Genomic DNA, 114,926 nt, shown 5'->3' with positions numbered 1-114,926 from the left:
GGGAGCGACGATGCATGTCTGACCTACGCACCCAAGCCTTCGGTATTGATTTCTTCACCGGTACCAAGGAAGAACTGCTCAGCGCCATCGACCAGGACATCCACCGGCCGTACAGCTACATCGTCACGCCGAACATCGACCACGTCGTGCAGCTGCAGAGCAACGCCGACATGCGCGAGTCCTACCGGCGTGCCGGCAAGCGCATCTGCGACAGCCGCATCCTGCTGCCCATCCTCAGGTCGCTGGGCGTCGCGGTACCCGAGGTCATCACCGGTAGCGACCTCACCCTGAGTGTCCTGCGCAAGGCCAACGACCAACGGCTGTCGGTGGTGCTGATCGGCGCCAGCGAAACCGACGTGGGCAAGCTGCGGCGGATGTACCCGCACATGCAGCTGGCGCACTACAACCCGCCGATGGGCTTCATCAACGATCCGGTGGAGACGCAGAAATGCGTCGACTTCGTGATGCAGAACCCCTCCGAGCTCATCCTTTATGCCGTGGGTGCGCCGCGGCAGGAGAAGCTGGCACGGCAGATAGACAGCAGCCAGCGTACCGGCGTGGGCCTGTGCATCGGGGCGTCCATCCTGTTCGCTGTGGGAACCGTGAAGCGGGCACCCCAGTGGATGCAGAAGGCGAAGCTGGAGTGGCTGCACCGGATGTGCTCGGAGCCCAAGCGACTGGCCAAGCGCTATGTCCACGACGCCCTGAGCATCCTGCCTATCTATCTCAAGGAACGCAGCAGTCGACGTACCTGAGGTGCTGCCGCGCAGCACTCCAAGCAAGGAAGATGACCACCGGACGCCCTGTCCGGTGGTCCCGTCTGGATGGGTAGAGCCATGAGCATTCTTAGTAAAAGTACCGTTTCCTTCGTTCTCTTGATCCCGTTGCTGATCCTGCACCTGGACGTGTTCGGCGAAAGTCCGCACAACCCGGTCGGCATCCTCTATCTGAACGAGCTGTACCTGGCCATCTGCATGGCCTTCACCTTCTTCTACCTGCTGACCAGCATCGGTACCCAGCAGCGCGAGTTCAAGATCCTGATGACCTACGCCGTCTATTCGTCGGCGGTGTTCATCGGGCTGCCGGCGGTCTTCTCCTTCCTGTTCTACGGCCAGCCGATCTTCTACGGCCTGATCGAAGAGCGCCGCATCCTGTTCGCCTTCGGCTTCGCCACCCTGATGTTCCTCGGGCGCAACATGAGCGCGTCCCAGTTCGAGAAGGCCCTGCTGATCACCGCCCTGGTGGCGGCGACCCTGGCCTGGATGTTCAAGTTCGGCGTCCTGCCGGATCTGCGCGACAAGCAGTCCTCCTTCGATCGCCCGGACCGTTCTTCCATCGGTGCGCCGGCACTGTGCCTGGCCTATTTCTATTGCATCCAGACCTGGAACAAGGGCATCTCGCCCATCGACGGCTCGGCGCGCAGCAAGACCGTCCACATCGTGCTGGCCATGGTGTTCCTGCTGACCCTGGTGTTCGCCACCCAGACCCGACAGCTGATCGTGCTGGCGCTGGTGTTCACCGTGTTCTGCCTGAAGAGCAAGTCGATCGTCTGGATCTGCGTCTCCGCACTGCTGCTGTCGCCCTTCTTCATCTTCCCGGACCTGATGAAGGTGCTGGGGCTGAACCTGGACTTCTATGCCCAGTCGGTGCAGGACGGTCCTACCGACGGCGTGCGCGAGCAGACCATCGGCTACATCTTCTCGCACCTGAGCCAGAACCACTGGCTGCCCAGCGGCTCGCTGTCGCTGATGTGGAACAACGGCTTCATCCCCTACTTCGGCGAGTACTTCTTCCTTTCCGACGTCGGCGTGTTCGGCACCCTGTTCCGCTTCGGCTTCCTGGCCTTCATCATCATCCCGGTGTCGCTGTTCCTCTACTATCGCTGGGCGAAGATGCTGCACCGCGATACCGGTTTCGTGGTGACCGCCACCCTGGCGCAACTGGTGATCTGGCCACTGGCCGGTTTCTTCGAGTACCTCCAGGCCACCATCTGCTACCTGCTGGTGATCCAGGCCATGCGCTCGCTGCACCACTACAGCTCCGCCCCGGTCCAGGAGACGTACGTCAGCAGCCCCTACCCGCGTCCGAGCAGCCCCTTGGCTCGCCCGGCCTGATCCCTCGCGCGACCCGGCTCGCGTCAGCGAACGCGCGCCGGGTCGCCCTCTGGAGTCTTCACCGCAACGATGTCGATGATCAAAAACAGCACCTGGAACATCCTGGGTGTCGTCATTCCCAGTGCCATCGCGCTGCCCACCATGGGCGTGCTGTCGCGGCTACTCGGCGTCGAGCAGTTCGGCCTCTTCACCCTGGCCTTCGCCGTCGTCGGCTATGCGACGCTGTTCGATGCCGGCCTGTCGCGCGCGGTGATCCGCGCCGTGGCCATGCACCATGGCGACAAGGCGCTCAACCGCCTGGTGATGGGCACCGCCACCGGTGCGGTAATCGGCCTGAGCGTGCTGGCCACCCTGCTGCTCTGGTTCGGCGCGGGCAAGGTGGTGAGCCTGCTGCACGTCTCGCCCGAGCATTTCGACAACGCCGTGGTCGGCTTTCGCTGGCTGAGCCTGTGCGTGCCGCCCTTCCTGCTGGCGACGGTCTGGTTCGCCTACCTGGAGGGCAACGAGCGTTTCGGCGAATTCAACATCCTGCGCACCGTCTCCAACAGCCTGCTGGCCATCGCGCCGCTGATCGCCGTGCTGATCGAGCCGAGCTTTTCCGCCACGGTGATCGGCCTGGTGCTAGCGCGGGTCCTGTCCATGGCGCTGGCCTACTGGCCGCTGTACAAGGACTTCCCCGAAGGAATTCGTACCTTCAAGGTCGCGGTGTTCAAGGAGTTGCTCCGCTTCGGCAGCTGGATGACGGTGAGCAACATCATCAGTCCGCTGATGGTCTATTTCGACCGTTTCGTGCTGTCGCACATGGTCGGCGCCCAGCGCGTGTCCTTCTATACCGCGCCGGCCGAGGCGGTCTCGCGGATGCTGATCATCCCCAACGCCGTGGCGCGGGTGGTGTTCCCGCTGCTGAGCAAGAGCGGTGCGGACGCTGCGCGCCAGGCCAACAAGGCCTTCTGGGGCCTGTTGCTGATCAGCCTGGCGATGGTACTGCCGATCCTGATCCTGGCTCCCTGGATCATGACGGTGTGGATGGGTCCGGAATACGGCGGTGATGCCGCGCAGATCCTGCGCATCCTGGTGGTGGGCTTCATCTTCAACGCCCTGGCGCAGATTCCCTTCGCCAAGATCCAGGCCCGCGGGCATTCGCGGACCACGGCGATGATCCACCTGGCCGAGCTGCTGCCCTACCTCGGCCTGCTGGTGATCTGCATCCAGCATTTCTCCATCATGGGCGCGGCCATCGCCTGGACGATCCGCGTCACCGTGGACTACCTGGCGCTGGAGTACTTCGCCCGCCGTACCGCGCCGCTGGCGCAGACCCCGGTTTATCAACAGAGCCCTTGAATGGTAGAGGTGCTGTCCGTGTCACGAGTGAAACGTCGTATCGGTTGTGGCCTGCTGGCCACCGCATTACTTTCCGCGGCGCTTTATGGAAAGGCTCAGGCAGAGCAGAAGCCCACCCGGGTGGATCTCGTCGGTATCAACATGTCGGCAGCCGGCTTCGCCGGCCAGGTGCTGCCAGGGGTGGAAGGGACCAACTACTTCTATCCCACCGAGGACTACTTCCGGCGCTACGCGGCCAAGGGCATCCGCTTCATCCGCTTCCCCTTCCTCTGGGAGCGGGTACAGCCGCAGCTCGGTGGCGAGCTGGACCAAGAGCAGATCGCCCTGCTCACCCGCACCCTGGACTTCGCCCAGAAGTACAAGATGCAGGTGATCCTGGACCTGCACAACTACGCCCGCTATCGCGGCCAGCTGATCGGCTCGCCGCAGGTGCCCTACGCCAGCTACGCCGATGTCTGGAAGCGTCTGGCGACTACCTTCCAGAAGCATCCGGCGCTGTACGGCTACGACATCATGAACGAGCCCCACGATACCCAGGGTCTCTGGCCCCAAGCCGCGCAGACGGCCGTGGACAGCATCCGCACCGTGGACAGGCAGACGCCGATCTTCGTCGAGGGTGACGGCTGGGCCGCAGCCCATCGCTGGCCCCAGGTGAACGGCAACCTGCTGATCAAGGATCCGGCGGACAACTTGATCTACGAAGCCCACATCTACTTCGACGAGGACTCCAGCGGCAACTACGCCACCGGCATGCGGGGCGCGCACCCCATGATCGGCGTGGAACGCGTGCGACCCTTCGTCGAATGGCTGAAAGCGCACAATTTGCGCGGCTACCTTGGCGAATATGGGATACCTGCACACCCGCAGTGGCTGGAAGCCATGGACAATCTGCTGACCTATCTGGGCGAGCAGTGCATTCCCAGCAGCTATTGGGCGGCAGGCCCCGGCTGGGGCGACTACCCGCTGGCCATAGAGCCGCAGAACGGCGCGGAAAAGCCGCAGGTGGCCCTGCTGGAAAAACACCTGCAGCAGCACGAATGCACCGCCATAGGCCCGCACTAAGGAGATATGACAGTTTTCGAACGGCATCACCTTTTTCGGTGCGCGGCGCGCTGAACTCGATGGCTAAGGGCCAGTCTCAGACCAGCAGACTCAAGAGCTCGTACAACTACGCCAGAAGCCTCGAGTCATTTCGCGTCCAAGACATGCTCGCCGCATGGAACCCGGCCCGTTACCAAGGCCGCCCCGTCTTGCGAAGGAACCCCATGAACAACCGGCTCGTTGCATCTGCCTACCGTTTTATTCCTCTTGCTCACACTCAATCAGCAATCAAGGACGAATGACATGAAAACCAAATTTACCGCTCTGGCCTTGCTGTCCGGCATCGTCCTTCAGGGTTGCGCCTATTCCCCGGGCCAATACCTGGATCAGGATGATCTGAAGAGCGATCCCAGCATCCAGGGCACCAAGGTCCAGTTGATCCCGATCACCAGCTCGCTGCTGATGAGCCAGGATTCCGCGACCCTGTCCAAGGCTACCGACCTCAAGCCCCTGCTGGACTACAAGCCCCAGGCCTACCGCGTCGGTGCCAGCGACCTGCTCTACATCACCGTCTGGGATCACCCGGAACTGACCGCTCCGTCCGGTGCCCAGCAGCAGCTGGAAGCCAACGGCCGCCTGGTGCGTCCGGATGGCACCCTGTTCTATCCCTACGTCGGCACCGTGCGCGCCGCCGGCAAGACCCTGGAAGAGATCCGTACCGACATCTCCCGCCGCCTGGCCACCTTCATCGACAATCCCCAGGTCGACGTCAGCGTGCTGAAGTTCGGTAGCCAGAAGGTCACCATCTCCGGCGCCGTGAACAAGGGCGACGCCATCCCGCTGACCACCAAGCCCATCACCCTGGTGGAAGCCCTGGGCCAGGTCGGCGTGGCCAACACCGGCGGCGCCGACCTGACCGGCGTGACCCTGGTGCGCGACGGCAAGGAATACCGTCTGGACACCGACAGCCTGAACCGCAAGGATTCCAAGCTGTACGGCATCTACCTGAAGGACGGCGACAGCATCCACCTGCCCTACAACGATGCGCGCAAGGTCTATGTGGTCGGTGAAGTCCGCTCGCCCGCCGCGGTCAGCTACAAGATCACCAACCTGAACCTGATGGAGGCCCTGAGCCAGGCCGGTGGCATCCAGCAGGAAACCGCCAACGCCGATGCCGTCTACGTCATCCGCGGTCCGGAAGACCTGAAGGCACCGGGTGCCACCGCCCAGGTCTTCCACCTGGCGGCCAAGAACCCCACCGCCTACGTGCTGGCGCAGAACTTCCACCTGCAGCCGCAGGACGTGGTGTTCGTCGGTCCGGCCGGTATCACCCGCTGGAACCGCTTCGTCAGCCAGCTCCTGGGTTCCACCAACATCCTCTCCACCAGCGCCAACCTGAACAGCAGCTTCAAGTAACGGCGCGCGCTTGCCGTCATGCCGGTCACGACCGTGCATGACGGCCATTCCTCCGACTTTTCGCTTTACCTCCCTCTTTCCGCTCTTGCGTCTCCGTCCTGTCGTCCAAGCCCTGAAACTCCCCCGCCAGAACACGTCGTCGGCCGCCCAATACCTATTTCGATACCTATTGATCCTCCCATTGTTGCCGCTCGGCCCGGTGCCGACAGTTTTTCGTCACGTTTTTGCGTAATGTAGCTAACCTGATACCGAGGCTGGGTTACGGGTAAGGACTGGGTGTGACGTCAGGCAAGGCAACAAGAACGAGCGTCCGCCCCGGCTGGTGGCACAAGCTGACGGTCTGGCTATTTGGCTATCTGTCCTTCATGGGGACAGCCTTGGCCGCTCCAGCCAGCGTCGCCTTCTGGTACGCCGAAAAGCCGCCCATCGCCGAACTGGCCCAGTTCGACTGGGTGGTCCTCGAACCCGGACATGCCGATGCCGCCGCCGTGCGCAGCCTGCGCCAGGCCGGCGCCGAACCCTTCGCCTACCTGTCCATCGGCGAGTTCGCCGGCGATGCCGCGGCGCTGGAGAAGGCCGGCTTGAGCGCCGGTGCCAGTGCGGTGGCCAACAAGGCCTGGGGCAGCCAGGTGATGGACCTGGCGTCGCCGGTGTGGCGCCGGCATCTGCTCGAGCGTGCCGCAGAGCTGGCCAAGGCCGGCTACACCGGCCTCTTCCTGGACACCCTCGACAGCTTCCAACTGGTGGCACAGGACCAGCGCGAAACCCAGCGCCTGGCGCTCAAGAGCCTGCTCGCCGAACTGCATCGCCGTCAGCCGTCGCTCAAGCTGTTCTTCAACCGGGGCTTCGAGGTACAGCCGGAGCTGCCGGGCGTGGCGGCGGCCATGGCGGTGGAGTCGATCTACGCGGGCTGGGACGCCGGCAAGAAGAGCTACCGGCCAGTCAGCGAGCAGGACCGCGAATGGCTCAAGCCGCGGATCGACGCGGCGCGCAGTGCTGGTATTCCGATCATCGCCATCGAATACCTGCCGCCGGAGCGGCGGGAAGAAGCCGAGCGACTGGCCAAGCGACTGCGCGACGAGGGCTATGTGCCCTATATCACTACCCCGGACCTCAACACCCTGGGCATCAGTTCGGTGCACCTGCAGCCGCGGCGGCTGGCCCTGCTCTACGACGGTCGCGAGGGTGCCCTGCGCCAGTCGGCGGTGCATCGTTTCCTGGGCAGCGTACTGGAGTACCAGGGCTATCGCCTGGATTACTTCGATGCGTCCAAACCCCTGCCCGACGCCTGGCCCAGCGCGCTCTACGCCGGCGTGGTGATGTGGATGACCAGTGGTGCACCACCCAATTCACGCGCCTTCAACGACTGGCTCGGCCGGCGCCTGGACGAGCAGACGCCGCTGCTGGTACTCGGCGGCCTGCCGCTGGACAACGAAGCCCTGCTCAAACGCCTGGGGCTGAGCATCAGCCGCCAGCCGCTACCGGAAGGCCTGGCGCTCAAGGTGCACGACCAGGCGCTTGCCGGCAGCTTCGAGGCACCGGCCAAGCTGCGCACCCGTGGCATGCCCAGCGTGCAGCTCCTCCCGGGCGGTCCGACGCCGGTGGTGTCCCTCGCCGGCGCGAGCCAGAGCTATACCCCCGTCGGGGTGGCCAGTTGGGGCGGCTTCGCCTTCAGCCCCTACCTGATGGAGGACGGTCCCGAAGCCAGTCGCTGGATCGTCGATCCCTTCGCCTTCACCGCCAGGACGTTGCGCCTGCCACCCATACCCGTACCTGATCCGACGACCGAAAACGGTCGGCGCATCGCCACGGTGCACATCGATGGCGACGCCTTCGTCTCCAAGGCCGAGGTGCCTGGTGCACCCTATGCCGGCCAGATGGTGCTGGAGCATTTCATCCAGCCACATCCCTTCCTGACCTCGGCCTCGATCATCGAAGGCGAGATCGGTCCCAAGGGGCGCTATCCGGAACTCACCGCACAGCTCGAACCCATCGCCCGCCGCCTGTTCGCCGATCCCAAGGTGGAGGTGGCCACCCACACCTTCAGCCATCCGTTCTTCTGGCAGCCGGCGGTGTCCGCGCAAAGCGAGAACTTCGAAGCCCAGTACGGCTACATGATGCAGATTCCCGGCTACGACAAGGTGGACTACACCCGGGAGGTGGTCGGCTCGACACGCTACATCAACGAGCGGCTGACCACCCCGCAGAAGCCGGTGAAGCTGATCTTCTGGTCCGGTGACGCCCAGCCCGATGCCGCTACCCTCAAGCTCGCCTACGACAATGGCCTGTTGAACGTGAACGGCGGCAACTCCCACATCACCCGCTCGCAGCCCTCGGTGAGCGGCCTCTATCCCTTCATCCGGCCGACCCCGGGTGGCTTGCAGTTCTATGCCCCCATCATCAACGAGAACGTCTACACCAATCTCTGGCGCGGGCCCTACTACGGCTTCCGCGACCTGCTCTACACCTTCGAGCGCACCGAGCATCCGCGGCGGCTGCGCGGCCTGCACCTCTACTATCACTTCTACTCCGCCACCAAGCAGGCCTCGCTCAAGACCATGGACGAGATCTACCAGAGCATGGCCGCCGAGCGGCCGCTGTCGCTGTGGATGAGCGACTACCTGGCGCGCCTGCACGGCTTCTATACCGCCAGCCTGGCCCAGCGGGCGGACGGCAGCTGGACGATCAAGGCCCTCGACGGCCTGCGCACCCTGCGCCTGGACCCACGCCTGGGCTGGCCGGACCTGCAGCGTTCGAAGGGTATCGCTGGCGTGCGCGACCTGCCCCAGGGGCGCTACGTCCACCTGGCCGGGGATCAGGCCCTGCTGGTGTTGCGCGACAGCCGCGACGCCACGCCCGCCCTCGAAGAAGCCAATATCCCGCTGCTGCAGTGGGAGTACCTCTCGCCGACGCGCATCCGCTTCGCCTTCGCCGGTCAGTTTCCCCTGGAGATGACCGTCCGGGCAGCCTCGGCCTGCGAAGTGCGAGTCGGCCGTGAACGCTACAGGAGTCAGCCGGGAACGGCAGGACTCTGGACGTTCAAACTTCCGCTGACACGGGTGAGTGACGGTGAGATCGTCTGCGGCTAAGAAAACCCGTCTGCTGAGTGGCTGGACCCTGCTGTGGATCACGCTCATCACCGCCCTGGTGCTGGTGCTGACCTTCCACGGCAAGGACGTCTTCATGCCTGGCGAAGAGCCGGCGGATCAGGTTTCCATCAGCTATGCCCAGGTGCTGCTCAAGGCGACGCCCGAGGACACGGCGCTGCGCATGAAGCTGATCGACCAATTGATCGCCCTGGGCCGGGTCGAGGAGGCGCGGCACCAGTTGGAGCTGCTGCCGCGCCCCTTGGCGTCGACGCCCTTCTATGCCCTGGAACTGGACATCCTGCAGGCGGAGGCCCGCCCGGCGGGCCTGGCCGATGCCGATCGCGAACGCCTGGCGCAGCGCCTGAGCGCCCTGGACGTGGCGAGCCTGAGCACGCCCCAGTTGCAACGGGTGGCCGAGCGCGCCCTGCAGCTGGGCGACCCGGCCACCGCCGCGCAGCGTTACGTCGAACTGGCCCGGCGCGATCCACCGCGGCGCCGGCAATGGCTGGAACAGGCGGCGCGCTGGAGCCTGGCCGGCGGGAGACAGCAGGAGGCCGCGCGTCTCTATCTGCGCCTGGCCGACCTCAGCGGTTCGGCCGAGCAGCGCCAGGGTTACCGACACCAGGCCTTCGACGCCTGGCTGGCCGCCGGCAAGGGTGACGAAGCCGCGGCCCTGCTGGAGCAGGAACTCCCTCGCCTGCAACCCGACGCCGGTGGCCTGGCCTGGCTACAGGCCGGGGTCGCCGCGGCCCAGGGCAGTGGCCGCCTGGAACTGGCGCAACGGCTCATCGAACAATGGCGCGCCTGGCGTCCGGACGACCCGGCCGCCCTGGAAGCCGCCTACCGACTGGCCCTGGCCCGGGGCGATACCCAGAGCGCCTGGAACGAAGGCCAGCTATTGTTGGCGTTGCGGCCGGACGACGAGGAATTGCTGGCGCAACTGGCCCAGCTGGGCGAATGGACCGAGCATGTCGACGAAGCCCTCGACCTCTGGCTGCGCCTGCTCGCCCGTCACGACGATCCCGCCCGCCGCGACCATGCCTGGAAGCTGGCCGCTCGGGCGTTCCGTTTCGATGCCGTGGTGGCGCTGCTGGGCGAGGCCTCCCAGCAGCGCCAGCTGGACAAGACCGAACTGGATTCGCTCATCTTCGCCTACGAATCCCTGGGTGATCCCCAGGCCGAGGAGCGCTGGCTGCGCGGCTACCTCAAGCGTCAGCCAAAGCAGCGCCTGGCCTGGGAGCGGCTGCAGCAATTGCTGGCCCGCACCGAACAGGGCGCGGCCACCGCCGAGGGCTGGGCCGCCTTCGGCAAGCGATTCCCGCTGACTCTCGAAGAGTACCTGGCGTGGGCCAACACCCTGTGGACACTGTTCAAGCCGGAAGAGGCCTGGACGGTGCTCGAACGGATACCGGCCAAGCAGCGCCAGAGCGACGCCTACTGGCGCCTGCGCGCGGAACTGGCCTGGGAGCTGGAGCGTGACAGCGATGCCCAGCTGGCCTTCGAGCGACTGGCGAGCGGCAGCAAGGGGCTCAATGGTGCGGACGAGGACCGGTTGCTGGAAATCTACCGGCGCACGGCGCCCCGCAAGGCCCTGGCACTGCTGGAAAAGAGCTGGGAAAAACGCAAGGACCAAGAGCGCCTGACCCAGGCTCTGCAGTGGGCCGAGCAACTCAAGGACGGTGCCGCCCTGGAGCGCCTCCTGGCCAGCGCCGCTCGCGAACCGGCCTCGGCCGACAATCCCGCGGTCTGGCTGGCCCGCGCCGGGCTCGACTTCCAACGCGGCCGCGTCAGTCAGGCGGAAGCCGGCTATCGCCAGGCCCTGGAGCGCTTCCCGGACGACGACAGATTCCGCGAGCGATTGCTGTGGCTGCTCATCGATCAGAATCGCCAGGTCGAGCTGGCCGCCCTGCTGCGTGACTGGAAGGGTCGCGCCCGCGACAGCGACGTGCTCTGGCTACCCGTCGGCAGTGGTCTGGTGCTGCTGGGCCAAGCCGAGGAGGCACTCGCCTGGTATCGCCGCTACCTGGAGGCCCATCCCCAGGACTGGCTGGTGCAGGCCGCCTACGCCGATGCCCTGGACGCCGCCGGTCACCAGGACGCCGCGCTGCGCCTGCGCAAGGTGGTCACTCCGCATCTCGCGAGCGATGAGATGCCCGCCACGCCCGAGCGCTATGCCACCTACCTGCGCCTGCTGAGCAGTCTGCGCGGCCCACAGGCGGCACTGGCCCAGGCCCGTGCCTGGCAGGACGGTACCCCGAGCATGCTGCAGCTGTGGTTCGATCAGTGGCTCGATGCCCTCAGCCAGAACAACGACGATGGCCTCAAGGGCGAATGGCTGGCCTGGGCCAAGAGTCGTGGCCTGAAGATTCGCCAGTACGAGCAGTTGCAGGAGATCCTGCGCCGGCAGAACCGCGGCGAACTGGAAAAACTGCTGGCCGCGGGTGACCTGGACCCGGCGCAGCGGGTCGAGGTGCTGCAACGTCTCGGCCACGCCGGCGAGGCCCAGGCGGCGGCGCTGGCGGCGGCCGGTGACGAGCCACCGGAGGTCATCCAGCGGCAGTTGCTGCGCCAGGCCACCGAGCAGGCCGAGCGCACCCCCAATGGCGTCCAGGCCGGTTGGGAGCGGCGCGACTATGGCGGCCTGGTCGAGCAGGGCACGGAAGTGCGCGCGGCGCGCCGCCTGAGCGACGATGTCTACGCCGATGTCCAGCTCAAGCAGAATCGCGTGGAGAGCAACGGCCTCAAGTCCGATGCCCTGGGCAACGAGCACCAGATGCTGCTCAAGGTGCTGAAGAACCTGGCCGACGGCGGTCTGGAAACCACCGTGGACGCCAGCCAGCGCTCGGACAGCAATCGCCTGGGCCTGGGCGTCGCCCGCACCTGGCGGATCGATGGCAACACCGAGATCGAGGCGGCCCTGGACTGGCACCGGCAACCGGACGAGAGCGGCTACCTGCGCGCCCTGGGGCGGCGTGACAGTGCGAGCCTGGCCGGGCGCCACAACCTCACACCGCGTGACCAACTGAGCTGGCGGGTCGCCCACAACCGCTATTCCAGCCGCGACGGCGACGACCTGGGCAGCGGTTTCGCCTTCAACCTGGAACTGAGCCACCTGATCTTCTTCGAAGGCCCGACCTGGCAGGTGCGCAGCGGCGTGACCTACCAGCAGAACCAGGCACGCAGCACCCTGCCCGACAGCGTCACCCGCTACCTGCAGCCCCTGGTCGGCAGTGGCGAGAACGGCGAGATCACCGCCGCGGACCTGCAAGCCCTGGGTGGTACCCAGCTGCTGCAGGACCGCTACGGCCAGCTCTACGTCGGCAGCAGCTGGCGCCGCGGCATTCCCGGCTCGCTCAACCGTACCCGGCCCCAGTACACCTGGCTGGTGGATACCCTGGTCGGCTGGCAGTGGACCGAACGCGAATTCAACTACGGTTTGAATGTCGGCCTGGGCATGGCAGTGCTCGGCGACGACGAACTGGCGTTCACCGCCGGCTACCAGTCCGCGCCCCAGGGCAGCGGCGGTCAGGCCGGCAGCACCCTGGGCATTCAATACAGCAACAGAATCGGTCGCTAGGCCGCTTCAAGGGAGAGATTTCATGAACATCACGCGTCTGCTCGTCGCCAGTGTCGCCACCGTGCTCCTGGCCGGTTGCTCGAGCTTCACCCGCCCCAGCAGCGAGGCGCTGCCTAGGGATGCCCGCTGGGGCCTGGTGCCCCTGGCCAACTACGCCCAGGCGCCCATGGCCGGCGATCGCGCGGCACAGATCCTGGTCAGCGTGCTCGGCGAGCGTGGCCTGCACCCCCAGGTCTACGACGACAGCCAGGCCGGCAACCCCACCGACGACGAGAAGGCCCGCCAGCGTGCGGCCCTGGACTGGGCTCGCCAGCAGAATCTGCAATACGTGCTCACCGGCAGCGTCGACGAGTGGCAGTACAAGAACGGCCTGGACGGTGAACCCGCCGTAGGCGTGACCCTGCAAGTACTGGATCCCGCCAGCGGCAAGGTGCTCTGGAGCAACAGCGGTGCCCGCTCCGGCTGGTCGCGGGAGAGCCTGGCCGCCACCGCGCAGAAGGTCCTGCGTGGCACCGCCCAAGAGCTGCAGCTGCGCTGATGGCCCTGCAATCCGTCCACAAGGACTTCACCCTGGCGCCCCGCGCCAGTGGCCGCCTGTCCTGGCTGGAGACCCTGCTGGTCACGGCGGCCGCCCTGGGCCTGGGCTTCTGGCTGGTGCCGGACGATCCGCTGATGGTCAACCTGGCCTTTCCCTGGGTGGTGTTCGCCCCCATCCTCATGGGCGTGCGCTATGGCTTCATGCGCGGCCTGGTGAGCGCCGCGCTGCTAGTGGCGGCGCTGCTCTACCTGCATCGGCAGGGTTATCCGGCCTATGCGGAGATCCCGCCGTCCTTCATCGTCGGCGTGCTGCTGTCGGCCATGCTGGTGGGCGAGTTCCGTGACATCTGGGATCGGCGCCTGGAACGCCTGGACCTGGCCAACGACTATCGCCAGCTGCGGCTGGACGAATTCACCCGCGCCCACCACCTGCTGCGTATCTCCCACGATCGCCTGGAACAGCGCGTCGCCGGCAACGACCTCAGCCTGCGCAGCTCCCTGCTGGACCTGCGTCGCCAGCTGCGCGAGGTGCCCCGCGAGCAGGATGCCCTGCAGGCGCTGGCCGAGCCCATCGTCGGCCTGCTGACCCAGTACGGCTCGCTGCGGGTGGCGGGATTGTACCGGGTCAGGGGCGCTGGCCAGGTGGATCGCCGCGCCTTGGCCAGCCAGGGCGAGATGCCCGGCCTCGACCCCGACGACCTGCTGGTGCGCCTGACCCTGGAGCGTGGCGAGACCCTGAGCATCCGCCAGGCGCTGCTCGAACGCGGTGAAACCCAGCACTCGGCGCTGCAAGCCTGCGTGCCCCTGCTGGATACCGAAGAGCGGCTACTGGCGATCCTCGCCATCGAGCAGATGCCCTTCTTCTCCTTCAACGAGCGGACCCTCAACCTGCTGACCATCCTGGCCGGCCACATCGCCGACCTGCTGGGGAGCGATCACCAGGCGCTGGCCCTGGCCGACGACGACGCCCAGCAATTCTCCCAGCATCTCAAGCGTTCGCTGCGCGATGCCCAGCAGCACGCCCTGCCCGCCTGTCTGTTCTGCTTCGAGATGACCGAGGCCGACGGTGGCGAGCGCGCCCTGGCCCTGCTGGAGGGCAGTCGCCGCGGTCTCGACCTGCAGCTGCGCCTGACCAACCAGGCCGGCCACGCCTGCCTACTGGTCCTGCTGCCGCTGACCTCATCCGATGGTCTGGAAGGCTATCGCCGGCGCCTGCGCCAGCTACTGGCGGAGCGCTACGGCCAGGACAGCACCCTGGAAAGCCTCGGCGTACGCAGCCACGAACACGAGCTGCTGCCCAAGACCCGCGCCCAGGAGCTGCGTGTCTTCCTGTTCAACGAGTGTGGCCTGCATGAACAGCAAGTGGCTGTTTAGCGGCGCCTTCGCCTTCGAGGCCAGCAGCTGGGCGCTCCTGTTCGCCAATCTGCCGGTGGCAGCGGCAGCCCTGGCCTTCGCCACGGCCCACGCCGCGGGCAGTGCCCTGCTGGCCGGCGGTGCCTGGCTGCTGCTGCCCCGGCGCTACCAGCGGCCGCTGCCCTGGAGTCCGCTGTTCCTGTTCGCCCTGGCCTTCTTCATTCCGCTGGTGGGTGCGGCCGGCGTGATCGCCGCGGTCTTTCCGGCGCTCTACGTGCCGCGCAAGAAGCGCGAGATCGCCTGGGAGGCGCGTAGCGTGCCCAACCTGCCGTTCCGCCCCCTGGAGCGGCGGGAGGAGATGCTGTTCAGCGACGGCGGGCTGCAGGACGTGCTGCGCCACGCACCGAGCCCGGACAAGCGCCTCACCGCCCTCTTCGCCACCCGCCGCATGCCGGGGCGTGATGCCATCCCCATTCTCAAGCTGGCCCTGCGCGATCCGGCCGACGACGTGCGGCTGCTCGCCTATTCGATGCTCGACCAGCAGGAAAGCCAGATCAACCAGCGCATCGAGACCCAGCTCGGCGAATTGGCGAGTACCCCGGCGGAACGCCAGCCCGCGCTGCACGGCACCCTGGCCCGCGGCTACTGGGAGCTGGCCTACCTGGGACTGGCCCAGGGCAGCGTGCTGCGCCACGTGCTCGGCCAGGCCCGCGAGCACGTCGAACTGGCCCTGGCCGGTGAAGAGAACGAAGAACTGCGCATCCTGGCCGGTCGTATCGCCCTGGAACAGGGCGAGCCCGAGCGCGCCCTGGAGTTCTTCCAGGCCGCCGAGGCGGCCGGGGTGCCGCCGGCCCAGCTGGCGCCCTTCCGCGCCGAGATCGCCTTCCTACGGCGTGATTACACGCTCATCCCGGCGCTGCTCGACAGCCTGCCGGCGGATCTGAAGAAGCGGCCACCGTTCGCCGCCCTGGTGAAGTACTGGTTATGAAAGACGTCCCCGCCGCCGCCGTCACCCCCGATGTCTGCCTGCTGCTGGAGGGCACCTGGCCCTATGTGCGCGGCGGGGTGTCGAGCTGGGTCAACCAGCTGATCCTCGGCCTGCCGGAGCTGACTTTCTCGGTATTCTTCATCGGCGGCCAGCGCGAGAACTACGAAAAGCGCCACTACGCCATTCCGCCCAACGTAGTGCACATCGAGGAACACTTCCTTGCCGGCTCCTGGGTGCCCAAGGCGGCCCCCCTGAGTCCGCGGCGGCAGGCGCCGGTGCAGTTGCTGCGTGACCTGCACGCCTTCCTGCACCACCCCGACGAGCCCAGCGCCGCTCAGGGCGACGCCCTGGTGGACGCCTTCGCCCAGGGCAGCGTGACCCTCGAAGACTTCATGTACAGCCGCGCCAGCTGGGAGGCCATCACCGACGGCTACGAGCGCTACTGCACCGATCCCTCCTTCGTCGACTATCTCTGGACCCTGCGCGCCATGCAGGCACCGCTGCTGATGCTGGCCGAAGCGGCCCGCCGCCTACCGCGGCCGCGGATGATTCATTCCATCTCCACCGGCTACGCCGGCATGCTCGGTGCCATCCTCCAGCGCCGCTGGGGCTGCAATTTCCTGCTCAGCGAGCACGGCATCTACACCAAGGAGCGCAAGATCGACCTGGCCCAGGCCAAGTGGATCGCCGAAGGCCCGGACGAGGCCCTGCGTACCGGGCTGGACGTGGACGTCAGCTACATCCGCCGGCTGTGGATCCGCTTCTTCGAGCGCATCGGCCTGCTCACCTACAAGGCCGCCGACCCGATCATCTCGCTCTACGACGGCAACCGTCGCCGGCAGATCCAGGACGGTGCCGATCCGGCACGCTGTCGGGTGATTCCCAACGGCATCAGCCTCACCCAGTGGCAGGACGCCCTGGAGCGCCGCCCGGAAGGGGTACCGCCGGTGGTCGGGCTGCTCGGCCGGGTAGTGCCGATCAAGGACGTCAAGACCTTCATCCGCGCCATGCGCGGGGTGATCAGCGCCATGCCCGAGGCCGAGGCCTGGGTGGTCGGCCCGGAGGACGAAGACGAGGAATACGCCGCCGAATGCCACAGCCTGGTCACCAGCCTGGGCCTGGACGGCAAGGTGAAATTCCTCGGCTTCCAGAAGATCGGCGACATCCTGCCCAAGCTCGGCCTCATGGTGCTGACCTCCATCAGCGAGGCCCAGCCGCTGGTGATCCTCGAAGGCTGGGCCGCCGGCGTGCCGGTGGTGAGCAGCGACGTCGGCTCCTGCCGCGAACTCATCGAAGGCTCGACGCCGGAGGACCGCGCCCTGGGCACCGGCGGCAGCGTGGTGGCCATCGCCGATCCCCAGGCCACCGCCCGCGCCATCCTCGCCCTGCTGCGCAATCCCGGTCGCTGGCAGGCCGCCCAGCGCACGGGCCTGGCGCGGGTCAATCGCTACTACACCGAGCCGCTGATGCTGGAACGCTATCGCGAGCTCTACCAGGACGCCATCGGGAGGGTCGTCTGACATGGCCGGCATTGGCTTCGAACTGCGCAAGATCCTCGCGCGCGACTCCTACACCGCCACCCTGCGCGCCTACGTCTACGCCGGCCTGATCAGTTCGGGGCCCTGGGTGCTGTCGATCATCAGCGTGATGCTGATCGGCGTGCTGGCCACCGGCATCGTCACCCCCAGCGTGCTGATCAGGCAGTTCCTGGTCACGGTGACCTACCTCATGGCCAGCTCGCTGATCCTCACCGGCGGCCTGCAGCTGTATTTCACCCGCTTCGTCTCGGACCGGCTGTTCGAGGAAAAGCAGACCAGCATCCTGCCCAACCTGGTGGGCATCCTGCTGCTGGTGACCCTGGTGGCCGGCGGCCTGGGCTTCGTCCTGCTGGCGACGCTGTTCGACCAGCCCTTCGCCTATCGGCTACTGGTGCTGGCCAACTTCGTCACCCTCTGCAACCTCTGGCTGGTGATCATCTTCCTGTCCGGGATGAAGGCCTACAACCGCATCCTGGTGGTGATGACGCTGGGCTACGCCATCATGATCGCCGCCGCCTTCGTGCTGCGCTTCCTCGGCATGAACGGCCTGCTGATGGCCCTGCTGCTGGGGCATGCCGCCCTGCTGTTCATGTTCCTCTACGACATCATTCGCGAGTACCCGGCCGATCGCCTGGTGGCCTTCGACTTCCTCGACCGTCGGCAGATCTTCGTCAGCCTGCTGGTCACCGGGCTGTTCTACAACCTGGGTATCTGGGTCGACAAATTCATCTTCTGGTTCAATCCACCGACCTCCGACGCCGTCATCGGCCCGCTGCGCGCCTCCATCCTCTACGACCTGCCGATCTTCCTCGCCTACCTGGCCATCATCCCCGGCATGGCGGTGTTCCTGGTGCGTATCGAGACCGACTTCGCCGAGTGGTACGAGCGGGTGTTCAATGCGGTGCGCGGCGGCGAGACGCTGCAGCACATCGGCCAGCTCAAGGAACAGATGATCCTGGCCATCCGCCAGGGCCTGCTGGAGATCTGCAAGGTCCAGGGCCTGACCCTGGTGCTGGTGTTCCTCCTGGCGCCCCAGTTGCTGGAATGGCTGGGCATGTCCCACTACTACCTGCCGCTGTTCTACATCGATGTGGTGGGCGTGAGCATCCAGGTGGTGTTCATGGCGCTGCTCAACGTCTTCTTCTATCTCGACCGACGCGACACCGTGCTGATGCTCTGCACCCTGTTCCTCGGCCTGAACCTGGCGCTCACCCTGCTCAGCATCGAACTGGGCCCGAGCTTCTTCGGCTACGGCTTCACCGTCTCCCTGGCCTGCTGCGTGCTGCTCGGCCTGCACCGGCTGGATCGGGTGCTGGACGACCTGGAGTACGACACCTTCATGCTCCGGCACTGACGGCCGGCGGCACCGGACGAACGGTGTGACCCGATACCCGCGGGGGCGTCCAACACAGCTCACCCCTGCAGGACCCTGCCATGAATACCGCCGCCTTGCGCCTCGTGATCCAGACTACCCAGGTGCGGGCCCGGGACAGTGGCGAGGCCAGCCGGACCTTCGCCGACCAGGCGGCACGCAACGCCAGCGATGGCGCCAGCCGTGGCCCAGCCCTGGAGCGCTTCGCCAGCGCCTATGTCGACAAGGTGCCCGACGCCCTCGAAGCGCTGCTGCTGCAGGCGCGGGCGGTGGCCTTCGAAGCGCCCCTGGCGCAGGTCCTCGAACGCGCCCTGGCCGGCTTCGCCCCGGCCGCCCTGGCCCAGACGCCCTCCGCCAGCCTGGCGCTGCTGGCCGCCGCCTATCGTGTCCATCGCCTGCTCGAAGGCCTGCAGGACAGATTCGCTGCCTGGTGGGGCGCCACCTGCGCCCCGGCCGCGCCCAGCCTGGGCAATCTCATCGCCCACCAGGTGCTCGGCCAGTTGACCGTCGACGCCCTGGAAGACGCCGTGGACGGCTGGCTCGACGACCTGGATGCCAGCATCGAACCCCGGCTGACGCGCCAGTGCTTCCAGCCGCGCAAGAGCCGTACCCCGCTCGTCAGCCCACGCGCGCCCCTGACCCGCAGCCGCCAGCGGCAACGCAGCGTTCGATAAAACGCACGTTTCGGCGCCTTTGGCCGCCGAGTGTCAAATATATTGATAACCCTTCCGGGCCGGTTTAGGGTGGCTGCTCACCGCCATTAGCAAGGAGTCACCCATGAGCATGCCCAGCCGCACCGAGTGGGAGCAGCGCTTCCAAGGTCTCACCCTGGAAGGTCGCGCCTTCATCGACGGCGCCTATGTCGACGCCGCCTCCGGCGCCACCTTCGATTGCCTGAGCCCGGTGGATGGGCGCTTCCTTGCCAAGGTCGCCAGCTGTGACGCTGCCGACGCCGATCGCGCCGTCGCCGCCGCTCGCGCCGCCTTCCAGCAGGGCACCTGGGCGCACCTGGCACCGGCCCAGCGCAAGCGCGTGCTGATCCGCTTCGCCGACCTGCTGCTGGCCAATGCCGAAGAGCTGGCGCTGCTGGAAACCCTCGACATGGGCAAGCCCATCGCCGACTCCTTCACCATCGACGTACCCGGCTCGGCCAACGCCATCCGTTGGAGCGCCGAGGCCATCGACAAGCTCTACGACGAGGTCGCTCCCACCCCTCACGATCAACTCGGCCTGGTCACCCGTGAACCGGTCGGCGTGGTCGCCGCCGTGGTGCCCTGGAACTTCCCGCTGATGATGGCCTGCTGGAAACTCGGCCCGGCCCTGGCCACTGGCAACTCCGTGGTCCTCAAGCCCTCGGAGAAGTCGCCGCTGACCGCCATCCGCGTCGCCCAGCTGGCCCAGCAGGCCGGCATCCCCGCCGGGGTGTTCAACGTGCTGCCGGGCTACGGCCATCAGGTCGGCAAGGCCCTGGGCCTGCACCCGGACGTCGACACCATCGTCTTCACCGGCTCCACCCGGGTCGCCAAGCAGCTGCTGGCCTACTCCGGCGAGTCCAACATGAAGCGGGTCTGGCTGGAGGCCGGCGGCAAGAGTCCCAACATCGTCTTCGCCGACGCCCCCGACCTCAAGGACGCCGCCGCGGCCGCCGCCAGCGGCATCGCCTTCAACCAGGGCGAGGTCTGCACCGCCGGCTCGCGCCTGCTGGTGGAGCGTTCCATCAAGGAGCAGTTCCTGCCCCTGGTGATCGAGGCCCTCAAGGGCTGGAAGCCCGGCCACGCCCTGGACCCGGAGACCAACGTCGGCGCCCTGGTGGACACCACCCAGCTGGAGACCGTGCTGCGCTACATCGAGGCCGGCCATGCCGAAGGCGCGACCCTGGTCGCCGGCGGCAAGCGCACCCTGGAAGAGACCGGCGGCGTCTACGTCGAGCCGACCATCTTCGACGGCGTGAACAACGCCATGAAGATCGCCCAGGAAGAGATCTTCGGCCCGGTGCTCTCGGTGATCACCTTCGACACCGCCGAGGAAGCCATCCGCATCGCCAACGACACCCAGTACGGCCTGGCTGCCGCGGTCTGGACCCGCGACATCTCCAAGGCCCACCAGACCGCCCGCGCCCTGCGCGCCGGTAGCGTCTGGGTCAACCAGTACGACGGTGGCGACATGACCGCACCCTTCGGCGGCTTCAAGCAGTCCGGCAACGGCCGCGACAAGTCCCTGCACGCCTTCGACAAGTACACCGAGCTCAAGGCGACCTGGATCAAGCTGTAAGCCTCTGCCAGGCCGGCCCCTCCGGGGGTCGGCCTGCTCGTCCTCAGCGCTGGTAGACGGCGGCCTGGTTGCCGAAGCCGCGCTGGTCGATGCGCGCCGTGGAGCCCACCTGGTCGATCACCGCCGAATGGGCGTCGCCGGTCTGGCCGATGAAAGCCCGGGCACCGGTGAAACTGTCCGGCACCGTGCTCTGGGTGATGGACGCCAGGTTGCCATTGCCCTGCTGCTGGATCTCCGCCTCCACCTGGAAACCGTCCTGGACGACGGTCGCCCGGTTGCCATCGCCTACGCTGCTGCCGGTGATGCGCGCCTCGATTCCGCCCTGGGTCGCACTCAGTTCATTAGCGTTGCCCTGCTGGGTGAAGCTGATGTCGCTGAAGCCGGCGCGCTGGGACAGCGTCGCCTGGTTGTCATCACCCACCTGAGTCAACGCCAGGGCACTGATGTAGCGACTGGTCTCCTGGGCTGCTTCGACGGCGTTGCCATTGCCCTGCTGGCGCAGCGTGGCCCGGCCACCGGCGAAGGAGACGTTCTGCCCGAGCTGCGCCGTGTTGCCGTTGCCCATCTGTACCACCTCGGCCAGCCCACCGCTACGCTGCTCCACCGTCAGTCGGTTGCCATCGCCGCTGCTGGTCGCGCGCAACTCGTTACCGCCGAAGCCCAGCTGGCGCACGCTGTGGACGTTGAGATCGCCCGCCTGGCTCAGATAGGCGGAAGCCGCATTGCCGCGCTGCTCCAGTTCCAGGCTGTTACCTGCGCCGCCGCCAGTCTGGGTGATCTCGGCAACATGGTTGCCGGTTTCCAGCTGGGTCACGCTGGCCTGCTGGCCGCTGCCCTCCTGGACGAGCTGCAGGACGTTGCCACTGGACGTCTGCTCGATCCGCGCCTGGGCGCCGAAGGCCCGGCGCTGCTCGACGCTGGCGCTATTGCCATCGCCATTCTGCAGCTGCTCGATGGAGCTGGCGCGCCCGTCGCTCTGGCTCAGGGTGGCCTGGTTGTCGTTACCCGCCTGGGGCAGGGTGGTGCTCTGCTCGACGGCGAAGGCTGGCGCCACGAGGGTGGCGAGCAGGGTCGCCAGCAAGGTAGGGATCTTCATGACGGTCTTCCGCTCCGGTGGAATCTACCGAGGACAGGACGACTAGCCGCGCCCCCGGCCAGACGCCGGAGTCGACCGCACTGCGCTGAGAGAGCCGCCCGCGAGCGGCCCGTCGCTGAGTGTGATCAGCCGCGGGCCGGCTGCCATCCATCCAAAGAGCGGTTTCGACGAGCGTTGAGCTCGACTACCGAGTACGACTCAGCCGCCAGCCTCTTCGATGGGCAAGGGTCGTGGCGCCAGCCGGGTCGACAGCACCACTGCCGTCTCGGTCCGCCCATAGGGGTCGAATACCGCGAGGGTACGCTCCAGTTCGGCCAGTGAGGGCGCTACCACCTTGAGCACGAAGGCCGCCTCACCGGTGACGTGGAAGGCTTCGCGCACTTCGGGCAGGTCGGCCAAGAGGGCTTCGATCCGCGGGTAGCGCTCGGCCGGCACGAACAGGCGGATCAGGGCGGTGACGGGATAGCCCACGGCATGGCTGTCGATTTCCGTCCGATAGCCGAGGACCACGCCGCGCTCCTCGAGTCGCCGGAGACGCTCCGCCAGGGCCGGACTGGACAGCCCCACCCGCCGACTCAACTCGGCGAGACTGAGCCTGGCATCCGTCTGCAACTCCCTGAGCAGGCGCCGATCGAGACGATCCAGCGGCTTGGCCATCGACGAACCTCCATTCCTTCGGTTTGCCCAGCAGCATACCTGCGAAAGGCCATGGAGCGGCCGACCTCCGAGCCGCCAGACTTTCCCCAAGTCATCGGGAGGAAACGCCATGATCGTCTTGCAAGGAATGTTGTTGGGTGTCGCCATCGCCGCGCCGGTGGGTCCGATCAGCCTGCTGTGCATGCAGCGCGGCCTCGCCGGAGGCTTCGGCACCGGCGCGAGGTTCGGCCTGGGCATCGCCCTGGCCGACGGCCTCTTCGCCGTCGCCGGTGCCCTGGGCGCCACCGCCCTGGCGACGCTGTTCGGCACCCTGCAGCCCTGGCTGCAACGCCTGGCCGCGGTCTATCTGGGCTATCTGGCCTGGCGGACCTGGCATGCCGCGCAAACGACGGCGCCGGCCCAGGCAGCGACACCTGGGGGTTACCGGGAGATCGCCACGGGTTTCTCGCTGACCCTGGCCAATCCCCTGACCATCGTCAGCTTCGCCACCCTGTTCGTGGGTCTGCCACCGAGCGCATCCTCGCTGAGCGGTCAACTGACCCTGGCGGCTGGCCTGTTCCTCGGTTCCCTGCTCTGGTGGCTGGCGCTTGCCGGGCTCTGCGGCAGCCTGAGGCAAACGCTGAAACCCCGCTGGCGGCGCAGCATCGACCTACTGGCCGCGCTGGGCCTGGCCGGCCTGGGGCTGTTCGTCCTGCTGCGCAGCCTGTGAGCGGAGCCTACCGGCTGCCGCGACCCCGTGTTTTCAGCCGTTCACGCGCGAAGTGGCGAGCGACCTCTTGGCCGGTTAGGCGCCGCGACGAATCAGAGCGAGACAATGGCAAGGGGTGGCAACGCAGTCCAGACGGCCCGCCGCTACGCTTGAAAAAGCGCCACCCACCTTGTCGGGACGGCGTGTGAACAGCGTAACCGGGGCCGGGCGGCAACAAGGGCCGTGCTCCGGATACCTACGCGCGGCGATCCGATCAAAGCGTGTCCAGGACCGGCCGGGTCCGCTACGACCCGGCCGGTAACCCTCACTGGTAGACGTGGTAGCTGGCGAACCTGCTGACCTCGAGGTTGCCAGTCCAGCTACTGGTCACCCGGTTGGCGTCCCACTCGTACCAGTGCGGCCCGACCGGATCGCCGATCCCGACCGAACAGTTGCCGCGACGCACCCAGGCCCCCCGGAACTGGCCGCTCTTCCAGCGCCGCTCGACGACCTGGATGGGCTGGGCGTTCCAGCCCGGCTTGATGCGGATATCCCAGTTGTAGGACGTGGTCATGGATTTGTCCTGACTGTAGTTGCCGTCGACGCCCAGGATGCTCAGGTACCTACCGATGAAAGGAATCTTCTCCGGATTGAGGTTGACCCCTACCGACCAGCCGTAGCTGGTGGTCTTGGACTCGCCCCAGCGGTAGGTACAGTCGATGGTGCCGCCGCTCGGGCAACGGAAGATGGTGCCCCGCCAGATCCAATCCTGCCAGGTATTGCGGGCCTGTTGCTGGGCGAAGGCCTTGGAACCATCGTCGAGCAGGGTCTCCTCGGTGTGGTTCTGGAAACACTCGCCCGCCTGGGCCAGGCCGGTCGCCAGCATGAGGCCGAGCGCCCCGCCCAGAGTGAATTTCGCAATAGCGGTCATGGCTTCCCTCCTCAAAGACCGAAGACGTTTTCGATGGTGTTTTCCAATGTGCCCGGTTTCGCCCCGGAGCCAGCGCTAGAGCCGGGGATGCGCAGCTTGCTCTCGGAGAGAGTGTCGAACACGCGAGGGCGATCAACGGGGGTCATCAGCAGGCCGTAGCCATTCTTGGGCTTGCTGACCACCAGGGCATCGGCGTCGAGGCTCATGCCAAGGGCGTGCTGGGCGTTCTCGCTGGCCAGTCCCAGACCGATCTGGTTGTCGAAGAGCACCTTCCCGCCTTGGCTCAGGGTCGTGTTGACGGCGCTGCGCACCTGGTCGTCGACGATGACGTTGGGACCTATGACCAGATAGTCGTAGTTGCCCGAGGTCACGACCTTGGTGTCTGCGCCCTTCAGCCGATTGAGCACGAAGCCGGTGTTGCCCAGGACCTTGAGACGCAGATAAGGGCCCTGATCGGTCGTTTCCGCGGCCTGGGCCGTGGCGGCCAGCCAGGACGACAACAAGAGTACGGCGATGAGTTTCGACGGCATGTCGTTGGTCTCCCTAAGTTCTCGAAAACAATAAGAAGTAGAGTTTCTACGAGTGAAGTCGACGCCAAGCGGAATCGCGGCCAATGCCGGAGCAAGAGGCCTTATCGAAACAAACGCAAAGCCGTGCGCAACGGGCAAGAATTGCGCAATTCTTGGAGTTTGTCTGGATAAGGCTGTGCCGGAAGGCGCTTGGCGCGGGCATCTATAGCAGCAAGGCGCCAGCGAAGTGCCTGACGGACTGCAACTTAGAAACCAAACCCAGGCTAATAATTTTTTGTTAAAAACTAAAGGAAAGTCTTAGGCAGGGCGTAACGCCCAAATAATAATAAGATATTATCAAAGAAAACTTAGAGCGGCGTAAGTTACCGACCAAAGTTGCCGATAATTACCGCGCCATGGAGCTGTGTCAAAAAGCCGTCAATGAAACGGCTAGACTTTTGCCCAATTCATGACGGAAAACCAACGCTCAAGATGAGGCAAGATCCCGAAAACAATGTAACAAAATATTTCAAAGGACTTCTCGAGTGATGCCTCCGCGGACGCGACAGCCTGGCGTCCCCCAGACGCCCGGCCGGACTCGTCCACGAGCCGGACCGGGCGAGGACGCTCAGCCGAGTAGATCCACCAGCAGGTCGTCGTGCCGGCGCAGCTGCCGGTCCAGGCGCAGCTGGCGGGTGCGGAAGATCGACTTGAGGTCTTCCAGGGCCTTGGCGAAGTCGTCGTTGATGATCAGGTAGTCGTACTCGACGTAGTGGCTCATCTCGCTCACCGCCTCGCGCATGCGTCGCTCGATGATCTCGGCGCTGTCCTGGCCACGGTTGTCCAGGCGCTGGCGCAGGGCGGCCTGGCTCGGCGGCAGGATGAAGATCGACTGGGCCTGGGGCAGCTTGCGACGCACCTGCTGGGCGCCCTGCCAGTCGATCTCCAGGATCAGGTCGTGGCCTTCGGCCAGGGTCCGCTCCAGGGCCGCCTGGGAGGTGCCGTAGTAGTTGCCGAAGACCTCGGCGTGCTCGAGGAAGTCACCATGTTCGAGCAGGCTGGTGAAGGTCGCGCAGTCGACGAAGTGATAGTTCACCCCGTCCACCTCGCCCGGGCGCATGGCGCGGGTGGTGTGGGAGACCGACACGCGCACCTCGGGCAGGGCGTCCAGCAGGGCCTTGACCAGGCTGGTCTTGCCGGCGCCGGAGGGCGCGGAAACGATGTAGAGGGTGCCGGGAAGGGCTGTCATGGAAATCCGCCTATTCGATGTTCTGCACTTGCTCGCGCATCTGTTCGATGAGCACCTTGAGATTGATGGCCGCCTGGGAGGCCCGCGCATCGATGGCCTTGGAACCCAGGGTGTTGGCTTCGCGATTGAGTTCCTGCATGAGGAAGTCCAGGCGCCGACCCGCGGCGCCTTCGGCAGCCAGTACGCGGCGCACTTCGGCCACGTGGGTTTCCAGGCGATCCAGTTCCTCGGCCACGTCGCTCTTCTGCGCCAGCAGCACCAATTCCTGCTCCAGCCGCGCCGACTCGAATTCAATGCCCGCCTCGGCGCAGCGCTCGAGGATACGCCGCCGCTGCAAGGCCAGCAGCTCAGGCAGCAGGGCTCGTAGCGTCGCCACTTCCGCCAGCACCAGCGCCAGGCGCTCTTCGATCAGGCGCCCCAGTTCCCGGCCCTCGCGCTGGCGGCTCTCCAGCAACTGGTCCAGCGCCGCCTCGAACAGCGCCAGAGTCTGGGCCTTGAGCTCCGCGCCATCCACGTCGTCGCCCACCAGCACGCCTGGCCAGGCCAGCACAGCCAGTGGATCGAGCTTGGCCGGCCGGGCGATCAGCGCCGCCACGTCCTCGGCCGCAGCCACCAGTTGCGCCGCCCGCCGGGCATCGACCCGCAGTCCGGCGCCTTCGTCGCGGGCCTCGCGCAGCACGCATTCCACCTTGCCGCGCGACAACCGGCGACGCAGCGCCTCGCGCACGCCGGCTTCGACGTCGCGAAAGGTCTCGGGCAGGCGCAGGTGCGGCTCCAGGTAGCGATGGTTGACCGAGCGCAGCTCCCAACTCAGGGTGCCCTGGGGCCCCGGTCGCTCGACCCGGGCGAACGCCGTCATGCTGTGCACCATGGCAGGATCCTCGTCTGGCGATGTGCGCAAAGCAGGGGCGACCCACCCACTTTCCACGCATGTAAAACGTACGATTCTAGCGCACCTGATCGGGGCGACCCAACGCATCCGTGTGCACGAAGCGGGCGCTCCTATACTATGGACCCGATATCTACGCCTTACAGGAAGCCCGCAATGAAGCGTCCCAGTGGCCGCGCCGCCGATCAGCTGCGCCCCATCCGCATCACCCGTCAGTACACCAAGCACGCCGAAGGTTCGGTCCTGGTGGAGTTCGGTGACACCAAGGTGATCTGCACCGCCAGCGTCGAAGCCGGCGTACCGCGCTTTCTCAAGGGCAAGGGCCAGGGCTGGCTCACCGCCGAATACGGCATGCTGCCGCGTGCCACCGGCGAGCGGAACCAGCGTGAAGCCGCCAAGGGCAAGCAGGGCGGCCGGACGCTGGAGATCCAGCGCCTGATCGGTCGCTCGCTGCGCGCTGCCGTCGACCTGTCCAAGCTGGGCGAGAACACCATCTACATCGACTGCGACGTGATCCAGGCCGACGGTGGGACCCGAACCGCCTCGGTGACCGGCGCCTGCGTGGCCCTGGTCGACGCCCTGGGCGCGCTCAAGCGCCGCGGCAACCTCAAGGGCAATCCGCTCAAGCAGATGGTGGCCGCCATCTCCGTGGGCATCTACCAGGGCACCCCGGTGCTGGACCTGGATTACCTGGAAGACTCCGCCGCCGAGACCGATCTCAACGTGATCATGACCGATGCCGGTGGCTTCATCGAAGTCCAGGGCACCGCCGAAGGCGCCCCCTTCCAGCCGGCCGAACTCAACGCCATGCTCGAACTGGCCCAGGGCGGTCTGCGCGACCTGTTCGAGATCCAGCAAGCCGCCCTGCGCGGCGATTAAGAGCCTAATCAAAGGCTCGCGAGCTAGAGTCAAACAAGGCGAAAATGGCTGAGGAAGCGGATCGGACCCGCGCTCGGGTTTACAACCAGTAAATGAGCATTCCGAAGCCATTTTCAACGCCGTTTGGCCGACGCGCAGTAGCCTTTGGGAGACCAGCCATGTACGACCTCATCCCCGCTCCCAACGCCGATGCCCGGCGCTGGGCCATGCTCTGCCATTACGCGGCCTTCTTCGGCTTCCTGGTGCCCTTCATCGGTAACGTGATCGGGCCGCTGGTGGTCTGGCAGCTCAAGCGCGAGGACGATCCCTTCATCGACCGCCAGGGCAAGGAGGCGCTGAATTTCCAGCTCACCGTCACCCTGGTGCACATGATCTGCTGGCTGCTGGTGTGGGTGCTGATCGGTTTTCCGCTGATGCTGCTGGTGGCCTGCGTGGCCTTCGTGCTGACGGTGATCGCCGGCATCAAGGCCAACCAGGGCCACGACTACCGCTATCCCCTTACCTGGCGGATGGTCAAGTAATAAGTGTGGCCTGCTTCCGATATCCGTGCTGAGGATATCCGCTAGCGCCGGCGCCGTTTGACAGGCGCCGGAAGGCCTCCGCTATCATCCCCTCGGCTTACTTTCTCGCACCTGCACCTGCACCCGCGCCCGTTCTCGACGGCCGTGGGCGGTAGCGTGCCTGCCTTCGCGCCTGCAGTCCCACGCTCACGCCAAGATGGCGCGCCGTCGGCTGTCCTTCGTTGCTTACGTCAGGACTGGTGGCCTCCGCCACCGGCATCAAGACAGGGATGATCATCATGTCGGCTGCAACCGCCAGCTCTTCCGCCTTCCCGCGCGCGCTCGAATGGCGCTATTCCACCCTGATGGTGTGGACGGCCATCGGTCTGCTGTGCGTCGAAACCTTCTCCGGCTTCCTGCGCTACGCCCTGGACATGGTCGGTGCCTCGGCCCTGGTCTACCTGCCCAAGATCGCTTGCCTCGCGCTGTTCGCCCTGCAGTTGGCCACGGTCAGGGTACCCAAGGTGATCTGGGTCGGGCTGCTGGCCGGTTTGGCCTACGCCGCCCTCGCCCTGCTCCACGGCGGTACCTTCAACAACGTGCTGTTCTCGCTGTTCGTCTACAGCCCGCTATTGTTCGGCCTGCTCTGCGGCCGCGAGCTGCTCAAGCAGAGTCGCCTGCTGGCACGGGCGATGTTCCTGCTGCTGATCGCCTGCCTGATCGGCATCGCCCTGGACAAGTACACCTCGGTGCCCTGGAAGGGCTACAGCTACAACCTGGGCGGTAACGACATCGCCGGCAACACCCAGTGGGTCGCTGGCGAAGCGGACCGCATCGCCGGCTTCGCCCGGGTCTCCAACGTGCTGGCGGCGCTGATCGCGGTCTACTGCCTGTTCCTCGCACAATTCGCCCGCTCCAAGGCACTCTGGCTGGTGGTCGCCCTGGTCGGCTTCTTCGGCATCCTGCTCACCACCAGCAAGGCGCCCGCCGCGGCCTTCGCCTTCACCCTGCTGCTGATGATGACCCGCCGCTTCCAGTGGCCGACCTACGCCCTGATCCTGCTCGCCGTGGTGGGCGGCATGCTACTGCCAGCGCTGAGCCTGATCCGCGACTTCGATCCCCTGGTGGTGATGAGCGACAGCGGCCTGGCTTCCTTCTACGACCGCCTGGTGAACACCTGGCCCAATGTAGTCGCGGAGATGAGCCGCCATGGCTGGACGCTGGAAGGCGCCGGCTTCGGTCTGTTCGGCAGCTCCATGGCCGCCTTCCCCGTGCCCGGCATCGAGTTGTTCGTCACCAGCGACAGCAGCCTGGTCTACCTCTGGTGCGTGTTCGGCGTGGTCGGCATCCTCGGCTATGTCCTGCAGCTGCCGGTGTTCATCCGCCTGCACAGTGCGCCCGACCGCCTGAGCCACACCCTACTGGCCATCGCCTTCTGCCTCTGCCTGATCGGCTGGACCACCGACCTCTTCGATATCGGCGTCGGCAACCTCTTCGTCGGCATCATCCTCGGCTACGTGCTGATGCGCGATGCGGAAGAGGTCGGCCAGCCGAGCCTGCGACCGGTCAACGGCAGCGTTCTGGCCGACTGAGACCTGGGGGCGAACGAAAAAGGGCCGACCCCGCGAGGGATCGGCCCTTTTCTATTGCCGCTTAAATCAGGTCACCGGGGCCGGATTGAACAGCGCCAGGTCGTTGTGCAGGCGATGGCGTTCGGCCCAGGTCTGGCGCCGGCCGCTGGCCACGTCCAGGTAGCACTGGAAGATCTCCCAGCCCATCTCCTCCAGCGACAGCCGCCCGCTCACCACCCGGCCGGCATCGATGTCGATCAGGTCGGGCCAGCGCTCGGCCAGCTGGGTGCGGGTCGAGACCTTGATCACCGGGACCATGGACAGTCCATAGGGCGTACCGCGACCGGTGGTGAAGATGTGCAGGTTCATGCCCGCGGCAAGCTGCAGGGTGCCGCAGATGAAGTCGCTGGCTGGGGTGGCGGCGAAGTACAGGCCTTTGCCGCGGATCTTCTCGCCGGGCGCGATGACCCCGGCGATGGGACTGGTACCCGACTTGGCGATGGAGCCCATGGCCTTTTCGACGATGTTGTTCAGCCCGCCCTTCTTGTTGCCTGGGGTGGTATTGGCACTGCGATCGGCCATGCCCCGTTCCAGGTAGCGGTCGTACCAATCCATCTCGCGGATCAGGGCATCGGCCACCTCGGGGGTAGCGGCGCGCGGGGTCAGCAGGTGGATGCCATCGCGCACCTCGGTGTTCTCGGAGAACATCACGGTGGCGCCGGCCCGCACCAGCAGATCGGCGGCCACGCCCAGGGCCGGGTTGGCGGTAATGCCGGAGAAGGCATCGCTGCCGCCGCACTGCATGCCCACCACCAACTCTGAAGCCGGGACCGTCTCGCGGCGGCGCCCATTGAGCACTTCCAGACGCGCCTCGATCAGCCCCAGGATCTGCTCGACCATGCCGGCGAAGCCGTTGGCCGAATCCTGCAGGCGGAACAGCCATTCCTCTTCGTTCTGCCCGGCGGTGAGCTCATCGCCCGGCATCAGCTGGCTGGCTTGCAGCTTCTCGCAGCCCAGACCGATGACCAGGGCCTGGCCGCCGAAATTGGGGTTGCGGCTGATGTTGTGCAGGGTACGGATGGGGATCACCGCATCGGGGGCGTTGATGGCCACCCCGCAGCCGTAGCTGTGGGACAGCGGCACCACGTCGTCGACGTTGGGGTAGCGCGGCAGGATCTCCTTGCGTACCCGCTCCACGCAGTGGTCCAGCACCCCCACCACGCACTGCACGGTGGTGGTCACCGCCAGGATGTTGCGGGTGCCGACGCTACCGTCCGGATTGCGGAACCCCTCGAAGGTATAGCCTTCCAGGGGTTCGCCGACCTGGCCGGGCGCGGTGGCCTTGGGCAGGTTGTCCAGCGCCGGTGGCTCCGGCATGCGCAGCAGGGCCTCGGTGATCCAGCTGCCGGCGGGAACGTGCTGCAGGGCGTAGCCGATGACCTCGCCGTAGCGCACCACCTCGGCGCCCTCCGCGAGATCCACCAGGGAGACCTTGTGGCTCTGGGGAATGGCCTCGACGGTGGTCAGGCCATCGGCGAAGGCAGTGCCGGCGGCCACGCCGGGCTCGTTGACCACCACCCCGACGTTGTCCTGGGGATGGAGCTTGATGTAGCGCGGCGAATCACGGTGATCGATCAGGTTCATGTTCTTATCCTCTGCCGGGCTCAGGCCCGGGCCGGGTCAGGCTGGGTCGCGCCCAGGATCTCGCCGTCGGCGGTACGCAGCTCGACGCGCTGGATGCGACCGACGATGAACAGGTAGCTGCACACGGCCACCAGGGCATTGGCACCGACATAGACCAGCGCCCACTTGAAGGAACCGGTGGCGGCGATGAGGTAGCCGATGACGATGGGGGTGGTGATGGAAGCCAGGTTGCCGAAGGTGTTGAACAGGCCGCCGGAGAGGCCGGCGATCTGCTTGGGCGAGGTATCCGCCACCACCGCCCAGCCCAGGGCACCGATGCCCTTGCCGAAGAAGGCCAGGGTCATGAAGCCCACCACCATCCAGTCGGCATCGACATAGTTGCAGAAGATCATGCTGGTGGAGAGCAGCAGGCCGCAGACGATGGGCAGCTTGCGGGCGAAGGTCAGGGAGTGGCCGCGACGCAGCAGGTAGTCGGAGATCACCCCGCCCAGCACCCCGCCGATGAAGCCGCAGATCGCCGGCAGCGAGGCGATGAAACCGGCCTTGAGGATGGTCATGCCGCGCTCCTGCACCAGGTACACCGGGAACCAGGTCAGGAAGAAATAGGTGATGGCGTTGATGCAGTACTGGCCGAGGTAGACGCCGAGCATCATGCGATTGGTCAGCAGCTGGGCGATGTAGTGCCACTTGGGCCCGCCATCCTGCTGGCGCGCGCTGTTGTCCATGTCCACCAGGCCACCGTTGTCACGGATGTGCGCCAGCTCCGCGGCGTTGATGCGCGGATGCTCCTTGGGGTTGTGGATGTATTTCATCCACGCCACGGAAAACAGGATACCCAGGGCGCCCATGATGACGAAGACGTGCTCCCAGCCGAAGTGGAAGACGATGCCGCCCATGATCGGCGCGAACAGCGCGGTGGCGAAATACTGCGCCGAGTTGAAGATCGCCGAGGCGGTGCCGCGTTCGGCGGTGGGGAACCAGGCGGCGACGATGCGCGCATTGCCGGGGAAGGACGGCGCCTCGGCCAGGCCGACCAGGAATCTCAGCATGAACAGGGTGGTGACCGCCCAGGCCACCGGCAGGCCGCCAACCAGCCCCTGCAGCAGGGTGAAGAGCGACCAGAAGAAGATGCTACCGGCGTAGACCTTCTTCGAACCGAAGCGATCCAGCAGCCAGCCGCCGGGAATCTGCCCAGCCACGTAGGCCCAGCCAAAGGCGGAGAAGATATAGCCGAGGGTGACGGCGCTGATGCCCAGGTCTTTCTGCAGGCTGGAGCCGGCGATGGCGATGGTGGCGCGGTCGGCATAGTTGATGGTGGTCACCACGAACAGCATCAACAGGATCAGGTAGCGCACCCGGGTGGGTCTGGTGGCATCCATGGGAAGCCCTCTTGCGTGATTGTTTTTATTGAAAGCACGGACTGCCGGATGATTGCGCAATCATATTTCGCTGCGACAACCTGCCTCAGTCCTGGTACATGCCCAAGACTAAGCCATGATTGCGCAACCACACAAGTATGACGTCTAACGACTTTAGCGCCGGTGGTCAGGTCGTGGCGCGGTCGATGATGTGGAAGCCGGTGTCGATGCGCACCGCGTCCCGGGCCCGCTCGCCCGCGTTGAACCGCTGCAGCAGCGCCTCTGCCGCCAGGGTGCCCATGCGATCTCCTTCGACGCTGACCGACGACAGCGCCGGATGCATCTGGGCAGCGCTGGAGAGATTGCCGAAGCCCAGCACCGCCAGATCCTCGGGCAGGCGCAGCCCGCGACTCGCGGCTTCCGCCATCACTCCCTGGGCGACGGTGTCGGAGCTGCAGACCACCACGTCGAAGACCTCGTCGCGGGCCAGCAACCGGTGCAAACCGGCCCGGCCGGATTCCACCAGGGCGGGCGCCGGCAGAATCTCCACCGCAGGAGCCGGCAGGTCCAGCTCGGCCAGGCGGGCGACCAGGCTGCGGCAGCGGCGCAGGGCACGGGGGTCGTCCACCGAGACCACGGCGAACCGGCGATAGCCACGGGCATGCAGATGCTCCGCCTGGGCGCGACCTACCGCCTCGTGGGAAAAGCCCACCTGCATGTCCAGCGGGTCTTCGCCCAGGTCCCAGGACTCCACCACCGGGATCCCGGCCTGGGCCAGGCGCTGGCGACTGGCAGCGGTGTGCAGGGTGCCGGTCAGCACGATGCCATCGGGCTTGCGTCCCAGTACCGCGGCCAGCAGTTGCTCTTCCTGTTCGGCGCTGTAGCCGGTCAGGCCCAGCAGGGTCTGGTAGCCGGCCTGGGACAGACGCGCCATCAAGGCCTGGACGGTTTCGGCGAAGATGGAGTGGACGATGGTCGGCACGAACAGCGCCACCAGGCGACTGCGATTGGAGGCCAGGCCGCCGGCCAGCAGGTTGGGCACGTAGCCAGTGGCCTGCACCGCCGCCAGCACCTTCTCCCGCGCCGCCTCGCTGACGATCTCCGGTCGATTCAGCGCCCGCGAGACGGTGATCGGCGACACCCCGGCGACCCGGGCCACATCGATGAGCGTGGGGGCGGTGGGGTTGGCCATCGCAGTGGGGGCTTTGCTGGACTTCTTGGCCATGGATCGCCAGGGATGGTGGAGAGGTTGGCCATGGTAACGGTTGGTACGGGCGGCGTCCCCTGTGAACACCGTAGCGTGGAAAACCGCGCAGCGTTTTCCACCTGGGAATGGGCACCGTTGGATGAGAAAGCATCGAATCCCGTAGGAGCGGCCCATGGCCGCGATCAGGTCTGGCACAAGGTGTATCGCGGCCATGGGCCGCTCCTACAGGGGGTGATGCTTTTGTAGGAGCGACCCATGGCCGCGATAGTCCAGACCAGAGCGGTCGTTACGGCACACCAGCATGGCCGCGATAAGACAGTTGCTCCTACAGCAGCCGGATATCCCGCGGGAGCGGCCGCATCGGCGGACCGCCATGGCTGCGATACGCCCTACCCGCCCATCGCCGTCCGAATATCCGCCGCCAGCTCCAGTACCCGGGCCTCTTCGGTGTCCCAGGAGCACATGAAGCGGGCGCCGCCGCTGCCGATGAAGGTATAGAAGCGCCAGCCACGACTGCGCAGGAACTCCAGCGCCGGCTCGGAGAGCTGCAGGAACACCGAGTTGGCTTCCACCGGGAACATGAAGTCCACGCCGGGTACGTCGCGTACCCGCTCGGCGAGCAGGCGCGCCATGGCATTGGCGTGGCGGGCGTGGCGCAGCCAGGTATCGTTCTCCAGCACGCCCAGCCAGGGCGCGGAAAGGAATCTCATCTTCGAGGCCAGTTGGCCGGCCTGCTTGCAGCGGTACTCGAAGTCCTCGGCCAAGTCGCGGTTGAAGAAGAGGATGGCCTCTCCCACCGCCATGCCGCTCTTGGTACCACCGAAGCAGAGCACGTCGACGCCGGCCTTCCAGGTCACCTCGGCCGGCGTGCAGCCCAGGCCGGCCACCGCGTTGGAGAAGCGCGAGCCGTCCATGTGCAGGTGCAGGCCGAGGTCCCGGCAGGTGGCGCTGATGGCCTGCAGCTCGTTCAGGCCATAGAGGGTGCCCACCTCGGTGACCTGGGTGACGGTCACCGCACGCGGCTTGGGAAAGTGGATGTCGGCGCGCTTGGTGGCGATCTGCTGGATGGCGCCCGGGGTCAGCTTGCCCTGGTGCGCCGGCGCCAGCAGCAGCTTGGAGCCGTTGGAGAAGAATTCCGGCGCGCCACATTCATCGGTCTCGACGTGGGCCGTGTCGGAGCAGATGACGCTGTGGTAGCTCTGGCACAGCGCCGCCAGGGCCAGGGAGTTGGCTGCCGTGCCGTTGAAGGCGAAGAACACCTCGCAGTCGGTCTCGAACAGCTGGCGAAAGCGGTCGGCGGCGCGGGCGGTCCAGGTGTCGTTGCCATAGGCGGTCTCGTGACCGACGTTGGCGGCGGCCATGGCGGCCCAGGCTTCCGGGCAGATGCCGGAGTAGTTGTCACTGGCGAATTGCTGGGCGTTGCTGCTCATCGGGCGGTCCTCGCGACGGGTTCGGTGCGCGCCAGCAGCCAATCGCGCGCGGCGCCTTCGACCAGCGGCAGCACGCGGCGCCGGACCTCGGCATGGTAGTCATCCAGCCAGTCCAGCTCGTCGTCGCGCAGCAGGGCGAGATCCAGGCAGCGGGTGTCCAGCGGGCAGAGGGTCAGGGTTTCGAAGGCGAGGAAATCGCCGAATTCGGTGTGCCCGGCGCGGGTGCACAGCAGCAGGTTCTCCAGCCGCACGCCCCATTGGCCAGGTCGATAGATACCCGGTTCGTTGGAGGTGATCATGCCCTCGCGCAGCACGTGGTGCGGGGTCACGGTGGCATAGAAGGAGATCGACTGGGGCCCCTCGTGCACGTTGAGGAAGTAGCCCACGCCATGGCCGGTGCCGTGGCCGTAGTCGATCCCGGCGGCCCAGATCGGTTCGCGCGCCAGGGCATCGAGCATGGGCGCGGCGACCCCGGCCGGGAAGCGCGCCCGCGACAGCGCCAGCATGCCCTTGAGCACCAGGGTGAAGTCGCGCTTCTGGGCGGCGCTGGGGGTACCGATGGGCACCACCCGGGTGATGTCGGTGGTACCGCCCAGGTACTGGCCGCCGCTGTCGATCAGCAGCAGACCATCGCCCTGCAGTTCGGCATGGGCCTCCTCGGTGGCACGGTAATGCGGCAAGGCGCCGCCGGCGTTGAAGCCGGCGATGGTGGCGAAGCTCAGGGAAACGAAATTGGGCCGGGCGGCCCGGGCTTCGGTCAGCCAGTCGTCCACGGTCAGCTCGGTGAGGCGCTCGCCGCGGGCCAGGGCCGCCTCGAAACGGGCGAAGAACACGCACAGCGCCGCGCCGTCCTCTTCCATGGCGGTGCGCACCTGGGCCACTTCCGCGGCGGTCTTGCAGGCCTTGAGCAGGGTGGAGGGATTGATCTGCTCCAGGCGCTCGACGCCCACGGGCGCCGCCTCGGCCAGCCCCAGGGTGACACGGGCCGGGTCCACCAGCAGGGTGCTCCCGGCCGTCAGGCGACCCAGTTCGGCAGCCGCCTGGTCGTAGTCGGCCAGGGTCACGCCATCCGCCACCAGGGCCGTGCGGATCTCGGCGGGAACCTTGGCCGGATCGATGAACAGCTGGCAGCTGTCCCGGCCCAGCAGCAGATGCGCGAGGAACACCGGGTTGTAGGGCACGTCCGCGCCACGCAGGTTGAGCAACCAGGCGATGTCGTCCAGCGAGGAGATGAAATGCCAGTCGGCGCCGGCCTCGGCCATCGCCTGGCGCAGCTGGGCGAGCTTGGCGCTGCGCGGCTGGGGCGCAAAGGGCGGGGCATGCGCGAAGACCGGCGCCACGGGCAACTCGGGCCGGTCGCTCCAGATCGCCGCCAGAGGATCGCGGTCGGTGCGCAGCTGGATCTGCTTCGGCTCCAGAGCACGACGCAGCGCCGCGGCCGTGCCCAGGGACAGCACCTGGCCGTCCACCAGCACCGTGCCACCGGCCGGTACCTGCTCGGCCAGCCAGTGTAGGTGGGCCTGGGGTTGGCTGGCCACCTGCTTCATCAGGGCGATGCCGCTGCCTGCCAGTTCATGCGCGGCCTGCTCCCAGTAGCGACTGTCGGTCCAGACGCCGGCGGCGTCACGGGTCACCAGCAGCAGGCCGGCGGAGCCGGTGAAGCCGGACAGCCAGGCGCGACCCTGCCAGTACTCGGGCAGGTATTCGGACAGATGGGGATCGGCGCTGGGGATGAGGCAGGCGTCGGCGCCCTGCTCGGCGAGGAAGGCGCGCAGGCGGGCGAGTCGTTGGGCGGAAGTAGCGGTCATGGGCACCTCGACAAGGTCAGGGGCTCAGTGTGCCGCAGATATAAAAAAGCCGCACCCGAAGGGTGCGGCGGAGAAAGACCAAAGGAGCGAAGAGGGGGTGGTCTTTCGAAAGCGGAGCGGCTCAGCGACGCGCGTCGGCGGCGGGAGCGGCCTGATCGCCGTAGTGCTGCATGGCGGCATGATTGTGATCGACCAGCTTGTATCTCAGGCTGGGATTGTCGTCGGCCGCGGCGAACTGGGCAGAGGTCAGGGCGGCAAGGGTCAGCAACAGGGCGGACAGAGAACGTTTCATGGCGAACTCCTGAAAGGTCGTGTTCATCGGGGTACGGGACCATTCTAGGGAAAGAACGCCACCTAATAAATAGCATGCTAATTAAATGACTATTGCAAGGATTGCAACAAGCCCTGACCTAGTCCTTGGCCCAGTAGCGCTGGTCCTCCAAGACCAGATTCTCCAGCTGCAGGCGTTCGGGCAGCTCTTCCTTGAGGAAATCGATCCAGGTCTTGATCTTGGCGTCGAGAAAGCGCCGCGAGGGATAGAGCGCGTGGATGTTGCGTTCGCGCAGGCGGAAATTGGGCAGCAACCGCACCAGGCTGCCATCGCGCAGGTAATTGACCGCGATGTAGCTGGGCAGCAGGCAGATGCCCATGCCCTGGCGGGCCACGCTGGCCAGGGCCTCGGCGACGTTGACCTGGAAGACGTAGCGCGGCGTCACCTGCTGCTCGCCCTCGGGGCCGGCGAACACCCAGCGCTCGGAGAAGTTCGGATCCAGCAGGCGCAGGCAGTCGTGCTCGGCGAGCTCGGCCGGCACCTTGGGCGCCGGTCGCTGCGCCAGGTAGCTGGGCGATGCGCAGACCACGCTGTAGACGCCGCCCAGGCGCTGGGCGACGAAGTCGGAATCGGCCAGCTCGGTGTCCAGGGTGATGGCGATGTCATGGCCCTCCTCCAGCAGCGCCGGATGATTCTGCGAGAGGTTCATGACGATCTCCACCTGGGGATAGCGTGCGCAGAAGCGCGACACCAGCGGCGCCAGCAGCTGGGTGCCGAGGCCGGTCATGGAATGCAGGCGCAGGTGGCCATGGGGCTTGAGGTGCGCACCGCTGGCCTCGGCCTCGGCCTCGCCGACATCCTGCAGGATGCGCCGACAACGTTCGAGGTAGCGCTCGCCCGCTTCGGTCAGCGCCAGGCGCCGCGTGGTGCGGTGCAGCAGGCGCGTCTGCAGGTGGCTTTCCAGCTCCGCCAGCAGGCGCGACACCTGCGCGGTAGACAGGTCGAGGGTATGGGCGGCCGCCGTGAGACTGCCCAGATCCACCACCCGGACGAAGATGCGCATGCCTTGGAAGATATCCATTATTGCCTTTTTCGCAATGGAGTTTCGTCAAGGCGTCACTTTATTGAAAAAGACCGACGCCCGATAGTGGTGCAGTGAGCTGCTGTGGATTCGACACCCTGACCGTTCGAATCCTTCCCTCCGGCAGTGGCTCCTTGGATAGCTCCTTGCGGCCTCCTGGCAGGTGTCTTCGCTGAAGACCTCCGCCAGGGGGTCGTTTTTTTTGCCCGCCTGTTTCCGCCGCGCTCGCGACTCAACCCTCACGCCCCGGTTCACGGATGCGATAGCTGGCGATGTACAACGCCGGCAGGAACAGCAGGGTCAGCAGCGTCGCGGCGACGATGCCGCCGATCATGGCGTAGGCCATGGGCCCCCAGAACACCTCACGGGCGATGGGAATCATGCCCAGGCTGGCCGCTGCGGCGGTGAGCAGGATGGGCCGGCGGCGGTGCCGGGTGGCTTCCACCACGGCGTCCCAGGGCGAGCGACCGGCCTGTTCGAAGGCATCGATCTGGGTCACCAGGATCACCGAGTTGCGGATGATGATGCCGATCAGCGCCAGCACCCCGAGGATGGCGACGAAGCCCAGCGGCTGGCCGAAAGGGATCAGCCCCAGCACCACGCCGATCAGGCCGAGGGGCGCCACGCTCGCCACCAGGAACAGCTTGCGGATGCTGTGCAGCTGGATCATCAGGAAGGTGGCCATGAGGAACAGCATCAGCGGCACCACCTCGGCGATGGGACCCTGGGCCTTGCTGCTTTCCTCAACCGTGCCGCCCACGGCGACCTGATAGCGCGGCGGCAGCTTGGCGATGAAGGCATCGACGTCCGGTTGCAGCTGTTTGACCAGGTCCGGCGCCTGGATGTCGCTGAGGATCGAGGCCTTGAGGGTGATGGTGGGTAGGCGATCGCGGCGCCATACCAGCGGCTGCTCCAGGGCGTAGTCGATGCGGGCGAAGGCCTTGAGCGGCACCGCGACCCCCTGGGGCGTCATGATCTGCAGGTTCTCCAGGGTCTCCACCGAGCGCCGCTCGGCCTCGCTGGCACGGGCCACCACGTTGACCAGGTAGATGTCGTCACGCACCTGGGTCACGGTGGTGCCGGTGACCACGCCGTTGAGGATCTGCGCCACGTCCTGGGAGGAAAAGCCCAGTTGCCGCGCCTTGTCCTGGTTGACCTCCACCTTGAGCATCCGCGCCGGCTCGTTCCAGTCGTAGAGGAAGTCACCCAGTTGCGGACTCTTGCCCAGCACGCTGGCCAGCGCCAAGGCCTGGCGACGCACCTCGGCGACGTCCGGACCACTGATGCGGTACTGGATCGGCCGCCCCACCGGCGGGCCCATCTCCAACGGCTGGACATAACCGGACAGGCCGACGAAGTCCTGGCGCAGGCGCTGCTTGAGCTTGGGCAGCAGGCGATTGCGCGCCTCCAGATCCTTGGCCACCAGGATCACCTGGCCATAGAAGGGATTCTCCAGCTGCTGGTCCAGCGGCAGGTAGAAGCGTACCGCGCCCTGGCCGACGTAGGAACTCCAGTGGGCCACGTCCGGATCGTCGGCCAGGGTCTTCTCGAATCTGTCCATCTGCGCGCGGGTGGCGTCGAGGGAGGCGTTCTGCGGCAGGTTGAAGTCGATCAGCAATTCGGGCCGGTCCGAGGACGGGAAGAACTGGTTCTGCACGAACTTCATCGAGAACAGCGCCGCAGCGAACAGCAGCACGGTGAGGACGATGGTCAGCCAGCGATGGCGCATGGCGCCCAGCAAGAGGCCATCGGACCAGCGTGCCAGGCGCCCGGGCTGGTCGTGATCGTGCTTCTTCACCTGTTTCGGCAGGATGTGCACGCCGATCACCGGCGAGAAGAACACCGCGACGATCCAGGACAGCAGCAGGGCCACGGCGATCACCGCGAACAGGGTGAAGGTGTACTGGCCGGCGCTGCTGGAATTGAGGCCGATGGGCACGAAGCCGGCCACCGTCACCAGGGTACCGGTAAGCATGGGAAAGGCGGTCGACTCGTAGGCGAAGGTCGCCGAGCGGTGCAGCGACTCGCCCTCCTCGCGCTTGGTCACCATCATCTCCACGGTGATCATGGCGTCGTCCACCAGCAGGCCCAGGGCGATGATCAGGGCGCCCAGGGAAATCCGCTGCATGGTGATGCCGCTGTATTCCATGAAGACGAACACCAGCGCCAGGGTCAGGGGGATGGACAGCGCCACCACCAGGCCGGCGCGCACGCCGAGGCTGATGAAGCTCACCACCAGCACGATGATGACCGCCTCGAACAGCGCCCGGGTAAAGCCACCGACGGCCTTTTCCACCACCTGCGCCTGGTTGGAGACCACGTGCACACCGATGCCCACCGGCAGGTCGGCGGTCAGCTCCTGCATCTTCTCGGTCAGGGCGGCGCCGAAGGTCTGGATGTTGCCGCCGCTGCTCATGGCGATGGCCAGGCCGATGGCCGGCTGGCCGTTGTAGCGGAACAGCGAACTGGGCGGATCGGCGTAGCCGCTGCGGATGTCGGCCAGGTCGGTAAGGCGATAGAAGCGATCGTCGATGCGCAGGTTGACCGCGGCGAGATCGGCGGTGGAGCGGAATTCGCCGCTGGTGCGCACGCTGATGCGCTCGGCGCCGGATTCGATGGTGCCCGAAGGCGCTACCGCGTTCTGCTGTTGCAGACTCTGCATCACCTGGCGCTGGTCGATCCCCAGGGCGGCCAGCTTGCGGGTGGAGAAGTCCAGGTAGATGACCTCGTTCTCCGCGCCGAGCACCTGTACCTTGCCGATGCCCGGCACGCTGCGGATCTCGCGGCGCACCTGTTCCACCTGGTCGCGCAGCTGGCGCATGCTGAAGCCGTCGCCGGTGAAGGCATAGATGCTGCCGAAGACGTCGCCGAATTCGTCGTTGAAGGCCGGTCCCTGGATGCCCTGGGGGAATTCGCCCTGGATGTCCGCGATCTTCTTGCGCACCTGGTACCAGATGTCGGGAATCGCCTTGGCCGGGGTGGTGTCGCGCAGATAGACGAACACCGTGGACTGCCCCGGTCGGGTGAAGCTCTTGGTGTAGTCCAGCGAATCCAGCTCCTCGAGCTTCTTCTCCACCCGTTCGGTGACCTGGCGCAGGGTCTCCTCGGTGGTCGCCCCCGGCCAGCGGGTCTGGATGACCATGGTCTTGATGGCGAAGGACGGGTCTTCCTCGCGCCCCAGCTTCATGTAGGAGAAGACGCCCATCAGCAGGGCGACGAACATCAGGTACCAGACGAAGGATTGGTGGCGCAGCGCCCAGTCCGACAGGTTGAAGCCCTTCATGGCCGTGCGCCCTCCTGATCCTTCACCCGCTGTCCCTCCTCGAGACTGTTGACGCCCGCCACCACCACCCGCTCACCGACACTCAGGCCCTGGCCGATCCACGCCTGGCCAGTGGCTTCGCGCAGGACCTGGACCGGGCGCTGGCGTACCTGGGCCTGGTCGCCTTTACCCTCCACAACCCAGACCGACGCCTGGCCGTCCTGGCGTCGCAGCGCCTGGGCCGGCAGCGCCAGGCCCGTGGCCGGCGGCAATTCCAGCTCGCCTTGCACCAGGGTACCGATGCGTAGTGCCGCGGGCGGACTCTCCAGGGTCAGCCGTACCCGCCGGGTGCGGGTGGTGGCATCGGCCTGGGGTTCGATTTCCCGTACCCGCCCCTCGACGGCCACGTCCGGGTCCAGCGCCATGCGCACCGTCAGCCGGCGTTCGGGCGCCAGGTGGCCGATGGCCTGGGCGGGCAGGTCCAGCACCGCCTCGCGGACGTCCGGGCGGGCGACCCGTACCACCGGCTGGCCGGCGGATACCACCTGGCCGACCTCGGCCTGCCAGGCGGTGATCACCCCCTCGAAATCGCTGTAGAGCTCGGCATAGTGGCGCTGATCACGGGCCTGGCGCTCGGCGCTCAGGGCCTGTTCGCGCGAGGCTTCCAGGGTGTGCAGCCGGGTCAGTGCCTGGTCCAGCTGGGAGCGCGAGCCGACGCCCTGGTCGAACAGCTGCTGCTGGCGACGGGCATCGTTGCGGGCATCGCGCCATTGCGCCTCGGCATCGGCGGTCTGGCCTTCGCGACTGCGCAAGGCATTGTCCTGGTCGGTGGGATCCAGCGCCGCCAGCAATTGGTCGCGGCGCACCGGAGCACCCACGTCCAGCAGGCGACGGGTCATGCGCCCACCCACGCGAAAGCCCAGCACGCTCTCGTAGCGCGCCTGGATACTCCCGGCGAACACCTCGCGCTGCAGCGGTGGTGCGCTGAGCGTCACGGTCGCCACCGGCCGTACCGGTGGCGGTGGCGTCTCGTCGTCATTGGAGCAGCCGGCCAGCGCCAGCAGCACCCCGACCAGCAGGATGCGCCTCATGGCCGCACCTCGTCGAAGGCGGAACGCTCCGCCACCTCGACCTTCTGATTGGGGCTCAGCGCCTGGCCACCGGCGATCACGATGCGCTCGCCGGCCTTGAGGCCCTCGCTGACGATGATGCTGTCGCGGGTGTAGCGCTCGATGCGCAGCGGCTGCAGGCTGACCCGGCCATCGTCATTGAGGCGCCAGACGGCGGGCTGGTCGGTGGTGCCGTTCAGCGCCGTCCAGGGCAAGGCGAAGCCCTGCCCGGCCGCGCCTACCAGTTGGGCGTTGACCACCGCGCCGAGGGTCATGGCCGCGGGTGGCTGGTCGAGCTGTACCTTGATGCGCACCGTGCCGCTGCTCGCCACCGTCGGCGCGATCTCGCGCAGCCGGCCCTGGGTGGTCACCTCCGGACGCGCCTGCAGCGAAATGGGCAGGCGCTGGCCTACCTGCAGTTGACGGGACAGGGATTCATAGAGATCGAAGACGGCATCGAGTTCGCCGCTCACCGCCAGGTCGAAGATCGCCGCCCCGGCCTGTACCACCTGTCCGGCCTCGGCGTGGCGCGCGGTCAGCACACCCGTGGCGCTGGCGCGCAACTCGGTGTAGCCCAGTTGCTTGCGGGCGTCGTCGCGCTGCGCCGTGGCGGTCTGCAGCGCACTGTGGGCGCCATCCAGGGTCGCCTGGGCCTGGTCGTACTGGCTGCGACTGGTGTAGCCCTTGGGCAGCAGCGCGGCCTGCCGCTCGAAATCGACCCGCGCCAGGCGCGCCCGGGCTTCCTGGGCAGCCACCTGGGCCTGGGCGGCCGCCAGGTTGTTGCGCAGGTCCTGGGGGTCCAGTCGCGCCAGTACCTGGCCTTCGCGCACCCGGTCGCCCACGTCGGCCAGGCGCTCGCTGATCTTGCCGCTGACCCGGAACCCCAGGGGCGCCTGGACCCGCGCCTGGACGTCGCCGGTGAAGGGAATTCGTTGGCTGTCGCTGACCGGCTCCACCTGGGCTACCACCACCCGCGCCCGTTCCTCGGCCGGCGGCTGCTCCTTGGAACAGCCCGATAACGAGGCGATCAGTAACAGCGTGGCCGTTACCGGGTAGCAGGGGATACGGCGGGGAGCCCTCATGATTGTCCTTATCGATGGAAGAGGAGCGATCTGCGAACTGACCACGCGAGGCGCAGCGGGTTCGCCGGCGAATTGTCGGGCGCAGCGCCGCGCTTGGAAAGCGTCCTGGCCGACCAGGTGGTCGCAATCGGACGTCATCGCTTCGCCAGCTCGCCCACAAATGTTCACAAATGCCCCGGAACCCCGCATTCCAGGCCGCAGTCAACTTAAACGTGCACTGCGGATCAGCGGATCCGCGGCAGATGCCCGACTCCCCGCCGGAGCGGGCCCATTCGAATTCACGGGTTCATTCGAGAGGCCGTACTCATGAAAAAGCTGCTGATCACGTCTACCGCTGTTGTGATGCTGTCCATGGCCACGGGTGTCTTCGCGGCCGAAACCTCCAAGAGTGCCACGGCCGTCAATGGCTCGGCTACCGAAGCCGTGCCAGGCAAGACCACCGTCAAGGGCGGTGCTGATGGCGCAGCCGAGGTGCCCTTCAAGAGCGAGAAGCCCAACAAGGTCGACGCGCGCAACCAGAACAACATGCAGTGATGCCTGCGCCGACGGCGCGGTAACGAAAAAGCCCCGGCCAGCCGGGGCTTTTTCTTGTCTGCGCGCCGTGCATCCGCGTGCAAGGACGCTGGACAAAACAAACCCCGCCGGAGCGGGGTTCGAGAGAGCTGTGCAGCCGTGCGGCTTAGCGCCAGAAAGGCTTGTGCATTTCCTGGTAGCGCTGGGCCTCGGTGATGCCGGCATCGGCCAGCATACGGGTATCGAGACGAGCCAGTTCGTTACGGCTGGCGATCCGACGTTGCCAGGTGGACAGCGTGGAGATCACGCGCAGGGCGACGGGGATGCGATTGCTGGGTTGGGCATTGTGCAGCGAGGAACTGAAGGTGCGTTCCATGGTGGCTTTCCTTCCCGCTTATGACGGGTACTGGTCATCGAATGGCGCCATTGTCTCGCCAGGCGAGTGCTACCACCAGTAACAGTCCAGGGAAAGGTTCGCGGGTCACCCCTGACACAATTGCAACTGTACTGCTGCAATATGGGTCATTCTGTAACGTTATGCACCATTGCAGTGCATTTTCAGGTTGCCGGAGGGAACATCTAGGGAATTCCGGGCCGCACAGTGGGTTTCGAACCGTGCAAACCGGTCTGCTGTTCTACCTGTTACCGCGCCCGCTGTCCAGCGTAGGTCAGTTTTTGCCCCAAGAAAGTGCGACCCCGACGACAGCATCGGCGGGGTCGCTACCCAGGTCAGCGTGCCACAGCCGCCATGGCCGGCGTGCTCGGCTGACGCCGTCCCACCAGGGTACCGATGACGACCACTACCAGCGCCAGCAGGCCGGTCGCCAGGATCTCGAAGCGATGAGCCTCGCTGAACAGCATCACGGTCAGGGCACCGACGATGAAGACGATCACCGCCCAGGTCAGCCAGGGGAACAGCCACATGCGGAATTCCAGCGTTTCGCCGCGGGCGATCAGCTTGCGTCTCAGGCGCAGCTGGGTCACCGCGATCACCAGGTACACCAGCAGCGCCACGGCACCGGAGGTGGAGAGCAGGAAGCTGAACACGGCCTCGGGCATGGTGTAGTTGGCGATGGTGGTGAGGAAGCCCACGGCGGTACTGGCCAGCACCGCCGTGCGCGGTACGCCAGCGCTGGAGGCACGGCCCAGCTTGGCCGGGGCGTCGCCGCGGCGGGCCAGGGAATAGAGCATCCGCGAGGCGGTGTAGAGCGCCGAGTTCAGGCAACTGGCCACGGCGACCAGCACCACGCAGTCGACGATCAGCTTGGCATGGGGAATCGACAGCACCTCGAGGGCGCGCTGGTAGGAACCCACGAGCGGCAGCTGGGCATCGTTCCAGGGCACCATGGAGACCACCAGGAAGATGGAGACCAGATAGAAGAGCGCGATCCGCCAGATCACCGAGTTGGTGGCCTTGCTGATCTGCCGGGACGGATCCTTGGACTCGGCGGCAGCGATGGTGACGATCTCGGTCCCCATGAAGCTGAACATGGTGGTGAGCAGCGCGCCCAGCACCGCCCCGAAGCCATTGGGCATGAAGCCGCCGGTATGGGCCATCAGGTTGCTCAGGCCACTCACTTCCCGCCCTGGCAGGGCGCCGACCAGCGCCGCCGCGCCCAGAGCGATGAAGGCGACGATGGCGATGACCTTGAGCAGGGCGAACCAGAATTCGAACTCGCCGTACTTGGCGACGCTGAACAGGTTGGTCACGGTCAGGATGCCGGTGATCACCAGGGCGAACTGCCAGGTGGCGATGGCCGGGAACCAGGCATTGAGGATGGCGGCGGCCGCTACCGCCTCGAGCGGGATCACCAGCACCCAGAACCACCAGTACAGCCAGCCGATGGTGAAGCCGGCCCAGCGCCCGATGCCCTGCTGGGCATAGGAGGAGAAAGACCCGGTATCGGGCGATGCGACCGCCATTTCCCCCAGCATGCGCATCACCAGTACCACCAGGGTGCCGGCCAAGGCATAGGCCAGCAGCACGGCGGGACCGGCAGCGGCGATGGCATGGCCGGAGCCGACGAACAGACCGGCGCCGATGACGCCAGCGATGGACAACATGGTCACATGGCGCGGCTTGAGTGCCGGAGACAGATTGCATTCTGCGTTGGACATAAGGTGTTACCTGACAACGGAAAGCCTCCCAAGTGCAACTTGCGCGCCACCCTCGTCGAAATCGGCATATAACGAACTAAAAGAGTGCAGTCATTCGCGGAAAGTGGCGAAAAATCGGCATTACAACCATCTATCGCGCTAACCGCATGAAGAATAAGCGACTTTCCTGGAGAGCGTGTCGCACCCTGAGCATGCTTCGTTAGGTATCACCTAGTGCAACTTGCACCTTTATGGTGCTAGAAAAGGTGGAACCTTAGGTAACCAGCGGCCTGCCAGGCTCCTTGGCGGACGGTGATCGGAAATGTCCCCGACAAATCTGCCCTCCCGTCCACGGGCCTGAGAGCCTGCCGCGGTACCGCCCATCACCGGCATCCCAGGCAAGGGGGTGTCTGGAAGGACCTTTCACGCCACCCGGGAACTTGGCGCCCCGTCGCGGCTCTGCACAGCTGCGACAAAATGTAACCGCCGCCGCCATATGTTGGTAATATTTCAACACATTAGCCAGCTAACTATAAGCCCGCGGCCGACCTCGGGCACCTGATGAGACCCGAGCATGCCCGCTGACGATTCCGTTCCGGCCCGGCGCGACTTCCTGCGCAAGTCCCTCTCCCTGATCCCCGTGGTCGCCCTGGCCGGCGGTGCAACCCCGGGCCTGGCCCTCGCTACCGCGCCTGCCACTCCTGCGGACAAGGCCGGTAGCAGCGCTGAGGCTGATGCCTATCAGCCAGTGTTCTTCACCGCCGAGGAATGGGCTTTCGTCCAGGCCGCGGTGGCCAGACTGATACCGGCGGACGAGTTGGGCCCCGGCGCCCTGGAGGCCGGGGCGCCCGAATTCATCGACCGGCAGATGCAGACCGCCTATGCCCGCGGTGCCCTCTGGTACATGCAGGGCCCCTTCGCCGCCGATGCGGCGCCGGAAATGAGTTACCAGAGTCGCCTGGTACCCCAGGATCTGTACCGCCTGGGCATCGCGGCAGTGGATCGCTGGACCGGCCAGCAGCACGGCAAAGCCTTCGCCGACCTCACGCCCGCCCAGCAGGACGAGACCCTCAAGGCCCTGGAAAGCGGTGACGCCACCCTGGAAGGGGTGCCGGCCAAGCTGTTCTTCGCCCAGTTGCTGCAGAACACCAAGGAAGGCTTCTATTGCGATCCGCTGCATGGCGGCAACAAGCGGCTGGTCGGCTGGAAACTGGTGAACTTCCCTGGCGCCCGTGCCGACTTCATGGACTGGGTGGAGCGCGACGAACGCTATCCGCTGCCACCGGTCTCCATTCGCGGGGAGCGCGGTTGATGGCCAAGGTATTGCCCAGCAAGCAGGTGGTGATCGTCGGCTTCGGCTGGACCGGCGCCATCATGGCCAAGGAATTGACCGAGGCCGGCCTGGACGTGGTGGCCCTGGAGCGCGGCAGCTACCGCGACACCTATCCCGATGGCTCCTATCCCCAGGTGATCGACGAACTCACCTACAGCATCCGCAAGAAGCTGTTCGTCGATGTCTCCAAGGAAACCGTCACCATTCGCCACAGCGTCAACGACGTCGCCCTGCCCAACCGCCAGCTCGGTGTCTTCCTGCCTGGCGATGGCGTGGGCGGCGCCGGCCTGCACTGGTCGGGGGTGCACTTCCGCGTCGATCCGGTGGAACTGCGCCTGCGCAGTCACTATGAAGAGCGCTACGGCAAGACATTCATCCCCGAGGGCATGACCATCCAGGATTTCGGTGTCAGCTACGCCGAACTGGAGCCCTACTTCGACTTCGCCGAGAAGGTGTTCGGGACCTCGGGTACCGCCTGGAGCATCAAGGGCCAGGTAGTGGGCGACGGCAAGGGCGGCAATCCCTATGCCGCGGATCGCTCCAGCGACTTCCCGCTGCCGGCGCAGAAGAACACCGTCTCGGCGCAGCTGTTCGAGCAGGCCGCACGGGAGGTGGGTTATCACCCCTACAACCTGCCCTCGGCCAACACCTCGGGGCCCTACACCAACCCCTACGGTTGCCAGATGGGTCCCTGCAACTTCTGCGGCTACTGCAGCGGCTACGTCTGCTACATGTATTCCAAGGCCTCGCCGAACCTGAACATCCTGCCGGCGCTCAAGCAGGAGCCGCGCTTCGAATTGCGCAGCCAGGCCCATGTGCTCCGGGTCAATCTCGACAGCACCGGCAAGCGGGCCACCGGGGTGACCTACCTGGACGCCCAGGGCCAGGAGCTGGAACAGCCGGCCGATATCGTCATCCTCGCCGCCTTCCAGTTCAACAACGTGCGCCTCATGCTGCTGTCGGGCATCGGCCAGCCCTATGATCCCAGGACCGGCGAAGGCGTGGTCGGGCGCAACTTCGCCTACCAGAACATGGCCACCATCAAGGCCTTCTTCCGCCAGGATCAGCACCACACCAATCCCTTCATCGGCGCCGGCGGCAATGGCGTGGCGGTGGACGACTTCAACGCCGACAACTTCGACCACGGCCCCCACGGCTTCGTCGGTGGCTCGCCGATGTGGGTCAACCAGGCCGGTACCCGCCCCATCGCCGGGGCGGCCAATCCGCCCGGCACGCCGCAGTGGGGCAGTGCCTGGAAGAAGGCCCAGGCCGGCTACTACAACCACCAGCTGTCGATGGACGCCCATGGTGCCCACCAGTCCTATCGCGACAACTACCTGGACTTGGACCCCACCTATCGCGACGCCTATGGCCAGCCGCTGCTGCGCATGACCTTCGACTGGAAGGACAACGACATCCGCATGACCCGCTTCATGGCCGCCAAGATGAAGAAGATCGCCGAGGCCATGAGTCCCGAGCACATCAGCGTTTCGGTCAAGGATTTCGGCGGTCACTTCAACACCGCCAGCTACCAGACCACCCACCTCAACGGCGGCGCCATCATGGGCACCGATCCCAAGACCAGCGCGGTCAATCGCTACCTGCAGAGCTGGGACGTGCACAACGTCTTCGTGCCGGGCGCCTCGGCCTTTCCCCAGGGCCTGGGCTACAACCCCACCGGCCTGGTGGCGGCCCTGACCTACTGGTCGGCGCGGGCCATCCGCGAGCAGTACCTGAAGAATCCCGGCCCGCTGGTGCAGGCATGAGAGGCGCGCCCATGATCCTCCGTACCCTCGCGACCCTGCTGCTGAGCAGCGGCCTGGCGCTGGCGGCCCAGGCCGCCGAAGACGTCGATCCGGCGCTGGTCAAGAAAGGCGAATACCTGGCCCGCGCTGGCGACTGCGTGGCCTGCCATACGGCGCCGGGCGGCCAGCCCTTCGCCGGCGGCCTACCGATGCAGACGCCCATCGGCACGCTCTATTCCACCAACATCACCCCGGATCGGCAGACCGGCATCGGCGACTACCGCTTCGCCGACTTCGACGCTGCCGTCCGCCAGGGCATCGCCAAGGAAGGCCACACCCTCTATCCCGCCATGCCCTACCCGTCCTACGCCCGGGTGACCGAGGGCGACATGCGCGCCCTCTATGCCTACTTCATGCACGGGGTGACGCCGGTCGAGCAGGCCAATCGCGACAGCGACATCCCCTGGCCGCTGTCCATGCGCTGGCCCCTGGCGATCTGGCGCCAGCTGTTCGCTCCCGAGGTGGTGCAATTCCAGCCGGCGCCGGACCAGGACCCGGTGGTAGCGCGCGGTGCCTACCTGGTGGAAGGCCTCGGCCACTGTGGCGCCTGCCACACGCCACGCGCTCTGACCATGCAGGAGAAGGCGCTCTCCCCCGCCGATGGCAAGGACTTCCTTGCGGGCAGCGCGCCCCTGGAAGGCTGGATCGCCAAGAATCTGCGCGGCGATCAGCGCGACGGCCTGGGCCGCTGGGACGAGGAGCAGCTGGTGCAATTCCTCAAGACCGGACGCTCCGCGGACAGCGCGGTGTTCGGCGGCATGACCGAGGTGGTGCAGCACAGCCTGCAATACCTGAGCGACGCCGACCTGCAGGCCATCGCCCGCTACCTCAAGACCCTGCCGCCCAGGGACCCGCACGATGCCCCCTTCCAGCCCGACGGGCGCGCCGCAGCGGCGCTCTGGCGCGGCGACGACAGCGCCCGCGGTGCCCAGGTCTACGTGGACAACTGCGCCGCCTGCCACCGTACCGACGGCCAGGGCTACGACCGGGTGTTCCCGGCACTGGCCGGCAACCCGGTGCTGCGCACGGCCGATGCCAGCTCACTGATCAACATCGTGCTCAAGGGCGGTACCCTACCCGGCCTGCACACCGCGCCCTCGACGATCGTCATGCCGCCCTTCGGCTGGCGGCTGGACGATGCCCAGGTGGCCGACGTGGTCAGCTTCATCCGCGCCAGCTGGGGCAACGACGCGCCGCCGGTCAACGCCGCCGAGGTGGCCAAGTGGCGCAGCGACGACACTCGCACCACCTCCGGCGACGACCTTGGCCAGGCCTTCGGCCATGGCCAGCCGGCCCCACGGGAAGCGGGCAAGTAGTCGAGGCTGGCAGGCGAGTCGGCCACCGCCGCTCGCCTTACCGCCGCAACCAGGCCGGATCGACCGCGGCGAACACCTCGTCCAGCCATTCGACCCAGGCGCGCACCCGCGGCGAGGTCTGACTGGCGAGCGGATAGACCGCCGCCAGCGGCAAGCCCGGTGGGCGTTGGTCGGGCAGCACCTCGCACAGCCGCCCGGCCGCCAGGTCCGCCGCCACGTGGTAGAGCGGCGCCTGGATCAGTCCCAGGCCGGCCAGGGCAGCGCCGATGTAGACGTCGGCCCCGCTGAGCGCCAGGCGACCCGGTAGCTCCGGGCAGCACAGTTCGCCCTCTCGCACGAACTCGAAGGGCAGCCGACGACCGCTGCGCTGGGAGCGGTAGTGCACGCCCTGGTGCCCGGCCAGCTCGGCGAGGGTCGTCGGCCAGCCCTGGCGCGCCAGATAGGCCGGGCTGGCGCAGGTCACCTGCACCAGTTCCCCCAGGGGCTGGGCGGCCAGGCCTTCGTCGAGCAGCGGGCCGCTGCGCAGCACACAGTCGATGCCCTCGCCGACCACGTCCACCGGACGGTCGTCGGCGCTGATCACCAGCTCCAGATCGGGATAGCGCTGGCAGAAGTCCGGCAGCGCCGGCAGCACCAGGGCACGTCCGATGGAGCCGGGCAGATCCACCCGCAGGCGGCCGCGCGGCTGTCGGCGTCTTTGACTGAAGGCGTCCTCGATGTCGTCCAGCTCGGCCAGCCAACGGACGCAACGCTCGTAGTAGGCAGCGCCGTCCAACGTCGGGCTGACCCGGCGGGTGGTGCGGTGCAACAGCGTCACCCCCAGATGCGCCTCCAGCTGTTGCACCAGCAGCGTCGCCATCGCCGGCGACAGGCCCAGGTCGGCCGCCGCCCGGGTGAAGGAACGGCGTTCGACGATGCGCACGAAGCCACGCATGGCTGCCAGTCGGTCCACGATCATTCAATCCAGCTGAATACTGTCTGCCCTGATAGCAGCTTTGTTCGATTCAACTCAATAGCCAGACTGCTCTGGTCAGCCAAAGAGGAGCAAACGACATGCTGCAACGACGACTGGGCCGCAACGGTCCGCTGGTGTCCGCCCTGGGGCTGGGCTGCATGGGCATGAGCGAGTTCTATGGCGCGACTGACGAGGCCGAGGCTCTCGCCACCCTGGACCTCGCTCTGGAGCGCGGCGTGACCCTGCTGGACACCGCCGACGCCTATGGACCGCACCGCAACGAAGAGCTGCTCGGCCGCGCGCTGCGGGGACGCCGCGAGCGGGTATTCCTCGCCACCAAGTTCGGCCTGGTGCGCAGCGACGATCCCAACACCCGTGTGGTCAACGGTCGGCCCGAGTACGTGCGCCAGGCGGTGGACGGCAGCCTGCGCCGGCTGGGGGTCGAGCGGATCGATCTCTACTACCAGCACCGCGTCGATCCCGAGGTACCCATCGAAGAGACCGTGGGCGCCATGGCCGAGCTGGTGCAGGCCGGCAAGGTGCGTTACCTGGGGCTGAGCGAGGCGTCCAGCGAGACCCTCTCCCGCGCCCACCGGGTCCATCCCATCGCCGCGCTGCAGAGCGAATTTTCCCTATGGTCGCGCGATCCCCAAGAACATGGCGTGCTGGCCACCTGCCGCGAACTCGGGGTGGCGTTGGTGGCCTACAGTCCGCTCGGCCGGGGCTTCCTCACCGGCGCCCTGAAGTCGCCGGACGACTTCGCCGCGGACGACTACCGCCGACTGAGCCCGCGCTTCCAGGGCGAAAACTTCCAGCGCAACCTGGAACTGGTGGAGCGGGTACGCGCCCTGGCCACCGCCAAGGGCGTCACCCCCGGCCAGGTGGCCCTGGCCTGGGTGCTGGCCCAGGGCGAGGACGTCGTGCCCATCCCCGGTACCCGGCGGCGTCACTACCTACTGGAGAATCTCGCCGCCCTCGAGGTGCAGCTCACCGACCATGAAAAGGTCGAACTGGATAACCTCTTCACCCCGGGGACCGTGGCGGGAACACGCTATCCGGCCGCCTGGATGCAACTGGTCGAGCGTTAGCCACCGCCAAGCCCGTCGCCGACCGACGGGCTTGCACCCTTGGCATCGATCCTGCTAGCTTGATCGCGTTTGTACCAAGCTGACCCCAATCGCTGGACGCCTTTCCGCTTCTACCCACCGCGTGAAATCAGCGTCATCTGGATCGAATCGATCCCACCGATTGCTCAGGATCTGCCGCCCTGGCCTCTGAATCTCGCGCCCGGTCGGTTGCCTGCCTTCCCAAGTACTTACCTGCATGCCTGGGCATCTCGCCCACACGCTGCCTTCCTCCAGCCAGAGATTCAGCCGTCGACCGTCATGGGTACGAGGTTGCTGGAGTTATTTCACCGCGCCGACTGAGCGTGGACCCAAGGATAGACACATGAACATTCAAAATCAGGCCATCGCGGCCATGCAACACCTCCAGGCGGCCTTCGCGCCGTTCCAGTGCATCACCACCCCGGCTTCGCGCAAGGGCGGCTTCAGCTTCACCGTGATCGACGAGCGCGGTGTGGCCTGTCGCAGCGAGCGTCTCTACCCCGAGCAGTACAGTGCCGCTGCCGGTCTCGAGCGCGTCATCGAGCGCACCCGCCGCGCCTTGGCCGCTTAAGAACATGTTTACGATCTTTTGGACTGGAGCCAGGCAAGGCCAAAACAGCTGAGGAAGCGCCGTTTACACGTTGTAGATGAGCATTCCGAAGCTGTTTTTAAGGCCGTATGGCCGACGGCCAGGAGATCGTAAACAGGTTTTAAGACGCGTTACGAGTGCCGGATATGTCACGGTTTCCGTGACGCCGATGCCGGCAGCCTCCATCTGCGGTATGTTTGGCACAGCTTCGCGTAGGCGTGAGCCAAACAATGAATCCCAAGATGGAGGTCGCATGTCGCAAGTCGTATTCATCCGCCATGGCCAGTCGGCATGGAACCTGGAAAACCGCTTCAGTGGCTGGGCGGATGTGGATCTGACCGAACAGGGGATTCGCGAGGCTCACGAGGGCGGCAAGGCCCTCAAGGACGCCGGATTCCTGTTCGACGTGGCCCATGTCTCGGTGCTCAAACGCGCCGTGCGGACCCTGTGGCACGTGCAGGAAGGCATGGACCAGATGTGGCTGCCGGTGGTGAGCGACTGGCGCCTCAACGAGCGGCATTATGGCGGCCTGACCGGGCTGAACAAATCCGAGACCGCCGCCAAGTACGGCGAGGAGCAGGTGCTGGTGTGGCGTCGCAGCTACGACGTGCCGCCGCCCGAGCAGAGCGTCGAGGAGCAAAAGGCCCTGGCCGCCGATCCGCGCTACGCCGGTCTGTCGCTGGATCAGGTGCCGCGCACCGAGTGCCTCAAGGACTGCGTCGAGCGCGTCCTGCCCTACTGGAACGAGGTCCTGGCCCCGGCCATCCGTAGCGGCCAGCGCGTGCTGGTGGTCGCCCATGGCAATTCCATGCGCGCCCTGATCAAGTACCTGGACAACATCTCCGACAGCGACATCGTCGGCCTCAACATCCCCAACGGTGTGCCGCTGGTGTACGAGTTCGACGAGAACTTGAAGCCCACCAAGCACTACTACCTGGCCGACCCGGACGAGGTCGCCGCCAAGATGGCCGCCGTGGCCAATCAGGGCAAGGCGAAGTAGGGCGTCTTCGTTCTCTTTCATCGCGGCCATGGGCCGCTCCTACAGAGCTTGACGGTTTTGCAGGAACGGCCCATGGTCGCGATGAACCATGCATCCAGACCCGCAGGGTGAAAAACCGACTAGCGTTTTCCACAGCCAAGGTCGCAGGTGAGAGGTGGATGAGGCTGCGCCGTCATCCACCCTGCCTCAGGCCTGGCCGTTCGGGCGCTGCACCACCCGCGCATCTCCCACCACCCCCTCGTCCTGAGCGGCCTGGAGTTCCTCGTCGGCTTCCACGCCACCATCACCCGGGGTCTTCTCGCCCTTGTCCTTGCCGTCGTCGCTGTGGTGTTCGATCACGGCATTGATCTCCGCGCCGAACAGCAGCACCGCCGAGGAAATGTAGAAGTACAGCAGCAGCACGATGATGGCGCCGATACTGCCGTAGGTGGCGTTGTAGTTGGCGAAGTTCTGCACGTAGTAGCCAAAGCCCAGGGACGCCAGGATCCAGACCACAACCGCCAGCGCCGAGCCGGGGGTGATGAAGCGAAAGCTCTGCTTCACGTCCGGGGTGACGTAGTAGAGCGCCGCCACCGCGATCATCAGCAGGAACACCGCCAAGGGCCAGCGGATCAGCGCCCAGAGGGTCACCATGTAGTCTTCCAGGCCGACATAGGCGGCCAGCCAATTCATCACCTGGGGCCCGAGCACCATCAACGCCGCAGCGCTGAGCAGCAAGCCGGCCAGGCCGATGGTGTGCAGCACCGACAGGGGGATACGCTTCCAGGCCGGGCGACTTTCCACCACGTCGTAGGCGCTGTTCATGGCGGTCATCAGCGAGCGGAAGCCGCCGGAGGCGGACCAGAGGGCGATGATGATACTGAAGGACAGCAAACCGCCCTTCTGCGTCTGCAACTGGTCGATGATGGGATTGACGGTGTCCAGCGCACTGGTCGGCAGCAGGTAGGCGGCCTGTTCGCGCAGGAAGGTGAAGAAGTCCGGCAGGTGCAGGAAGCCGATCAGGGCGATCAGGAACAGCAAGAAGGGAAACAGCGAGAACAGCATCTGGTAGGCCAGGGCGGCCGCATAGGTGGGCATGTCGTCGGCGACGAATTCCTGGACGGCACGCTTGATGAGGGTGAACGGCGAAACGCCGCGCAGGCTGAAGGCGAACAAGGACATGGCGGCTCCTGACGTACGTTCCTCGAAAGGGATGCCTACCTTCAGAGTCGCACGGGCCCGGTTGGTTGCGCGCCGGCTTCAGAAGCCGGAGCCGGAGGCGTCCCGGCAGGCGGCGATCTCGGCGGCGCTGGGCATTCGCCTTTCTTCTATCCCGCGGCTTTCGTCGAAGTGGATGTAGCCGGCGGCAGCGAATTCATGCAGCCAGCCGTCCATGGGCCAAAGTCCCCAGCGCCCGTGGAAGCGCCGGGCGTTCGCCAGGATGCTGGTGAAGTGGTTGAGCGGCGGATGGTAGGTGGGATGGTACTGGTGGAAGGCGCGCGCCTCGGCCTGGTAGACGGGCACCGCCGCTGCGCAGGCGCGAAAGGCGAAGTCGGTATCCTCGCCGCCATAGCCGCGATAGCCTTCATCGAAGCCGCCGATACGCTGAAAGGTGGCACGGGTGCAGGCGAAATTCAGCGACCAGAACAGCGGATGGGGAATCGCCTCTCCAGCTGGACGATCCCGATGCAGCGGATGGACGACGCCAGTGGCGAGCAGCGCCTCCGGCGTCCAGCTACCCTCTGCGACACCGGCTGGCAGGTAATGAACGAAGCCCTGGTGCAACGCCGCTGGCCGCACCTGCAGGGCCTGGCGATAGGCGTCCAGCAGTTCCGGTGCTGGAATGCAGTCCACATCGAGAAACACCAGTTCCTCCCCCGGTGCGGCGGCCACGGCGGCATTGCGCGCGGCGGCCAGGGGCAGGATGCCGTCATCCTCGACGCCGAGCACCTGGATCGGAAAGCGCGGACTGTGCAGAACCCGCGCCGGCTCGTTCATCTGCACCACCACCAGGGCGGCCGGGGGCGTCGGGGCCAGCTCCAGGCCGCGGATCAGGTTGGCCAGTTGCCGTTCGCGATCATGGACCAGGGTCAGCACGATCATGCCAGCACCTCCCGAGCGACGGCCTGAATACAGGCGGCGGCGCGGCGAGCGCCTTCGCCGTCGCTTACGGCCACCCAGCGTTCCGGGTCGAGGTGGCGCGCCTGGGCCAACAAGCCGGGCCAGTCCTGCGCTGCCGGCCAGCGTTCGCGAGTGACGGCCAAGCCCTGGGCGGCCAGCAGGCGGCCCGTGGATAGTTGCTCATCGAAGGGCCGGGCGTCGGGCAGGCAAACGAAGCGACAGCGCAGGTCGGCCAGTTCCGCCACCAGGCTGTCACCGGCCGAGCCCACCACCACTTCGGCACTCGCCAGCCAGGGTGCGGGATCGGCGACGCTACCGGCGAACGTCAGGTTGACCGGCGCCAGGGTGGCGTCCTCCGCTATCGGGCCCAGCACCGTCCAGCGCCAGTCCGGGCAGCTCTGCGCGGCGGCGGCCAGGCGCGCGCGGCTGAAGGCCGTGCCGCCATGACCGGCGATGACAGTGACCGTGCCGGGCTCCCGCGCCATCGCAGGTACCTGCCCGGCATAGCGCGACAGGCTGCCGGCATAGCAGGTCTTGGCCCGCCAGGTGCCCGGGGTGCCAGGTTCTTCCAGGCACTCGGGATAGGGCGCCAGCAGGCGGCTGGCACAGGCATAGGCCAGTTCGTGGGCCGCGTCGAAGCGGCTGCCACGCTGGCGCAGATAGATCGTCGGCACGCCGCACAGGCGGGCCAATAGCGCCACTTCCACCGAGACGTCCACCACCAGCAGGCAGGGCCAGGCGTGGCGGAACCAGTCCACCAGCAGCCCCATGCGCTCGCGCAACCCCGCCACCCCCAGCGGGGCATAGTGCAGGCAGGCGAAGGCTTCGCCCTCGACGCCCGGCGCCACGTCGACCGGCAAGTGGCAGAGCTGGACGTTGGGCAGGTCCGCCTGCTCGGGCAGTCGACTGCCGAACAGGGTCAGGGGGCCATCGAAGGCCGCGGCGATGGCCAGGGCGCGGGTCACGTGGCCGGCACCGTGGTGGTGGGCGTAGTAACCGATGTTCAGCTCAGCCACGGGCCACCCTGCCGGCGGCGACATCGGCGAGCAGGCGCTCGTAGCGGTCGATCATCAGCCGATGGCTCCACTGGGCCTCGGCCCGCGCCCGGCACGCCTCGCGGGACAGCGACAGGGCCTCGCGCAGCGCCGCCGCCAGGGCCGGCACGTCGCCGGGCGGGGCCAGAGCGCCGGTCTCGGCGGTGAGCAGCTCGGGCAACGCCCCCCGGGCGATGGCGGCGACCGGCGTGCCACAGGCCAGGGCCTCGGCGACGATCAGGCCGAAGGGTTCGTCCCAGCAGGGGGTGACCAGGCAGGCCCGCGCCTGGGCCACCTCGGCGGCCAGGGCAGTGCGGTCCAGGTGGCCGAGATAGACCGCCTGCTCGCCGAGCCGCGCCTCGATCTCCTGGCGAAAGTAGCGCTCGTCGGTGGCCTGGCCCGCGAGGCGCAGCGGCACGCCCGCCTCGCGGGCGGCGTCCAGTGCCAGGTGCGGGCCCTTGTCGGGCACCAGGCGACCGAACCAGAGGGCATGCTCGCCAATCGGCGCGCTGCCCGGACGCCAGGCGGCGAGATCGATGCCGTTGGGAATCACGTGGCAGCCTGGCGCCAGCTGCGCCCAGCTGTCCGCATTGGCCTGGGAGACGGTGCAGTAATGGCCGCCACCGCGCCGATGCAGCTCACCGATGGCGTTGATCAGCTCGAAGAACGGCGGGGTGTGCAGCACGGTGAGCATGGGGGTGCGGATCAGCCCGGACATGGTCACCGGCACGTAGTGCAGGGAATTGTTGAAGACGACGTCGAAGCCGTAGCCATCGATGCGCTGCATGCAGTCGAGATAGCCGTGGTGCTCGTCGAGATACTCGGAGCTGAGCACGTTGCGCTTGCGCCGGCAGCCATCCGCGCCGTAGTTGCCGTCGTCGAGGATGGGCACTACCTCCAGCTCGGGCGCCGAGGCGGAGCTGGCGAACAGGGTCACCGCATGGCCGCGCTCGCGCAATTGCAGGGTGATGTCGTAGGTGAAGGCCTCGAGGCCGCCGGCGAAGGGCTGCCGGACCGGATGTTTCACGTGGGTAAGAATGCCTATGCGCATGGAACCGTCCGCCCGTTGTTGCCCCGTCATCCCACCGTCCTCATGACCAGCCGCTGGTTGATAGGAGTCTCAGGGATGGGAATTGGTTGTGCGCTTCGTCGTGAAAGGCGTGCGGCGGGCAAACCTTCGAACCGACCCGAGGGTCACGACTCCTGGATCCGTAAATCTGGCAGACGACGGAGGTTCCCATGCGTTACGAACTGCACTACTGGCCCAGCATCCAGGGCCGCGGCGAATTCGTCCGGCTGGCGCTCGAGGAGGCTGGCGCCGACTATCTCGATGTCGGCAATGCGCCGGAGGGCGAAGGCCTCGGCGTAGCGGCCGTGGAGGACTACCTGCAGGGCAAGAAGACCCGCCGCCCGCCCTTCGCCCCGCCCTTCTTGAAAGCCGGCGACGAGATGGTCTCCCACGTCGCCAACATCCTCCAGTACCTGGGCCCGCGCCTGGATCTGGTGCCGGCCGACGAGGAATCGCAGTTCTGGGTCCACGGCCTGCAGCTGACCATCACCGATCTCACCGCCGAGGCCCATGACGTCCATCATCCGGTGGCCATCTCCCTCACCTATGAAGAGCAGCAGGAGGAAGCGCGGCGGCGCGCCAAGGCCTTCGCCGGCGAGCGCATCCGCACCTACCTGAGCTACTTCGAGCGGGTGCTGGGCTACAACCCGGCCGGCGACACCTGGCTGGTGGGCGACCGCCGCTCCTACGTCGACCTGTCGCTCTTCCAGGTAGTGGCCGGCCTGACCTACGCCTTCCCCAACGCCATGCGCCGCCTGACGCCGGAGATTCCCCGGGTACTGGGCGTGGCCGAGCGCGTGGCGACCCTGCCCAACATCGCCACCTATCTCGCCTCGCCGCGCCGCCTGCCGTTCAGCGAAAACGGCATCTTCCGGCATTATCCAGAGCTGGACCCGGCCTGACGGGCAAAAGAAAAGGCCGCCCGCAGGCGGCCCTTTCAGAATGGCTGGGATCAGGCGCGATCGATGGTGTTCTTGATCGCGTCCTTGCCTTTGCCGACGTTCTTCTGCAGTTTGCCTTCGGCTTCCTGGGCACGACCTTCGCCTTTCATGCGCGAATTGTCGGTGGCTTCGCCGACGCCTTGCTTGATCTTGCCGGCCACTTCTTTGGCGGTACCCTTGATCTTGTCGCTGGTGCTGCTCATATCAGTCTCCTTGGGATCGCACAGGCAGTGCGCTTGTAAAATCCGACTGCGGCTCTAGCCGGGTGGTTTCGACCATTCGTCGCACAGCGCAGCGGCTAAAGGTATCCAAGCGTGTTTGGGCGCCGGCCGCAGGAGCCTTTAGACTTCCCACCCTTTTCGTGAGCGACCACCCTGGCGGGAACGTTGCGCAGGGTCGCCTCTCCAATTTCCACACCCTCACAGGAGAATCCTGATGTCGCTGAGCCAATTCGATAAGCTGCCGGGCGTGACCGCCCAGCCGGACGCCGCCACCCGGGAGTTCGTCTTCAACCACACCATGCTGCGGGTCAAGAACCTGGAAACCTCTCTGGATTTCTATACCCGCGTGCTGGGCTTCACCGTGGTCGACCACAAGGACTTTCCCGATGCCAAGTTCAGCCTGACCTTCCTCGCCCTGGTCGATCGCAACCAGGTGCCGGCTGATCCGGAAGCCCGCCAGCGCTGGCGCAAGTCCACCCCGGGCATCCTCGAGCTGACCCACAACCACGGTACCGAGAACGACGCCGAATTCAGCTATCACAACGGCAACAGCGATCCGCGCGGCTTCGGTCATACCTGCGTGGCGGTCCCGGACATCCGCGCCGCCTGCGAACGCTTCGAACAGCTGGGCGTGGCCTTCCAAAAGCGCCTGACCGACGGCAGCATGAAGGAAATCGCCTTCATCAAGGACCCCGACGGCTACTGGGTCGAGGTCATCCAGTTCACCCCGCTGTCCTGATCCCTCCGGGCCCGGCGTTCGTCGGGCCCTATCGCTCCTGGATATCCGACGACTCTTCAGCCCCTTACTGCTACCGACTGGCCCTTGGCTGTCGACGCCCGCTCAAGCTCTGCGCTCTGCTGACGAAAAATAATACAAAAGGCGCATTGTGCGCTTCACGCTTTCGTCACCAGGAAAATAGTCATGCAAAGAACAACTAGAATCCGTACCGGGATGTACAGCGTGCTCAGCCTGTTCGTCGCCTGCCTGCTGCTGGCCTGCCTCTATGGCTGGATCAGCGCCCGGGCCAGCGCCCAGCAGGTTCGCGAGCTGGATAGTCTGACCATGGAGCAGCTGGACAAGGTCAACAACGCCGCCACCTGGATCAGCCGGGCCAGCGCCAACTCCCATACCGCCATGCTCGACCGTGTCAACGGCGATCCGGCCAAGGCCGAGAAGGGCGTGAAACTGGCGCTGGAGCGCCTGGACATCGCCCGCAAGCTGATCACCGACATGCAGGTCACGGTCAGCGAGACCAAGCTGCGCGGGCAGATCGACGCCATGCTGCAGGCCTTCGATGGCTATCGGACGGTCGTCGAGAATCAGATCGCCGCCTGTCGCGCCGGCGATCTGCCCGGCTACATTCGCATCAGCGACGGCGCCAAGGATGCCAGCGCCGCCTTCGCCAATACCCGGCAGGTCTTCACCGACGAGGTCACCGGACGCATCGCCGCCACCCTCGCCGCCTCCGACAGCCGCGTCTTCCAGGCGCAGATCGGCAGCCTGCTGCTGGTCGGCCTGACCCTGCTGCTGGCGGTGCTGTCCGGCTGGTTCATTGCCCGCCGGGTGCTGGCCCCGCTGCGCGAGGCCGGCGAGCACTTCGCCGCCATGAGCACTGGCGACCTCACCCAACGCATCGAGGTCCGCAGCCATGACGAGATCGGCCAGCTGTTCGCCGGCCTGGTCACCCTGCAGACCAGCCAGCGCGATACCCTGGCCCAGCTCAACCGCACCGCCGAGCAACTCGACACGGCTGCCCAGGAACTGGGCCAGGTGACCGCCGAGAGCAATCGCACCCTCAACCAGCAGCAACAGGAGTTGGAACAGGCCGTGACCGCGGTGACGGAAATGACCACCGCCGTGGAAGAGGTGGCGCGCAATGCCGCCTCCACCTCCGACACCGCCCGCGAATCCGATCGCCTGGCCGCCGGCAGCCGCAGCCAGGTGTCCCAAGTGCTCAACGAACTGCACACCATGCAGACCACGGTCAACGAAAGCGAGGCCGTCATCGCCAACCTGGCGCAACAGGCCAATCAGATCGGCAAGGTGCTCGACGTGATCCGCGCGGTGTCCGAGCAGACCAACCTCCTGGCGCTCAACGCGGCCATCGAGGCCGCTCGCGCCGGCGATGCCGGTCGAGGTTTCGCCGTGGTGGCCGACGAGGTGCGCAGCCTCGCCCACCGTACCCGCGAATCGACGCTGGAAATCGAGCAGATGATCGGCAACATCCAGGCGGGTACCGGTTCGGCGGTGGCCGCCATCCAGCGCAGCAATGCCCTGGCCGGCACCACCCTGAGCACCACCGAACGCACCGGCGAGAGCCTGGAGCACATCTTCGTCGCCATCAGCGACATCAACGAGCGCAACCTGGTCATCGCCAGCGCCGCCGAGGAACAGGCCCAGGTGGCGCGCGAGGTGGATCGCAACCTGATCAACATTCGCGAACTGGCGGCCGTCTCCAAGAACGGTGCCGACCAGATCGAGACCTCCAGCCGCCAGCTCGCCGAATTGACTCGCGAAATCCACGGCCTGGCGGCGCGCTTCCGCGTCTGATGGGCCCTGCGCCGACGCCGTCTTCCACCGGCTCGGCGCAGGAGTGCTCAAGGCTGAGCCGAAGCCACCCTGACGCCCGGGTCAGCTTCGGCAAGCACGGGCCCACCCTCCTCGGCTAGCCCTTCTGCCCAGCGCTTTATCTCGCTGGGCTTTACGCATCTTTGCGCTTTCTTGACATGACGCTGTGCCTCGGCTGATGGACAATTCGTCCTACGGAGCCCTGTGGCTCCCGACTCCTTTCCCGAGCCTTGAGAGAATCGTCATGCCGACCATTTCGCGTCCCGGCGCCGGCAAGGCGCTGTCCCTGTTGCTTTCCGCGGTGTTCACGCCCTTCGGCCTGCTGATGGCGCTGACCGTGGTGTTGCAACTGCTGTCCCCGCGTTGAAAGCCTGACCCGGCGGCGGCGCTCCAGGCGCCGCCGCCGGGGTTTCACAGGCGGAAGCGCGCCACCATGCCGTTGAGGTCGATGGCCAGGCGCGACAGCTCGGCACTGGCGGCACTGGACTGCTCGGCGCCTGCCGCGGTCTGGATCGACAGTTCGCGGATGTTCACCAGGTTGCGATCCACCTCGCGGGCGACCTGCGCCTGCTCCTCCGCCGCGCTGGCGATCACCAGGTTGCGCTCGTTGATGGCCCCGATGGCCCCATGGATACGCTCCAGGGCGTTGCCCGCGCCGCGGGCCACCGCCAGGGTACCCTGCGCTCGCTCGGTACTGCTGCGCATGGCGGCCACGGCCTGACCGGTACCCTGCTGGATGGTGCCGATGGAGGTCTCGATCTCGCGGGTCGATTCCTGGGTGCGATGGGCCAGCGCCCGTACCTCGTCGGCCACCACCGCGAAGCCTCTTCCGGCCTCGCCAGCGCGAGCCGCCTCGATGGCCGCGTTGAGCGCCAGCAGATTGGTCTGCTCGGCCACGCTGCGGATCACATCCAGGACCTTGCCGATGTCGTTGACCTGCAGGGCCAGGTCGCCCACCAGGGTGGCGCCGTGCTGGACGTCGTCGCTCATGGTGTCGATGGCACCCACGGTCTCCTGCACCAGGTCGCGGCCTTCCCGGGCCACGCCCGCGGACTCCTGCGAAGCCTGGGAGGTGCTCACGGCATTGCGCGCCACCTCATCCACCGCCGAGGACATCTGGGTCACCGCGGTGGCGGCCTGTTCGATCTCGGCGTTCTGCCGCTGCAGGCCGCGGGTGGATTCCTCGGTCACCGCATTGAGTTCTTCCGCCGCCGAGGCGAGCTGGGTGGCGGAGCCGAGGATGCCCTGCAGGGTCTGGCGTAGCTGGCCCTGCATGGTCTTCATGGCCTGCAGCAGCCGTGCGGCCTCGTCGCGACCTTCGCTATGGATCTCCGCGGTGAGGTCACCGGTGGCGATCACCTCGGCCACCTGCACGGCCCGGGCGATCGGCTGGGTGATGCTGCGGATCAGCAGCCAGGCGAACACCAGGGTCAGCAGCGCCGTGGCGACCAGTAGCGTCACCAGCCATTGCATGGCACGGCCATAGTCGGCTGCCGCCAGGGCGTTGGCCGCTGCGGTCTGCTTATCGACCAGGTCGGTAAGCTGCTTGAGCACGGCGTTCACCGCGTCGGAATTGGCCAGCAGGTCTTCGTTGAGCAATTGCCGTAGCGGCTCCAGCTGGCTGGCGGCGGAATAGGCCAGCATGCGCTGCTGCAGGCTGGCGTACTGGCTTATCAGCTGTTGGTAGCGGGCGTAGGCATCGCGCTCCTCGCCAGCCTGGATAAGATCCTCATAGCGCTGCTGGGCGGCGCGCATCTGGCCATTGCGCTGGTCGAACAGCGCGGTGGTCTTGGCGATGATCTCCGGCTCGCGGTTGAGCAGCAGGCGGTAGGAGAGCACCCGCAGGCGCAGGGTCAGGGCGGTCAGCTCGTCGAGGGCGGCGACGCGTGGCATGGAGCGCTGCTCAATGGCGAGCCCCGAGGCGCGGATGTCGTTCATCTTGACCAGGGCAGTGCCGCCGAGCAGCAACAGCAGAAGGCCGATGAAGGCGAAGCCGAGCGATGCACGGCGAGCGATGGAAAGGTTGCGAAGGGACATGGACTGCCTCCAGTGAGCCGGAAAGCTCACCTATCGACCGGGAGAAGCAGATCCTGAGGCCCGATTGGCCAAGGGATTCGCCCACTCCGGCGGCCGGTCCATGCAGCAAAAGCGCGGAACCCTTGTCCCATAGGGGATAGCGCCTTTTTGAAAGCCTGGTGAAAGCTTGGACTGCGGCGCTGTGCCACAGGTCACAAGCCGCGGAGAAAAGCGGGGAAGAGCGGTGAATGTGCGCCAGCGGCATTGCGTTCACACTTTCGCATATCTCTCGCAAGCCCCTGATCGGCAAGGAGAAAACCCTCACCTAGCGCAATTCACGTTTTCTTCACGGCGAAAGGCGCAATTCAGCGGCGAATTGTCGGCTTCGTGTGGATAAAAGTACGAATGTCTTAGATCATGCAGGGATAATGGCGGGATGATCTCAGTATAAGTTTGAAATATCTTCCGCGTTGTAGGTCACGAGAGATTCTTTCAACGTGGATTAAGGTTGTTTCCAACAGGATGCGAGACCGGGGTGCCCGAAGGTGCCTCAAGCAGGCAAGGGATCGCCGCGGAACGACGTCACCAGAGCCCGAGATGGCCGGGGCGTATCGAGGCGAGGCCGGGGGGCGTCTAGCCATTAACCAGCGCTTGCCGCTGCCATTGCGTACTTGCTTGAGAAGAGGTCAGAAACAGATGAGCGACAACACCGATACCACCCACGGCAAGCCCGACGAGGCCCTGCTGCAACTGGTCGATGGTTTCAAGCGTTTCCGCCACGATGTCTTTCCGGAACAGGAGGCGCTGTTCAAGAAGCTCGCCAATGCGCAGTCGCCCAAGGCCATGTTCATCACCTGCGCCGATTCGCGGATCGTGCCCGAGCTGATCACCCAGAGTTCGCCGGGCGATCTCTTCGTCACCCGTAACGTCGGCAACGTGGTACCGCCCTATGGCCAGATGAACGGCGGCGTTTCTACCGCCATCGAATACGCGGTCGTGGCGCTGGGCGTGAAGCACATCATCATCTGCGGCCACTCCGACTGTGGCGCCATGAAGGCGGTGCTCAACCCCGATCCGCTGGAAAAGATGCCCACGGTGAAGGCCTGGCTGCGCCATGCCGAAGTCGCTCGTACCGTGGTCGAAGACCATAGCCATTGCGATTGCGGCCACGGCGGCACCCTGGGCTTCCTGACCGAAGAGAACGTGGTCGCCCAACTGGTCCACCTGCGGACCCACCCTTCGGTGGCCTCGCGCCTGGCCAGCGGCCAGCTGCAGATCCATGGCTGGGTCTATTCCATCGAAACCAGCGAGATCAAGGCCTACGACGCCCAGCAGGAGCGCTTCCTGCCCCTGGACGGCGAGAACATGCCGGTCGCCACCCCGCGGCCGCGCCTGCAACCGGTCTGATCCGGCGCAGCTGCCCGGTGAAGCCTGGCTTCCCGGCAGCCGCCCTCCCGGCGGGTCCCCCGGACCTGCCGCCATAACTACAGCGCGCAGCGCCGGGCACGCCCGAACGGGGCTCCACGGGACTCGCCCACCGATTTGAACTCTGCCTGGAACGCACCGTGTCATACGACGTGATATGACACGCGAGCACCCTTCTATCCCGAGTCGCTGGAGGACTAGGACCATGCTTGCCAATCAACCAACCCCCGGGCGCAGCCTGTCGCGCGATGCCCTGGCCTCCCTGGTGGTATTCCTGGTCGCCCTGCCGCTGTGCATGGGCATCGCCATCGCCTCCGGCATGCCGCCGGCCAAGGGCATCATCACCGGCATCATCGGTGGCCTGGTGGTCGGCTTTCTCGCCGGCTCGCCGCTCCAGGTCAGCGGTCCGGCCGCCGGCCTGGTGGTGCTGGTGTTCGACCTGATCAATCGCCATGGCATCGAAGCCCTGGGGCCGGTGCTGCTGCTGGCCGGCCTGTTGCAGCTGGTCGCCGGCTTCACCCGCCTGGGCGCCTGGTTCCGCGTCACTTCACCCGCGGTCGTTTACGGCATGTTGGCCGGTATCGGCATCCTCATCGTGCTTTCGCAATTGCACGTGATGCTGGACGCCAAGCCGGCAGCGTCGGGGCTATCCAACCTGCTGGCCTTCCCCGGTGCCGCGGTGGAGGCCGCCAGCCAGTGGAACGGCAGCGGCAGTGGCGCCCAGGCGGCCCTGATCGGCCTGCTGACCATCGCCAGCATGTGGCTGTGGGAAAAATTCCGCCCCCAGACCCTGAGATTCCTGCCTGGCGCCCTGATCGGCGTGACCCTGGCGACCCTGGCCAGTCTCTGGCTGGCCCTGGACATCCGCCGCGTCGAGGTACCCAACAACCTGACCGACGCCATCGACTGGGTGACCTTCGCCGACCTCGCCATGCTGGCCAACGCCGAGCTGGTGGTGGCCGCCCTGGCGCTGGCCTTCATCGCCAGCGCCGAGACCCTGCTCTCCGCCGCTGCGGTGGATCGCATGCACAATGGTCCGCGCTCGCACTTCGACCGCGAGCTGGGCGCCCAGGGCGTAGGCAACCTGCTGTGCGGCGCGGTAGGCGCCCTGCCGATGACCGGGGTCATCGTGCGCAGCTCGGCCAACGTCCAGGCCGGTGCCACCAGCCGGGCCTCCACCATCTTCCACGGTCTCTGGCTGCTGGCCTTCGTCGCCGCCCTGCCCTTCGTGCTCAAGCTGGTTCCCGTGGCGAGCCTGGCCGGGGTGCTGGTGTTCACCGGGGTCAAGCTGGCCGATCCCAAGTCGCTGACCGGACTCAAGCGTTATGGTCGGGCGCCCATGGCCATCTATGCGCTGACCGCGCTGATGATCGTCGCCACCGACCTGCTGACCGGGGTGCTGGTGGGCTTCGGCCTGTCCATCGCCTTCCTGGCGATCAAGGCGGCGCAGCTCAAGGTCAGCCTCACCTATCGCGAGGACGATCCGCAGCAGGCCGAACTGCGCCTGGTGGGCGCCGCCACCTTCCTTCGCGTGCCCCAGCTGACCAAGGTGCTGGAACAGGTCGCGCCGGGCACTACCCTGCACGTGCCGCTGGATCGGGTGTCCTACATCGATCACGCCTGCATGGAGCTGCTGGAAGATTGGGGCCGCACCCAGGCCAGCAATGGCATGCGCCTGGTGATCGAACCCAAGGCCCTGGAACGCCGACTGGAAGGCCAGGCCCCCGCCAGTCAGACCGTGATGCCGATCCAGGCATAGTTCCGCGCCATTGCGCTGGAGCGTCCGCGCGACGCTCCAGCGGTCTTGCTGACCGCTCCCCAGCCGACGATCACCGATGCCGAGTCCAGGCTGCGACCTGGCGTGGCGCTCGTCACGACGTCCGTTCATGAGCCAGGCCCGCAGCGCCTTTCCCCGGCGCGTCATTTCACCCGCGAGTCCATCGCCCGCGCACTCCCGGTCCGGCTGTTCACAGTGCCCGGCTAGAGCCCTTGCCGTGAAAACGGCGGACCTTCGCCATCCGCCGAGCGGCGGACATTTCGTCCACGAGCGGTGCGTAGAATGCTGCACAGTTGGCGAAGACGGCATCAGTCATCCTACCAACGGCTAATAGTCTGCTAATTAACTTTCGCTTGTGCTTGCTTTGCCTTATAACGCTATCTGGTTCGACTTTTGTCGCACCAACGTTATTGGTGTCGGGCCACCCTCTACCTTGGGGGAATCGCTTTGCCAGGAGAGCCATGCGAGGCCCGCACGGCTAAAAATGACTCCACGAGAGGTAGTTATGCGCAAGCCAGAACTGGCAACTGTCATCGCTGAAAAAGTCGGACTTCCAAAGGAACAGGCCAACACCGTGCTCAACACGCTGTTGGACGAGATCGCGAACGCGCTGCACCGCAAGGACAGCGTGACGCTGGTCGGCTTCGGTACCTTCCTGCCGCGTCACCGCGGCGCCCGCATGGGGAAGAATCCCCAGACCGGCGAACCGGTCAAGATCCGGGCGAGCAACACGGTGGCGTTCAAGCCTGGCAAGGCGCTGAAGGACAGCATCGAAGGCTGAATCGCGTGGCAGGGATGGCCGCTACAGCCAAAAGGCATCGCTCCAGCGATGCCTTTTTTGTTGCCATTTATTACCATCAGGATGAGGCAATGCTGGATCAGCCGATTTCGATCATCTCGAAGTCGCCCTTGCCCACGCCGCAATCCGGACAGAGCCAGTCTTCCGGTACATCTTCCCAGCGGGTGCCGGGCGCGATGCCGTCGTCGGGCCAGCCTTGGGCCTCATCGTAGATATAGCCGCATACGATGCATTGCCATTTGCGCATTTTCTGTTTTTCTCTCATCCAGCTTCAGGTAGGGCGCACGCTACGCGAAAGCCTGGCAAAGGCCAACCGTGCCGGAACCCAGGCGAACAGCCAGGGCTCCATAGCCGGCGACCCGCCGCCTTCAGATAAGACAAGCCCATGAGTACTTCGTCCACGCCCATGCCCTGGGCCACCTATTTCGCCGTGCTGGGCAGCGTCATCAGCGTGGGGCTGGCCATCGGCCTATCGATGCCCCTGGTATCGCTGCGCCTGGAAAGCTGGGGCTATGGCAGTTTCGCCATCGGCGTCATGGCCGCGGCGCCGGCCATCGGCATCCTCACCGGCGCCAGCCTGGCCGGACGTCTCGCCACCTGGATCGGCACGCCACGGCTGATGCAGCTATGTCTGGCGAGCGGCGCCGGCTCACTGATCCTGCTGTCGCTGCTGCCCAGCTATCCCCTGTGGCTGCTCTTGCGCCTCGCCCTGGGCGCCATCCTCACGCTGATCTTCGTGCTCGGCGAGAGTTGGATGAACCAGGTCATCACCGACCAATGGCGTGGGCGCCTGGTAGCCCTCTATGGCAGCAGCTATGCGCTGAGCCAACTGGCGGGGCCGCTGCTCTTGGGCGCGCTCGGCACCGAGGGCGACCAGGGCTTCTGGCTCGGTGCCCTGCTCATGCTCGGCGGTGCCACGCTGCTGCTCGGTCGCCAGGGCGCGCCCGCTGCGGGCGGCCATACCGCCGCCTGGCGGGCGCTGCTGGACTTCTGTCGCGGGGCACCTGCCATCGCCTGGGCCGTGGCGCTGTTCGCCTGCTTCGAGGCGATGATCCTCACTCTCATGCCGGTCTATGCCCTCAACCAGGGCTTCGGCCAGCAGCTGGCGCTGTACATGGTCAGCGCCGTGGTGGTGGGCGATGCCCTGCTGCAACTACCCCTGGGGCTACTCGCCGACCGCCTTTCGCGCCAGGGCCTGTTCCTCGGCTGCAGCCTGGGCCTGCTGGCGGTCAGCCTGGCGCTGCCGGCGCTGTTGCACACCCCTGGCGTCTGGCCGCTGCTGGTGCTGTTCGGTGCCACCGCCGGCGGGCTCTTCACCCTGGCGCTGATCCTGGTGGGCGAGCGCTACCGCGACGCCGAACTGGTCCGCGCCAATGCCTGTATCGCTCAGCTCTGGGGCCTCGGCTGCCTGATCGGCCCACTGGTCACCGGCGCCGCCAGCCAGTGGCTCACCGGCCATGCCGTGCCGCTGCTGATGGCCGCGGGAGCGGCGGTGTTGCTGGTGATCATCCGGCGCAATGGGAGTGTGCCGGCCAGCGCCGAATCGGTGGCCTGATAGGCCCCTGAAAATGCCGGCGTAATGCCGATCACTTAAGCCTTCAGACAGTGTGCGCCAAAAGGATGGAGCCTGGATTTGGCTTTAAGCGTGCTATCGCGGCCATGGCGGTCCGCCGATGCGGCCGCTCCTACGGGTACGTCGAGCGCCTGTAGGAGCAACTGTCTTACGCCTGAGCCACCGCAGACGAGCATCCGCTCCAAGCGCCCCCTCTCCCTTTGGGAGAGGGCTGGGGTGAGGGAACACCCAGTTTCGCACTCCCCGTGGAAAAGGCTACGCCGTTTTCCACGCTACGGCGATGACCGCGGCCTCGGCGGACCGCCATGGCCGCGATAGGTAGAGATCCTGATAGTGGCCCATGCAACAGCCTGGCATTGGCCCAATGCAGATCAGTGACAAAAAACGCCGCGTTCTGGCGAAGAGAGCACGGCGTTTCTTGTGGTCGTTAGGGTGGCTGGAAGAGCAGCGTGGACTGCACTCAAGGCTTAACTGGGGGCATTACGGCACAAGGCCGGCATTTTCCGTTCCAGAGTCAATCAGAACGCCGGCACCACGGCGCCCTTGTACTTCTCTTCGATGAACTGCTTCACCGCCGGGGTGTTCAAGGCCTTGGCCAGCTTTTGCACGGCGTCGCTGTCCTTGTTGTCCGGGCGGGCGACCAGGATGTTGGCGTAGGGCGATTCCTTGCCTTCCAGCAGCAGGGCGTCCTGGGTCGGATTAAGCTTGGCTTCCAGCGCGTAGTTGGTGTTGATCAGCGCCAGGTCGACCTGATTGAGCACGCGCGGCAGGGTCGCGGCCTCCAGCTCCTTGAACTTGAGCTTCTTGGGATTCTCGACGATGTCCTTGGGCGTGACCAGGATGTTGGCGCTGTCCTTGAGCTTGATCAGCCCAGCCTTCTCCAGCAGCAGCAGGGCGCGGCCGCCGTTGGTGGCGTCGCTGGGAATGGCCACGACGGCGCCGTCACGCAGTTCGTCGAGCGTCTTGATCTTTTGCGAATAGATGCCGAAGGGCTCGACGTGCACCTGGGCCACGGTCACCAGGTCGGTACCGCGGCTCTTGTTGAATTCGTCCAGGTAGGGCTGGTGCTGGAAGAAGTTGGCGTCCAGGCGCTTCTGGGCCACCTGCAGGTTGGGCTGTACGTAGTCGGTGAAGACCTTGATCTGCAGGTCCACCCCTTCCTTGGCCAGCTGGGGTTTGACGAATTCGAGGATCTCGGCGTGGGGCACCGGGGTGGCGGCGACGCTGAGGGTCTCGGCGGCGTGGGCGGTCAGGCTGGCGGCCAGCAGGGCGACGGTGACGAGCAGTTTCTTCATGGCAGTTTCCTAAGACGGGGTGGAACCGCCGACGCCTTTGCGGGCGCGACGGCGGTGGAACAAAGGCTGTCAGAACGCGGGAACGACGGCGCCCTGGTACTTCTTCTCGATGAATTGCTTCACTTCAGGCGTGGTCAGGGCCTTGGCCAACTTCTGGATGGCCGGGTCGCTGGCCTTGTCGGCGCGGGTGTAGAGCAGGTTGGCGTAGGGCGACTCGCCGCTCTCGATGAAGAGGGCGTCCTTGGTCGGCACCAGTTTGGCCTCAAGGGCGTAGTTGGCGTTGATCAGCGCCAGGTCGACCTGGTTCAACACCCGCGGCAGGGTCGCGGCTTCCAGCTCCTTGAACTTGAGGTGCTTGGGATTCTCGACGATGTCACGCGGGGTGGCGGTGACGTTGCTCGGATCCTTGAGGGTGATGAGGCCCTGCTTGGCGATCAGCAGCAGCGCACGACCGGAGTTGCTCGGGTCGTTGGGGATGGCCACGGTGGCGCCGTCCTTGAGTTCCTTGATGTCCTTGATCTTCTGCGAATAGGCCCCGAAGGGCTCGACGTGCACCGCCACCACCGGCACCTGGTCGCTGCTCGGATTGCTCTTCTTGTAGCTGGCGTAGTACGGCTTGGTCTGGAAGTAGTTGGCATCCACCTGCTTCTGATCGGTCTGGCGATCGGGCTGGATGTAGTCGGTGAAGACCTTGATCTTCAGGTCCACGCCTTCCTTGGCCAGTTGCGGCTTGATGAATTCCAGGATCTCCGCATGGGGAACCGGATTGACCGCGACGGTCAGGGTCTCGGCGGCCTGGGCGGCGGTGGCGACACTCAGGCCGAAGGCCAGGGACAGCAGGGTACGTTTCAGCGACATCTGGGATTTTCCTTGTGCAGAACCTTCAAGTGGACGAAGCCCGAATCAACGACGACTGAAATGGGCGACGAGGCGATCGCCGACCATCTGCAGTACCTGGACCAGCACCAGCAGCAAGAGCACCGTGACCACCATGACGTCGGTCTGGAAGCGCTGGTAGCCGAAACGAATGGCCAGATCGCCCAGCCCGCCACCGCCGATCACCCCGGCCATGGCGGTGTAGGACACCAGGGCGATGGCGGTGACGGTGGTGGCCGCGATCAGCCCGGGCAGGGCCTCGGGCAACAGGGTGCGGGTGACGATCTGCCAGAGACTGGCGCCCATGGCCTGGGTGGCCTCGATGATGCCGCGGTCGACCTCGCGCAGGGCGGTCTCCACCAGCCGGGCGAAGAAGGGCGCGGCGCCCACCACCAGCGGCGGAATGGCGCCCTCGACGCCCAGGGACGTGCCGATCAGCCAGACCGTGATGGGGATCATCAGGATCAGCAGGATGATGAAGGGCACCGAGCGCAGCACGTTGACCACGAAGGAGAGGATGCCGTAGACCAGCGGCTGCTCCAGCAACTGGCGGCGGCTGGTGAGGAACAGCAGTACGCCCAGCGGCAGGCCGAGGATCAGGGTGAAGAGCATGGACCAGCCGAGCATGGCCAGGGTGTCCTGGGTCGCCTGCCAGATCTCGGCCCAGTCGATGTTGGTGAAGAGCTCGTCCATCAGCGCAGGACCTCCACGGTGACGTCGGCAGACTGGAAGCGGGCCAGGGCGGCGTCCAGGTCACCGCCCACCAGGGCGATGGTGAGCTGGCCGTAGGGCTCGTCCCGGATGCGGTCGATGCGGCCGCCGAGAATGCTGTAGTCGACACCGGTCTCCCGGGCGACGTGGCCCAGCAGCGGTGCATAGGTGGCTTCGCCACGGAAGGTCAGGCGCAGGATGCGGCCTTCGACATGGGCATAGGCGTCGGCCAGGTCGGCCTCGTCCTGGTGCTCGGCCTCGAACACGAAGCGGCGGGTGGTGGGGTGCTGCGGATGCAGGAAGACATCGGCCACGGTGCCCTGCTCCACCACGGCGCCGCCATCGAGTACGGCGACGCGGTCGCAGACGCGACGGATCACGTCCATCTCGTGGGTGATCAGCACGATGGTCAGGCCCAGTTCGCGATTGAGCTCGGCGAGCAGTTGCAGCACCTGGGCGGTGGTCTGGGGATCGAGGGCGCTGGTGGCCTCGTCGCAGAGCAGGATCTTCGGCTCGGTGGCCAGGGCGCGGGCGATGCCGACGCGCTGCTTCTGGCCGCCGGAGAGTTGCGCCGGGTACTTGCGCGCCTGGTCGGACAGCCCGACCCGCGCCAGCAATTCCTCGACCCGTTGGGCGATCTGCGCCCGCGAACGGCCGCCGGCCAGTTCCAGCGGCAGGGCCACGTTGGCCGCCACGGTCTTGGAGGAGAGCAGGTTGAAATGCTGGAAGATCATGCCGATGCGGCGGCGGAAATCGCGCAGCTCGCTGGAGCCCAGGGTGGTGACCTCGGCGCCATCGACCTGCAGGCGACCGCCACTGGGGGCTTCGAGGCGGTTGATCAGACGCAGCAGGGTGCTCTTGCCGGCACCCGAATGGCCGATCAGGCCGAAGATCTCGCCGGCTTCGATCCTCAGGTCGACCGGCTGGAGCGCCGCGACCTCGCGACCGCGCGTGCGGTACGTCTTGTGGACAGCTTGGAATTCGATCAATGGAGGAACCTTGTGGGTATCGTCAGACAACGGGAGGGTGACCCCGGCGCGCAGTTTAACGTGCGCGCTTATATCTGCTTAGCACTTGTTATCGGATGTTAAGCCGATAAAGGCATATGGCCAGTTCTCGCGACATGACTACGCCCGTGGGGGCAGCCCGTCGCTTCGCACCAGCCAGGCGGAACACCGGCTCTTGCCGGCGAGTCAGTACAGGACTGCCTGAATTCGCCCCACATTCCGTAGGGGACGCAAAGAGCGCCCTCCAGGCGCCTGATGAGGACTTTCCATGGCTACGCCCCCCAAGAGTGAACTCGCCGGTACCGACACCCTGGATCGCCAGAACACCTCGAAGAAAATCGAGCAACTGGAACAATTCCGCTCCGATGCCACCGGCCAGGCACTGCGCACCAATCACGGCGTGAAGATCGCCGACAACCAGAACTCGCTACGCGCCGGCACCCGTGGGCCTTCCCTGCTCGAAGACTTCATCATGCGGGAGAAGATCACTCACTTCGACCATGAGCGCATCCCGGAGCGCATCGTCCATGCCCGCGGCACCGGCGCCTACGGCTACTTCCAGCCCTACCAAGATTGGTCCGACCTGACCAAGGCCGCCCTCTTCCGCGATCCCAACCACCAGACCCCGGTGTTCGTGCGCTTCTCCACCGTGCAGGGTCCGCGCGGCTCCGGCGATACCGTACGCGACGTGCGCGGCTTCGCCATCAAGTTCTACACCGAGGAAGGCAACTGGGACATGGTCGGCAACAACATGCCGGTCTTCTTCATCCAGGACGCCATCAAGTTCCCGGATTTCGTCCATGCGGTGAAGCCCGAGCCGCACAATGAGATCCCCACCGGGGGCAGTGCCCACGATACCTTCTGGGATTTCGTCTCCCTGGTGCCCGAGTCGGCGCACATGGTGCTCTGGACCATGACCGACCGCGCCATCCCGGTGAACCTGCGCAGCATGCAGGGCTTCGGCATCCACACCTTCCGCATGATCAACACCGCCGGCAAGGGCGTCTTCGTCAAGATCCACCTGAAACCCGCCGGCGGCGTGCGCTCGCTGGTATGGGACGAGGCCCAGAAGCTGGCTGGCAAGGACACCGACGCCCACCGCCGTGACCTTTGGGAGGCCATCGAAGCCGGCGACTATCCCGAATGGGAATTCGGCGTACAGATCATTCCCGAGGAAGACGAGCACAAGTTCGACTGGGACATCCTCGACGCCACCAAGATCATTCCCGAGGAGCTGGTGCCCATCACCCCGCTGGGCAAGCTGGTGCTCAACCGCAACCCGGACAATTATTTCGCCGAGACCGAACAGGTGGCCTTCTGCCCCGGCCATGTCGTGCCCGGCATCGACTTCAGCAACGACCCCCTGCTGCAGGGTCGGCTATTCTCCTACACCGATACCCAGATCAGCCGCCTCGGTGGGCCGAACTTCCACGAACTACCGGTCAACCGCCCGGTGGTGCCGAACCACAACGGCCAGCGCGACGCCAAGTACCGCATGACCATCGACAAGGGCCGGGCCTCCTACGAGCCCAACTCCATCGACGGCGGCTGGCCCAAGGAAACCCCGCCAGCGCCCCAGGATGGCGGTTTCGAGAGCTACTACGAGCGTATCGACGGCCACAAGGTACGTGAGCGCAGCGAGTCCTTCGGCGATCACTTCTCCCAGGCCACGCTGTTCTACAACAGCCTGTCGGAAGCCGAGCAGGCCCACGTCGCCGATGCCTACAGCTTCGAGCTGGGCAAGGTCGAGCGGATGTGGATTCGCGAGCGCCAGGTCAACGAGATCCTCGCCAACATCGACCTCGACCTGTCACAGAAGGTGGCCAAGAAGGTCGGCGTGACCCCGCCCACCGCGCCCACCGTGCCGCCGCGCAAGATCTCCATCGACAAGTCGCCGGCGCTGAGCCAGCTCAACCTGCTGTCCGGCAACATCAAGGGCTTCAAGGTGGCGGTGCTGGTGGGTGACGGCGTGATCGCTAGCGAGGTTGACGCCATCAAGCAGGCGCTCAAGGCCGAAGGCGCCCATGTGAAGGTGCTCGGCCCTACCGCTGGCCCGGTCAAGGCCGCCGATGGCAGCGAAGTGGCCGTGGATGGCTCGGCCGAGGGCATGCCGTCGGTGGCGCTGGACGCGGTCTATGTGCCGGGCGGCGCCGAGAGCGTCAAGGCCATGCTCGACGACGGCGTGATCAAGCACTACCTGCTGGAAGCCTACAAGCACCTCAAGGCCATCGCCCTCACCGGTGAAGCCGAGCAGTTGCTCAAGGCGGTTCATCTGGACACCGACGAGGCCCTGCTCACCGGCGGCGACTTCAAGGCGGTGCAGCAGGACTTCTTCGCCGCCATCGCCAAGCACCGTTGCTGGGCGCGGATGCCGAAGATCAAGTCCATCCCGGCCTAAACAGGCCGGCATGCAAAAGCCGACCGTCGCGAGACGGTCGGCTTTTTTCGTTTTGGGGCTATCGCGGTCGTTCCAGGCTTGAGCAATCGCGGCCATGGGCCGCTCCTACAAGAGCATTCATCCCTGTAGGAGCGGTCGGCTACGGCGCACCGGCATGGCCGCGATAGACCGCCAACTAGCCCAGCACCAGCACCCCGTCCATTTCCACCTGCGAACCCTTGGGCAGCGCGGCCACGCCGATGGCGGCGCGCGCGGGATAGGGCTGCTGGAAATAGCGACCCATGATCTCGTTGACGGTGGCGAAGTGCCCAAGGTCGACCAGGAAGATGTTCAGCTTGACGATATCCGCCAGCGAGCCACCCGCGGCTTCGGCCACGGACTTGAGGTTCTCGAAGACCTGGACTACCTGGGCCTCGAAACCGTCGACCAGCTCCATGCTGGTCGGGTTGAGCGGGATCTGTCCGGAGAGATAGACGGTGTCACCGACCTTGATCGCCTGGGAATAGGTACCAATGGCGGCAGGCGCCTTGTCGGTGTGGATCACTTGCTTGCTCATGAATCGCTCCTGTGCGGGAAAGACCCGATTCTGCAAGCCGGCGGCGACACCCTGCAACCTCAGAACCTGTTCACGACCGTGCGAGCTAGAGACAAACAAGCCGCAACGACCAACGGGAGTAACAGCCAACGGCTGGCCCGCAGGGTGAGCGCCAGTGAATCAAATGGCTGAGGAAGCGGATCGGACCCGCGTTCGGGTTTACGAGTGGTCAATGAACATGGCGACGGGGCCGCCTAGGCGGGACTGGCTTTCCAGGGCATTTTCAACGCCATTTGGCCGACGCGCAGCAGATCGTGAACAGGCTCTTAGCTGCGAACCCGAGTGATACCGGCCACGCCCTTGAGGGTGCGCAGCTTCTTGATTACCCGCGCCAGATGGACGCGGTCATGTACGCTGACCACCAGTTGGACCACGCTGACCCGGCCGTCGCGTTCGTTCATGCCGATCTTCTCGACGTTGGCGTCCGCGGCGGTGACGTTATTGGCCAGCATGGCGATCAGGCCGCGCTGGTGCTCCAGCTGGACACGCAACTCGACGCTGAATTCGCCGGTGACGTCCTTGGCCCAGTTGAGCACGATGCACTTTTCGCTGTTGTGCCGGAATTCGGCGATGTTCCGACAGTTTTCCAGGTGGATCACCATGCCCTTGCCGGCCGAGAGATGGCCGACGATGGGATCGCCCGGAATCGGCGTGCAGCACTTGGCGTAGCTGATCACCAGGCCTTCGGAGCCACGGATGGCCAGCGGCCCCTGCGGCGTGGTGCCGGGCTGCGGCTCCAGCGGTTCTTCCTGCTCGCTACCGGACACCAGGCGCCGCGCCACCACGTAGGCCATGCGATTGCCCAGGCCGATCTCTTCGAGCAAGTCTTCCAGCACCACGCCCTTGTACTCGCCCAGCACCGAGAGGATGCGCATCGGCGAGATCTTGGAGAGCTGGGTGCCGAAGCCGGACAGCGCCTTGTTCAGCAGGCGCTCGCCAAGGCTGATGGACTCGGAACGACGCTGCTGCTTGAGCGCGTGGCGGATGTTGGTGCGCGCCTTGCCGGTGACCACGAAGTTGAGCCAGGCCGGATTGGGCCGGGCACCGGGCGCGGTGACGATCTCCACCGTCTCGCCACTGCCCAGCGGCTGCGACAGCGGCGCCAGGCGGCGATTGATGCGGCAGGCGATGCAGCTGTTGCCGACGTCGGTGTGCACCGCGTAGGCGAAGTCGACGGCCGTGGAGCCCTTGGGCAGCTCCATGATGCGACCCTTGGGGGTGAAGACGTAGACCTCGTCGGGGAAGAGGTCGATCTTCACGTTCTCGATGAATTCCAGGGAGTTGCCCGCGCGCTGCTGCAACTCGAGGATGCCTTTCACCCACTGGCGGGCGCGCAGGTGGCTGGCGCGCGGCTCGTCGCCCCCGGCCTTGTACAGGCCATGGGCGGCGATGCCGTTGTTGGCCATCTCTTCCATCTCACGGGTGCGGATCTGGATCTCGATGGGCACGCCGTGCATGCCGAACAGGGTGGTGTGCAGCGACTGGTAGCCGTTCGCCTTGGGGATGGCGATGTAGTCCTTGAAGCGCCCCGGGAACGGCTTGTAGAGATTGTGCACCGCACCGAGCACCCGGTAGCAGGTGTCGACCTTGTCGACGATGATGCGGAAGCCGTAGACGTCCATGATCTCGTTGAACGACTTCCGCTTGCCGCGCATCTTCTGGTAGATGCTGTGCAGGTGCTTCTCGCGGCCGACCACCTCGCCGTCCAGGCCGTCGCGGGCCAGGCAGTTGGCCAGGGATTCCTGGATCTTGCCGAGGATCTCGCGACGGTTGCCCCGCGCGGTCTTGACCGCCCGCTGGATGCGTTCGGCGCGCATCGGGTGCATGGCGCGGAAACCCAGGTCCTCGAATTCCACGTAGAAATCGTGCATGCCCAGGCGGTTGGCGATGGGCGCGTAGATTTCCAGGGTTTCCTTGGCGATGCGCCGGCTCTTGTCCGGCGGCATGGCGTCCAGGGTGCGCATGTTGTGCAGCCGGTCGGCCAGCTTGACCAGGATGACGCGGATGTCCTTGGACATCGCCATGGTCATCTTCTGGAAGTTCTCCGCCTGGGCCTCGGCCTTGGTCTCGAACTTCATCTGGGTCAGCTTGCTGACCCCGTCCACCAACTCCGCCACCGTTTCACCGAACTGGCCGGCGAGGGCTTCCTTAGCGATGCCGGTGTCCTCGATCACGTCGTGCAGCATGGCCGCCATCAGGCTCTGATGGTCCATGTGCATGTCGGCGAGGATGTTGGCGACCGCCAACGGATGGGTGACATAGGGCTCGCCGCTGCGGCGGCGCTGCCCGTCGTGAGCCTGCTCGGCGTAGTAGTAGGCCCGCCGGACCAGGTTGACCTGGTCGGGAGTCAGGTAGTCCGCCAGACGCTCGGCCAGCAAATCGATGCCGGTCGGGCGGACCTCACTATGCGCAGGCTCGGCGGCCATCGCTTAGAGGGCCTCGCCGTCCGCTTCGTCGTTGACTTCGAAGGCGGCGAACAGGGGCTCTTCCTCGACGATGTCGTCCAGACGGATGACTTCCTCGTCGACCAGGCCTTCGGCGATCTCGCGCAGGGCGACGACGGTAGGCTTGTCGTTGTCCCACGGTACCTTGGGCTCCTTGCCGCCGGTGGCCAGCTGGCGCGAGCGCTTGGTGGCGAGCATGACCAGCTCGAATCGGTTGTCTACGTTGTCCAGGCAGTCTTCGACAGTAACGCGGGCCATGGTCTTCCTCGTGGCGATGATGATCCCGGGGACGGGGGACCAGATAGTATAAAAATTCGCCAGTGGCAAGGGAAGAGGCGGTGGTCGGGGCGTTGGTAGGCTTCATCCCTGACAGCCGACCTGTCCAGAGAGGAATCCATGGCCTGATCCAATGGCTCAAGGCGATTCGGGCCTTTTTCTTTTACTCCCAGGAAACTCCTCCTTAAGCTCGTGCCGAAAGGGCTCGACGGCGCACATCTCTCAAGCAGATACCCCTCGCTGCACCTCACCAGAGCCTTTCCATCCCAGAGGAATGAATACGCGATGTTGGGATACGCCAAACCATGGATGAGCGTGGACGACCAGCTGAATCAACTGATTCGCCGTGGCCTGACCGTCACCGACAGAACACTGGCGCTCAGCTATCTGGGCCGAATCGGCTATTATCGCTTGAGCGGCTATTGGTATGCGTTTCGCGAGCGAAGCGGCGCCGTGATGCTGCTCGACAAGGGCCGGAAGCCGCAAAAGCCCAAGGCCACGACCTTGGTGTTGGACGAATTCAAAGCCGGTGCCACCTTCCAGAATGCTGTCGACCTCTATGTGTTCGACAAGAAGCTGCGCCTATTGACGCTGGATGCCTTAGAACGCATAGAGGTCGGCCTGAGGGTCGATATCACCTACTGTCTGGGTGTTCTAGACACCTTCGCCTACCTACGCCCCGAGCTTTTGCACGGTGACTTCAGCAGCAAGCTCGATCCTAGGACCGGTCTCAGCCGCCACCACGATTGGCTGGGACGTCACGCGAAATTAATCGCTCGCTCCAAGGAAGACTTCATTCGGCATTGCAAGGACAAGTACGGCTTGCCCTTGCCGATATGGATAGCGGCGGAAGTTTGGGATTTCGGCACCCTGTCCACTTTGTACGGTGGCCTGCAGGAGACTGAGCAAGACGCCATTGCGGCCAAATATGGACTAACTAATGGCCGGGTCTTTGCGTCCTGGCTACGTAGCCTCAACTATCTCCGCAACGTTTGCGCGCACCATAGCCGGCTCTGGAATCGCAACATCGTCGACCAGCCAAAGCTACCAGCGGTGAGCGAGGCACCCTGGATCCAGCCTTTCGTGGACAATGCCCATGCCCTGGCACGCTGCTACCTGCTGCTGTGCATGACACGCCAGCTCCTGAACGTCGTGAACCCCCGGTCGACGTGGCCACAACGAATCAAGGCTCATCTGCTGAGCTTCCCAGAACTGTCACACCTGGGCCTGAACCTTGCCGGCATGGGCGTCCAGCCTGGCTGGGAAGCCGATTGGTAAAACGCAGGCAATAAAAAACCCCTCAGCAGCTTCATCACCGGAGTGAGTCAGCCGAGAGGGGCCGTGTTGCAGTCCATACTAGGGAAGGACTTGAAGTCCGTCAAGCCGTCGCATGCAGCTCTGGACCAAGGGTCAGCATGAGCTCGGCGCTCGACCCGCAAGATACGTTCGGGCGTCGAGAATCATATCTCTCAAGCCCCCGCCTTTTTCTTCAACCGCCAGGCGTGCAGCAGCGGCTCGGTGTAGCCGCTGGGCTGTTCGCGGCCCTTGAAGATGAGGTCGCGGGCGGCGCGGTAGGCGTAGGAGCTGTCGAAGTGCCCGGCCATGGGTTCGTAGAGGGCATCGCCGGCGTTCTGGCCGTCCACCACCTTGGCCATGCGCTGCAGGGTTTCGTCCACCTGTTCGGCCGTGACCACGCCATGGTGCAGCCAGTTGGCGATGTGCTGGCTGGAGATGCGCAGGGTGGCGCGGTCCTCCATCAGGCCGACGTCATGGATGTCGGGCACCTTGGAGCAGCCCACGCCCTGGTCGACCCAGCGCACCACGTAGCCGAGGATGCCCTGGCAGTTATTGTCCAGCTCCTGCTGGATGGCCTCGGCGGACCAGTCCGGCGACTCGGCCACCGGCACGCTGAGCAGACCGGCGAGCAATTCGCCGCGGGCGGCGTCGACGTCGCTGCGCTCCAGCTCCTGCTGCACCTGCTGGACGTTGACCTGGTGGTAATGCAGGGCGTGCAGCACGGCGGCGGTGGGCGATGGCACCCAGGCGGTGTTGGCGCCGGCCTTGGGATGGCCGATCTTCTGCTCCAGCATGGCGGCCATCAGGTCGGGCATGGCCCACATGCCCTTGCCGATCTGCGCCTTGCCGCGCAGGCCGCAAGCCAGGCCGACCAGCACGTTGTTACGCTCGTAGGCGGTGATCCACTTGGAGGTCTTCATGTCGCCCTTGCGCAGCATGGGCCCGGCCAGCATGGCGGTGTGCATCTCGTCACCGGTGCGGTCGAGGAAGCCGGTGTTGATGAAGGCTACCCGCGCGGCGGCGGCGGCGATGCAGGCCTTGAGGTTGACGCTGGTACGGCGCTCCTCGTCCATGATGCCCAGTTTGACGGTGTTGGCCGGCAGTCCCAGCAGGGCCTCGACGCGGTCGAACAGCTGGACGGCGAAGGCCACCTCGGCCGGGCCGTGCATCTTGGGTTTGACGATGTACACCGAGCCGCTGCGGGAATTGCCCTGGCGCTTGAGGTCGTGCATCGCGATGGTCACGGTGACCACGGCGTCGAGGATGCCCTCGGGAATCTCGCGACCGTCTTCCAGCAGCACCGCCGGATTGGTCATCAGGTGGCCGACGTTGCGGATGAACAGCAGCGAGCGACCGTGCAGGCTCAGCGGCTGGCCGTCGGCGCCCTGGTACTCGCGATCGGGGTTGAGGCGGCGGGTAAAGGTCTCGCCGCCCTTGCTGACCTCCTCGGCCAGGTCGCCCTTCATCAGGCCCAGCCAGTTGCGATAGGCCAGCACCTTGTCGGCGGCGTCCACCGCGGCGATGGAGTCTTCCAGGTCCATGATGGTGCTGACCGCGGCCTCCATGAGCAGGTCCTTGACCCCGGCGGCGTCGGTCTTGCCGATGGCGCTGTCGCGGTCGATCTGGATCTCCAGGTGCAGGCCGTTGTGGCGCAGCAGGATCGCGGACGGCGCCGCGGCGTCGCCCTGGTAGCCGACGAAGACAGCCGGATCGGCCAGTTCGCTGGTGCCGCTCCTGAGGTCCACCACCAGGCGACCGTCCTGGATGCGGTAGGCGGTGGCGTCCTTGTGCGAGCCACTGGCCAGGGGCGCCACGCCGTCCAGCACCTGGCGGGCGAAGGCCACCACCTTGGCGCCACGGGCGGGGTTGTAGCCCTTGCCGCGCTCGGCGCCATCGGTTTCGGGCAGGGCGTCGGTGCCATAGAGGGCATCGTACAGCGAACCCCAGCGGGCGTTGGCGGCGTTCAGGGCGTAGCGGGCGTTGAGCACCGGCACCACCAGCTGCGGACCGGCCTGTTCGGCGATCTCGCGGTCGACCCCGGAGGTCGAGGCCTGCACCTGGCCGGGGACCGGTTGCAGATAGCCGATGCCTTCGAGAAAGGTCTGGTAGGCGGACAGATCGGTGACCGGGCCGGGATGGGCGCGGTGCCAGTTGTCCAGCTCCACCTGCAGGCGATCACGCTCGGCCAGCAATTCACGGTTGCGCGGCGCCAGCTCGTGCACCAGGGTGTCCACGCCCGACCAGAAGGCGGCGGTGTCGAGCCCGGTGCCGGGCAGCACTTCCTCGTCGATGAAACGCTGCAGCTCGGTGGCCACCTGCAGGCGGCCCAGGGTAGTGCGATCGGTCATGATGGCTTTCCTTGATAACGAAACTATCGAGAGAGGGTTAACCCAGCGCCGCGATGGCGGCCTTGGCGACCTGCGCATCTTCCGGGGCCTTGACACCGGAGACGCCGACCGCGCCCACCACCTGGCCGTCCACCAGGATGGGCACCCCGCCTTCGAGCATGCCCTGCATCAGCGGGACGCTGAGAAAGGCGGTGCGGCCGTTGTTGATCATCTCTTCCAGCACCTTGGACTCCTTGCGCGCCAGGGCGGCGCTGCGGGCCTTCTCGGGGGCGATGTAGGCGCTGTTGGGCGCGGCGCCGTCGAGACGCAGCAGGGCCAGCGGATGGCCGCCGTCATCGGCCACGGCGATGCACACGGCCCAGCCCTGGCGCTCGGCTTCGGCGCGGCCGGCGGCCAGCAGGGTGTCGATCTCGGCAAGGGTGAGCACGGCTTTGGTCTTCATGGGGCCTCCAGGGTTCAGGGTTGGGTCGGAGCGGCCAGGGCCGCGTCGAGGATTTCGATCCAGTGGCGCACCGGGGTGCGCCCGGCGCCGTCGAGATGGCTCTGGCAGCCGATGTTGGCGGTGGCGATCACCTCCGGACGACCACTCTCCAGGGCGTCGAGCTTGGCGTCGCGCAGCCGCCGCGACAAGTCCGGCTGGGTCAGCGAATAGGTGCCGGCCGAGCCGCAGCAGAGGTGGCCGTCGGGTACCGGCGCCAGCGGAAAGCCGAGGCGTTGCAAGACGCCTTCCACGGCGCCACCCAGGCGCTGGGCGTGCTGCAGGGTGCAGGGACAGTGGAAGGCCAGCCGCGGGGTGTCCTTCAGCTGCAGCGCTTCCAGCGGTAGCTCGCGCAGCACCTCCACCAGGTCACGGGTGCGCGCCGAGACCTCGCGAGCCTTGGCGGCATAGGCCGGGTCGTCCTTCAGCAGGCTGGCGTATTCCTTGACGAAGGCACCGCAGCCGCTGGCGGTCTGGATGATGGTCTCGGCGCCGCCCTGCAGCGCCGGCCACCAGGCGTCGATATTGCGCCGGGCACGATCCAGTCCGGCCTCCTGGGCATTGAGGTGGTAGTCCACCGCGCCACAGCAACCGGCGCGCGGTGCGGCGTCCAGGCTGATGCCGAGGCGATCCAGCACCCGCGCGGTGGCGGCATTGGTATTGGGCGACAGTCCCGGCTGCACGCAGCCCTCGAGGATCAGCATGCGCCGCGCATGGCGCGGTGCCGGACGCACGCCCGGGGCGGCGATGCGCGCCGGGAGCTTGGCCTGGACACCTGCCGGCAACAGCGGCTTCAGTGCCTGGCCGCCTTTCAGCAGCGCCCCGAACAGTCGCGGCTGCGGCAGCACCTGGCGCAGCCCGGCGCGCAGCAGGCGCTGGCCCAGCGGCCGCGGTACCCGGCGCTCCACCTCGGCGCGGCCGATGTCGAGCAGTTCGTGGTAGGAGACGCCCGAGGGGCAGGTGGTCTCGCAGTTGCGGCAGGTCAGGCAGCGGTCGAGGTGCTCGCGGGTCTTTTCGCTGACCTCGCCGCCTTCGAGCATGCCCTTGATCAGGTAGATGCGCCCGCGCGGCCCGTCCAGCTCGTCGCCGAGCAGCTGGTAGGTCGGGCAGGTGGCGTTGCAGAAGCCGCAGTGCACGCAGCTGCGCAGCACCCGCTCGGCATCGGCGGCGCGGGGCAGTTCACGGGCGGCGGGACTCAGATTGGTTTGCATGACGTCTTTCCCCTACAGCCCGGCGTACAGCCGACCCGGATTGAAGATCCCCTGGGGGTCCAGGCGCGCCTTGAGGCGGCGGTGATAGTCGAGCAGCGCGGCGGGCAGCGGATGCTGGGCCTCGCGCTCGGCGTCCGGCGTGTAGCACAGCGCATGGCCACCGGCACGCTCGGCGATCTCGCGCAGGACCGTGGCCGGGGCATCGCTCTTGAGCCAGTACTGGGCACCGCCCCAGTCCAGCAATCGACTGCCGGGCAGGTCGAGCAGCGGGGTGTTGACCGGTACCGACAGCCGCCACAGGGGCGCGGGGCCAGCGAAGAAGGCCAGGCGCTGTTCGTTGAGCTCGTCCCAGAAGGCCTCGCCCAGGACGTCACCGCCCAGGCGATCGGCCGCCGAGCGCACCGAGCCCTCGCCGCCTTCCAGGCGCAGGTGCAGCCGCTGGCCGTCATGGCAGGCCGCCGAGATCGGCAGCGCCTCGCGACCCCAGACGGCGAGGCGCTGCAGGGCGCGTTCGGCGTCCAGCTCCAGGCTCAGGCTCTGGGTGCAGCGCGGCCTGGGCAGCACCTTGAAGGACACCTCGGTGATCACCCCCAGGCAACCCTGGCTGCCGGCCAGCAGGCGGGAGACGTCGTAGCCGGCGACGTTCTTCATCACCTCGCCGCCGAATCTCAGGTGCTCGCCGGTACCGGTGATCAGCCGGGTACCCAGGACGAAGTCCCTCAGGCTGCCGGCCCAGGGGCGGCGCGGACCGGAGAGACCGCAGGCCAGGGTGCCGCCGACGGTGGCACCCTGGCCTAGTTGCGGCGGTTCGCAGGGCAGCATCTGCCCCCGTTCGGCCAGGGCGGCATTGAGTTCGGCCAGGGGCGTGCCGGTACGTACCGTGGCCACCAGCTCGGTGGGATCGTAGTGCACCAGGCCACGATGGCCGCTGACGTCCAGCGGCTCGCCGTCGACCGCACGGCCCAGGTGGGCCTTGGTGTCGCCACCGTGGATGCGCAGCGGCTGGTGGCGGACCAGGGCCTCGCGGACCTGGTCGAGGAGCAGATTCAGATTATCCATCAGAAGCGCTCCAGTTCGGGGTGGGGCAACCGGCCGTGGTGCACGTGCAGCCCGCCGAATTCGGCGCAGCGCTGCAGGGTCGGCACGTTCTTGCCGGGGTTGAGCAGGCCGGGGGCGTCGAAGGCCGCCTTCACCGCATGGAAGAAGGTCAGCTCGCCCGGCTGGAACTGGGTGCACATGGCGTTAATCTTTTCGCGGCCCACGCCGTGTTCGCCGGTGATGGTGCCGCCCACCGCCACGCAGAGGTCGAGGATGCGGCCGCCCAGGGCTTCGGCCTGTTCCAGTTCGCCGGGCCGGTTGGCATCGAAGAGGATCAGCGGATGCAGGTTGCCGTCGCCGGCATGGAAGACGTTGCCCACCGCCAGGCCGTACTCCGCCGACAGCGCCTCGATGCCACGCAGCACCTCGGGCAGGGCCCGGCGTGGAATGGTGCCGTCCATGCAGTAGTAGTCGGGCGACAGCCGCCCCACCGCGGGAAAGGCATTCTTGCGTCCGGCCCAGAATGTCTGCCGCTCGGCCTCGTCGCGGGCCAGGCGGATCTCGGTGGCGCCGGCAGCGGCCAGCAGGGCGCTGACCCGCTCGATGTCGGCGGCCACGTCGGCTTCCACCCCGTCCAGCTCGCAGAGCAGGATGGCGGCGGCGTCCACCGGGTAGCCGGCGTGGATGAAGTCTTCGGCGGCCCTCAGGGTCAGGTTGTCCATCATCTCCAGGCCACCGGGGATGATGCCCGCGGCGATGATGTCGGCCACCGCCGCCCCGGCGCGTTCGATGTCGGCGAAGCTGGCCATGACCACCCGGGCACAGGGCGGCTTGGGCAGGAGCTTGACGGTCACCTCCACCACCACCCCGAGCAGCCCTTCGGAGCCGGTGAACAGCGCCAGCAGGTCGAAGCCGGGGCTGTCCAGGGCGGCGCTGCCCAGGGTCAGGCGTTCGCCCTCCAGGGTAACGATCTCCACCGCCAGCACGTTGTGCACGGTCAGGCCGTATTTCAGGCAGTGCACGCCGCCGGCGTTCTCGGCCACGTTGCCGCCGATGGAGCAGGCGATCTGCGAGGAGGGATCGGGCGCGTAGTAGAGCTCAAAGGGCGCCGCGGCCTGGGAGATGGCCAGGTTGCGCACCCCGGGCTGGACCCGGGCACGGAGTCCATCGGGGTCCACCTCCAGGATGCGATTGAAGCGCGCCATCACCAGCAGCACGCCCTGCTGCAGTGGCAGGGCGCCGCCGGAGAGACCGGTGCCGGCGCCACGCGCCACCAGGGGTACGTTCAGCTCGTGGCACAGGCGCAGCGTCGCCTGCACCTGCTCCACCGTTTCCGGCAGCACCACCAGCAGTGGCGTGGTGCGATAGGCCGCCAAGCCGTCGCATTCGTAGGGTTTGAGGTCTTCCCTGTCATGCAGCAGGCAATGCTCGGGCAGTTCGGCACGCAACCGCTGCAGCAGTTGCGCCTTGTCCGGGCGGGGCAAGGCGCCGTCGAGACGTTCGTCGTAGACCAGGCTCATCGGGTAACCGCCCTTGTTGTTGTTCTGGCTCAAGAGGCTTCGTTGTACCCCGAGACCAGCGCGGGCGTCCATGACCGCGAACACTGGTCATACCAGTTTTTGCCGCCTCTTCGACCAAAGAACCAGGCCACTCCATGAGGCTTGACGACCTCTTCAGCCAGTGGCTCACTAGCCTTAACCCTCGTGGTCATACCAGCAGGAAACCAGCATGTCCGTTGCCACCGCCCGCCTTCCCGTTGCCGAGAACGTCAGCCAGCAGATCGAACGCCTGGTGGTGGACGGGGTGCTCAAGGTCGGCCAGCCGCTGCCCTCCGAACGGCGCCTGTGCGACAAGCTCGGCGTCTCCCGCACCGCGCTGCGCGAGGGCCTGGGGCTGCTCCGCGCCCGCGGCATCATCGAGACCCGCCACGGCCAGGGCAGCTTCGTCGCCCGCCTGGCGGCACCGGCGGCGGAGAATCCCCTGCTGCACCTGTTCAGCAGCCAGCCGCGTACCCTCTACGACCTGCTGGAGGTCCGCGCCCTGCTCGAAGGCGAGGCGGCGCGCCTGGCCGCGCTGCGCGCCACCACCGCCGACCTGGTGCTCATAGGCCGCCGCTACGACGAGCTGTGCGCCGCCTGCCAGGACCCGGCCAGCCTGCCGGCGGAAACCCACGCCCGCCTCGACCATGCCTTCCACTTGGCGATCAGCGAGGCCTCGCACAACCCGGTGCTGGTCCACACACTGCAATCGCTCAACGAGCTGCTGCTGGGTTCGGTGTTCGCCTGCATCGCCAACCTCTACCATCGCCCGCCGCAGCGCCGCGAAATCGACGCCCAGCATGCCCGCCTCTATGCCGCCGTGAGCCAGCGCCTGCCCGACGAAGCCCACGCCGCCGCCCGCGAGCACATCCACAGTGTCAGGGACAGCCTGCGCGAGATCGAACAGGAAGAGCAGCGCCTGGTGCGGGCGACCATGCGTCTGGAAGGCTGGACCTAGCGAAAAAGGCTCGCCGACAAAGGCCGACGCCAGAGCCGCTGCCCGTCAGCCCAGGGTGCGCCCCGTCCCTCCAGCGGGCGCAACATCTTGCAACTGCCCTGCCCCGCCCCCATGCTTAGCCGACCTTTTTCCAGCTCCCGGCCCTAATGGACCCTTCCACTAGTCTTTCCTCGACGTTGTTCGCCGATCTCGGCCTCGTGTTCTTCGCTTTCTTCCTCGTGCTGCTCAACGGCTTCTTCGTTGCCGCCGAGTTCGCCATGGTCAAGCTGCGCGCCACCCGCGTGGAGGCCATCGCCAAGAAGCACGGCTGGCGCGGACGCATTCTCAAGAAGGTGCATAACCAGCTCGACGCCTACCTTTCCGCCTGTCAGCTCGGCATCACCCTGGCGTCCCTGGGCCTGGGCTGGGTCGGCGAGCCGGCCTTCGCCGAACTCCTCGAACCGCTGCTGGGTGCCGCCGGGGTCAACAACCCCGAGGTGGTCCACGGCATCTCCTTCCTCACTGCCTTCTTCATCATCTCCTACCTGCACATCGTGGTCGGCGAGCTGGCGCCCAAGTCCTGGGCGATCCGCAAGCCCGACCTGCTGTCGCTGTGGACGGCGGTGCCGCTGTACCTCTTCTACTGGCTGATGTACCCGGCCATCTGGCTGCTCAACGCCAGTGCCAACGCCATCCTGCGCATCGCCGGCCAGGGCGAGCCGGGCGCGCACCACGAACACCACTACAGCCGTGACGAACTCAAGCTGATCCTGCACTCCAACCGCGCCACCGACCCGGACGCCCGGGTGCTGGCCTCGGCCGTGGAGCTGGGCGAGCTGGAGGTGGTGGACTGGGCCAACTCGCGCGAAGACCTCATCTACCTGGACAGCAAGGCCAGCCTGGACGAGATCCTCACCCAGATCCGTCGCTCCAAGTACAGCCGCTACCCGGTCTACGACGAAGACAGCCAGACCTTCACCGGGGTGCTGCACATCAAGGACCTGCTGCTGGCCATCGCCGGCCTGGACAGCGAAGCCGCCTCCTTCGACCTCGACGACCTGGTGCATCCGCTGGAACGGGTGACCAAGCACATGCCGCTGTCCGACCTGCTGGAGCAATTCCGCCGCGGCGGCGCGCACTTCGTGCTGGTGGAGGAAGCCGACCACAAGGTCATCGGCTTCCTGACCATGGAGGACGTGCTGGAGGTGCTGGTGGGCGACATCCAGGACGAACACCGCAAGACCGAACGCGGCGTGGTCGCCTACCAGCCGGGCAAGCTGCTGGTGCGCGGCGACACCCCGCTGTTCAAGGTCGAGCGCCTGCTCGGTATCGATCTGGACCACGTCGAGGCCGAGACCCTGGCCGGCCTGATCTACGACAGCCTGAAGCGTGTCCCCGAAGAGGAGACGGTGCTGGAAGCCGAAGGCCTGCGCATCATCGTCAAGAAGATGAAGGGTCCGAAGATCGTGCTGGCCAAGGTCATCAAGCTCGACCCCCAGGAACCGAAGCGCCGCCCGACCGACGACCGCTGAGAGCCTGTTCAAAATCTGCTGCGCGTCGGCCAAACCGCGTTGAAAATGGCCTGGAAGGCCAGCCCCGTCGGAATGCTCATTTACCACTCGTAAACCCGAGCGCGGGTCCGATCCGCTTCCTCAGCCCTTTTCGCGGGGCCGCCTAGGCCTTGTTTGGCGCTAGCTCTCGAGATTTTGAACAGGCTCTGAGGCGCGGCGGGTGTCAGCCCTGGCTGCTCAGCAGTTGGGGCAGGCCATCGCTGAGGCAGACGCGATTGCGCCCGCCACGCTTGGCCGCATAGAGCGCCCGGTCGGCATCCTCCAGCAGGCCCTGACCATGCTCCAGGTTGCTCGGCACGGCCACCGCCACGCCGATGCTCACCGAGGGGCGCAGCAGCCCGTGCTCGCTCTGCAGTTCCAGCCCCGCCACCTGCTGGCGAATACGCTCCGCCAGCAGGTGGGCGGCCTCGGGATCGCTGCCCGGTAGCGCGATGACGAATTCCTCCCCGCCGTAGCGCGCCGCCACCTCCCCTGCCCGCTGCGCGTGCTGACGCAGCAACTCGGCCACGCACCTCAGGCACTCGTCGCCCAGGGTATGGCCATGGGTATCGTTGACCGTCTTGAAGTGATCGATGTCCACCAGCAGCACTGCCAGCGGCACCTCGGCGCGGATGGCGCGGCGGATTTCCTGTTGGAACACCCGCTCGAAATGCCGGCGGTTGCTCAGCCCGGTCAGGGGGTCGGTCTGGCTCTGGTGCAGCAGCTCGCGATTGAGCCGCTCCAGGGACGCCTTGGCCTGCTGCAATTCCACGGTGCGCAAGGCCACCCGCAGTTCCAGCTCGACGAAGGAGGCCTCGCGCTCGCGGGCCAGGGCGGCCGAAGCCTCCAGGGCCTGCCGCTGGGCCTCGATCCGCTGCCGCCGCTGTTGGCTCAAGCCTTCGGTAAGCCCCAGGGACAGCATCACGAACCCCAGGGCGAAGCCGGTCATCTGGCCGTAAAGAGCCGGGCTTTCCGGTGCCAGCCAGCCGGCGATGGTCAGCAGTTGCGCCAGGCTGCCCAGCAGCAGCAGGCCCCAGGCGGCGCTGAACCAGAGCGCCATGCGACTGCCGCGCAGGGCCAGGTGGGTGGTGGTGCCGAGCAGCACCAGACAACTCAGCGCCATCATGCCGAGCAGGCCCTGGAAGCTCAGCAGGTTCGGCCAGGCCAAAGCGATGACCAATCCCAGGCTCCAGTAGCCGATCAACAGGCGATTGCCGAGGTCGAGCCAGCGCTCGCCGCGATAGAGGCTGAGCAGATAGCGAACGAACAGTCCCCCGCTGAGCAGGCACAGCGCAGCGAAGGCCTGGTGCGCGCGGAGACCGAAGGCCGGGCTGTCCGGCCAGAGCAGCCAGGCGCCATAGCCGGTGGTGACCGCCTGGTAGCCGATGACGCTCATCAGGTAGAAGGCATACCAACCGAATCCCGAGCGCCGGCCGAAGCTCCACAGCGTGAGGGTCAGCAACAGGATGGTGACCAGGCAACCGAAGAAACCGCCGATCAGCCAGGCATCCTGCTGCGCCTCGGTGAGGTAGGTGGCCGGCGTCACCAGGCGCAGCGGCAGCACGAAGGTCTCCCGGGAATCCACCCGCAGATAGACCTCCTCCACGGCTCCGGCGGTGGGTGCCAGGGCGAACATGGGTTGGCGGCCCGGCAGCGCACGCTCCCTGGCCGGCAGGGCGATCCCGCTGAACTGCGGCGCGCTCCACTCGCCCGTGGCGCTGCGCGTACGCAACTCCAGCCGATCCAGCACCGCCCAGCTGGGAATCAGCCACCAGGCCCGGTCGTCGTGGCTTTGCAGACGAAAGCGCAGCCAGAGGCCCTGGCGACCATCATGGAGCAGCGTTTCCAGCACCCCCGGGGCATGCCAGCCGCGCTGCGCATCCACCGGCTGAGCAGCGGCTTCGGCGAAGCTCAGGCTGGCAGGCGCCTTGAGGATTTCCAGGAACGGGCGGGGATCGTAGCTGCGTGCCGGATCGTCGAGCGTCAGCACCTCGGCGCGACCGGTGGTAGCGAAGACCAGCAGCGGCAACCACAGCACGGCGCTGCACCCCCAGAGGCGCAAGGCGGCCAAGAATCCATTCATGGGTATCGTCCACAGCTGGTAGGGGGAGAGGGCAGCTGGCGAAGCAGGGAGGACAGGGAAATCTGGTGATAGCATAACGCCACTCACCCCGATCCTGGCAATGGATTTCTGACCAATACGACGACTTCGGTCGCGCGCGCGAGGCCTGGCGACCGGGTGGGTGAGCGCGAAACGTTGGCGCAGGGACTGGTGTGGTGTTTCAGAAGTTAACTACACAATGTTGGCGGCGCCTTTTCGGCCGCAGCGCCGAACCGCCCCAAAATCACTCGCCAATTCTCGCGCGAACGTCTGAAACACCACACTAGCGGTCGCCCAGGGCCATATTGGGCAGGGCCGCCAGGGGACGCACGAAGCGGAAGGGGATGGACACCAGTTCGCCGCCTTCGCGCGCCTGCACCACGAAATGCAGGTGCGGACCGGTGCTGCGCCCGGTATTGCCCGACTCCGCCAGCGGCGTGCCCACCTCCACCCGCTCGCCGGGGCGAACCTTGACCGAGCCGCGGCGCAGGTGCAGGTAGGCGCTCTGGCTACCGTCCTCATGGGCGATGCGCACGAAGTTGCCGGACGGACTGGGCCCATGGCCGAACTGACCATTCTCGACCTCGATCACCGTGCCGGCGCGGGCAGCGGCGATGGGCGTGCCCTCGGGCATGGCGATGTCGACCGCGTAGCGACCCTTGGGGGTGTTGTGGCTGAAGTCACCGCCGGCGCCCTGGGTCACGTAGTAGACGCCCTGGCGCCAGGGCCAGGCGTAGCCATAGCCCAGGCCGCTGGGGTTACCGCCCACGGTGCCGTCCGCCGTCGGCGGCAGGCTGCCGACCGGCAGTTGCGGACTGTAGCTGAACGACTGGTCGAAATGCATGGGGAAGCCCTGCTGCCGCTTGCGGATCACCGCCAGCTGCACCGTGGAGCGCGGCTCGATGACCTGGCGGATCGGCCGCTCGGCGCCGGCCACGTTGACGGTGCGCTGCAGGCGCAATTCGACTCGAACCGGTACGTCGAAGTCGTTGCGCACCTCGAAGATGCGGCCTTCGCTGGCAGTGCGCACCTTGAGCTTGACCTGCCCCTTGCGGGCCTGGCTCTTGGCGGAAACCTTGCTGCTGGCGGAGGACTCGGCGGCCTGGCTGGCGACAGGGGCGGCCAGGGCGAGGGTCAGGCAGGTGATCAGGGCGGTCAGGCGTCGGTCCATGGCATAGGGCCACCATGATGAACAAGGGCCGAACCTAACAAAGCCGCATCGAGCGGGCGATCACCAAACCGCGGCTTTGTGAAGCCGCTGGCAAAGCATCGATGCGAATAAAAAAGCGTGGTACTCAGATCCCTGTACCACGCTGCCACCGACAAGACGGTAGTTCAAATGCACTGCCAGCCTTTCAGGCTAGCGAACCAAGTGGCCGGTGTTCTGTGCGACACTCCTGCGAGAGACCTGTCCTCGGCGTACAGGCGCCTCCCCCACCAGTCCGCACGATGCTCCGGCCATAGTGCGGCAGGTTAGGCCCTAGCGCCTCGTCGATGCCCAACCGAAACGGACAGCCGTTATGCAGGAACAGACAATCGACCGGTATCCCAGGTCGATCGCGGCACCACCTTCGGCGCCCGCCGTGACGCCCCTGGTGTCGCAACTCAACACCTTCGCCCATGGCCAGGTGTGGCCGCCGCACGCTCACGCCCAGGCGCACCTGATGTACACGGTCAACGGGGTACTGGAGGTCAGCACCGAGGAAGGCGTCTGGTACGTGCCGCCCAAGCAGGCGATCTGGATTCCGCCCGGGGTCGAGCACCAGGCACGCGCCAATGGCGAGGCCACCCTGCAGGTGATCATGATCGACCTGCCCCGCGAGTTGCCCTCACCGCAATCGGCCACCCGCATGTCGGCTACCCGCATGGTGCTGATCTCGCCGCTGTTGCGGGAACTGCTACGCTGCCTGCGGCGTGGCGGCAACACCTATGGGGAGGCCGACCTGGGCCGCCATGTCCGGGCGCTGATGCTGGCGGAGCTGGTCTTCCTCGAAGAGAGCGCCCTGCACCTGCCCGCCCTGGCCGACCGCCGCCTGCGCACCATCCAGACCAGCCTGCATGCCGATCCGGCCAACGACACGGCGCTGGCGACCTGGGCGCAACAGCTGCACCTCTGCTCGCGCAGCCTCGCCCGGCTGTTCCTCAAGGAAACCGGCACCAGCTTTTCCACCTGGCGCCAGCACACCCGCCTGATGCTGGCCCTGCCACGGCTGGCCGCCGGGGAGCCGGTGACCCGGGTAGCCCTGGACCTGGGCTATGCCTCGCCCTCGGCCTTCACCCGCATGTTCCGCCGGGTGCTGGGGGTATCGCCCAGCGAGTACCTCGACGCCCAGGGCTGACGCCCGGCAAGGGGCAGAGCCTGCGCAAAGGCTCGCGAGCTAGAGCCAAACAGGGCCCGGACGGCCCCGCGAAAACACCTGAGGAAGCGGATCGGACCCGCGCCCGGCCTTACCAGTGGTGAGCAGTGCGACGAGGCCGCCCAGGCGGAGCTGCGACCCAGGGCCTTACAACGCAGTTCGGCCGACGCACCGCAGCCTTTGAACAGGCTCTCAGGGTCCGCCGACGGCGAAATTGGGTAGGCTGTCGACCGCCTGGGCGAAGCGGAAGGGAATGGATTCGACCGCCTCGCCGGTGTTGCGCTGGACGACGAAGTGCAGGTGCGGCCCGGTGCTGCGCCCGGTGTTGCCTGAAGCGGCCAGGGCCTGTCCGGTACGTACCCACTGACCCTCGGTGACCTTGATCGAACCGCGCTGCAGGTGCAGGTAGACGCTCATGGTGCCGTCGTCATGGAGGATGCGCACGAAGTTGCCGGAGGGGTGGTTGCCGCGACCGTCCTGGTCGTTCTCCACCTCCACCACCTGACCGGCGCGCGAGACCACGATGGGCGTGCCCTCGGGCATGGCGATGTCCACCGCATAGCGACTCTTGGGGGTGTTGTGGCTGAAGCCGCCGCCGGCCCCCTGGCTGACGCTGAAGGGCCCGCCCAGCCAGGGCAACGGATAGGCGAAGCCGGACGCGAAGACCGGCGTGGCGCTGCCCATCAGGGTGGTGAGTTGCGGGGTGTAGCGCTGTGGCCGGCTCGGATCGGGCGCGACCAGGGTCGCCAGGCGGGTCAGGCTGCGCGCCGGCAGGACCTTGCGGATCGGCGCCGCGCCCACGCCGCTGACGTTCTGCAGCGCGGAGAGCCGCAGGGTGACGGTCACCGGCAGGAAGCTGTCGTTGCGCACTTCCAGCACCGTGCCACCGGCATAATGCCGCGGCTGCAGCTTGACCCGCTGGTCCAGTCGTTCGATCGGGTCGTCGCTGAAGGTCATCACCTTGGCGCCCTTCTGCGCCTTGTCGGTGTAGGTCACCACGCCATTGGCGTCGACGTACTTGTAGATCGGTGCCGCGAGCGCGGCACCGCTCAGGACGAGGCAGAAGAGCAGCAGGTGACGGGCGTAGGGCATGGCAGGAGCGTCAGGAATCCGCGATGAGGCGGATCGAAGCAGTCTCCGTGCCAGCGCCCTCATGCCCCGGCTCCGTCCTAGGCGCCCGGCACGTAATGCCGCTGAGCGGTGCCCTTGGCGATCAGCCGCGACAGATAGTCGAGCTTGGCCGGGTCCCGGTCGATGAAGCGGAAGTTGACCTGCACCCACTCGCTGGCCGGGGTCGGTTCCACCGCGGCCAGCGAATGCAGGTAGCCATTGAGGCGCGCCACCTCGTCGCCGTCTTCGCCCTGCTCCAGGTCGAGCACGGCGGTTTCCAGGATCTGCGGCAGCGGATCGCCGCGGCGTACCACCAGCAGGGCCTCCTTGATGCTGAGCGCCTTGATCAGGCAGGCCATGCTGGCATTGGGCAGCCGCAACTGACCCTGGCCGAAGTTGGCGGCGGGCTTGCCGCGGGCGGCGCTGGACGGCGGTGCCGAGCCGGTCAGGAGGGCGGCGCTGGCACTGGCGGCCGGTGCCGGCGCGGCGACCGGGGCCGCCGGGCTCGACTGGACCACGTCGCTGCGGTTACCGGTGAGGGCGCCGAGGGAATCGTTGGCGAAGCCGGTAGCCGGGCGCGGCTGGGCGCCAGCCTGCAGTTCGGCGAGCTTGCCGGTGCGCTGCAGGGCCTTCTTGACCTTGGCGGCCAGTTGCTCGTTGGAGAAGGGCTTGCCCATGTAGTCGGACACGCCGGCCTGGATGGCCTGGACGACGTTTTCCTTGTCGCCGCGGCTGGTGACCATGATGAAGGGCACGCCTTTGTGATCCGGCTGGGCGCGGAACCAGGTCAAGAGTTCCAGACCGGTCATGCCGGGCATTTCCCAATCGCAGAGGATGAGGTCGAAACGCTGCTTGCCGAGCATCGTCTGGGCACGGCGACCATCGGCCGCCTCGTCCACCGCCAGCCCGGGAAACAGGTTGCGCAGGCCCTTCTTGATCAGGTCGCGGATGAAGGGCGCATCGTCCACTACCAGTACGTTCAACTTGCTCATCGGTCACTCCATGCCAAGTCTTGCAGCATAGCAGGCAGCCCCGGGTCGCCACCCGGGGAGTGACCGGGCGGATCATTCGCGCGACCGATTGACCTCTTCGGCCATGCGCTTGAGGCCCAGGTGGCGAACGTCGGTGCCCTGCACCAGGTAGATGACCAACTCGGCGATGTTGCGGGCGTGGTCACCGACGCGCTCCAGGGAACGCAGGACCCAGATGATGCTCAGCACCCGGGAGATGGAGCGCGGGTCTTCCATCATGTAGGTAGCCAGCTCGCGCAGGGCGGACTTGTATTCGCGGTCGATCAGCTTGTCGTACTGGGCCACCGACAGCGCCAGCTCGGCGTCGAAGCGGGCGAAGGCGTCCAGCGCCTGGTGCACCATCTTGCGCACCTGTTCGCCGATGTGACGGACCTCGACGTAGCCGCGCGGGGCCTCGCCGTCCTCGGTCAGCTCGATGGCGCGACGGGCGATCTTGGAGGCTTCGTCACCGATGCGCTCCAGGTCGATCACCGACTTGGAGATGCTGATGATCAGCCGCAGGTCGGAAGCCGCCGGCTGGCGCCGGGCGAGGATGCGCAGGCATTCCTCGTCGATGCCGCGCTCCATGACGTCGATCTGGTCGTCGATGGCCCGCACCTGGCGGGCCAGGCCGGCATCGGCGTCGATCACCGCGCGCACGGCGTCGCTGACCTGCTTTTCCACCAGACCGCCCATGGCCAGCAGGTGACTGCGGACCTCCTCCAGTTCGACGTTGTATTGCTGGGAGATGTGCTGCGTGTGACCGTCTTTGTTGATCATGGTGTCAGTCCTGCCTGAGATGATCGAGTCGCCGGTGGGGGCACCGGCCTGCCTGGAACTAGCCGTAGCGGCCGGTGATGTAGTCTTCGGTCTGCCGCTTCGCCGGGTTGGTGAAGAGGGTGTCGGTGTCGCCATGCTCGACGAGCTGGCCCATGTACATGAAGGCGGTGTAGTCGGAGACCCGCGCCGCCTGCTGCATGTTGTGGGTGACGATGACGATGGTGTAGCGCTGTTTCAGTTCGTGGATCAGTTCCTCCACCTTGAGGGTGGAGATGGGGTCCAGCGCCGAGCAGGGCTCGTCGAGCAGCAGCACGTCGGGCTGTACGGCGATGGTGCGGGCGATCACCAGCCGCTGCTGCTGGCCGCCGGAGAGGCCCAGGGCCGACTCGTGCAGGCGATCCTTGACCTCGTCCCACAGCGCCGCGCCGTGCAAAGCCCATTCCACCGCCTCGTCCAGCACGCGCTTCTGCTTGATGCCCTGGATGCGCAGGCCGTAGACCACGTTCTCGTAGATGCTCTTGGGAAAGGGATTGGGCTTCTGGAACACCATGCCCACCCGCCGCCGCAGCTCGGCGATCTCGGTGCCGCGGGCGTAGATGTTCTGGCCGTCGAGCAGGATCTCGCCGTCGATGCGGCAGTCTTCCACCAGGTCGTTCAGGCGGTTGAAACAGCGCAGCAGGGTCGACTTGCCGCAGCCGCTGGGGCCGATGAAGGCGGTGACACGCTGGCGCGGGATCTCCAGGGCGATGTCCTGCAGTACCTGCTTCTGCCCGTAGTACAGGCTCAGCCGCGGTACCGACAGCGCCACGCCACCTTCGCTCGCCGCGGGCGGGACGCTGGCCGCGTAGGCCGCGGCGGTTCTGAAGATGGACGAATCGGAAGGCATGGGTTCTCCTCGGCCGTACGCTAGTCTTCCAGCAGCCGATACTTCTCGCGCAACCGGTTGCGCAGGAATACGGCGGACAGGTTCAACCCGGCGATCACCAGCACCAGCAGCAGCGCGGTGGCGTAGACCAGCGGGCGGGCGGCTTCCACATTGGGGCTCTGGAAGCCGACGTCATAGATGTGGAAGCCCAGGTGCATGATCTTCTGGTCCAGGTGCAGATAGGGATAGTTGCCGTCCAGCGGCAGCGCCGGTGCCAGCTTGACCACGCCCACCAGCATCAGCGGTGCCACCTCGCCGGCGGCGCGGGCCACGGCGAGGATCAGCCCGGTCATCATCGCCGGACTGGCCAGCGGCAGCACCACCTTCCAGAGGGTCTCGGCCTGGGTCGCGCCCAGGGCCAGGGAGCCTTCGCGGATGCTGCGCGGAATCCGCGTCAGGCCTTCTTCGGTGGCGACGATCACCACCGGCATGGCGAGGATCGCCAGGGTCAGCGAGGCCCACAGCAGACCCGGGGTACCGAAGGTGGGCGAAGGCAGGCTGGCGCGGAAGAACAGCTGGTCCAGCGAGCCGCCCAGCACATAGACGAAGAAGCCCAGCCCGAAGACGCCGTAGACGATGGCCGGCACCCCGGCCAGGTTGTTGACCGCGATGCGGATGAGGCGGGTCAGCGGGCCCTGGCGGGCGTACTCGCGCAGGTAGATGGCGGCGATGACGCCGAAGGGGGTGACGATCACCGCCATCAGCAGGGTCATCATCACGGTGCCGAAGATGGCCGGGAAGACGCCGCCCTCGGTATTGGCCTCGCGCGGATCGGTGCTGAGGAATTCCCACAGCTTGGTGCCGTAGAAGCCGAGCTTGGCGCCCAGGCCCATGGCATTGGGCTGATAGGCCCGCACGATGCGGTCCAGGTTCAGCTCCAGGGTGCGGCCCTCGACGTCGCGCACCACCAGGCTATCGCGGCGTAGCGCCTGGCGCAGGCTGGCGAGCTGGTCTTCCAGTTCGTCGTAGCGCGCCTCCAGCTCGGCGCGACGGGCAGCCAGGTCGGCCTGGGCAGCGGCGTCGAGACGACCGTCCTGTTCCAGGCCGCGGCCGTCCAGGCGCAGGCGTTCCAGGGCATGGTTGACGCTGCCGATGTCGTGCTTTTCCAAACGCTCCAGGCGTGCGCTGAGATCCTGGATACGGGCCAGCCGGCGCTGCAGCTCGGGCAGCGCCGCGGCGCCCTTGGCGACCTGGCGGCCCTCCTCGCGCACCTCCACGGCATAGCCGTAGAAGTTGCCCCATTCGCGGCGCTCCAGCACCAGGACGTCCACCGGGGTGCGGCGATCCCGCAGCCAGTCGCCGATCAGCCAGACGAAATCGCTGCCCTGAAGGTCGCGATTGCCGAGCTTGAAGAGTTCGCGGGTAAGGGTTTCACCGCCGTCCGCCGGGATCGGCAGGCCGGCGCTGCGCAGCCGCTCCACCGGCACCTTTTCGCGTTCCACCACCTCGCCCAGTACGGGGCGTGACGCGAGCCCCGGCGGCGCATAGCGCGCCTCCACCACCTCGGCCGGCCAGAAGTGCGCCAGGCCGCGCACGGCGATGATGCCGATCAGGCCGAGGGTCATCAGCACGGCGATGGCCACGGCGCCGCCGCTGAGCCAGATGCCCGGCGCGCCACCGCGCAGCCAGAAGCCCAGGGTACGTCGCGGCGTGGCGCCCTGCCCCTGCGGCGCGCGTGGCTCAGAGCGCCGCATACTTTTTCCTCAACCGCTGGCGGATCAACTCGGCCAGGGTGTTCATCAGGAAGGTGAAGCTGAGCAGCACCAGGGCGGCCAGGAACAGCAGCCGGTAATGGGTGCCGCCCACCTCGGATTCGGGCAGTTCCACGGCGATGTTGGCCGCCAGGGTGCGCATGCCCTCGAACAGGTTGGCGTCCATGATCGGGGTGTTGCCGGTGGCCATGAGCACGATCATGGTCTCGCCCACGGCGCGGCCGAGGCCGATCATCAGCGCCGAGAAGATGCCGGGGCTGGCGGTGAGCAGCACCACCCGTACCAGCGTCTGCCAGGGCGTGGCGCCCAGCGCCAGGGAACCCAGGGTCAGGCTGCGCGGCACGCTGTAGATGGCGTCCTCGGCGATGGAGAAGATGTTGGGGATGACGGCGAAGCCCATGGCCAGGCCGACGATCAGGGCGTTGCGCTGGTCGTAGGCGATGCCCAGCTCCTGGTTCAGCCAGAGCCGCAGGTCGCCGGCGAACAGTGCTCCCTCGATCCAGGGGCTGAGGTAGAGGGCGAGCGCGGTGGTGAGCAGCGCCACCGGCAGCAGCAACAGACTTTCCCAGCCCTCCGGCACCCGCTCGCGCAGCGCGGCCGGCAGACGCGACCAGCCGAAGCCGGCCGCCAGGATGGCCAGCGGCATCAGCAGCAGCAGGCTGAACAGCCCCGGCAGGTGGTTTTCCACGAAGGGCGCGAGGAACAGGCCGGCAAAGAAGCCGAGGATCACCGTGGGCAGGGCCTCCATCAGCTCGATGACCGGCTTGACCGTGCGCCTCATGCGCGGCGCCATGAAGTAGGCGGTGTAGACCGCTGCGGCGATGGCCAGGGGCGCGGCGAACAGCATGGCGTAGAAGGCCGCCTTGAGGGTGCCGAAGGTCAGCGGCGCCAGGCTCAGCTTGGGCTCGAAATCGGTGGTCGCCGCGCTGGACTGCCAGACCCGCGCCGGCGCGGCGTAGTTCTCGTACCAGACCTTGTCCCACAGCGCCGACCAGGAGACTTCCGGGTGCGGATTGTTCAGGACGAAGCCCAGCAGTTGGCCGTCCCGCTGCAGCAGGAGACGATCGGCGCGAGGCGACAGGGCCAGCACGCCGGCGCCGGGAGCGATCCGCTCGCGCAGCAGGGTGCGGGCCGCGGTGCTGTGGTAGACGCCGAGCCAGCCTTGGGCATCCAGCGCCAGGAAGCCCTTGCGGCGCTGCTCGGGGATCAGTTGCACGATCGGCGCATCGCCCAGCTGGAAGCCACGGATGTACCGCAGCACTGGCTCGCCATCCTGGCCGCGGACCATGAACCACTGGGCGATGCCGCCCTTGGCGGTGCCCACCAGCAGGGACACGCCGCCGAGCAGCTGGGCGCTGGCGGTGACCTCGTCGTCGGCGGAGTCGAGCAGCTTGTAGTGGCCGTTGAGGCTGCCGTCGCGCAGGTCGAAGACGTCCGCCTGGGCGCGGCCGTTGAGGGCATAGAGCCACTGGCCGCGCGGATCGAGGTAGAGCGCCTTGACCGCGCCGTTGAGCGGAATCAGCCGCGTGACGCTGCGCACCTCGCTGCTCTCGCCGCCGGTCACCGGCACCGCGCGCCGCGCCACACGCAGGGCGGTCACCTGGTTGCCCTGGGCACCGGCGAGGACCAGCAGGTCGTCGTCACCGGCGATGGCCACCCGCTCCAGGGCGGCCGGCGGGGCGCCCAGGTCGAGGGGCGTGCGGCCGTAGGGGAAGTCGAGCTCCGGGATGATCACCCGGTTGCCCTGGGGATAGCGCGAGACATAGCGCTTGTGCGCCACCAGCACGCGGCCGTCGGACAGCCCCAGGGCGATCAGCCCGCGCGGAGCGTCCTGGGCCTGGCTGGTGATGCTGGCCCCCGGCGGCAGCGGCAGCCGCTCACGCATGAGCGGCTGGCCGTCGGCGAGGGTGAAGAAGGTGGCTTCGCCGCTGGCGGAGAGGTGCAGGCCGATGCGGTTCTGCTCGTCGAGGCCCAGCAGCAGCGGCGGGCCGGCGGCCGCCAGCCAGTCCGGCTGGGGCAGCGGCTGGGCCTGCAGGCTGGCACCGCGAAACAGTGGCGCCACCACGTAGGCCAGGTAGAAGAAGATCAGCGTGATGGTGGCCAGCACGGCGAGGCCGCCGACCAGTACGGACACCCGGATGAGTCGATCCTGCAGGGCCCGCCAACGCCGCCGTCGGCGCAGTGCGGGCGTGTTGAAGTCCAGCCGGGCGGGGCCGCGGGGATCGGGCGTGGACGGGGGTACCGGGGATTTCATGGCGCAGAGCCTAATCACGTCGTGTGACAGAAAGGTTACAGCGAATGGACAGCCGGCCGCGCCCCCGGTGAGGCGAGCGGAGGCGCGGCGGCGATCAGTAGCCCAGGGACTTCAGCGCCTGCTGCACCACCGGCGCCGGCAGTGGAATGTAGCCGTCCTTGACCACCGCTTCCTGGCCCGTGCGGGAGAGGATCAGCCGCAGGAACTCGCCCTCCAGCGGATTGAGCGGACGATTGGGCGCCTTGTTCACGTAGACGTAGAGAAAACGCGCCAGCGGATAGCGCCCGGACAGGGTGTTCTCCTGGTTGTCTTCTACATAGTCGATGGTGCCCTGCTTGGCCAGGGCCACCGTGTGGACGCTGGCGGTCTGGTAGCCGATGCCGGAGTAGCCGATGCCGCCCAGGGACTGGCTGATGGCCTGGACCACCGAGGCCGAGCCGGGCTGCTCGTTGACGTTGGCGCGGAAATCGCCACGGCACAGCGCCGCTTCCTTGAAGTAGCCATAGGTGCCGGACACCGAGTTGCGGCCGAACAGCTGGATCGGACGCCTGGCCCAGTCGCCGGTCAGCCCCAGGTCGCCCCAGGTGCGCAGTTCGCGCGGTCCACCGCAGAGTCGGGTACTGGAGAAGAGGGCATCGACCTGCTCGAGGGTCAGCTGCCTGAGCGGATTGTCCTTGTGCACGAAGATCGCCAGGGCGTCGATGGCCACCGGCACGGCGGTGGGGCGATAACCGAAGCGCTGCTCGAAGGCCTGCAACTCGGAGTCTTTCATCTTGCGGCTCATGGGGCCGATGCTGGCGGTACCCTCGGTGAGCGCGGGCGGCGCGGTGGACGAACCAGCGGCCTGGATCTGGATATTGAGGTTGGGGTACTCGCGTTTGTAGCTCTCGGCCCACAGGGTGACCAGGTTGGCCAGGGTGTCCGAGCCGACACTGGAGAGGTTGCCGGAGACGCCGCTCACCTTCTGGTACTCGGGCAAGGCGGGGTCGACGTCGGTCGCCTGGGCGACGGTCGGGCCACCAAGCGCCAGGACGAGCGCCAGCGTGGTCAGCGGAGCTCTGAGATGCATGCCGGATTCCTCGCGGGGATGGGAGACGAGCCTGGGCCGGCGACGCACAGGCGCGAGCTGGCACTCTAGGCGGCCATTGTGACGGATTTATGAAAGCCTGCCAGCGACGGCCCGTCCAGGCGGCAGAAGTGGCCACCGTGCACTAGGCTGGCGCAAGGAAAGGTGCCGCGTCCTGCCCTTGCGCACCGTAATGCGGCCCGGACGGAGCGGACCGGTACTTGCATAGCTAAGCATTCACCCTGTCACCGAGGAAAGCCCCATGGCCCAGGCCCTTCCGACGTCCTCCCCCCCGGCAACCGCCCGGCCCGTCGCCGGTCCCTCGCGCGCCAAGCTGATCGCCGCGGCCAGTCTCGGCAACGGACTGGAGATGTTCGACTTCACCGTCTTCAGCTTCTTCGCCGCCATCATCGGCCAGCTCTACTTTCCCTCGGATACGCCCTATGGCTCGCTGCTGATGGCGGTCGGGGTATTTGGCGTCGGCTTCGTCATGCGCCCGCTGGGCAGCATGGTGCTGGGCGCCTATGCCGATCGCCACGGGCGCAAGCAGGCCATGCTGCTAACCATTACCCTGATGGGCCTGGGCAGCGCCCTGATCGCCCTCACCCCGACCCACGCCCAGATCGGCATCGCCGCGCCGCTGATCCTGCTCTTGGGTCGCTTGCTGCAGGGTTTTTCCGCGGGCGGCGAGATCGGCGCCGCCACCACCCTGCTGCTGGAATCGGCCAGCCCCGGGCGACGCGGCTTCCATGTCAGCTGGCAGGGGATCAGCCAGGGCGGCAGTGCCCTGCTCGGCGCCGCCCTGGGCGCCCTGCTCACCCGCAGCCTGTCCGAGGCCGAGCTGCACGCCTGGGGCTGGCGCATACCCTTCCTGGTCGGCTTGCTGATCATCCCGGTCGGCCTCTATATCCGCCGCCAGGTGGACGAGACCTGGAGCGGCGCCGGCACGGTCGAGGGCGGCCCGGTGCGCGCCTTCCTGCGCGAGCATCCGCGGCGCTTCGGCCTGGGTCTCTTGATCGTGATGTCGGCGACCCTGCTGACCTACCTGATGCAGTTCTACATGCCCACCTACATGACCCGCATCGTCGGCCTGCCGGCCACCAGCGCCTATCTCGCCGGGGTAGCCTCCAGCGCGGTACAGATGGTGGCGGCCCTGGCCGCCGGGCTGCTGCTGGATCGCTTCGGCCGCTACAAGCCGGTGGCCCTGGTCAGCCTGGCGGTGGCCCTGCTGGGCATCTACCCGGCCTTCGTCTGGCTGAACGATCCCACCACCCAGGGCCTGGCCTTCGCCGCCCGCTTCGTGGTGATCACCGCCATGAGCGTCAACATGACCGCCGGGCTGCTGCTGATCCTCGCCGGCCTGCCGCGACCGGTGCGCGCCACCGGCCTGGCCATGACCTATGCCCTGGCGGTGACCCTGTTCGGCGGCACCGCCCAGTTCATCGCCACCTGGCTGATCGGCGCCACCGGCAGCCCGCTCGCCCCGGCCTGGTACCTGATCGTCATGCTGCTGATAGGATGGCTGGCACTGCTGAGCTATCCCGAACGCCACCTGGATTGAGAGAGATCGCCATGAACCTTGCCACCACTGCGGATCAAGACGCCACCGCCCGCCACATCGCCGGCTACCTGCCGGACATGGTCGCCCTGCGCCGCGACATCCACCGCCACCCCGAACTGGGTTACCAGGAGCAGCGCACCAGCGACCTGGTGGCCGCCGCCCTCGCGGGCTGGGGCTACGAGGTGCACCGCGGCCTGGGCGGCACCGGGGTGGTCGGCACCCTGCGCGCCGGCAGCGGCAGCAAGGTGCTGGGCATCCGCGCCGACATGGACGCCCTGCCGATCCTGGAGACCACCGGCCTCGATTACGCCAGCCAGCACCCCGGACGCATGCACGCCTGCGGTCACGATGGCCATACCACCACCCTGCTCACCGCCGCGCGCTGCCTGGCCGAGACCCGCGCCTTCGACGGCACCCTGCACCTGATCTTCCAACCGGCCGAGGAAGGCCTGGGCGGCGCCCTGAAGATGATGCAGGACGGCCTCTTCGAGCTGTTCCCCTGCGACCAGGTGTTCGGCCTGCACAACATGCCCGGCGTGCCCACCGGCAAGTTCTGCTTCGTCGACGGCGCCGCCATGGCCTCGTCCGACACCGCCCTCCTGCGCATCCGCGGCCAGGGTGGCCACGGCGCGGTGCCGGACAAGGCAGTCGATCCCATCGTCGCCAGCGCCGCCACGGTCATGGCGTTGCAAACGGTGGTGTCGCGCAACGTGGCGCCGCTGGACACCGCGGTGGTCACCGTCGGCAGCATTCACGGCGGCGAGGCCTCCAACGTCATCCCCGATGCGGTGGAAATGAAGCTGACCATCCGCGCCTTCCAGGACAGCACCCGCGACCTGCTGGAGCAGCGCATCGGCGCCCTGGTGCGCGCCCAGGCGGAAAGCTTCGGCGCCAGCGCCGAGCTGGACTACCAGCGCGGCTATCCGGTGCTGGTCAACCACGACGGCCCCACCGCCTTCGCCCGCCAGGTGGCCATCGACCACTTCGGTGCCGACGCCCTGCACCCCTTCGCCCCCATCCCGGCCAGCGAGGATTTCGCCTACATGCTGCAGCAGGTGCCCGGCTGCTACCTCTTCGTCGGCAACGGCCCGAGCGCCAACCTGCACAACCCGGCCTACGACTTCAACGACGCCCTGCTGCCGGTGGGTGCGCGCTACTGGGTCAAGCTGACCGAGGCCTTCCTCACCGCCTGAGAACCTGTTCACGATCTGCTGCGCGTCGGCCAAACGGCGTTGAAAATGGCCTGAGTCGCCGGCCCGGCCTAGGCGGCCCCGTCGCAATGCTCATTTACCACTGGTAAACCCGGGCGCGGGTCCGATCCGCTTCCTCAGCTATTTTCGTGGGGCCGCCTAGGCCTTGTTTGGCTCTAGCTCGCGAGATCGTGAACAGCTTCTGAGGCGCCTTCCCCGCTGGCCGTCCTCCTGGGCGCGCCGGCGACGGAATCTTCACGCCCTGTCCGCTAGGCTGAGCGGTCGTTCCATCGCTTAGCGAGGTCGCCATGCAACGTTTTTCACGCCTGGGTTGGGGCAAGGGGCTGGCGCTGGGCGTCGCCGTGGTAGCGCTCGGCTTCGCCTATCCAGCCTGGCGGCATTTCCATCCGGTCAGCGCCGCCCCGGGCTGGGCCTACCGGGAATTCGCCGTGGACATCCCCATGGTCAGCGCCCTCGCGCCGGAGGCCGATGGCAGCCTGTTCGTCACCCAGGAGTTCTCCAGTCACCGCGGCAGCCTGTTGCGATTGCTGCCTAGCGGCGAGCGCCAGCCGGTGCTGGGCGAACTGTCCAAGCCGGATGGCCTGGTCATGTTCCAGGGCGGTCTGGTGGTCAGCCAGGAAGGCGGGACGCTGCCGGTGTTCTGGCTGCGCGACGGTCGGGCCGAGCCGCTGTTCCAGGGCAACGACGTCGAGGGCGTGGCCACCGATGGCCAGTTGCTCTATGCCATCGAGGACCGCCCCAGCGGCCGGCTGCTGAGCTATGACCCCACGCAGCGGCGACTGGAGGTGCTGCGTGACGGCCTGGTGGAAGGCGAAGGCGTGGCGCGTTGCCCCGATGGCCGGCTGTTCTATACCGAGAAGGCCAAGGGCTGGGTCAAGCAATGGCAGCCCCAGGGCGCCGACACCCTGGTCGCCGAGGGCCTCGACGCTCCCGGCTTCGTGCAGTGCTCGGCCGACGGCCTGTGGATCACCGAGGACGCCACCCACGGCGCCCGCGTCCTGCTGGTGCAGCCCGACGGCCAGTTGGTCACGGTGCTCTCTCACCTGCGCTCGGCCCAGACCCTGATCGCCCGTGGCGACGGCCATTACCTGGTCGCCGAACAGGGGCGCAGTCGGATCCTGGAACTGCGCAGAGCTGACCGCTAGCGCGGCCAGCTCCTGGTCGTCATGGCAATCGATACACCAGGCAGGGATTGCCGTTGAGACGACGCTCCAGCACGGGCTGCTGATTCACCAGCGGGGTGCCGGCCAGCAGGTCCCGATCCTCGCGGGCGAGGATGACCCAGGCGCCGGACGGCAGATGGGCCAGGTCGGCGACCTGGGACCGCGCGATGAAGATCGGCTGTTCGTCGTGGTCCAGGTTCATCATGTAGCGGATCGCCCAGCTGTCCTGGCCGAGGCCGAAGAACACCAGGGGGCCCGGCTGCGCCTGGCGCAGGCCTTCCACCTGCTGGACGAAGCCGCGGCTGTCGTACTGCAGGTCCTGCGCCGGCTCCACCACCGTCACCAGCATCAGCCACTGGGCGGCCAGCGCCAGGGCGCTCAGGGCAAGCAGTCGGCGGGTACCGTTCAGGCGCCGCCAGGTGACCAGGGCGGCAATCTGCAGGGTGACGAAGACCGGCACCAGCAGCGCCAGGGAGACGTCCGGCCAGTAGCCGTGGCGTTGCCAGAGATGCCGGCAGACCAGCATGGCCACCAGGGCCAGCGTCGGCAGCGCCAGCACCAGCGCCGTATAGGCCGGCACGCCCCGGCGGAACCAGCCCTCGGCGCGCAACAGCCCCTGGGCGGCGATGGCGGCCAGGAAGGGCACCATGGGCACCACGTAGTAGGCGCGCTTGAAGTGCGGGATGGACAGGCCGACCAGGATCAGCAGACCGCTACCGGCCAGGGCCAGCAGCAGCCGCCGCTGGGCGGTGTGCGGCCAGGCGAGCAAGCTGCGCCGCTGGGCGAGGAGCACCAGCAGCGCCAGGGGCAGCACCGGCAGATAGCGATACAGCCCCAGTTGCAGGTAGAACCAGAACGGCTTGCCGCTCTCGTCCAGTCGGCCGCTGACCTGCATGTGCCAGACCTCGGCAGCGAAGCTCGCACCGCCCTCGAAATGGGCCAGCTGGATCAACGTCCACCAGCAGAGGCCGAGCAGCGTCAGGCCCGCCAGGCCGTAACCGACCAGTCGCTGCAGGGCGAAGGTACGCCGCGCCGGCTCACCCCAGGCCACCACCAGCCAGTAGAGGCAGACCACGCCGCAGGGTTCGATCAGCCCCAGCGGACCACGGATGGCGAAGCCCAGGGCGAACAGCGGCAGCACCAGCAGCCGGCGCAGCGAACGATCGTCGCGGTCGGCGCTATAGAGCAGATAGAAGCAGCTCAGCACCACCAGGGCGACCAGCTGATCCAGGCAGACGGCGCGGGCCTTTTCCAGCCACTGCGGGGTCAGGGCCACCAGCAGCACCGTGAGCAGGGCCCAGGTGCGGCGAGTGTCGGCCAAGAGGCGATAGGTCAGTGCCAGCACCGCGGCCGAGGCCAGGGCGGTGGGCAGCACGTTGGCCAGGTGGTTGGGCGCGCCGATCACCCGCGCTGCCAGCCAGCTCAGCCAGGTGGCGGTGGCCGGATAGTCCGGGTAGGGCTGGCCATAGGTGGTGGGGAAAAAGGCCGGTCCGTGGCGAAACATTTCATTGAGGAACATTGCCCAGCGGCCGTCGAAGCCCTGGGGCGCCTGGTTCCAGATGCCGAGGGTGAACATCAGGGTGGCGACCACCCCGAGCAACAGGCTTTCCCAGCGCAGGCGGTTGGCCGCCGGTAGCGCGGTGAACGGCGCGCTACGCGGGGTCAAGGGCATGGGCGAGACCATCAGGCGGCGTCCACGCGGCGGGCGACCTGGGGACCGCCCAGGGTGGCGCCGCGGCCGATGGCGAAATACTCGATGCCCCGCCGCTCCATCCGCTCGGGTTCGAACAGGTTACGGCCGTCGAAGATCACCGGCTGGTTGAGCTGGCGCGCGATGAGGTCGAAATCCGGCGCCTTGAACTGCTGCCACTCGGTGCAGATGACCAGGGCATCGGCGCCGGCCAGGGCGGCCTCGGGGGTACCCATCAACGCCAGGCGCTCGTCGTGGCCATAGAGGCGCTGGGCCTCGGCCATGGCCACCGGATCGAAGGCGCGCACCTTGGCGCCGGCTTCCCAGAGGGCTTCCATCAGCACCCGGCTGGGCGCATCGCGCATGTCGTCGGTGTTGGGCTTGAAGGCCAGGCCCCAGAGGGCGAAGGTGCGGCCCTTGAGGTCACCGTCGAAGTAGGTATTGATGCGCTCGAACAGCTTGGTCTTCTGGCGCACGTTGATGGCTTCCACGGCGCGCAGCAGGTCCAGGTCCAGGTCGTTTTCCTCGCCGGTGCGGATCAGCGCCTGCAGGTCCTTGGGGAAGCAGGAACCGCCGTAGCCGCAACCGGGATAGATGAAGTGGTGACCGATGCGCGGATCGGCACCGATGGCCTGGCGCACCGCCTCGATGTCGGCCCCGACGCGCTCGGCCAGTTCGGCGATCTGGTTGATGAAGCTGATCTTCACCGCCAGCAGGCTGTTGGCGGCGTACTTGGCCAGCTCGGCGCTGCGCAGGTCCATGCACTGGATACGGTCGTGGTTGCGGTTGAAGGGTGCATAGAGTTCGCGCATCAGGTCGCGGGCCACCGGCGAGTCGGTGCCCACCACGATGCGGTCGGGCTTCTTGCAATCGGCGATGGCGGCGCCTTCCTTGAGGAATTCCGGGTTGGAGACCACTTCCACGTGCAGGGTACGACCCTCTTCGGCCAACACCTCGTGGATCAGCGCGCGGACGCGGTCGCCGGTGCCCACCGGTACGGTGGACTTGTTCACCACCAAGAGCGGATCGCGGGACACCGGCTGGCCGATCAGCGGCTCGCGTCTCAGCCGGGCGATGGTCTCGGCCACGGCGAAGACGGCGGACAGATCGGCCGAGCCGTCGGCGGCCGGCGGGGTACCGACGGCGATGAATTGCACGGCGCCATGGGCCACGGCCTCGGCGGCGTCATGGGTGAACACCAGGCGGCCGGCGGCCAGGTTGCTGCGCACCAGGTCTTCGAGACCGGGTTCGTAGAGGGTTACCTCGCCGCGCTTGAGCTTGTCGATCTTGGCGCGATCGATGTCCATGCACACCACCTGGTGGCCGACTTCCGCCAGCACGGCGGCTTGCACCAGGCCCACGTAGCCGATGCCGAAAACGCTGATGTTCATAGGGTATTCCTCAAGGTGGGAGCGGCGCCGGACCGGGGTCCGCCGACGAGGGCGACGCCGGCCACGACCAGCGCGACGCCCAGGGTTTTCCAGGGAGTGAAGGATTCGGCGGCGCCTGGCAGCCAGGCCGCGCCGAGGTGGACGAAGACGTAGGAGAGGCCGAGCGCCGCATAGGCGCGGCCCAGCGGCAGGCGCGCCAGGGCGGCCAGCCAGGCCAGCAGCGACAGGCCGTAGCAGGCGACGCCCAGGGCCAGTAGCAGTCCGGCCGTGCCGAACAGTGCTGCGGGCTCGCTGGCCCAGGTGGCCATGGCCGGCAGCCGCACCAGGGCCGCGCGCAAGGACAGCTGGGCCAGGGTGGTCAGGAGGATACTCAGGCCCAGGGGCAGCAGACCGTTCATGCCTGGCCTCCCAGCAGGGCGGCGCCGGCGACGATGCACAGGCAGCCGCACCAGGCACGGGCGTCCACCGTCTCGCCGAACACCAGGCGGGCCAGCAGGGTCACCGCCAGGGTGTTGAGCGACAGCAAGGGATAGGCGACGCCCACCGGCACCCGCTGCAGCACTGCGCACCAGACCAGCAGGGCCAGGCCCAGGCAGACCAGGGCGCCCCATAGCCAGGGCGATCTCAGTCGCGCGGCCAGGGCGTTGCCGGCGGCCACCGCGCGCTTCTGGCCGAGTTGGCCGGCGCTGGTGAGTCCGATCACCACGGCGATCAGCAGGCCGTCGAGGGCAGTCATGGCGCCGGCCTCGGATAGACCAGCAGCACCAGGCGCTCGCTGGCGATGCTCTCGCCGGGTTCGGGCAGGCTGTCGAGCAGTTGGCGATCGCTGGGGCCATCGACTCGCAGCAGGATGGCCACCGGGCCCTGGTCGCGGTGGGCGGCGAGCCAGGCGGCCAGGTCACGCTCCTCGATCAGCCGGCCGCTGTCGGGCTCGCGAGCGAAGCCGTACTTGAGTTCGCCCGGACCGCCGACCAGCACCACGTCGTCGCGGTGGGTGGCCCAGGCCAGGCTGGCGGCCACGCCGAGGTCGTTGCTGACCAGCAGGCCGGCTTTCTTGAAGTGGCTGAGCTGGGCCTCGATGAAGGTGCTCGGCAGCTTGTTGTCGACCACGCTGTCGGGCAGCGCGATGGACAACAGCGGCAGCAGCACCCAGAACGCCAGGGCCGGCGCCAGCAGGGAGCGTCTTGGCCAGAACAGCGCGGCCAGACCGGCCAGCAGCAGCGCCAGGGACGCCAGCAGGGCCAGGGCATGGGTCAGGCCTTCGCCGGCCTCATAGAGCCGACTGCCATAGATCAGCAGCGCGACCAGGCCAGCCAGGCCGAGCAGCAGGTTGCACAGGCCGTTCAGGCGCAGGGCGCCGGTGGCCCCGCGGCGCTGGGCCTCGAGCAGGGTGCGCGCCAGCAGCGGCACCAGGGCGGCCAGGGTCGGCAGGAGATAGGTGGGCAGCTTGCCGCGGCTGAGGCTGAAGAACAGCAGTTGGCCGACCACGGCGATTCCCAGGAAGGCCGTGCCGGCGTGGCGACGTTCCTGCCAGGTGCGCCCCAGGGTGCGCGGCAACAGGCCGGCCCAGGGCAGGATGGCCAGCAGCAGGATCGGGCCGTAGAACCAGAAGGGCCGCTCGTGCTGGGCGTCCTCGCCGGCGAAGCGCTGGATGTGCTCGTGCCAGAAGAAGAAATTCCAGAAGTCCGGATCGCGATGGGCCACCAGCAGCGCCCAGGGCGCCACTACCAGGGCCGCGACGATGACCGCCACGGGGCCGCGGCAGATCAGCTCCAGGAAGCGGCGTTGCCAGAGGAAGAAGGGCACGGCCACCAGCACGGGCAGCACCAGGGCGAGAAACCCCTTGGTCAGCAGGCCGCAGCCGCAAGCCAGGCCGAGCAGTGCCCAGTTGCCCAGGGCGACGCTGCGGGTGGTGGCGGCTTGGGCCTGCCACAGGGCGAGCAGCGCCAGGGCCATCCAGAAGGCGAACTGGGCGTCCAGGGTCACGTAGGTAGCCAGGCCCGCCACGGCCATGCAGGAGAGATAGAGCACCCCGGCGAACAGCGCCAGCAGGCGGTCCTGCCAGATCAGCCGGGTCAGGCGGACGACCAGGGCAGCGGTGGCAAGGCTGGCCAGCAGCGGTACCAGGCGCACGCTCAGCAGGGAATCGCCGAGCCAGGCCTGGGCGATGGCCTGGGTCCAGTAGCCGCCGATGGGCTTCTCGAAATACGGCAGGCCGAGGAAGTGCGGCACCACCCAGTCGCCGCTGCGCCAGAGCTCCTGGGCGATCTGCGCATAGCGTGATTCGTCCGGAATCCACAGGCCGCGCCAGCCGAGTGGTAGCACATAGGCCAGCAGCGCCAGCGGCAGTAGGGCGAGCAGGCGCCGACGACTCATGCCTGCACCCCCAGCCAGCCCTGGCGTCCGGCCAGGCTGCCGCGGATCAGGTTGCCCGCCGGCAACTGGCGCGGGTCGGCCGGCAGGCGATCGCCCAGGGTGAGGAAGAGCACGCCCTGCTCCCGCGCGGCCTTGAGCAGGGCGCGGAAATCCTCGACGAAGGCGATGCCTTCCACCTCGGCGTGCAGGGTGTAGACGTTGAGCGCATTGGGGCGGAACAGCTTGAGCAGATAGTCGTTCCAGTCACCGGCAGCCAGCTCGGGGCCGACCACCTCGTCGAAGGTCGGCATGTCCACCGGCACCTGCGGCGTGCCATGGCCGCCGTTGCCCAGGCGCGGGCGGAACAGGGCGCTACCGCGGCAATCGCTGTGATACTTGAGGCCGAAGGCCTCCTTGGCCAGCACCACCCGTGGATCGGCGCGCCAGCCGGCGGCGGCGGAGCAGTCGACCTTGGCACCGAGGATGTCTTCCAGGGCGTGCAGGCCACGACCGAATTCCTCGCCCAGGCGCTCCAGGCTCCAGCTGCCGGTATGGGCCTGCCAGGCATGGTGGTCCCAGGCGTGCAGCCCGACCTCGTGCCCCCGGGCGCGGGTCTCGCGCATCAGGTGGCCGAGGTCGCGGCCGATGGGCCGGCCCGGCCAGGCGGTGCCGGCCAGGAGGATGTCCCAGCCATAGAGGCTGGCGGCCTTGGACCTGAGCATCTTCCACAGGAAGGTGGGCTTCACCAGGCGCCACAGGTGGCGCCCCATGTTGTCCGGTCCGACGCTGAAGAAGAAGGTGGCCTTGACCCCGGCTTCGTCCAGCAGGTCGAGCAGCCGCGGTACCCCTTCGCGGGTGCCGCGATAGGTGTCCACGTCGATGCGCAGGCTGGCCGGGATCACGGGGTTCATCACGCCTCCCGCTGGGCCAGGGCTTCGCGCAGGAAGAAGTCCAGCGTCTTGCCGACGGTGGCGGCCATGGCGGTGGTCGGCTGCCAGTCGATCAGGCGGCGGGCGTTCTCCACGCTGGGCTTGCGGTGGGCCACGTCCTGGTAGCCGTCGCCGTAGAAGCTCTTGCTCTCCACCTCGCGGAAGCCGGCGAAGGGCGGGAACTCATGGCGCAGCGGATGGGCCTCGAACTGGGCCAGGAGCTCCTCGGCCAGCTCGCGGATGCTCGCTTCGTTGTCCGGGTTGCCGATGTTGACGATCTGGCCGTCGCAGCGCCCGCCCCTGTTCTCGATGATGCGGAACAGCGCCTCGATGCCGTCGTCGACGTCGGTGAAGCAACGCTTCTGGGCGCCGCCGTCGACCAGCTTGATCGGGGTGCCTTCCACCAGGTTGAGGATCAGCTGGGTGATGGCACGGGAGCTGCCGATGCGCGCGGAATCCAGGCGATCCAGGCGCGGACCCATCCAGTTGAACGGACGGAACAGGGTGAACTTCAGGCCCTTGCTGCCGTAGGCCCAGATGACCCGGTCGAGCAGCTGCTTGGAGACCGAGTAGATCCAGCGCTGCTTGTTGATCGGGCCGACCACCAGGTTGGAGCGGTCTTCGTCGAAACGCTCGTCCTGGCACATGCCGTACACCTCGGAGGTGGACGGGAAGATCACGCGCTTGCCGTACTTCACGCAGTGGCGAACGATCTTGAGGTTTTCCTCGAAGTCCAGTTCGAACACGCGCAGCGGATTGCGGGTGTACTCGATGGGGGTGGCGATGGCCACCAGCGGCAGCACCACGTCGCACTTCTTGATGTGGTACTCCAGCCACTCGGTATGGATGGAGATGTCGCCTTCCACATAGTGGAAATTCGGATTGGCCTTGAGCCGCTCGATGGCGTCGGAGCCGATGTCCAGGCCATAGACCTCGTACTCGCCGTCGGCCAGCAGGCGCTCGGAAAGGTGGTTGCCGATGAAGCCGTTGACGCCGAGGATCAGCACCCGGGTGCGGCGCTTGGCGCGGCGGTCCTGGCGATGCAGGCGAGCCCCGGCCACCAGGCCGGCTTCGCGGGCCAGTTGCGGACCGGACAGGTAGAGACCGGCATCGCCCAGCTGGCCGGCCTGGACTTCGAGGACGCCTTCGCCGCAGGCGATACGCAGCGGCTCCAGGCTCAGCACGGTGCCGGGGGCCTGGTCATGGCGTTCCTGGCG

General features: G+C 66.8%; 96 protein-coding genes and 1 pseudogene (2 of these 97 cut by a window edge). 42 read left to right on the top strand and 55 right to left on the bottom strand.

The features are described from left to right. The 15 genes from AR540_RS17385 to AR540_RS17315 all read left to right on the top strand — a co-directional run. Positions 1–22, top strand: partial view of a glycosyltransferase family 2 protein gene (locus tag AR540_RS17385; protein WP_059230462.1) — the final stretch only. The gene continues 854 nt to the left of window position 1, outside the view; the window shows 22 of its 876 coding nt (coding positions 855–876); the start codon falls outside the window, past its left edge; its stop codon occupies positions 20–22. Then, the gene (locus AR540_RS17380; RefSeq protein ID WP_059230461.1) at positions 15–755 is read left to right on the top strand and encodes a WecB/TagA/CpsF family glycosyltransferase; all 741 of its coding nucleotides are present in this window, start codon (positions 15–17) and stop codon (positions 753–755) included. The genes AR540_RS17385 and AR540_RS17380 overlap by 8 nt, the downstream gene beginning before the upstream one ends. 81 nt (positions 756–836) lie before the next feature. Further along, positions 837–2,114 (top strand): hypothetical protein, encoded by a 1,278-nt coding sequence (locus AR540_RS17375; protein WP_059230460.1) that lies wholly within the window; start codon positions 837–839, stop codon positions 2,112–2,114. Between the two features lie 69 nt (positions 2,115–2,183). Further along, positions 2,184–3,455 carry a flippase gene (locus tag AR540_RS17370; RefSeq protein WP_065242551.1) on the top strand — a complete coding sequence of 424 codons (1,272 nt, stop codon included), beginning with the start codon at positions 2,184–2,186 and terminating at the stop codon, positions 3,453–3,455. Positions 3,456–3,482: 27 nt separating this feature from the next. Then, a complete protein-coding gene (locus AR540_RS17365) occupies positions 3,483–4,517 on the top strand; it encodes a glycoside hydrolase family 5 protein (protein WP_059231558.1) in 1,035 nt (344 codons plus the stop codon). 282 nt (positions 4,518–4,799) lie between these two features. Next, positions 4,800–5,912, top strand: a complete 1,113-nt coding sequence (locus AR540_RS17360) for a polysaccharide biosynthesis/export family protein (protein WP_059230458.1) — start codon at positions 4,800–4,802, stop codon at positions 5,910–5,912. A 365-nt stretch (positions 5,913–6,277) separates the two neighbouring features. Then, entirely contained in the window at positions 6,278–9,001 is a 2,724-nt protein-coding gene (locus tag AR540_RS17355; protein ID WP_153014286.1) for a bifunctional glycoside hydrolase 114/ polysaccharide deacetylase family protein, read from the top strand. Next, positions 8,982–12,578 carry a tetratricopeptide repeat protein gene (locus tag AR540_RS17350; protein WP_059231554.1) on the top strand — a complete coding sequence of 1,199 codons (3,597 nt, stop codon included), beginning with the start codon at positions 8,982–8,984 and terminating at the stop codon, positions 12,576–12,578. The genes AR540_RS17355 and AR540_RS17350 overlap by 20 nt, the downstream gene beginning before the upstream one ends. A 22-nt stretch (positions 12,579–12,600) precedes the next feature. Next, positions 12,601–13,116: a hypothetical protein gene (locus AR540_RS17345; RefSeq protein WP_059230457.1), complete on the top strand. Its 516-nt coding sequence runs from the start codon at positions 12,601–12,603 to the stop codon at positions 13,114–13,116. Beyond that, positions 13,116–14,489 carry a PelD GGDEF domain-containing protein gene (locus AR540_RS17340; RefSeq protein WP_059230456.1) on the top strand — a complete coding sequence of 458 codons (1,374 nt, stop codon included), beginning with the start codon at positions 13,116–13,118 and terminating at the stop codon, positions 14,487–14,489. Before AR540_RS17345 ends, AR540_RS17340 begins: the two co-directional genes overlap by 1 nt. Then, complete coding sequence (locus AR540_RS17335; protein ID WP_059230455.1) at positions 14,467–15,456, top strand: hypothetical protein; 990 nt, start codon at positions 14,467–14,469, stop codon at positions 15,454–15,456. Before AR540_RS17340 ends, AR540_RS17335 begins: the two co-directional genes overlap by 23 nt. Then, entirely contained in the window at positions 15,453–16,976 is a 1,524-nt protein-coding gene (pelF, locus tag AR540_RS17330; protein WP_059230454.1) for a GT4 family glycosyltransferase PelF, read from the top strand. Before AR540_RS17335 ends, pelF begins: the two co-directional genes overlap by 4 nt. Before the next feature lies 1 nt (position 16,977). Next, entirely contained in the window at positions 16,978–18,348 is a 1,371-nt protein-coding gene (gene pelG / locus AR540_RS17325) for an exopolysaccharide Pel transporter PelG (RefSeq protein WP_059230453.1), read from the top strand. A gap of 80 nt (positions 18,349–18,428) precedes the next feature. Then, positions 18,429–19,040 carry a hypothetical protein gene (locus tag AR540_RS17320; protein WP_059230452.1) on the top strand — a complete coding sequence of 204 codons (612 nt, stop codon included), beginning with the start codon at positions 18,429–18,431 and terminating at the stop codon, positions 19,038–19,040. A gap of 103 nt (positions 19,041–19,143) precedes the next feature. Then, positions 19,144–20,637: an aldehyde dehydrogenase gene (locus AR540_RS17315; RefSeq protein ID WP_059230451.1), complete on the top strand. Its 1,494-nt coding sequence runs from the start codon at positions 19,144–19,146 to the stop codon at positions 20,635–20,637. A gap of 43 nt (positions 20,638–20,680) precedes the next feature. Here AR540_RS17315 and AR540_RS17310 read toward each other — a convergent pair whose 3' ends face one another. Beyond that, the gene (locus AR540_RS17310) at positions 20,681–21,733 is read right to left on the bottom strand and encodes a hypothetical protein (RefSeq protein WP_059230450.1); all 1,053 of its coding nucleotides are present in this window, start codon (positions 21,731–21,733) and stop codon (positions 20,681–20,683) included. 198 nt (positions 21,734–21,931) lie between these two features. Beyond that, complete coding sequence (locus AR540_RS25490) at positions 21,932–22,390, bottom strand: Lrp/AsnC family transcriptional regulator (protein WP_059230449.1); 459 nt, start codon at positions 22,388–22,390, stop codon at positions 21,932–21,934. A 109-nt stretch (positions 22,391–22,499) separates the two neighbouring features. On the opposite strand from AR540_RS25490, the gene AR540_RS17300 reads away from it, so the two are divergent. Then, positions 22,500–23,099, top strand: a complete 600-nt coding sequence (locus AR540_RS17300) for a LysE family translocator (RefSeq protein ID WP_065242550.1) — start codon at positions 22,500–22,502, stop codon at positions 23,097–23,099. 304 nt (positions 23,100–23,403) lie between these two features. Here the strand turns inward: AR540_RS17300 and AR540_RS17295 are convergent, their stop codons facing one another. The 4 genes from AR540_RS17295 to AR540_RS17280 form a co-directional block, all read right to left on the bottom strand. Then, entirely contained in the window at positions 23,404–24,009 is a 606-nt protein-coding gene (locus AR540_RS17295; RefSeq protein WP_059230447.1) for a hypothetical protein, read from the bottom strand. A gap of 11 nt (positions 24,010–24,020) precedes the next feature. Beyond that, positions 24,021–24,539: a hypothetical protein gene (locus tag AR540_RS17290; protein ID WP_059230446.1), complete on the bottom strand. Its 519-nt coding sequence runs from the start codon at positions 24,537–24,539 to the stop codon at positions 24,021–24,023. 607 nt (positions 24,540–25,146) lie between these two features. Further along, on the bottom strand, positions 25,147–25,767 hold the full coding sequence (gene gmk / locus AR540_RS17285) for a guanylate kinase (RefSeq protein WP_059230445.1): 621 nt from the start codon (positions 25,765–25,767) through the stop codon (positions 25,147–25,149). A gap of 10 nt (positions 25,768–25,777) precedes the next feature. Beyond that, positions 25,778–26,638 (bottom strand): YicC/YloC family endoribonuclease, encoded by an 861-nt coding sequence (locus AR540_RS17280; RefSeq protein WP_059230444.1) that lies wholly within the window; start codon positions 26,636–26,638, stop codon positions 25,778–25,780. Positions 26,639–26,812: 174 nt separating this feature from the next. Between AR540_RS17280 and rph the strand changes: the two genes are divergently transcribed. From rph to AR540_RS17265, 3 genes are all read left to right on the top strand, one after another. Then, on the top strand, positions 26,813–27,535 hold the full coding sequence (rph, locus tag AR540_RS17275; RefSeq protein ID WP_059230443.1) for a ribonuclease PH: 723 nt from the start codon (positions 26,813–26,815) through the stop codon (positions 27,533–27,535). Between the two features lie 158 nt (positions 27,536–27,693). After that, positions 27,694–28,056 carry a DUF4870 domain-containing protein gene (locus tag AR540_RS17270; RefSeq protein WP_059230442.1) on the top strand — a complete coding sequence of 121 codons (363 nt, stop codon included), beginning with the start codon at positions 27,694–27,696 and terminating at the stop codon, positions 28,054–28,056. Positions 28,057–28,334: 278 nt separating this feature from the next. Beyond that, entirely contained in the window at positions 28,335–29,627 is a 1,293-nt protein-coding gene (locus tag AR540_RS17265) for a hypothetical protein (protein WP_059231552.1), read from the top strand. Positions 29,628–29,693: 66 nt separating this feature from the next. Here AR540_RS17265 and garD read toward each other — a convergent pair whose 3' ends face one another. The 10 genes from garD to AR540_RS17220 form a co-directional block, all read right to left on the bottom strand. After that, positions 29,694–31,250 carry a galactarate dehydratase gene (gene garD / locus AR540_RS17260; RefSeq protein ID WP_059230441.1) on the bottom strand — a complete coding sequence of 519 codons (1,557 nt, stop codon included), beginning with the start codon at positions 31,248–31,250 and terminating at the stop codon, positions 29,694–29,696. A 20-nt stretch (positions 31,251–31,270) separates the two neighbouring features. Beyond that, on the bottom strand, positions 31,271–32,629 hold the full coding sequence (locus AR540_RS17255; protein WP_059230440.1) for an MFS transporter: 1,359 nt from the start codon (positions 32,627–32,629) through the stop codon (positions 31,271–31,273). 166 nt (positions 32,630–32,795) lie between these two features. Continuing rightward, on the bottom strand, positions 32,796–33,833 hold the full coding sequence (locus tag AR540_RS17250; protein WP_059230439.1) for a LacI family DNA-binding transcriptional regulator: 1,038 nt from the start codon (positions 33,831–33,833) through the stop codon (positions 32,796–32,798). A 371-nt stretch (positions 33,834–34,204) separates the two neighbouring features. Further along, positions 34,205–35,245 (bottom strand): threonine aldolase family protein, encoded by a 1,041-nt coding sequence (locus AR540_RS17245; protein WP_059230438.1) that lies wholly within the window; start codon positions 35,243–35,245, stop codon positions 34,205–34,207. Then, positions 35,242–37,053 carry an aminopeptidase P family protein gene (locus AR540_RS17240; RefSeq protein WP_059230437.1) on the bottom strand — a complete coding sequence of 604 codons (1,812 nt, stop codon included), beginning with the start codon at positions 37,051–37,053 and terminating at the stop codon, positions 35,242–35,244. Before AR540_RS17240 ends, AR540_RS17245 begins: the two co-directional genes overlap by 4 nt. Positions 37,054–37,174: 121 nt before the next feature. Further along, positions 37,175–37,345, bottom strand: coding sequence for a hypothetical protein (locus AR540_RS25775; protein WP_177339251.1), 171 nt, complete (start codon positions 37,343–37,345; stop codon positions 37,175–37,177). Positions 37,346–37,463: 118 nt separating this feature from the next. Beyond that, complete coding sequence (locus AR540_RS17235) at positions 37,464–38,405, bottom strand: LysR family transcriptional regulator (protein WP_059230436.1); 942 nt, start codon at positions 38,403–38,405, stop codon at positions 37,464–37,466. Between the two features lie 232 nt (positions 38,406–38,637). Next, the gene (locus tag AR540_RS17230) at positions 38,638–41,688 is read right to left on the bottom strand and encodes an efflux RND transporter permease subunit (RefSeq protein WP_059230435.1); all 3,051 of its coding nucleotides are present in this window, start codon (positions 41,686–41,688) and stop codon (positions 38,638–38,640) included. Continuing rightward, positions 41,685–42,758 (bottom strand): efflux RND transporter periplasmic adaptor subunit, encoded by a 1,074-nt coding sequence (locus AR540_RS17225; RefSeq protein ID WP_059230434.1) that lies wholly within the window; start codon positions 42,756–42,758, stop codon positions 41,685–41,687. The genes AR540_RS17230 and AR540_RS17225 overlap by 4 nt, the downstream gene beginning before the upstream one ends. Next, positions 42,755–43,858 carry an efflux RND transporter periplasmic adaptor subunit gene (locus AR540_RS17220; protein WP_153014269.1) on the bottom strand — a complete coding sequence of 368 codons (1,104 nt, stop codon included), beginning with the start codon at positions 43,856–43,858 and terminating at the stop codon, positions 42,755–42,757. Before AR540_RS17220 ends, AR540_RS17225 begins: the two co-directional genes overlap by 4 nt. A gap of 306 nt (positions 43,859–44,164) precedes the next feature. Between AR540_RS17220 and AR540_RS17215 the strand changes: the two genes are divergently transcribed. Continuing rightward, the gene (locus AR540_RS17215) at positions 44,165–44,392 is read left to right on the top strand and encodes a hypothetical protein (RefSeq protein ID WP_153014268.1); all 228 of its coding nucleotides are present in this window, start codon (positions 44,165–44,167) and stop codon (positions 44,390–44,392) included. Between the two features lie 145 nt (positions 44,393–44,537). Here the strand turns inward: AR540_RS17215 and AR540_RS17210 are convergent, their stop codons facing one another. After that, positions 44,538–44,747, bottom strand: coding sequence for a DUF1127 domain-containing protein (locus AR540_RS17210; protein WP_059230431.1), 210 nt, complete (start codon positions 44,745–44,747; stop codon positions 44,538–44,540). Positions 44,748–45,100: 353 nt separating this feature from the next. After that, positions 45,101–46,489: a GABA permease gene (gene gabP, locus AR540_RS17205; RefSeq protein ID WP_059230430.1), complete on the bottom strand. Its 1,389-nt coding sequence runs from the start codon at positions 46,487–46,489 to the stop codon at positions 45,101–45,103. A gap of 553 nt (positions 46,490–47,042) precedes the next feature. Between gabP and AR540_RS17200 the strand changes: the two genes are divergently transcribed. From AR540_RS17200 to AR540_RS17190, 3 genes are read left to right on the top strand one after another with little or no spacing between them, the layout of a single operon-like run. Beyond that, positions 47,043–47,780 (top strand): gluconate 2-dehydrogenase subunit 3 family protein, encoded by a 738-nt coding sequence (locus AR540_RS17200; RefSeq protein WP_059230429.1) that lies wholly within the window; start codon positions 47,043–47,045, stop codon positions 47,778–47,780. Next, positions 47,780–49,567, top strand: coding sequence for a GMC family oxidoreductase (locus tag AR540_RS17195; protein WP_059230428.1), 1,788 nt, complete (start codon positions 47,780–47,782; stop codon positions 49,565–49,567). The genes AR540_RS17200 and AR540_RS17195 overlap by 1 nt, the downstream gene beginning before the upstream one ends. A gap of 11 nt (positions 49,568–49,578) precedes the next feature. After that, on the top strand, positions 49,579–50,922 hold the full coding sequence (locus AR540_RS17190; protein WP_059230427.1) for a cytochrome c: 1,344 nt from the start codon (positions 49,579–49,581) through the stop codon (positions 50,920–50,922). A gap of 37 nt (positions 50,923–50,959) precedes the next feature. Here the strand turns inward: AR540_RS17190 and AR540_RS17185 are convergent, their stop codons facing one another. Continuing rightward, positions 50,960–51,874 carry a LysR family transcriptional regulator gene (locus AR540_RS17185; RefSeq protein WP_059231549.1) on the bottom strand — a complete coding sequence of 305 codons (915 nt, stop codon included), beginning with the start codon at positions 51,872–51,874 and terminating at the stop codon, positions 50,960–50,962. A 101-nt stretch (positions 51,875–51,975) separates the two neighbouring features. On the opposite strand from AR540_RS17185, the gene AR540_RS17180 reads away from it, so the two are divergent. From AR540_RS17180 to gpmA, 3 genes are all read left to right on the top strand, one after another. Then, positions 51,976–52,965, top strand: coding sequence for an aldo/keto reductase (locus tag AR540_RS17180; protein ID WP_059230426.1), 990 nt, complete (start codon positions 51,976–51,978; stop codon positions 52,963–52,965). 361 nt (positions 52,966–53,326) lie between these two features. Continuing rightward, complete coding sequence (locus tag AR540_RS17175; RefSeq protein ID WP_059230425.1) at positions 53,327–53,554, top strand: hypothetical protein; 228 nt, start codon at positions 53,327–53,329, stop codon at positions 53,552–53,554. Positions 53,555–53,825: 271 nt separating this feature from the next. Beyond that, positions 53,826–54,572, top strand: a complete 747-nt coding sequence (gpmA, locus tag AR540_RS17170; protein ID WP_059230424.1) for a 2,3-diphosphoglycerate-dependent phosphoglycerate mutase — start codon at positions 53,826–53,828, stop codon at positions 54,570–54,572. 186 nt (positions 54,573–54,758) lie between these two features. Here gpmA and AR540_RS17165 read toward each other — a convergent pair whose 3' ends face one another. The 4 genes from AR540_RS17165 to AR540_RS17150 all read right to left on the bottom strand — a co-directional run bounded on the left by AR540_RS17165 (position 54,759) and on the right by AR540_RS17150 (position 58,757). Further along, positions 54,759–55,733 (bottom strand): YihY/virulence factor BrkB family protein, encoded by a 975-nt coding sequence (locus tag AR540_RS17165; RefSeq protein WP_059230423.1) that lies wholly within the window; start codon positions 55,731–55,733, stop codon positions 54,759–54,761. Positions 55,734–55,811: 78 nt separating this feature from the next. Beyond that, positions 55,812–56,654 carry a glycosyltransferase family 2 protein gene (locus AR540_RS17160; protein WP_059230422.1) on the bottom strand — a complete coding sequence of 281 codons (843 nt, stop codon included), beginning with the start codon at positions 56,652–56,654 and terminating at the stop codon, positions 55,812–55,814. Further along, the gene (locus tag AR540_RS17155; protein ID WP_059231547.1) at positions 56,651–57,688 is read right to left on the bottom strand and encodes a hypothetical protein; all 1,038 of its coding nucleotides are present in this window, start codon (positions 57,686–57,688) and stop codon (positions 56,651–56,653) included. The genes AR540_RS17160 and AR540_RS17155 overlap by 4 nt, the downstream gene beginning before the upstream one ends. Continuing rightward, positions 57,681–58,757 carry a glycosyltransferase gene (locus tag AR540_RS17150; RefSeq protein WP_059230421.1) on the bottom strand — a complete coding sequence of 359 codons (1,077 nt, stop codon included), beginning with the start codon at positions 58,755–58,757 and terminating at the stop codon, positions 57,681–57,683. Before AR540_RS17150 ends, AR540_RS17155 begins: the two co-directional genes overlap by 8 nt. Before the next feature lie 188 nt (positions 58,758–58,945). Here AR540_RS17150 and AR540_RS17145 point away from each other — a divergent pair, with 188 nt between their 5' ends. Further along, positions 58,946–59,677 (top strand): glutathione S-transferase, encoded by a 732-nt coding sequence (locus AR540_RS17145; protein ID WP_059230420.1) that lies wholly within the window; start codon positions 58,946–58,948, stop codon positions 59,675–59,677. Between the two features lie 50 nt (positions 59,678–59,727). On the opposite strand, the gene AR540_RS17140 is transcribed toward AR540_RS17145, so the two are convergent. Beyond that, positions 59,728–59,919 (bottom strand): CsbD family protein, encoded by a 192-nt coding sequence (locus tag AR540_RS17140; protein WP_059230419.1) that lies wholly within the window; start codon positions 59,917–59,919, stop codon positions 59,728–59,730. Between the two features lie 232 nt (positions 59,920–60,151). On the opposite strand from AR540_RS17140, the gene gloA reads away from it, so the two are divergent. The 3 genes from gloA (at position 60,152) to AR540_RS26230 (ending at position 62,873) form a co-directional block, all read left to right on the top strand. After that, entirely contained in the window at positions 60,152–60,676 is a 525-nt protein-coding gene (gene gloA / locus AR540_RS17135; protein WP_059230418.1) for a lactoylglutathione lyase, read from the top strand. A 183-nt stretch (positions 60,677–60,859) separates the two neighbouring features. Continuing rightward, on the top strand, positions 60,860–62,488 hold the full coding sequence (locus AR540_RS17130) for a methyl-accepting chemotaxis protein (protein WP_082707036.1): 1,629 nt from the start codon (positions 60,860–60,862) through the stop codon (positions 62,486–62,488). A 262-nt stretch (positions 62,489–62,750) separates the two neighbouring features. Further along, positions 62,751–62,873: a hypothetical protein gene (locus AR540_RS26230; RefSeq protein ID WP_269085538.1), complete on the top strand. Its 123-nt coding sequence runs from the start codon at positions 62,751–62,753 to the stop codon at positions 62,871–62,873. Positions 62,874–62,917: 44 nt separating this feature from the next. Here AR540_RS26230 and AR540_RS26620 read toward each other — a convergent pair whose 3' ends face one another. Then, entirely contained in the window at positions 62,918–63,781 is an 864-nt protein-coding gene (locus AR540_RS26620) for a methyl-accepting chemotaxis protein (protein WP_442963805.1), read from the bottom strand. After that, positions 63,773–64,543 (bottom strand): annotated as a pseudogene (locus tag AR540_RS26615) (MCP four helix bundle domain-containing protein); the annotation flags it as partial. The pseudogene AR540_RS26615 and the gene AR540_RS26620, both read right to left, overlap by 9 nt. Positions 64,544–65,218: 675 nt before the next feature. Here AR540_RS26615 and AR540_RS17120 point away from each other — a divergent pair. The 3 genes from AR540_RS17120 to AR540_RS17110 all read left to right on the top strand — a co-directional run bounded on the left by AR540_RS17120 (position 65,219) and on the right by AR540_RS17110 (position 68,505). Then, positions 65,219–65,929 carry a carbonic anhydrase gene (locus AR540_RS17120; protein WP_059230415.1) on the top strand — a complete coding sequence of 237 codons (711 nt, stop codon included), beginning with the start codon at positions 65,219–65,221 and terminating at the stop codon, positions 65,927–65,929. A 223-nt stretch (positions 65,930–66,152) separates the two neighbouring features. Continuing rightward, positions 66,153–67,706, top strand: coding sequence for a SulP family inorganic anion transporter (locus AR540_RS17115; RefSeq protein ID WP_059230414.1), 1,554 nt, complete (start codon positions 66,153–66,155; stop codon positions 67,704–67,706). Between the two features lie 523 nt (positions 67,707–68,229). After that, complete coding sequence (locus tag AR540_RS17110) at positions 68,230–68,505, top strand: HU family DNA-binding protein (protein WP_059230413.1); 276 nt, start codon at positions 68,230–68,232, stop codon at positions 68,503–68,505. A 97-nt stretch (positions 68,506–68,602) separates the two neighbouring features. Here AR540_RS17110 and AR540_RS17105 read toward each other — a convergent pair whose 3' ends face one another. After that, positions 68,603–68,770 carry a rubredoxin gene (locus AR540_RS17105; RefSeq protein WP_059230412.1) on the bottom strand — a complete coding sequence of 56 codons (168 nt, stop codon included), beginning with the start codon at positions 68,768–68,770 and terminating at the stop codon, positions 68,603–68,605. A gap of 159 nt (positions 68,771–68,929) precedes the next feature. Between AR540_RS17105 and AR540_RS17100 the strand changes: the two genes are divergently transcribed. Further along, positions 68,930–70,078 (top strand): MFS transporter, encoded by a 1,149-nt coding sequence (locus AR540_RS17100; protein ID WP_059230411.1) that lies wholly within the window; start codon positions 68,930–68,932, stop codon positions 70,076–70,078. Positions 70,079–70,614: 536 nt separating this feature from the next. Here AR540_RS17100 and AR540_RS17095 read toward each other — a convergent pair. The 4 genes from AR540_RS17095 to AR540_RS17080 form a co-directional block, all read right to left on the bottom strand. Beyond that, on the bottom strand, positions 70,615–71,391 hold the full coding sequence (locus tag AR540_RS17095; RefSeq protein WP_059230410.1) for a MetQ/NlpA family ABC transporter substrate-binding protein: 777 nt from the start codon (positions 71,389–71,391) through the stop codon (positions 70,615–70,617). A 69-nt stretch (positions 71,392–71,460) separates the two neighbouring features. Beyond that, on the bottom strand, positions 71,461–72,243 hold the full coding sequence (locus AR540_RS17090; protein WP_059231545.1) for a MetQ/NlpA family ABC transporter substrate-binding protein: 783 nt from the start codon (positions 72,241–72,243) through the stop codon (positions 71,461–71,463). A 51-nt stretch (positions 72,244–72,294) separates the two neighbouring features. Next, positions 72,295–72,960: a methionine ABC transporter permease gene (locus tag AR540_RS17085; protein WP_007161460.1), complete on the bottom strand. Its 666-nt coding sequence runs from the start codon at positions 72,958–72,960 to the stop codon at positions 72,295–72,297. Further along, a complete protein-coding gene (locus AR540_RS17080) occupies positions 72,960–73,967 on the bottom strand; it encodes a methionine ABC transporter ATP-binding protein (protein ID WP_059230409.1) in 1,008 nt (335 codons plus the stop codon). Before AR540_RS17080 ends, AR540_RS17085 begins: the two co-directional genes overlap by 1 nt. A 286-nt stretch (positions 73,968–74,253) precedes the next feature. Here AR540_RS17080 and katE point away from each other — a divergent pair, with 286 nt between their 5' ends. Then, positions 74,254–76,383, top strand: a complete 2,130-nt coding sequence (katE, locus tag AR540_RS17075; RefSeq protein ID WP_059230408.1) for a catalase HPII — start codon at positions 74,254–74,256, stop codon at positions 76,381–76,383. Positions 76,384–76,558: 175 nt separating this feature from the next. Here katE and AR540_RS17070 read toward each other — a convergent pair whose 3' ends face one another. The 3 genes from AR540_RS17070 to rpoZ form a co-directional block, all read right to left on the bottom strand. Beyond that, complete coding sequence (locus AR540_RS17070) at positions 76,559–76,939, bottom strand: RidA family protein (RefSeq protein WP_059230407.1); 381 nt, start codon at positions 76,937–76,939, stop codon at positions 76,559–76,561. A gap of 305 nt (positions 76,940–77,244) precedes the next feature. Next, positions 77,245–79,404 (bottom strand): bifunctional GTP diphosphokinase/guanosine-3',5'-bis pyrophosphate 3'-pyrophosphohydrolase, encoded by a 2,160-nt coding sequence (gene spoT, locus AR540_RS17065; protein WP_059230406.1) that lies wholly within the window; start codon positions 79,402–79,404, stop codon positions 77,245–77,247. 3 nt (positions 79,405–79,407) lie between these two features. Further along, positions 79,408–79,680, bottom strand: coding sequence for a DNA-directed RNA polymerase subunit omega (rpoZ, locus tag AR540_RS17060; RefSeq protein ID WP_017639297.1), 273 nt, complete (start codon positions 79,678–79,680; stop codon positions 79,408–79,410). Between the two features lie 327 nt (positions 79,681–80,007). Here rpoZ and AR540_RS17055 point away from each other — a divergent pair, with 327 nt between their 5' ends. Next, positions 80,008–80,976 (top strand): Abi family protein, encoded by a 969-nt coding sequence (locus AR540_RS17055; RefSeq protein WP_330219597.1) that lies wholly within the window; start codon positions 80,008–80,010, stop codon positions 80,974–80,976. Between the two features lie 191 nt (positions 80,977–81,167). On the opposite strand, the gene AR540_RS17050 is transcribed toward AR540_RS17055, so the two are convergent. From AR540_RS17050 to glcD, 5 genes are read right to left on the bottom strand one after another with little or no spacing between them, the layout of a single operon-like run. Next, positions 81,168–83,342, bottom strand: a complete 2,175-nt coding sequence (locus AR540_RS17050) for a malate synthase G (RefSeq protein ID WP_059230404.1) — start codon at positions 83,340–83,342, stop codon at positions 81,168–81,170. A 37-nt stretch (positions 83,343–83,379) separates the two neighbouring features. Beyond that, positions 83,380–83,784, bottom strand: a complete 405-nt coding sequence (locus tag AR540_RS17045) for a heme-binding protein (protein WP_059230403.1) — start codon at positions 83,782–83,784, stop codon at positions 83,380–83,382. Positions 83,785–83,798: 14 nt separating this feature from the next. Next, positions 83,799–85,031 (bottom strand): glycolate oxidase subunit GlcF, encoded by a 1,233-nt coding sequence (gene glcF / locus AR540_RS17040; protein WP_059230402.1) that lies wholly within the window; start codon positions 85,029–85,031, stop codon positions 83,799–83,801. Between the two features lie 12 nt (positions 85,032–85,043). Further along, on the bottom strand, positions 85,044–86,090 hold the full coding sequence (gene glcE, locus AR540_RS17035) for a glycolate oxidase subunit GlcE (RefSeq protein WP_059230401.1): 1,047 nt from the start codon (positions 86,088–86,090) through the stop codon (positions 85,044–85,046). Further along, entirely contained in the window at positions 86,090–87,589 is a 1,500-nt protein-coding gene (gene glcD, locus AR540_RS17030) for a glycolate oxidase subunit GlcD (RefSeq protein ID WP_059231542.1), read from the bottom strand. Before glcD ends, glcE begins: the two co-directional genes overlap by 1 nt. Positions 87,590–87,797: 208 nt before the next feature. On the opposite strand from glcD, the gene glcC reads away from it, so the two are divergent. Both glcC and AR540_RS17020 read left to right on the top strand, forming a co-directional pair. Continuing rightward, a complete protein-coding gene (gene glcC, locus AR540_RS17025; RefSeq protein ID WP_059230400.1) occupies positions 87,798–88,565 on the top strand; it encodes a transcriptional regulator GlcC in 768 nt (255 codons plus the stop codon). 146 nt (positions 88,566–88,711) lie between these two features. Further along, positions 88,712–90,076 (top strand): hemolysin family protein, encoded by a 1,365-nt coding sequence (locus tag AR540_RS17020; RefSeq protein WP_059230399.1) that lies wholly within the window; start codon positions 88,712–88,714, stop codon positions 90,074–90,076. 202 nt (positions 90,077–90,278) lie between these two features. Here the strand turns inward: AR540_RS17020 and AR540_RS17015 are convergent, their stop codons facing one another. Then, a complete protein-coding gene (locus tag AR540_RS17015) occupies positions 90,279–92,177 on the bottom strand; it encodes a sensor domain-containing diguanylate cyclase (protein ID WP_059230398.1) in 1,899 nt (632 codons plus the stop codon). Between the two features lie 301 nt (positions 92,178–92,478). Beyond that, complete coding sequence (locus tag AR540_RS17010) at positions 92,479–93,366, bottom strand: M23 family metallopeptidase (RefSeq protein WP_059230397.1); 888 nt, start codon at positions 93,364–93,366, stop codon at positions 92,479–92,481. Positions 93,367–93,715: 349 nt separating this feature from the next. On the opposite strand from AR540_RS17010, the gene AR540_RS17005 reads away from it, so the two are divergent. Then, on the top strand, positions 93,716–94,534 hold the full coding sequence (locus tag AR540_RS17005) for an AraC family transcriptional regulator (RefSeq protein ID WP_059230396.1): 819 nt from the start codon (positions 93,716–93,718) through the stop codon (positions 94,532–94,534). A gap of 210 nt (positions 94,535–94,744) precedes the next feature. Here AR540_RS17005 and AR540_RS17000 read toward each other — a convergent pair whose 3' ends face one another. The 7 genes from AR540_RS17000 to AR540_RS16970 all read right to left on the bottom strand — a co-directional run bounded on the left by AR540_RS17000 (position 94,745) and on the right by AR540_RS16970 (position 103,412). Further along, complete coding sequence (locus AR540_RS17000; RefSeq protein WP_059230395.1) at positions 94,745–95,644, bottom strand: peptidoglycan DD-metalloendopeptidase family protein; 900 nt, start codon at positions 95,642–95,644, stop codon at positions 94,745–94,747. 77 nt (positions 95,645–95,721) lie between these two features. After that, on the bottom strand, positions 95,722–96,654 hold the full coding sequence (locus AR540_RS16995) for a response regulator (protein ID WP_059230394.1): 933 nt from the start codon (positions 96,652–96,654) through the stop codon (positions 95,722–95,724). A 72-nt stretch (positions 96,655–96,726) separates the two neighbouring features. Next, entirely contained in the window at positions 96,727–97,452 is a 726-nt protein-coding gene (gene phoU, locus AR540_RS16990) for a phosphate signaling complex protein PhoU (RefSeq protein ID WP_058760439.1), read from the bottom strand. Between the two features lie 58 nt (positions 97,453–97,510). Then, positions 97,511–98,338 (bottom strand): phosphate ABC transporter ATP-binding protein PstB, encoded by an 828-nt coding sequence (gene pstB / locus AR540_RS16985; RefSeq protein WP_153014267.1) that lies wholly within the window; start codon positions 98,336–98,338, stop codon positions 97,511–97,513. 20 nt (positions 98,339–98,358) lie between these two features. Beyond that, positions 98,359–100,071 carry a phosphate ABC transporter permease PstA gene (pstA, locus tag AR540_RS16980; RefSeq protein ID WP_059230393.1) on the bottom strand — a complete coding sequence of 571 codons (1,713 nt, stop codon included), beginning with the start codon at positions 100,069–100,071 and terminating at the stop codon, positions 98,359–98,361. Continuing rightward, positions 100,058–102,343, bottom strand: coding sequence for an ABC transporter permease subunit (locus AR540_RS16975; RefSeq protein ID WP_059230392.1), 2,286 nt, complete (start codon positions 102,341–102,343; stop codon positions 100,058–100,060). Before AR540_RS16975 ends, pstA begins: the two co-directional genes overlap by 14 nt. A 94-nt stretch (positions 102,344–102,437) precedes the next feature. Then, positions 102,438–103,412 carry a PstS family phosphate ABC transporter substrate-binding protein gene (locus tag AR540_RS16970; protein WP_059230391.1) on the bottom strand — a complete coding sequence of 325 codons (975 nt, stop codon included), beginning with the start codon at positions 103,410–103,412 and terminating at the stop codon, positions 102,438–102,440. A 259-nt stretch (positions 103,413–103,671) separates the two neighbouring features. On the opposite strand from AR540_RS16970, the gene AR540_RS16965 reads away from it, so the two are divergent. The 3 genes from AR540_RS16965 (at position 103,672) to AR540_RS16955 (ending at position 107,326) form a co-directional block, all read left to right on the top strand. Next, entirely contained in the window at positions 103,672–104,970 is a 1,299-nt protein-coding gene (locus AR540_RS16965; protein ID WP_059230390.1) for an MFS transporter, read from the top strand. An 11-nt stretch (positions 104,971–104,981) separates the two neighbouring features. Further along, entirely contained in the window at positions 104,982–106,163 is a 1,182-nt protein-coding gene (locus AR540_RS16960; protein ID WP_059230389.1) for a M20 aminoacylase family protein, read from the top strand. 305 nt (positions 106,164–106,468) lie between these two features. Further along, entirely contained in the window at positions 106,469–107,326 is an 858-nt protein-coding gene (locus AR540_RS16955; protein ID WP_059230388.1) for a hypothetical protein, read from the top strand. A gap of 19 nt (positions 107,327–107,345) precedes the next feature. On the opposite strand, the gene AR540_RS16950 is transcribed toward AR540_RS16955, so the two are convergent. The 7 genes in view from AR540_RS16950 to arnA are tightly spaced (at most 11 nt apart) and all read right to left on the bottom strand, a layout consistent with a single transcriptional unit that may run on beyond the window. Beyond that, complete coding sequence (locus tag AR540_RS16950; protein WP_236712086.1) at positions 107,346–109,016, bottom strand: glycosyltransferase family 39 protein; 1,671 nt, start codon at positions 109,014–109,016, stop codon at positions 107,346–107,348. A gap of 11 nt (positions 109,017–109,027) precedes the next feature. Beyond that, the gene (locus tag AR540_RS16945; protein WP_059230386.1) at positions 109,028–110,425 is read right to left on the bottom strand and encodes a UDP-glucose dehydrogenase family protein; all 1,398 of its coding nucleotides are present in this window, start codon (positions 110,423–110,425) and stop codon (positions 109,028–109,030) included. Continuing rightward, the gene (gene arnF, locus AR540_RS16940) at positions 110,422–110,823 is read right to left on the bottom strand and encodes a 4-amino-4-deoxy-L-arabinose-phosphoundecaprenol flippase subunit ArnF (protein WP_059230385.1); all 402 of its coding nucleotides are present in this window, start codon (positions 110,821–110,823) and stop codon (positions 110,422–110,424) included. The genes AR540_RS16945 and arnF overlap by 4 nt, the downstream gene beginning before the upstream one ends. After that, entirely contained in the window at positions 110,820–111,161 is a 342-nt protein-coding gene (locus AR540_RS16935) for an EamA family transporter (protein ID WP_059230384.1), read from the bottom strand. The genes arnF and AR540_RS16935 overlap by 4 nt, the downstream gene beginning before the upstream one ends. Next, positions 111,158–112,801 (bottom strand): lipid IV(A) 4-amino-4-deoxy-L-arabinosyltransferase, encoded by a 1,644-nt coding sequence (gene arnT, locus AR540_RS16930; RefSeq protein WP_059230383.1) that lies wholly within the window; start codon positions 112,799–112,801, stop codon positions 111,158–111,160. The genes AR540_RS16935 and arnT overlap by 4 nt, the downstream gene beginning before the upstream one ends. Next, positions 112,798–113,679 carry a 4-deoxy-4-formamido-L-arabinose-phosphoundecaprenol deformylase gene (gene arnD, locus AR540_RS16925; protein WP_059231538.1) on the bottom strand — a complete coding sequence of 294 codons (882 nt, stop codon included), beginning with the start codon at positions 113,677–113,679 and terminating at the stop codon, positions 112,798–112,800. The genes arnT and arnD overlap by 4 nt, the downstream gene beginning before the upstream one ends. Before the next feature lie 11 nt (positions 113,680–113,690). After that, a protein-coding gene (gene arnA, locus AR540_RS16920) for a bifunctional UDP-4-amino-4-deoxy-L-arabinose formyltransferase/UDP-glucuronic acid oxidase ArnA (protein ID WP_059230382.1) crosses the window boundary here: on the bottom strand, positions 113,691–114,926 show its 3' portion. The gene runs 744 nt beyond the window's last position; only the last 1,236 of its 1,980 coding nucleotides appear in the window; the start codon falls outside the window, past its right edge — the gene reads right to left on this strand; the stop codon is at positions 113,691–113,693.

Source organism: Pseudomonas sp. EpS/L25, assembly GCF_001512295.1.
In the GTDB taxonomy this organism is placed as follows: domain Bacteria; phylum Pseudomonadota; class Gammaproteobacteria; order Pseudomonadales; family Pseudomonadaceae; genus Chryseomonas.
Note: the sequence above shows the minus strand (reverse complement) of the source record. Positions and strands in the feature narration are given on the sequence as shown.

Bases quoted from the DNA above. Each gene is read 5' to 3' on its own strand.
- AR540_RS17380 (WP_059230461.1), top strand. From the start codon at position 15: ATGTCTGACCTACGCACCCAAGCCTTCGGTATTGATTTCTTCACCGGT.
- AR540_RS17375 (WP_059230460.1), top strand. From the start codon at position 837: ATGAGCATTCTTAGTAAAAGTACCGTTTCCTTCGTTCTCTTGATCCCG.
- AR540_RS17370 (WP_065242551.1), top strand. From the start codon at position 2,184: ATGTCGATGATCAAAAACAGCACCTGGAACATCCTGGGTGTCGTCATT.
- AR540_RS17360 (WP_059230458.1), top strand. From the start codon at position 4,800: ATGAAAACCAAATTTACCGCTCTGGCCTTGCTGTCCGGCATCGTCCTT.
- AR540_RS17355 (WP_153014286.1), top strand. From the start codon at position 6,278: ATGGGGACAGCCTTGGCCGCTCCAGCCAGCGTCGCCTTCTGGTACGCC.
- AR540_RS17345 (WP_059230457.1), top strand. From the start codon at position 12,601: ATGAACATCACGCGTCTGCTCGTCGCCAGTGTCGCCACCGTGCTCCTG.
- AR540_RS17340 (WP_059230456.1), top strand. From the start codon at position 13,116: ATGGCCCTGCAATCCGTCCACAAGGACTTCACCCTGGCGCCCCGCGCC.
- AR540_RS17335 (WP_059230455.1), top strand. From the start codon at position 14,467: ATGAACAGCAAGTGGCTGTTTAGCGGCGCCTTCGCCTTCGAGGCCAGC.
- pelF (WP_059230454.1), top strand. From the start codon at position 15,453: ATGAAAGACGTCCCCGCCGCCGCCGTCACCCCCGATGTCTGCCTGCTG.
- pelG (WP_059230453.1), top strand. From the start codon at position 16,978: ATGGCCGGCATTGGCTTCGAACTGCGCAAGATCCTCGCGCGCGACTCC.
- AR540_RS17320 (WP_059230452.1), top strand. From the start codon at position 18,429: ATGAATACCGCCGCCTTGCGCCTCGTGATCCAGACTACCCAGGTGCGG.
- AR540_RS17315 (WP_059230451.1), top strand. From the start codon at position 19,144: ATGAGCATGCCCAGCCGCACCGAGTGGGAGCAGCGCTTCCAAGGTCTC.
- AR540_RS17310 (WP_059230450.1), bottom strand. From the start codon at position 21,733: ATGAAGATCCCTACCTTGCTGGCGACCCTGCTCGCCACCCTCGTGGCG.
- AR540_RS25490 (WP_059230449.1), bottom strand. From the start codon at position 22,390: ATGGCCAAGCCGCTGGATCGTCTCGATCGGCGCCTGCTCAGGGAGTTG.
- AR540_RS17300 (WP_065242550.1), top strand. From the start codon at position 22,500: ATGATCGTCTTGCAAGGAATGTTGTTGGGTGTCGCCATCGCCGCGCCG.
- AR540_RS17295 (WP_059230447.1), bottom strand. From the start codon at position 24,009: ATGACCGCTATTGCGAAATTCACTCTGGGCGGGGCGCTCGGCCTCATG.
- AR540_RS17290 (WP_059230446.1), bottom strand. From the start codon at position 24,539: ATGCCGTCGAAACTCATCGCCGTACTCTTGTTGTCGTCCTGGCTGGCC.
- gmk (WP_059230445.1), bottom strand. From the start codon at position 25,767: ATGACAGCCCTTCCCGGCACCCTCTACATCGTTTCCGCGCCCTCCGGC.
- AR540_RS17280 (WP_059230444.1), bottom strand. From the start codon at position 26,638: ATGGTGCACAGCATGACGGCGTTCGCCCGGGTCGAGCGACCGGGGCCC.
- rph (WP_059230443.1), top strand. From the start codon at position 26,813: ATGAAGCGTCCCAGTGGCCGCGCCGCCGATCAGCTGCGCCCCATCCGC.
- AR540_RS17270 (WP_059230442.1), top strand. From the start codon at position 27,694: ATGTACGACCTCATCCCCGCTCCCAACGCCGATGCCCGGCGCTGGGCC.
- AR540_RS17265 (WP_059231552.1), top strand. From the start codon at position 28,335: ATGTCGGCTGCAACCGCCAGCTCTTCCGCCTTCCCGCGCGCGCTCGAA.
- garD (WP_059230441.1), bottom strand. From the start codon at position 31,250: ATGAACCTGATCGATCACCGTGATTCGCCGCGCTACATCAAGCTCCAT.
- AR540_RS17255 (WP_059230440.1), bottom strand. From the start codon at position 32,629: ATGGATGCCACCAGACCCACCCGGGTGCGCTACCTGATCCTGTTGATG.
- AR540_RS17250 (WP_059230439.1), bottom strand. From the start codon at position 33,833: ATGGCCAAGAAGTCCAGCAAAGCCCCCACTGCGATGGCCAACCCCACC.
- AR540_RS17245 (WP_059230438.1), bottom strand. From the start codon at position 35,245: ATGAGCAGCAACGCCCAGCAATTCGCCAGTGACAACTACTCCGGCATC.
- AR540_RS17240 (WP_059230437.1), bottom strand. From the start codon at position 37,053: ATGACCGCTACTTCCGCCCAACGACTCGCCCGCCTGCGCGCCTTCCTC.
- AR540_RS25775 (WP_177339251.1), bottom strand. From the start codon at position 37,345: ATGAAACGTTCTCTGTCCGCCCTGTTGCTGACCCTTGCCGCCCTGACC.
- AR540_RS17235 (WP_059230436.1), bottom strand. From the start codon at position 38,405: ATGGATATCTTCCAAGGCATGCGCATCTTCGTCCGGGTGGTGGATCTG.
- AR540_RS17230 (WP_059230435.1), bottom strand. From the start codon at position 41,688: ATGAAGGGCTTCAACCTGTCGGACTGGGCGCTGCGCCACCAATCCTTC.
- AR540_RS17225 (WP_059230434.1), bottom strand. From the start codon at position 42,758: ATGAGGCGCATCCTGCTGGTCGGGGTGCTGCTGGCGCTGGCCGGCTGC.
- AR540_RS17220 (WP_153014269.1), bottom strand. From the start codon at position 43,858: ATGAGGGCTCCCCGCCGTATCCCCTGCTACCCGGTAACGGCCACGCTG.
- AR540_RS17215 (WP_153014268.1), top strand. From the start codon at position 44,165: ATGAAAAAGCTGCTGATCACGTCTACCGCTGTTGTGATGCTGTCCATG.
- AR540_RS17210 (WP_059230431.1), bottom strand. From the start codon at position 44,747: ATGGAACGCACCTTCAGTTCCTCGCTGCACAATGCCCAACCCAGCAAT.
- gabP (WP_059230430.1), bottom strand. From the start codon at position 46,489: ATGTCCAACGCAGAATGCAATCTGTCTCCGGCACTCAAGCCGCGCCAT.
- AR540_RS17200 (WP_059230429.1), top strand. From the start codon at position 47,043: ATGCCCGCTGACGATTCCGTTCCGGCCCGGCGCGACTTCCTGCGCAAG.
- AR540_RS17195 (WP_059230428.1), top strand. From the start codon at position 47,780: ATGGCCAAGGTATTGCCCAGCAAGCAGGTGGTGATCGTCGGCTTCGGC.
- AR540_RS17190 (WP_059230427.1), top strand. From the start codon at position 49,579: ATGATCCTCCGTACCCTCGCGACCCTGCTGCTGAGCAGCGGCCTGGCG.
- AR540_RS17180 (WP_059230426.1), top strand. From the start codon at position 51,976: ATGCTGCAACGACGACTGGGCCGCAACGGTCCGCTGGTGTCCGCCCTG.
- AR540_RS17175 (WP_059230425.1), top strand. From the start codon at position 53,327: ATGAACATTCAAAATCAGGCCATCGCGGCCATGCAACACCTCCAGGCG.
- gpmA (WP_059230424.1), top strand. From the start codon at position 53,826: ATGTCGCAAGTCGTATTCATCCGCCATGGCCAGTCGGCATGGAACCTG.
- AR540_RS17165 (WP_059230423.1), bottom strand. From the start codon at position 55,733: ATGTCCTTGTTCGCCTTCAGCCTGCGCGGCGTTTCGCCGTTCACCCTC.
- AR540_RS17160 (WP_059230422.1), bottom strand. From the start codon at position 56,654: ATGATCGTGCTGACCCTGGTCCATGATCGCGAACGGCAACTGGCCAAC.
- AR540_RS17150 (WP_059230421.1), bottom strand. From the start codon at position 58,757: ATGCGCATAGGCATTCTTACCCACGTGAAACATCCGGTCCGGCAGCCC.
- AR540_RS17145 (WP_059230420.1), top strand. From the start codon at position 58,946: ATGCGTTACGAACTGCACTACTGGCCCAGCATCCAGGGCCGCGGCGAA.
- AR540_RS17140 (WP_059230419.1), bottom strand. From the start codon at position 59,919: ATGAGCAGCACCAGCGACAAGATCAAGGGTACCGCCAAAGAAGTGGCC.
- gloA (WP_059230418.1), top strand. From the start codon at position 60,152: ATGTCGCTGAGCCAATTCGATAAGCTGCCGGGCGTGACCGCCCAGCCG.
- AR540_RS17130 (WP_082707036.1), top strand. From the start codon at position 60,860: ATGCAAAGAACAACTAGAATCCGTACCGGGATGTACAGCGTGCTCAGC.
- AR540_RS26230 (WP_269085538.1), top strand. From the start codon at position 62,751: ATGCCGACCATTTCGCGTCCCGGCGCCGGCAAGGCGCTGTCCCTGTTG.
- AR540_RS26620 (WP_442963805.1), bottom strand. From the start codon at position 63,781: ATGCAGGGCCAGCTACGCCAGACCCTGCAGGGCATCCTCGGCTCCGCC.
- AR540_RS17120 (WP_059230415.1), top strand. From the start codon at position 65,219: ATGAGCGACAACACCGATACCACCCACGGCAAGCCCGACGAGGCCCTG.
- AR540_RS17115 (WP_059230414.1), top strand. From the start codon at position 66,153: ATGCTTGCCAATCAACCAACCCCCGGGCGCAGCCTGTCGCGCGATGCC.
- AR540_RS17110 (WP_059230413.1), top strand. From the start codon at position 68,230: ATGCGCAAGCCAGAACTGGCAACTGTCATCGCTGAAAAAGTCGGACTT.
- AR540_RS17105 (WP_059230412.1), bottom strand. From the start codon at position 68,770: ATGCGCAAATGGCAATGCATCGTATGCGGCTATATCTACGATGAGGCC.
- AR540_RS17100 (WP_059230411.1), top strand. From the start codon at position 68,930: ATGCCCTGGGCCACCTATTTCGCCGTGCTGGGCAGCGTCATCAGCGTG.
- AR540_RS17095 (WP_059230410.1), bottom strand. From the start codon at position 71,391: ATGAAGAAACTGCTCGTCACCGTCGCCCTGCTGGCCGCCAGCCTGACC.
- AR540_RS17085 (WP_007161460.1), bottom strand. From the start codon at position 72,960: ATGGACGAGCTCTTCACCAACATCGACTGGGCCGAGATCTGGCAGGCG.
- katE (WP_059230408.1), top strand. From the start codon at position 74,254: ATGGCTACGCCCCCCAAGAGTGAACTCGCCGGTACCGACACCCTGGAT.
- AR540_RS17070 (WP_059230407.1), bottom strand. From the start codon at position 76,939: ATGAGCAAGCAAGTGATCCACACCGACAAGGCGCCTGCCGCCATTGGT.
- spoT (WP_059230406.1), bottom strand. From the start codon at position 79,404: ATGGCCGCCGAGCCTGCGCATAGTGAGGTCCGCCCGACCGGCATCGAT.
- rpoZ (WP_017639297.1), bottom strand. From the start codon at position 79,680: ATGGCCCGCGTTACTGTCGAAGACTGCCTGGACAACGTAGACAACCGA.
- AR540_RS17055 (WP_330219597.1), top strand. From the start codon at position 80,008: ATGAGCGTGGACGACCAGCTGAATCAACTGATTCGCCGTGGCCTGACC.
- AR540_RS17050 (WP_059230404.1), bottom strand. From the start codon at position 83,342: ATGACCGATCGCACTACCCTGGGCCGCCTGCAGGTGGCCACCGAGCTG.
- AR540_RS17045 (WP_059230403.1), bottom strand. From the start codon at position 83,784: ATGAAGACCAAAGCCGTGCTCACCCTTGCCGAGATCGACACCCTGCTG.
- glcF (WP_059230402.1), bottom strand. From the start codon at position 85,031: ATGCAAACCAATCTGAGTCCCGCCGCCCGTGAACTGCCCCGCGCCGCC.
- glcE (WP_059230401.1), bottom strand. From the start codon at position 86,090: ATGGATAATCTGAATCTGCTCCTCGACCAGGTCCGCGAGGCCCTGGTC.
- glcD (WP_059231542.1), bottom strand. From the start codon at position 87,589: ATGAGCCTGGTCTACGACGAACGTCTCGACGGCGCCTTGCCCCGCCCG.
- glcC (WP_059230400.1), top strand. From the start codon at position 87,798: ATGTCCGTTGCCACCGCCCGCCTTCCCGTTGCCGAGAACGTCAGCCAG.
- AR540_RS17020 (WP_059230399.1), top strand. From the start codon at position 88,712: ATGGACCCTTCCACTAGTCTTTCCTCGACGTTGTTCGCCGATCTCGGC.
- AR540_RS17015 (WP_059230398.1), bottom strand. From the start codon at position 92,177: ATGAATGGATTCTTGGCCGCCTTGCGCCTCTGGGGGTGCAGCGCCGTG.
- AR540_RS17010 (WP_059230397.1), bottom strand. From the start codon at position 93,366: ATGGACCGACGCCTGACCGCCCTGATCACCTGCCTGACCCTCGCCCTG.
- AR540_RS17005 (WP_059230396.1), top strand. From the start codon at position 93,716: ATGCAGGAACAGACAATCGACCGGTATCCCAGGTCGATCGCGGCACCA.
- AR540_RS17000 (WP_059230395.1), bottom strand. From the start codon at position 95,644: ATGCCCTACGCCCGTCACCTGCTGCTCTTCTGCCTCGTCCTGAGCGGT.
- AR540_RS16995 (WP_059230394.1), bottom strand. From the start codon at position 96,654: ATGAGCAAGTTGAACGTACTGGTAGTGGACGATGCGCCCTTCATCCGC.
- phoU (WP_058760439.1), bottom strand. From the start codon at position 97,452: ATGATCAACAAAGACGGTCACACGCAGCACATCTCCCAGCAATACAAC.
- pstB (WP_153014267.1), bottom strand. From the start codon at position 98,338: ATGCCTTCCGATTCGTCCATCTTCAGAACCGCCGCGGCCTACGCGGCC.
- pstA (WP_059230393.1), bottom strand. From the start codon at position 100,071: ATGCGGCGCTCTGAGCCACGCGCGCCGCAGGGGCAGGGCGCCACGCCG.
- AR540_RS16975 (WP_059230392.1), bottom strand. From the start codon at position 102,343: ATGAAATCCCCGGTACCCCCGTCCACGCCCGATCCCCGCGGCCCCGCC.
- AR540_RS16970 (WP_059230391.1), bottom strand. From the start codon at position 103,412: ATGCATCTCAGAGCTCCGCTGACCACGCTGGCGCTCGTCCTGGCGCTT.
- AR540_RS16965 (WP_059230390.1), top strand. From the start codon at position 103,672: ATGGCCCAGGCCCTTCCGACGTCCTCCCCCCCGGCAACCGCCCGGCCC.
- AR540_RS16960 (WP_059230389.1), top strand. From the start codon at position 104,982: ATGAACCTTGCCACCACTGCGGATCAAGACGCCACCGCCCGCCACATC.
- AR540_RS16955 (WP_059230388.1), top strand. From the start codon at position 106,469: ATGCAACGTTTTTCACGCCTGGGTTGGGGCAAGGGGCTGGCGCTGGGC.
- AR540_RS16950 (WP_236712086.1), bottom strand. From the start codon at position 109,016: ATGCCCTTGACCCCGCGTAGCGCGCCGTTCACCGCGCTACCGGCGGCC.
- AR540_RS16945 (WP_059230386.1), bottom strand. From the start codon at position 110,425: ATGAACATCAGCGTTTTCGGCATCGGCTACGTGGGCCTGGTGCAAGCC.
- arnF (WP_059230385.1), bottom strand. From the start codon at position 110,823: ATGAACGGTCTGCTGCCCCTGGGCCTGAGTATCCTCCTGACCACCCTG.
- AR540_RS16935 (WP_059230384.1), bottom strand. From the start codon at position 111,161: ATGACTGCCCTCGACGGCCTGCTGATCGCCGTGGTGATCGGACTCACC.
- arnT (WP_059230383.1), bottom strand. From the start codon at position 112,801: ATGAGTCGTCGGCGCCTGCTCGCCCTACTGCCGCTGGCGCTGCTGGCC.